We start from the raw sequence: 115,343 nt of genomic DNA, 5'->3' as shown, positions 1-115,343 counted from the left end.
TATTATAATTCGGGAGAAACATTAGCTAGATTAAGTATGACGATATATTATCCAAGTTAATAAGTAACCTAAAAGATCGGCTTCCTTAATATAAAGGAAGCCAATTTTTTACTGGAAGAATGTTTAATCAATCATTTTTTTCGTGATGATCACTTGTATACGAAGAAATAGGACTACCTCATAGAAGTGCTGAATTTTTCTTAATTATCAATATTATGAGCGCGATTATATTACTTACATAAAAGATATTAGTGTCTCCCCTCTGCAGCTTCATAGCCCTTTACAAATAATAAAGTCATATAAGAAACGATAAATGAGAAAATGCAATACATGCCAATCCAAAAGAAAAAGGATGGGGGAAACAATGTAACTCCTATTATGAGAAAAATAGCAAACGTTACAATTGGCATCACGTAATATGTTTTTGTTCTACGTGTTCCAATTACTGAAACAATGAAAATAAGTAATGGCCAAATAAATAAGACGAACACCAATTCATTCATGGTCATGTCCCCTTTTTTGAAGAAGTAATCTGTTTCTCGTAAACGTTTTGAGAATATTGTTCTTCTAATATAATTTCAACAAGGGGTTAAAAATCCCTTTGTAAAATCAGTATATTGCAACAATTTACAAAGAGAAACCGTAAGTAAAGAAAATCTTACTTACGGTTATAATGAATGTTACAATACAAATAATCCTAAAAAATGGAATGAAAGGAGGGCTTATGTTTAAGAAAATAGATTTTTATGGTGTGATGACTTATTTAATTGTATCTATTATTTCAAGTCGATTCATTGAAAGTGATTGGATAGCGGTTATGATTGCTGTAGTTGGATTCATTTTTGCTTTATTATATCGCCGGGGAGAATGGAAAACATATGGCCGAAAAAAGAAGCTGATTTTAAGTGTTGAGTACGTTGTTTTAATGAGTACCCTCCCATTCATCTTAATGGAAGGCGGTAAACAAATGAACACGATGCAGATTCTCCAAGGGTGGTTATCTTTTGCTAAGTTACTATATTTAATTGCTATTTTAATCATAGTGGGCATAATTGTCACAAAAGTAAATGGAAAATTATTAGTAGATAATGAATTTAAAACATAAAAAGTGCTACCTCGTTAAGAGATAGCACTTTTTATTATTTTACAACATGAGTTTTATGCATCTTTTTAATCAATCGAATTTGCCCACGATGGCTGATTTCGTCTTCAAAGACATGGAACCATTTAAAGTAGTTATTTGCAGGTTTGTCATGCCAAAACGGTGTCGTCTTATAGAGCCACTCATCCGGAAGGGATTGGAACGTTGCTATCGTTTTAGCACGAACCTCTTGCAAAGTATTTATATAGTATTCTATTGGGTGATTTTTAATGTTTTGGCGTCCAAGGTCGCCCAATTCAACTCCTGGCAACCAACGTTCTAATTCCTCGTCTGTCGGCTCGCGGTCTTCAAAGGTATGAATTTGATAATAAAACTCAACTGCAGCCATATGATACAAAAGCATACCAACAGAGTTTGCCGTATCATCGTACAAATAATCGAGTTCTTCAATTGTTAAATCTTGTACATCTTGCATTGTTGTGTAACGAGCATAATTCATCATAGAAACAAGTTTTGAAAACTCTGTGTTTAATCCATCGATCTTATCAATTACGAAATTCAATCAAAATTCCTCCTAGTAAATGACATCTTTATAGAAAGATTTCTCTATGTAGGCAGGAATTCCTGTTAGAATAATAAGAAAAAAACGCCCCTATGATAAATGAAAGAATCATTACATAGAGGAGAGTTTCTTATTAGCCTATAACAATAAGGTCTCTATTCGCCTTTGTAATTACTTCATGTCCATCTTTTGTAATGACAATATCATCTTCAATTCTACAGCCACCCCAGCTAGGGATATAAATACCTGGTTCAACAGTCACAACCATTCCTTCCTGTAAAGTTGATTTACTTTCTTTTGATAATCGAAGTGGTTCATGAAGTTCTAATCCAACGCCATGGCCAGTAGAATGACCAAAGTATTCACCGTAACCGTGATCTGTAATGTAATTTCTTGTTACATCATCAATTGTTTTTGCTGATTCGCCAGGCCGGATTGCTTCGGTTCCTCGTTTTAATGCTTCTAATACAATACCATATATCTTTTCAAATTCTTTGGAGTAACTTCCAATCGCGATAGTACGTGTTAAATCAGAGCAATACCCATTGTAAAGTGCACCAAAATCTAATGTAACCATATCTCCGTTTTCAATCATCTTATTTGTGGCAACGCCGTGAGGAAGAGAAGAACGGACTCCAGAAGCTACGATAATGTTAAATGATGAGGAAGAAGCCCCTTGTTTTCGCATAAAAAACTCTAATTCATCTCGGACATCAAATTCAGATACACCGGGTTTTAGAAATCCTGTTATATGTTGAAATGCTTCATCAGCGATACGTGCTGCAATTTTGATTGTTTCGATTTCAGATTCTTCCTTAATGGCACGGATTGTTTCTACTAGTTCACTTACTTGTACAAGTTCGATGTTTGTATATTTTTTTAACGAACTATACTGCTGTAAGGTCATATTATTTTCTTCAATTCCTAGTCTTTGGATGTTTAATCTAGTTATATGATTTGCGATCTCTTGTTCCATGTTTCCTTTATGCATAATGATTTCAGATTCTTGTACCTGTGTCTTTGCTTGATCGACATAGCGGAAATCTGTAATGAATACAGCTTCAGTTGCAGATAGTAATACGGTACCAGCGCTACCTGTAAATCCAGTTGCATACTGGCGATTTTCCTTTTTCGTAATGAGTAATCCATCTATTCCATATCGATCTAGCTGTTCTTGTATTTTCTTTATTCTTGAAGTCATTTTGATTCCTCCCTTTCACTTCCTTATATAAAGCAATAATTGTGCCAATGTAATTTTCTTTGTATAAGAAATAATTACTACATAAAGTGTCTAAAAGTTTAGGAATATAACTCTTGTTTGTGTCTATATTTTTTTACACGAAACATATAAAGTGTCAATTTTTTTTATCATTATATATTGGTTTGATAGAGGGGGATAAGGGGGGAACGTCTTTGTGAAAGACAGGAAATATAATTTTATAAGAAAAAACGCAATGATCACCCATATTCATTGCGTTTTTGTTTCCTATAATCTTAGGCCTTTAATTTCATCACGGTATCAGCATCAGGTGTTACATACAATGTTTGTTGATTATCATATGTAACAAATCCTAGTTTGGCACCGCTTGGTTTTTTAACATGGCGAATTTTTGTGAAATCTACAGGAACAGAACTAGAATCTTTTGCTTTACTGTAATAAGCAGCAAGTTTGGCAGCTTCTAGCAAAGTTTCCTCGGTCGGTTCTAATGAACGAATGACAACGTGAGAACCAGGAATATCTTTTGTATGTAACCAAATTTCATCACGGCGTGCAAACTTCGTTGTTAAATAGTCATTTTGCTTGTTATTTTTACCGACAAAAATTTCTGTTCCATCGCTAGCGATATATTTATCTAATATTGGTTTTGTCGGTTTTTTCTTTGCGTTTTTTAATTTGCGGTTACGCATGTAGCCTTCTTCAGCTAATTCTTCGCGGATTTCTTCAATATCTTTTGAAGAAGCAGCTTCCATTTGTTGAAGTAAGCTATCAAAGTAAAGGATTTCTTCATTCGTTTTTTCGATTTGTTCTTCTACAATTGCAACAGAATTTTTCGCTTTTTGATACTTTTGGAAATAACGTTGTGCATTTTCGGATGGTGTTTTTAATGGATCTAACGTGATTTTTACTGTTCCACCATTCTCGTCGTAGTAGTTAACGGCTTCAATTTCTTTATCTCCTTTTTTTAATGCATACATGTTAGCAGTAAGAAGCTCACCGAATAATTGATATTTATCTGCTTTTCCCGCGTCTTGTAATGTTTTCTTTAATTTAACTAATTTCTTTTCATTCTTTGTTTTTTCATTGTACATAAATCGTTCTAAATCATGTGCTTGTTGTTTTACACGGTCGCGTTCTGCTTTTCCAAAGAAGAATCGATCTAATAATTCACTTACAGATAAGAATTTTTTAGCGTCACCTTTTAAATGTGTGAGCGGGAATAGATAAAAGAACTCTTTTCCATTTGCCGTTATCATTGTTGGCTCATATTGGTGTGCTTGCAGCGGTTTTTGTAATGTGAAAAATGCTTCTGATAATGCGTTTTCATTTATCATACCGGCTTTTCTTACAACTTCTTTTGCGAATAGTGGCGAAATCCCCATAAAGGTTCCGACGAGTTGTTTATCCATATTTCCAGCCAAAAAGTCTAGTGGTCTAATAAATTCATCTTGTGTTTCAATCTGCAATGGATTGATTTTATGCTGCGCTGGTGGTGCAACATATTCTGCGCCAGCATATACAGTACGATGCCTATTTACTGCTAAAGAAACGTGCTTTAAGCTATCTAAAATGATATTCGTTTTTGCGTCCACTAAAATAATATTACTGTGACGACCCATTATTTCAATCACTAATGTTTTTAACGATTCGTCACCAATTTCGTTACGGCTTCGAACGGTAATTTGAATGATTCGTTCTAAATCGACTTGTTCAATTTTCTCAATAAATCCACCTTCTAAATGTTTGCGAAGAAGCATACAAAACATTGGTGGTAATGCAGGTGAATCATAACCTTGACTTGTAAGATGCATACGTGTGTATGTAGGGTGTGCGGAAAGAAGCAGTTTTTGATTTTTTCCGTTCGCTCGAATATGTAACAAAATCTCATATTTTGAGGGCTGATATATTTTTGAAATTCTTCCTGTTTGAAGAGAATTAGCAATTTCATGTGTAATCGCTCTTGTAAATAATCCATCGAATGCCATTATGAACACTCCTTTCTAACTAAATGTTAATTATAGCATTTTTTTGGACGGGGCTGAATAAGCTTTCATTAGAGCATGTCTGCAATCAGGAGGTCGATAGCGAGATGAATTGGTATGAAATGCGTGCGCATGAAGTGGAAGAACGAACGAATACAAATGTGAAGGTAGGGCTGTCAGAGCAAGAAGCGGAAGGACGCTTAAAGAAACTAGGTCCAAATGAATTGCAAGAAGCAAAGCGGCCTTCTGCACTCGTTGTATTTTTATCACAATTTAAAGATTTTATGGTGCTTGTTTTATTTGGTGCAACAATTATTTCAGCGTTTTTAGGAGAGTATATTGATGCAATTGCGATTGTGGCAATTGTGATTATTAATGGGATCCTTGGTTTTTTTCAGGAACGAAAAGCAGAAAAATCACTCGAAGCTTTAAAGGAACTAGCCGCCCCACAAGTAACAGTTTTACGAAATGGAAAATGGATAAAGGCGCCATCAAAAGCTCTTGTTCTTGGTGATGTCATTAAATTTTCTAGCGGGGATCGTATTGGAGCAGACATTCGTCTTATTGAAGCATCTAGTTTATATATTGAAGAATCAGCTTTAACAGGTGAATCTGTACCTGTTCAAAAGAAGGTAGAAGCATTACAAGGTGAAAATGTTGCGATTGGTGATCAAAGAAATATGGCTTTTATGGGGACGATGATAACGAGAGGATCAGGAATAGGCGTAGTAGTAGGGACAGGGATGAATACTGCAATGGGACAGATTGCAAATATGTTACAAAATGCAGAGCAAATGGAAACACCGCTGCAAAGAAGGTTAGAACAACTTGGAAAGATTCTAATCGTTGTTGCCCTTATCTTAACGACGCTTGTTGTATTAGCTGGAGTGTATCAAGGAAATGAAGTGTACCATATGTTCTTGGCGGGTGTGTCACTTGCTGTTGCGGCAATTCCAGAAGGATTACCAGCAATTGTTACGGTCGCATTGTCACTCGGTGTACAGCGTATGATTAAAAAGAGAGCGATTGTTCGAAAATTACCAGCGGTAGAAACTTTAGGATGTGCTTCTGTTATTTGTTCGGACAAAACAGGAACGATGACACAAAATAAAATGATGGTAACACATATGTGGTCAGGTGGCGAAACATGGTATGTAACAGGGCAAGGCTATGAACCTACTGGATCGTTTATGAAAGATGAGCAGAAGATTAATCCAACATCGACAAGGTCGTTATATCAATTATTAACATTCGGGTGTCTATGTAATAACGCGAGTATTGTAAAAAAGAAAAAAACGTATGTTTTAGATGGAGATCCGACAGAAGGAGCACTCGTTGCAGCAGCGATGAAAGCGGGAGTATCACGTGAAGCTTTAAAAGAGAAATTTGAAATTATTCATGAGTTCCCATTTGATTCCACACGTAAAATGATGAGTGTGATTGTCCGCGATCGTGATGGTAAAAAATTTGTAGTCACAAAAGGAGCACCGGATGTTCTTTTACAAATGAGTCAAACCATTTTGTGGGGAAATAAACAGCAACCTTTAAGTGAATTGTATCGTAAAGAAGTACAGGCGGCTATTCATAGTCTTGGAAGTCAAGCGCTTAGAACAATTGCAGTGGCTTTTAAGCCGTTAAAAGTTACGGATTCAATTGAACATGAAAGAGAAGTAGAAAAAGACTTTATGCTTGTCGGGATACAAGGAATGATAGACCCACCAAGACCAGAAGTAAAACAGGCTGTAAAAGAGTGTAAAGAGGCTGGTATTAAAACGGTAATGATTACAGGTGATCATAAAGTAACAGCGATGGCAATTGCGGAGCAGTTAGGGATTTTACCGCCGAACGGTCGTGTTATAGAAGGAGTAGAATTAGCAAATATGTCTGTAGATGAACTAGAGAATATTGTGGAAGATACTTATGTATTTGCGCGTGTATCACCGGAACATAAGTTGAAAATTGTCAAAGCTCTTCAAAATAAAGATCATATTGTTGCAATGACAGGTGATGGAGTAAATGATGCTCCAGCAATAAAAACAGCTGATATTGGGATAGCGATGGGGATTACAGGAACGGATGTAGCAAAAGAAGCGTCTTCTCTTGTATTGTTAGATGATAACTTTGCCACGATTAAATCGGCAATTAAAGAGGGAAGAAATATATATGAAAATATTCGAAAATTCATTCGTTATTTATTGGCATCAAATGTTGGAGAAATTTTGGTTATGTTATTTGCGATGATGCTCGCACTGCCACTTCCGATGGTTCCAATTCAAATTTTATGGGTCAATTTAGTAACAGATGGTTTACCTGCAATGGCATTAGGGTTAGATAAAGCTGAGGGAGATGTAATGCGAAGAAATCCACGTCATCCGAAAGAAGGGGTTTTTGCGAGAGGATTGGCTTGGAAAATTGTGAGCCGTGGCTTTTTAATTGGTATTGTAACCTTGCTCGCATTTATTATTGCGTTTAATCAACATCCAAATGAATTGAAATATGCACAAACAGTAGCTTTTGCTACATTAGTTTTAGCGCAGCTTATTCATGTATTTGATTGCCGAAGTGAACATTCTATATTCCATCGTAATCCTTTTGGAAACGTGTATTTGGTTGGAGCAGTTATTATCTCGGTGTTATTAATGCTTGTGGTTATTTATTATCCACCATTGCAACCGATTTTTAGTACGATGCCAGTTCAAGCGAGAGATTGGTTATTAATTGTTGGTCTATCGTCTATTCCAACATTTTTATTAGTGGGCTCTTTATTGACAGGGAAAAAGGAGAAGAAGAAGCGTGTGTTGTATAAGAAAGGGCTAAACTTGAAATAGTCAATGATATGAAAATGTGATATAATTTACGAAAGGTAGTAGAGTTGCATCTCTATTACCTTTTTCATTGAGTTATTTCATGGCGTGGATGTGATAAAAATGATTTCTAGTATGACAGGTTTTGGAAGGTCGAAGGTAGAAAACGAAACTTTTCAAATTACAGTAGAAATGAAGTCAGTGAATCATCGGTTTTTAGAGATGAACATTCGACTTCCGAAACAAATGATGGTTTTTGAGGACAAAATTCGTAAGTTAATTGCAGAACAAGTTCGCCGCGGACGTATTGAAGTGTCTGTTAGCATTACGGGTGAAGGGCTTGTGGAAAGAAAGCTGAGTGTGAATTGGCCACTTCTTGAGCAGTACAAATCCATTATGGAAGACGTGAAAACAAAATTTCAATTACAAGATTCCATTACGCTTCAACAACTCATGGAGATGCCAGAAGTAACGGCAATTGAGGAAATGGAAAATGAAAATGAACAATTTGAACAAAGTTTATATGAAGCTGTTCGCCAAGCTGCTAGTATGTTAAAAACAATGAGAGATGGCGAAGGAGAACGCTTACATAAAGATATAGTATATCGTCTACAAGAGATTCATAATTGTGTAAATGCGATTATTCCGCACGCACCGATTGTGATTCGAAAATATCGTGAGCGATTAGAAAATCGCTTAAAGGAATTACATAATCAGGATTTAGATGAACAACGACTGCTGACAGAAGTAGCGATGTTTGCAGAGCGGTGTGATATTCATGAAGAATTAGTTCGTTTGCAAAGTCACTTGGATCAATTTCAAGAAGCGCTTGAGATTGCAGAGCCTGTTGGAAGAAAAATGGACTTTATCGTACAGGAGATGCATCGTGAAATTAATACAATTGGTTCTAAGGCAAACGACTTAACAATTTCAAAATATGTTGTAGAAATGAAAAATAATCTTGAAAAAATTCGTGAACAGGTACAAAATATTGAGTAGCTGTCAAAAAATATATAAAGTTATACGTGGTGGGGAAATCGGATAGACTTACTAGGAGGCGCAAACTATGGCCATGCGGTTTTTAAATATTGGATATGGAAATATCGTATCTGCTCATCGAATTATTGCAATTGTAAGTCCGGAGTCAGCTCCTATTAAACGAACAGTGCAGGAAGCGCGTGAACATAACGTGTTATTAGATGCTACGTATGGGAGAAAAACAAGGGCGGTTATTGTTATGGATGATGGACATATTGTATTAAGTCCAATTCAACCAGAGACGATTGCACATCGTTTAAATAATAAAGAAGATTTAAGTGAGGAAGGGTAGGTTTTACATATTTATGAGAAGTAGAAGAGGGTTGCTCATCGTTCTTTCAGGACCTTCTGGCGTTGGGAAAGGGACAGTTCGAAAAGAATTGTTCAGCCATGAAGATACAAAATTCCAATACTCTATTTCAGTAACGACACGTAAGCCACGTGAAGGTGAAGTAGATGGTGTGGATTATTTCTTTAAAGAGAGAGAAGAGTTTGAAGAAATGATTCGTAACGAAAAGCTACTTGAGTGGGCAGAGTTCGTTGGGAATTACTATGGAACACCAATCGATTATGTTGAAAAGACATTGCAAGAAGGAAAAGATGTGTTCTTAGAAATTGAAGTACAAGGAGCAATTCAAGTAAAGAAAGCTTTCCCTGAAGGTGTATTTATTTTCTTAGCTCCTCCAAGCTTATCAGAGCTTAAGAATCGCATCGTGGGTCGTGGTACAGAGACTGAGGATGTTATTGAAAATCGTTTAACTGTAGCAAAAGAAGAAATCGAGATGATGGACGCTTATGACTATGTAGTAGAAAATGATAAAGTAGAACTTGCTTGTGATCGCATTAAAGCTATTGTGGTTGGTGAACATTGCCGCCGAGAAAGAGTAGCGAAATATTATAAAGAAATGACGGAGGGTATATAATATGTTAAATCCATCAATTGATTCATTACTAAAAAAAATCGACTCTAAATATACATTAGTAACGGTAGCTGCAAAACGCGCTCGTGAAATGCAAATAGCTAACAACTGTGCAATTGAAAAACCTGTTTCTCATAAATGTGTAGGAAAAGCGTTGGAAGAAATCGATGCAGAAGCATTAAATTATGTACCAAGCGAAGAGAAAGTATCTGATTAAGGCATTCTCTTCGACAAATGAAAACATAGAATTTATACTTTTCTATGTAACGGTAACAACCTATTTACAAGTAGGTTGTTATTTTTTTACGATAGAGCTAAAAAGACATAGTTTTTTGTTTAATGAAATACTGGCACTGACGAACTGGAATGAATACATTCCAGCAGAATAAGTTTGAAAAAGAAAGAGGACGAGTCATATGCTAAAAGAGAAAAAGATACTTCTATGTGTGACAGGGGGCATCGCTGTTTTTAAGGCAGCTGCGTTAACGAGTAAATTAACACAAGCAGGGGCACTTGTAAAAGTAATGATGAGTGAATCGGCGATGAAATTTGTTACACCTCTTACATTTCAAGCGCTTTCTCGCCATGATGTATATACGGATACATTTGATGAAAAAGATTCAGCAGTTATCGCTCATATTGATTTAGCAGATTGGGCAGACATTGTGCTTGTTGCTCCAGCAACAGCAAATTGTATCGGAAAACTAGCAAATGGTATTGCTGATGATATGATTACAACAACATTGTTAGCTACTACAGCTCCAGTCTGGATTGCACCTGCTATGAATGTGCATATGTATGAAAATAAAATTGTTCAAAAGAATATGATGACGTTAAAAGCATTGGGATATACATTTATTGAGCCTGGAGAAGGTTTTTTAGCATGCGGGTATGTTGCGAAAGGTCGATTAGAGGAACCGGAAACAATTATTAATCGGTTACAAGAAGCTTTTTCAGAACATAAACCATTAAAAGGAAAGAAAATTTTAGTAACTGCTGGTCCAACTCGTGAGAAGATTGATCCAGTACGTTTTATGACGAATTTTTCTTCAGGGAAAATGGGGTATGCGCTAGCGGAAGTTGCTGCTCACTTAGGAGCGGATGTAATACTTGTTTCAGGTCCAACTGCAATCACACCACCTGTAAATGTAACAACTGTGCAAGTAGAATCTGCACAAGATATGTTAGAAGCTGTCATGCAACATTATGGATCTATGGATGTCGTTATTAAAACAGCAGCAGTAGCAGATTATCGCCCAAAATTTGTGCATGATCAGAAGATGAAAAAGAAAAGTGGCGATGCAGTTATTGAGTTAGAAAGAACAATTGATATTTTGAAAACTCTCGGGGAGAAAAAGGAGCATCAACTTCTTATCGGTTTTGCTGCTGAAACGACAAATATAGAAGAATATGCAACGAAAAAGTTACGTGAAAAAAATGCGAATATGATTGTAGCAAATGATGTGAAAGCGCAAGGCGCAGGATTTGGTACGGATACGAATATTGTAACAATGTATAGAAAAGATGGAGAAATTATTCGATTGCCTCTTTTAACAAAGAAAGAAGTTGCACATGAAATTTTAATGCAAATTGAAGCGATGTTAGAAGAGGATCGTGTATGAAATTTGCAAGTGTAATTGTTGATGTACCGGCACGGCAAACAGATCGCCCGTTTGATTATATAATCCCTAAGAAATGGGAAGATATTGTACAAACAGGTATGCGTGTAGTCGTTCCGTTTGGTCCAAGGAAATTACAAGGTTTTATTATTGAAATAAAAGATTCAGTTGATGTGGAAAGTAAGAAGTTAAAAGCGTTGTATGAAATACTAGATGTTACCCCAGTTTTAAATGAAGAGTTATTAAAAATTGGATTTTGGCTAACAGATGAAACGCTATGTTATATGATTTCAGCTTTTCAAGTTATGCTTCCAACTGCAATAAAAGCAACTTATAAAAAGCGACTACAGCTCCATAAACCAGAAGAAGTAGCGCCGGAAATTTGTAATTTATTTCAAGGGAAAGAAGCGATAGATTGGGAAGAAGTTGCCGCGCACCCACATATGTATCGCACAGTTCAAAAAGAGATAGTAAATGGAACGATTGAAGTCATCTATAAAGTAAAGGATAAAGTGCAAAAGAAGAAACAAAGAGTGGTTCAACCAGAATTGCCACAGGAACAATTAGAGGCAGCTGCATTTGAGCTGAAAAGTAAAAAGCAACAGGATGTACTTTATTATTTTGTAGAAAATTATCACAGTGTGTCATTAAAAACATTAACGGAAGAGCTGCAAATAACAGATGCACCTGTGAAGTCGCTTGTAAAAAAAGGATTGCTTTTAGAAAAGTATGTTGAAGTATACCGTAACCCATATGACGACGAAGCTTTTGAACAGACAAAGCCATTTCCGCTCACAGATGAACAAAACCAAGTGATTACGCCTATTTTGTCATCTATTGAGGATGGAACATATAATCCGTTTTTACTATATGGTGTTACAGGAAGCGGTAAAACAGAAGTGTATTTGCAATCCATTGCTGCGGTATTAAAAAAAGGTAAGGAAGCCATTGTACTCGTTCCTGAAATTGCATTAACACCACAAATGGTGGATCGTTTTAAAGGACGATTTGGCTCGCAAGTTGCAGTTCTTCATAGTGCTCTTTCTGTTGGGGAAAAATATGATGAATGGCGAAAAATTTTAAGAAAAGAAGTAAAGGTTGTTGTTGGAGCACGCTCTGCTATTTTTGCTCCATTTGAAAACTTAGGAATTATTATTATTGATGAAGAACATGAATCAAGTTATAAACAAGAAGATAATCCGAGATATCATGCTAGGGATGTTGCGATTTGGCGAGGACAATATCATAATTGTCCAATTGTGCTCGGCAGTGCAACACCGACACTGGAATCGTTTGCTAGAGCGAAAAAAGGTGTTTATGAGCTACTAACTATGCAAAAGCGTATGAATGAACAGGCGTTGCCAACAGTAGAAATTGTTGACATGCGTGAGGAACTGCGTGATGGAAATCGATCGATGTTTTCCAAGTTACTTTATGAGAAGATAGCGGACCGGTTAGAAAAGAAAGAACAAATGGTTCTTTTTTTAAATCGAAGAGGCCATTCAACGTTTGTCATGTGTCGTGATTGTGGTTATGTCGTGCAATGTCCACACTGTGATATATCACTCACCTATCATAAAATGAATCATCGTTTAAAATGTCACTATTGTAGTTATGAGGAAAGTATGCCAACTGCTTGTCCTGCTTGTAACAGTTCGTATATTCGTTTCTTTGGGACAGGAACACAAAAGGTAGAAGAAGAAATTACAAAGCTATTTCCAGAGGCAAGGGTTATTCGTATGGATGTTGATACAACGAGTCGCAAAGGAATGCATGAAAAGTTATTAAAAGCCTTTGGTGAAGAGAAAGCTGATATCTTACTTGGAACACAGATGATAGCTAAAGGGCTTGATTTTCCAATGGTTACGCTTGTTGGTGTTTTAACAGCTGATACGATGCTGCATTTACCGGATTTTCGTGCAAGCGAGAAGACGTATCAGTTATTGACACAGGTGAGTGGACGTGCAGGTCGACATGAATTACCAGGAGAAGTAGTGATTCAAACATATACGCCAGAACATTATAGCGTAGAACTGGCAAAGAATCAGCAGTACGATGTATTTTTTGAACAAGAAATGCAAATGAGAAAAATGAGGCAATACCCGCCGTATTACTATGTCGCACTTGTAACCGTTTCACATCCAGAGTTATTAAAAGCAGTTCAAGTAACGGAAAAAATTGTCGGTTATTTACGAACGCATTGCTCACAGCAAACAATGGTGTTAGGACCGGTTGCTTCAGCAATTCCAAGGATAAAAGATAGATATCGATACCAATGCATGATAAAATACAAGCGGGAACCAAACTTAAAGTACGTGCTTAAAATGGTAAATGAACATTATCAGGCAGAAATGCAAAAAGATTTGCAGATCTCAATCGACTTTAATCCAACAATGTTAATGTAGCGGAGGAAAATATGGCAGTTTTAGAAATTGTAAAGCACCCAGATGAAGTGTTAGAAACCCCATGTGAACGGGTAATCAACTTTGATAAAAAGTTAGTGAATTTGTTAAAAGATATGCACGAAACAATGTTAGTTGCAGATGGAGTCGGTTTAGCAGCGCCGCAAGTCGGTGTAAGTTTGCAAGTGGCAGTTGTTGATATTGGTGATGACACTGGAAAAATCGAACTGATTAATCCAGTTATTTTAGAAAAACGTGGTGAACAAGTAGGTCCCGAAGGCTGCTTAAGCTTTCCGGGACTTTATGGTGAAGTGGAGCGTGCAGAGTATATTAAAGTACGTGCGCAAAATCGTCGTGGTAAAATCTTTTTGTTAGAAGCAAATGATTTTTTAGCACGCGCAATCCAACATGAAATCGATCATTTACACGGTGTGTTGTTTACATCAAAAGTGACGAGATATTACGAGGAAAATGAATTAGAAGAGATGTAAAAGGAGCGGTTTTTGAATGATAAAAGTAGTATTCATGGGAACACCGGACTTTTCTGTACCGGTGCTTCGTCGTCTTATTGAAGATGGATATGATGTGATTGGTGTTGTAACGCAGCCAGATCGTCCAGTAGGCAGAAAAAAAGTTATGACACCAACACCTGTTAAGGTGGAAGCGGAAAAACATGGTATCCCAGTATTACAACCGTTAAAAATTCGTGAAAAAGACGAATATGAAAAAGTATTGGCATTAGAGCCCGATTTAATTGTAACAGCTGCGTTTGGACAAATTGTGCCAAATGAAATTTTAGAAGCACCGAAGTACGGATGTATTAATGTCCATGCTTCATTACTGCCAGAGCTTCGCGGTGGTGCACCAATCCATTATTCCATCATGCAAGGAAAAGAAAAAACAGGTATTACAATTATGTATATGGTGGAAAAATTAGATGCTGGTGATATTTTAACGCAAGTAGAAGTGGAAATTGAAGAGCGTGAAACAACTGGTTCATTATTTGATAAATTGAGTGAGGCTGGAGCGCATTTATTATCAAAAACAGTTCCACTTTTAATACAAGGGAAATTAGAACCAATTAAACAAAATGAGGATCAAGTAACATTTGCTTACAATATTAAACGTGAACAAGAAAAGATTGATTGGACGAAAACAGGAGAGGAAGTATATAACCATATTCGTGGTTTAAATCCGTGGCCAGTTGCTTATACGACTTTAGCAGGACAAGTTGTAAAAGTATGGTGGGGCGAAAAAGTTCCTGTAACTATGCAGGCTGAAGCGGGTTCTATTGTAGCGATTGAAGAAGATGGTTTCGTTGTGGCAACAGGGAATGAAACGGGTGTTAAAATTACTGAACTGCAGCCATCTGGTAAAAAACGTATGAGCTGTTCACAATTTTTACGTGGAACAAAACCTGAAATTGGGACGAAGTTAGGAGAAGACGCATGAGAGAGAATGTTCGTGAGTTAGCTCTTGATGGTTTAATGCAAGTTGAAAAAAGTGGTGCTTATAGTAACTTACTTTTAAATAACTTGATTGAGAAGAGTCAAATTGATAGAAAAGATGTTGGTTTATTAACAGAAATCGTTTATGGAACGATTCAACGTCGTGATACGCTTGATTATTATTTACAACCATTTTTAAGAAAAAAGGTAGAGGCATGGGTAAAAGTTTTACTACGTCTGTCCCTATATCAAATGGTATATTTAGATCGTGTTCCAGAAAGAGCGGTAATTCATGAAGCGGTTGAAATTGCAAAACGCCGTGGTCATAAAGGGATTGCAGGAATGGTAAATGGAGTACTGCGCTCAATTCAACGTGAAGGTGTGCCGTCTTTAGAAGAAATACAAAATCCGATATCGCGACTTGCTGTTGCAACGAGTCATCCAGAATGGCTTGTAAAAGAGTGGACTGCAGCATATGATTTAGAAACAGCGGAAAAAATGTGTGAAATGAACTTGATTCCACCTGTTTCAGCAGCGCGTGTAAACGTCGATAAGGGAACAGTAGAAGAAGCGATTAGCTTATTAGAAGATGAAGGCGTAGAGGCAAAACGTGGTGATTTATCCGAAGATGCTATTCAACTTGAAAAAGGAAATGTAGCGCATACAGAAGCATTTCAAAAAGGTTTCCTCTCTATTCAAGATGAAAGCTCAATGCTTGTTGCACGTGCTCTAGAACCAGAAGAAGGAGATATGGTTCTAGATAGCTGCGCAGCACCTGGTGGGAAAACAACACATATTGCAGAACGCTTAAAGGGAACTGGACAGGTGATGTCGCTTGATTTACATCCGCATAAAGTTCGTTTAATTCAGCAACAAGCGAAGCGCCTTGATTTAGAAAATGTTGAAACAAAGGCACTTGATGCCAGAAAAGTTCAAGAGCATTTTGCAAGCGAAAGCTTTGATAAAATATTAGTGGATGCACCGTGTTCTGGGTTTGGTGTAATTAGACGTAAACCTGATATTAAATTAGGGAAAGAGAAAGGCGATAGTGAAAGACTGTCGACAATTCAGCTATCGATACTAGAAAAGGTAGCTCCTCTGTTAAAAGCAGGTGGTCGCCTTGTTTATAGTACGTGCACAATTGAAAAAATAGAAAATGAGCAAGTGATAGAGCGATTTTTACAAGAGCATCCTGAATTTACATGGGATACTACTATGAAAGAACGCATGCCAGAAAAATTACGTCCCTATATAAATGAGGGACAAGTACAAATTTTACCGCATTATTTTGCAACAGATGGCTTTTATATTGCTTGTTTAAGAAAGAAGGTGTAGCATCATGGAAACGACTGTAAAAAAACAAAAGAAAAATTTAGAAACAAAAAAACCATCTATTTACTCTTTACAACTTCATGAAATGCAAGATTGGTTAAAGGAAAAAGGTGAACCGAAATTCCGTGCAGGTCAAATTTTTGATTGGTTATATAAAAAACGTGTAAAAAATTATGAGGATATGACAAACCTTTCCAAAGGATTGCGTGATAAATTGTCGAATTCCTTTGATATTACTACTTTAAATACGCTAGTAAAACAAACATCTTCTGATGGAACCATTAAATTTTTATTCCAATTATATGATGGGTATTCTATTGAGACAGTATTAATGCGACATGAATATGGAAATTCCATTTGTGTAACAACGCAAGTTGGATGTCGTATTGGCTGTACATTTTGTGCATCTACACTAGGTGGTTTAAAACGAAATCTAGAGGCTGGGGAAATTGTAGCACAAGTAGTTGAGGTTCAACGTGCGCTTGATGAGACAGAAGAACGCGTGAGCTCTCTTGTTGTAATGGGTATCGGAGAACCGTTTGATAATTACGATAATTTAATGGCGTTCCTACGCATTGTAAATCATGAAAAAGGAATCCACATTGGTGCGCGTCATATGACGGTTTCAACAAGTGGAATTATCCCGAAAATTTATAAGTTCGCTGAAGAAGATATGCAAATTAACTTTGCGATTTCATTGCATGCTCCAAATACAGAATTACGTTCAAAATTAATGCCAATTAACCGTGCATATAAGCTGCCAGATTTAATGGAAGCTATTAAATACTATGTAAATAGAACGGGGCGTCGTATTACATTTGAATATGGTTTATTTGGAGGAGAAAATGACCAAGTTGAGCACGCTGAAGAACTTGCTCAATTGTTAAAAGGTGTAAAGTGTCATGTGAACTTAATTCCGGTAAACTACGTACCAGAGCGCGATTATGTAAGAACGCCACGTGAGCAAATTTTCTTATTTGAAAAAACGCTAAAAGACCGTGGAGTGAATGTAACGATTCGCCGTGAACAAGGTCATGATATTGATGCTGCCTGCGGTCAGTTGCGTGCAAAGGAGCGCAAAGAAGAGACGAGGTGACAAGATGAAAGCCGTGTTTCTATCGGATAAAGGTAAAGTTCGTCAACATAATGAAGATAGTGCAGGAGTTTTTCATAATTTAGATGGAGATATTTTAGCTGTAGTAGCTGATGGAATGGGAGGTCATCGAGCTGGCGATGTTGCTAGCTCGATGGCCATTCAATTATTCCATGATTATTGGAAGCAAACGTATAGTATGGATACACCAAAAAAAGCGGAAGAATGGTTACATATAAACGTTGAAATGATTAACGAGAGGGTATACGAATACTCGAAGCAACATGTAGAGTGCAATGGTATGGGAACCACTGTTATTGTTGCAATTTGTACGGCAGGGTTTGTAACAATTGGACATATAGGAGATAGTCGTTGTTACATGTTATCAGATGGTGAGATTTCACTTATAACTGAGGATCATTCACTTGTAAATGAACTTGTCAGGTATGGTGAAATTTCAAAAGAAGATGCAGAGTATCATCCAAAAAAGAACGTGCTTTTACGAGCGCTTGGAACAGAAGAAAAAGTTGGATTAGATGTTAAAACATTAGTGTTAGAAGAAAATGATCAATTGCTTCTTTGCTCTGACGGATTATCAAATAAAGTTGCTATGGATGATATGCGAAAAATTTTGCTATTAAACGAACAGCTCGAGACAAAGGGAGAACGTCTTATTCAACTTGCGAATGATCGTGGTGGAGAAGATAATATTACTCTTGTCATTGTTGATTATGTGGATTCGGCAAACGAAAGTAGGTGAATAACAACGTGATGATTGGAAAACGCCTAAACGACCGTTATAAGCTGCTAAAAATGATTGGTGGCGGTGGAATGGCCAATGTATATTTAGCTCATGATGATATACTAGGCCGGGATGTAGCGGTAAAAATACTACGACTCGATTATGCGAATAATGATGAGTTTATTAAACGTTTTCATCGAGAAGCGCAATCTGTTACAACGTTGTCGCATCCAAATATTGTGAATATGTATGATGTTGGGGAAGAAGATGGAATTTATTATCTTGTTATGGAATATGTACCTGGACAAACATTAAAGCAATACATAAATCAGCGTGGGATGTTACCTATAGGGGAAGCCCTTGATATTATGGAGCAGCTAACATCTGCAATGGCACACGCTCATCATTTTGAAATTGTCCATCGAGATATAAAACCACATAACATCTTAATTCGGAATGATGGAATTGTGAAAGTGACCGATTTTGGTATTGCGACAGCTACAAGTGCAACGACGATAACGCATACGAACTCTGTACTCGGTTCTGTTCATTATTTGTCGCCAGAACAAGCGCGCGGAGGCATAGCAAATAAACAATCGGATATTTACTCACTTGGGATTGTTATGTTTGAATTGTTAACAGGTCGTCAACCTTTCTCAGGGGAATCGGCAGTTGCGGTAGCTTTAAAACATTTACAAAATGAGACGCCGTCTCCAAAGCGATGGAATCCGGATATTCCACAAAGTGTAGAAAATATTATTTTAAAAGCAACCGCAAAAGATCCATTTCATCGCTATCAGTCTGCTAATGCGATGAAAAGAGACATTGAAACAGCTTTATATCCAGAACGGATTAATGAGCAACCATTCTATATACCTGAAGATATGGAAGCGACGAAAGCAATTCCAATTATTCAACAAGAACAATTATTTGAAAATGTAAGTGATGAAACAATTGTATTGAATGGAAGTAAGGTAGACGAACAGATAAAAAATGAAGAAGTGAAACCAAACGAGAAAAAAAAGCGAAGTAACAAATTGTTGAAAATTTTAATTACAACATTTTTACTTTTAGCAATCGGTATAACGTTAGCCCTTACTGTGATTCCAGGGTTCTTTATACCGAAAGAAGTGAAAATTCCAGATGTGTCTAGTATGAAATATGAAGCAGCTGTGAATGCACTTGTTGAGAAAGGTTTTGAGGTTGCTGAGCCTAACATTGTTTATACAGATAAAGTAGAAGCAGGAAAGGTGATTAAAACAAATCCAGCAGCGGGAAGAGTTGTAAAGGAAAATACAAAAATCACTATTTATCAATCTGGCGGAAAACAAAAGAATAAGATGAGTAATTTAATTGGGCAAGATTTTGAAACCTTGAAAAAAGAATTAGAAGGGAAGTATAAAATTATTGTCCCATACTATATTGAAAGTGAAAAACCAAAAGGTGAAGTTGTTGAGCAAATTCCAACGGCAGATCAAATGGTTGTTGAAGCTGAGCAAGATGTAAAAGTGTGGATAAGTAAAGGTCCGTACCAAATTCGACCTGTTGATTTTTCTGGATGGACTGAAAATAGCGTGAATAGCTATTTAAGTGAAAAGAAACTGGTTCCAGATGTGAAAAGAGAATATTCAGATACAGTTGATAAAGGACTGGTAATTTCACAATCACCAAAACCAGGAATACCGCTAAAAGAAGGGGATAAAGTAACGATTACTGTCTCTGATGGTCCGAAACCAAAAGTAACGAAAACAGTAAAAGTGGATAACATCCCGATTCCTTACGAGTCTCCTGTAGTAGGTGAGAAAAAACCGCAAACAATTGAGATATATAAAGAAGATATGCAGCAGAAAATGGATAAACCGATTGAAACACGGACGATAACAGAGTCAACTACTATTTCTTTAGCATTTGTTATCCAAGAAGGAACAAAAGGTCATTATAAAATTGTTCGAGATGGAACGACAATTATTGATAAAGATGTCCCATATCCAGCTGAGTAAAGGTGTGTCTCCATATTATGGATTCCACCTTCTTTGTATGGAAAGTGGAATTTGTTGTTCTTGCCTGTTATGCTGTTAACGTAGCGGATGGGAAAAATGGCGAAAATTTACGTTTTGAAATAGAAGAACGGCCATAAAAGTGAAGTGAAAATAAAGGGGAATCTGAACTGGTAGTTAGTTTTATCCCAGTACTCGCTGGCAGTACCTCGTCTCAAAGCATGTAAAAGTCTGTTTGATGAAGGGCTGATAAAAATTTTACTTTATATAGAATAAAGGAGAATTATATGGCAGAAGGAAAAATTGTAAAAGCTTTGAGTGGCTTTTATTATGTGCAGCATGAAGATGGCATTACACAATGTCGCGGTCGTGGTGTGTTCAGAAAAAATAAAATTACACCGCTTGTAGGAGATCAAGTAGTTTTTCAAGCGGATAATCCGAATGAAGGCTATGTTTTAGAGGTTTTTGAGCGGAAGAATGAACTTGTTAGACCGCCAATTGCTAATGTAGATCAAGCAATCCTTGTTTTTTCAGCGGTTGAACCAGATTTTAATCCGGGGTTATTAGATCGATTTCTCGTATTAATTGAACATCATAACATTAAACCGATTATTTGTATTAGCAAAATGGATTTAGTAGATGAAAAAATGCGAGAAACTGTTGAATCTTATGCGAATGATTATCGTGAAATGGGATATGATGTGTTGTTTACTTCTATAAATACATCGGAAAGTATTGATATTCTCAAACCATTTTTAGAAGGTTGTGTCTCAGTTGTTGCAGGACAGTCTGGTGTGGGTAAATCTTCCATGTTAAATGTATTACGCCCAGATTTAGCGTTAAAAACGAATGATATTTCCTCTCATTTAGGACGTGGAAAGCACACGACAAGACATGTGGAATTAATTGCAGTAGGAAGCGGTCTTGTTGCAGATACACCTGGTTTTAGCTCTCTTGATTTTATTGACATAGAAGTAGAAGATCTTACGCATTGTTTTCCAGAGTTGAAAGAAGAAAGCCAATACTGTAAGTTTAGAGGGTGTACACATCTTTCAGAGCCGAAATGTGCGGTAAAAGCTGCAGTTGAAGAAGGAAAGATTACGCAATATCGTTATGAACATTACAAACAATTTGTAGAAGAAATTAGAGAGAGAAAGCCGAGGTATTAATTATGATTAAAATTGCACCATCGATTTTATCAGCAGATTTTTCCAAACTAGGGGAAGAAATTAAAGATATAGAAAAGGGCGGAGCGGATTATATCCATGTTGATGTAATGGACGGCCATTTTGTTCCAAACATTACAATTGGTCCATTAATTGTAGAAGCGATTCGTCCAATTACATCTTTACCATTAGATGTACATTTAATGATTGAAAATCCGGATAACTATATTCCTACTTTTGCAAAAGCTGGAGCGGATATTATTACTGTTCATGTAGAGGCTTGCCCACATTTACATCGTACAATTCAATTAATTAAATCGCATGGTATTAAAGCTGGGGTTGTATTAAATCCTCACACACCAGTTTCAATGATTGAACACGTATTAGAAGATGTTGATATGGTATTACTTATGACAGTAAATCCAGGGTTTGGTGGACAGAAGTTTATTCATTCTGTATTACCGAAAATTAAACAAGTTGCAGAGATGGTCAAAGAGCGTAATTTACAAGTAGAAATCGAAGTTGATGGTGGTGTAAACACTGAGACTGCAAGACTTTGTGTGGAAGCAGGAGCAAATGTTCTTGTAGCAGGATCGGCAGTTTACAATCAAAAAGACCGCGGTGAAGCAATTCGAATAATTCGTGGATAAGGAATAGATGTAAGAAAACTTTCATGACCTGTTAGAACGGGATAATGTGAAAAAAGGTAATCTACCGAATGGCAGATTGCCTTTTTCTATAGAAGGGAAGGGAAAGAAAAGATGATTATTCATATTTTAGCTGGAGGACCTAAGGAGTATTGTGCCGATTTCTCTCTTTATGAAAACGAGGAAGTAGTATGGGCTGCGGTTGATCGTGGTGTATATTATTTGTTGCAAAGAGGAATCGCACCTACTGTTGCATTTGGTGACTATGACTCGGTTACAGGTGAAGAATTAGCGTGGATGCAAAAACAGACAGATGAGTTACATATTGTTCCGCGGGAAAAAGATCAAACGGATTTAGAAATTGCAATTCATTGGGCATTGGAGCAAAAGCCGAAATTGATTCGTATTTTTGGTGCTACAGGTGGAAGGCTTGACCATGGATTAGCGAATATTCAAATGCTTTTAAAAGGATTGGAAGCGCATACTGAAATGTATATCGTTGACAATAAAAATGAAATCTCTGTAAAAAAAGTAGGTACATATACAATTGAAGAAAATGAACAATTTCCATACGTATCCTTTGTACCTGTTACGGAAATTGTAAATGGTATTACACTTCGCGGTTTTAAATATCCTCTCACTGATAAAACGATAGAATGGGGATCGACGCTTTGTATTAGTAATGAACTCATTGTGGAAAAAGGTACTTTTTCATTTACTTCTGGCATATTAATGGTGATAAGAAGCACTGATTAAAGAAACACTTTTGCTGCTTGCATCATATAGTAAACAAGTGGAGTAATGGGGGTTAGGAGGGAAACCATGAGATTTTATACAATTAAGTTACCTAAATTTCTTGGTGGAATTGTTCGCGCGGTGTTAAATACCTTTAAAAAGGACTAAAAAAGCACCATTAATGGTGCTTTTTTCATGAGGATAATAAAAAAAGAGCCTATCGGCTCTTTTTTTTATTATTAAACACGTTCGATTTTGCCAGATTTTAATGCTCTAGCAGAAACGTAAACACGTTGAACTTTACCGTCGATGCGTACGCGAACTTTTTGAAGGTTAGCGCCCCATTTACGTTTTGTAGCGTTCATTGCGTGAGAACGAGAGTTACCAGAACGAGCTTTTCTTCCAGTAATAGCACAAACACGAGCCATCTATATTTCCCTCCCTTAACTACCTTACCATACGTAATTTTTTCAATGTTAGTCTTTTATGCGATGCTAAAAACACTACTATAATTTAACACAACTAAAAAGAGAATGCAACAGTGTATAAAAAAGAAATCAAGAAAAATTACTTGACACCAAATGTTAATAAAGAAAAGTAAAAATCAAGAAAAATTACTTGACATATTATAGTAGTACATGTTGTATAATAACAATGGACTATTTTGCTCGTCATAAATATGAGAGCGAAAAGAAAGAACGATGGAATTTTCTTTAAAAAGATTATATGATAGTAATTAAAGTAGTCTAGCTCACTTTCACCATTAATGAAGGGGGAAACGAGATGTCAATTGAAATTAAAACGAAGTACGGTCAAATTGATATTAGTACAGATGTAATTGCAACAATTGCTGGAGGTGCCGCGGTAGATTGCTACGGTATCGTTGGTATGGCTTCAAAGAATCAATTAAAAGATGGATTAACAGACATTTTACGAAAAGAAAACTTCACTAGAGGCGTTATTGTTCGTAAAGACGAAGATGAAGTACATATTGATATGTATATTATTGTGAGCTATGGTACAAAAATTTCAGAGGTAGCACATAACGTCCAAACGAAAGTGAAATATACATTAGATCAAACGGTAGGACTAGCAGTAGATTCTGTAAACATCTACGTACAAGGAGTTAAAGTAATAAACTTGTAATGTGCATTAAGGAGGAAAATCTGTGTCAATTCAAAAAATTGATGGAAAACGTTTATCACAAATGATTATTCAAGGAGCGAATAATTTAACGAACAATGTTCAGCTTGTTGATGCATTGAACGTTTTCCCAGTTCCAGATGGCGATACCGGTACAAATATGAATTTATCAATGACTTCAGGCGCACGTGAAGTAAAATCAAACCCTTCGCAGCATGCTGGTAAAGTCGGTGTAAGCTTAGCAAAGGGATTATTGATGGGCGCGCGCGGTAACTCAGGAGTTATTTTATCTCAATTATTCCGAGGTTTCTCTAAGTCTATTGAGCTAAAAGAAGAGTTAACAACAGTTGATTTTGCAGCAGCTTTAGAAGCTGGTGTAGAAACAGCGTATAAAGCGGTTATGAAACCGATTGAAGGAACGATTTTAACAGTTGCAAGAGAAACGGCTAAATATGCAGTCACAGTTGCGAAAAAACAACGCGACTTTGTTTTGTTTATGGAAGACGTTGTAAAAGAAGCGAATGCATCGTTAAATCGTACGCCAGATTTATTACCTGTATTAAAACAAGTTGGCGTTGTAGATAGCGGTGGTAAAGGTCTTGTTGTTGTATACGAAGGCTTTTTAGCTGACTTAAAAGGAGAGACAATCTCTTCAGATGAAATTGCGCAACCATCTATGAATGAAATGGTACGTGCAGAACATCACCGTAGTGTACAAAGCCAATTGAGTACAGAAGATATTAAATACGGATATTGTACGGAGTTTATGGTGAAATTAGAGCCTGAAAAAGTAAAGGAACATAATTTCTCTGAACAAAAATTCCGTGAAGATATTAGTGTATATGGAGATTCACTACTTGTTGTATCGGACGATGAAATTGTAAAAGTTCATATTCATGCAGAACATCCTGGGGATGCAATGAACTACGGTCAACGTTACGGTAGTTTGATTAAAATTAAAGTAGAAAATATGCGTGAACAGCATACTGCTCTATTAGATGGACCAACACCAATGCATGAAGAAGTGAAAGAACAGAAAGAAAAACAGCCGTATGGTATCGTAACTGTAGCGATGGGATCCGGTATTAAAAACTTATTTGAGAGCATTGGTGCAACTGAGGTTATCGAAGGTGGTCAAACGATGAATCCAAGTACGGAGGACATCGTGAAAGCAATTGAAGACGCAAATGCTGAAAAAATCATTATTTTACCGAATAACGGGAATATTGTGATGGCAGCAGAACAAGCTGCTTCTGTTGTTGATCAAGAAGTTATTGTTATTCGCTCAAAGACTGTTCCTCAAGGAATGGCTGCGATGTTGGCATTTAACCCAGCTGGAACATTAGAAGAAAATGAAGAGAACATGAAAGAAGCGCTAACGCATGTGAAAACAGGTCAAATTACGTATGCAGTTCGTGATACGGAAATTGATGGTGTAGAGATTCAAAAAAATGATTTCATGTGTATTGCAGATGGGAAAATCGTATCTACAAATGCTAAAAAGGTAGATGCAGGGAAGCAGCTGCTAGAAAGCATGATTGATGAAGATTCTGAGATCGTAACAATTTTGCAAGGTGAAGATGCAACAGATGAAGAGGTTGCAGAATTAGTTGCGTTTGTAGAAGAGAAGTTTGAAGAGGCAGAGGTAGAGGTACACCAAGGAAATCAACCTGTATATTCTTTCATTTTCTCTGTAGAATAAGATAAATTCCTTTTGATAATAAGGGGAAAATTGTTTATTTGCTAATGAGCAAGAATGAATGACGTAAATTGTCTGCAGTTCTTATTCAAAAGGCTAGTATATGGATGAGAAAAGGGCCTTACTGCTATAGTGAGGCTCTTTTCTTTCATATATCTTTTTTCGAATTATATATGATAAAAAATTCACATAGTTTGCTTGTTTAAATAAGTAGACATTTATATAAATACAAATTGAAAAATAGATAGAAAACCTTTTTTTAGACGGTAGAGATGGTCCGATCATGGATAGAGGTGGTTGCCTATTTTAACCCCATGTCATGTGAAAGCAGAGTGAATGTCTCCTTTTGTTTTTGTAGCTGCGACGTATATGTTAGAAAATCAAAATCGTTTTATATAGGTGATCATGTATAAGGCTAGTGTCCTTTAGAATGCCTATGATAGAATAGAAAAGGCAGAAGTGGGCGATTACAAGCTAGGACGACATTAGATGTATGAGTTATATGGAATTGTATATCTATCTAAATTGGTATGTAGAATATACTTGAATAAAACTAAGAAAAATGATGTGACGGAGCGTGAAAATCTTGAATGAAGTTGTGCAAATTCCTATTACGGATGTAAAGGGAATCGGGGAAGAGACATCTGAATTATTACATGAGATGGGAATTTATACAGTTTCCCACTTATTAGAGCATTTTCCGTACCGTTATGAAGACTACGCGATGAAAGATCTGGCAGAAGTGAAGCATGAAGAGCGTGTAACAGTGGAAGGGAAGGTACATAGTGCTCCTTTATTACAATACTATGGAAAGAAAAAATCACGTCTTACTGTTCGTGTGCTTGTTGGACGCTATTTAATTACAGCTGTATGTTTTAATAGACCGTACTATAAGCAAAAATTGAAGCTTGATGAAACGGTGACGATTACTGGGAAATGGGATCAGCATCGTCAGACGATTTCTGTTTCTGAGCTTCACTTTGGTCCAGTTGTACGTCAGCAAGAAGTAGAACCTGTGTATTCCGTCAAAGGAAAATTAACAGTAAAGCAAATGCGCCGTTTTATTGCACAAGCTATAAAAGAATATGGTAACTCTATAGTTGAAGTGTTACCAGATGGTTTATTAAGCCGTTATAAGTTGCTACCTCGATATGAAGCACTTCGGGCATTGCATTTTCCAGTTGGACAAGAAGATTTAAAGCAAGCGCGTCGACGATTTGTATATGAAGAATTTTTCTTATTCCAGCTCAAAATGCAAACTCTTCGTAAGATAGAAAGAGAAAATTCAAAAGGGACAAAAAAAGATATTTCTATGAAAGAATTAGAAGAGTTCACTGACGCGCTTCCATTCCCGCTCACTGGTGCGCAGCGCCGCGTTGTTTCTGAGGTTATGAAAGATATGCAGTCTCCTTATCGGATGAATCGGTTATTACAAGGAGATGTTGGATCGGGAAAAACGGTCGTAGCTGCGATTGCTCTTTATGCAGCAAAACTTGCCTATTATCAGGGAGCGTTAATGGTTCCTACTGAAATATTGGCAGAACAACACTATCAGTCACTAGCAGAGATATTTTCTCATTTTAATATGAACGTAGAATTATTAACAAGCTCGGTTAAAGGAGCACGTCGTCGTGAAATTTTAGCAAAACTTGAACAGGGCGAGATAGATGTTCTTGTTGGGACGCATGCTTTAATTCAGGATGAGGTCATTTTTCATAGACTTGGACTTGTTATCACTGATGAACAACATCGCTTTGGTGTAGCGCAGCGCCGCGTTTTGCGAGAGAAAGGTGAGAGCCCAGATGTGTTGTTTATGACAGCAACACCTATTCCTCGTACATTGGCAATTACAGCCTTTGGAGAGATGGATGTTTCTATTATTGATGAAATGCCAGCTGGACGTAAAGTGATTGAAACGTATTGGGCAAAACATGACATGTTAGAACGAGTTCTTGGCTTTGTGGAGAAGGAAGTGAAGAAGGGGAGACAAGCTTATGTAATTTGTCCACTTATTGAAGAATCTGAAAAGCTTGATGTGCAGAATGCAATTGATTTACATAGCATGCTAATGCATCATTATCAAGGGAAATTTCAAGTAGGATTAATGCACGGACGCTTATCTTCTCAAGAAAAAGAAGAGGTGATGGAGCAATTTAGTGAAAATACAGTGCAAATTCTTGTTTCAACAACTGTAGTTGAGGTTGGTGTTAACGTGCCGAATGCAACAGTTATGGTAATTTATGATGCGGAACGTTTTGGTTTATCGCAATTGCATCAGCTTCGAGGTCGTGTTGGGCGTGGGAGTGAGCAATCTTACTGTTTGTTAATTGCGGATCCGAAATCGGAAACTGGGAAAGAGCGTATGCGCATTATGACGGAAACAAATGATGGATTTGTATTATCGGAAAAAGATTTAGAGTTACGTGGTCCTGGGGATTTCTTTGGAAGTAAGCAAAGTGGTCTACCAGAGTTTAAGGTAGCTGATATGGTACATGATTATCGAGCATTGGAAACGGCGAGACAAGATGCATCCATACTGGTTGATTCAGAAGCATTTTGGCATAATGAACAGTATGCGCCGCTGCGTGTATATCTTGAAGGAACAGGTGTGTTTCAAGGGGAAAAGCTCGATTGAAAGTGAAATGTGCAAATTTTTTTGTTGCATTCTACTTTTAATGATTATATACTACTGTTAGTACCTAGTCATAAAAATGGATGGTGCGGTATGAAAAAAAGAAGAAGTAAGAAAGAAAGACAAGCATTATTACAACAAACAATAGAAACAAATCCTTTCATCACGGATGAAGAATTAGCAGAGCAATTTCAAGTAAGTATACAAACGGTTCGTCTTGATCGAATGGAATTATCTATTCCAGAGCTAAGAGAGCGAATTAAATATGTAGCAACACGGCAACATGAAGAAGATGTGAAATCTTTACCGTTAGAAGAAGTGGTAGGGGAAATAATTGATATAGAATTAGATAGACATGCAATTTCTATCTTTGAAGTAAAGATGGAGCATGTATTTAAAAGAAATCAAATTGCACGTGGGCATCATTTGTTTGCTCAAGCAAACTCACTAGCTGTTGCAGTTATTGATGAAGAACTAGCTTTAACTGCAAAGTCTACCATTCGATACATTCGTCCTGTAAAATTAGGAGAACGCGTTGTTGCAAAAGCACGCGTTGAGGATGTGGAGAATGATAAAGGACGGACGGTTGTCAAAGTGCGTAGCTTTGTTGGAGAAGAACTTGTTATTACAGGCACTTTTGAAATGTATCGATCTAGTAACTATAGTGAGGAAGGTAACAATTTATGAAAATCGTAATAGATGCAATGGGTGGCGATCACGCTCCAAAAGCAGTTGTATTAGGAGCAATGAAAGCTATTAAGGAATATTCAGATTTACATATAACATTAGTAGGAAAAGAAGAGGGAATTCGTCAATATTTAACAAATGAAGAACGTATTACAATCCTTCATACAGACGAAATGATTGAAGCAACAGACGAGCCGGTAAGAGCTGTTCGCCGTAAAAAGCAAGCTTCAATGGTGCTCGCAGCACAGCAAGTAAAAGATGGTATAGCAGATGCTTGTATATCAGCGGGTAGTACAGGAGCTTTGATGGCGGCTGGATTATTTGTTGTAGGTCGAATGGAAGGGATTGAACGACCAGCTTTATCCCCTACAATGCCAACTGTGGATGGCGAAGGTTTTGTGATGCTAGATGTTGGAGCAAATGTTGATGCAAAACCGATCCATTTATATCAATACGCGGTTATGGGGTCTGTTTACGCTGAGAAGGTAAGAGGGATTCAAAATCCACGCGTCGGACTTTTAAATGTTGGTACGGAAGATGGGAAAGGAAATGATCTTTCAAAACAAGTATTTTCCATGCTAAAAGATGCACCAATTAATTTTGTAGGAAACGTTGAATCAAGGGATTTATTACAAGGTGTAGCCGATGTAGTTGTATGTGATGGTTTTACTGGTAATGTTGCATTAAAATCATTAGAAGGAACTGCACTTGCATTATTTTCTATGTTAAAAGAACAATTAATGAGTTCGTTCACAAGTAAATTAGCGGCAGCGGTATTAAAACCGAAGCTGATGGTATTAAAAGATAAAATGGATTATTCGGAGTATGGCGGAGCGGCTTTATTTGGATTAAAAGCGCCTGTCATTAAGGCTCATGGATCTTCTAATGATCAATCGATTTTTAGTGCGATTCGTCAAACGAGAGAAATGGTAGCGAAAGAAGTAATTCCTACAATTTCAAGTGTAATAGAGAAAGAGCCGCTTCAATAAGAGGAGGATTTGAAATGGGAAAACTGGCATTTCTTTTTCCGGGCCAAGGTTCACAGGCAGTTGGAATGGGACAGCAATTAGCAGGGAATAATAAAGAGGTTGCAAGAATATTTCAAAAAGCAGATGAAGTTTTACAAGAGTCTCTTTCATCGTTGATTTTTGAAGGACCTCAGGAAAAGTTAACATTAACGACAAATGCGCAGCCAGCACTATTGACGACAAGTATTGCAATCTTAACAGCTTTGAAACAATATGATATTACACCCGATTATGTTGCAGGACATAGTTTAGGTGAGTATAGCGCACTTGTGGCAGCGGGAGCATTAACATTTGAAGATGCTGTTTACGCTGTGAGAAAACGTGGCGAATATATGGAAGAAGCTGTGCCGAGTGGAGAAGGTGCAATGGCTGCTATTTTAGGAGCAGACCCAGATGTTCTGAAACAAGTTACAGAAGAAGTGACGAGTGAAGGTCATGCTGTGCAAATTGCTAATATGAATAGCACGAAGCAAATTGTTATTTCTGGAACGAAACGAGGAGTAGAACTCGCTTCTCAAAAAGTGAAGGAAAATGGTGCGAAACGAGCAATCCCACTTCGTGTGAGTGGTCCATTCCACTCTTCATTAATGAAGCCGGCAGCTGAGAAGTTTCAAAGTGTTCTAAACGAAATTACAATTCAAGATGCGAACATTCCAGTTGTTGCGAACGTTACGGCAAATTGCGTAAGTCGTAGTGAAGATATTCAAGAAAAGCTAATTGAACAGCTCTATTCACCTGTGTTATGGTACCCATCTATTGAACAAATGGTAGAACAAGGGGTAGATACATTTATTGAAATCGGTCCTGGGAAAGTTCTTGCTGGTCTTATGAAATCAATTGCTCCATCTGCGAAGGTATATGCGATATATGATGAAGAGACATTGAAAGATACCATTTCAAGTTTGAGAGGAGAAAGCGGATGTTAAAAGGGAAAGTAGCGTTAGTAACAGGTGCATCACGCGGGATTGGCCGTGCAATTGCAATTGATTTAGCAAAGCAAGGAGCATCGGTTGTAGTAAACTATGCTGGTAATGAGCAGAAAGCAAACGAAGTAGTTGATGAAATAAAAAAACTTGGTTCAGAAGCAATCGCAGTAAGAGCGGATGTTGCTAATGCTGAAGAAGTTACAAGCCTGGTAAAGCAAACTGTAGATACATTTGGACAAGTTGATATTCTTGTGAATAATGCCGGAGTAACAAGAGACAATTTATTAATGCGTATGAAAGAAGAAGAATGGGATACAGTTATTGATACAAACTTAAAAGGTGTATTCTTATGTACAAAAGCAGTATCTCGTTATATGATGCGTCAGCGTCATGGTCGCATTATCAATATCGCTTCTGTTGTCGGTGTTACAGGAAATCCTGGTCAAGCGAATTACGTTGCAGCAAAAGCGGGAGTAATTGGATTGACTAAGACTTCTGCGAAAGAATTAGCTAGTCGCAATATAACAGTTAATGCAATTGCTCCAGGGTTTATCGCTACTGATATGACAGATATATTAGGCGAAAACGTAAAAGAGGAAATGCTAAAATTAATACCTGCTGCTAAGTTTGGAGAAGCGCAAGATATTGCGAATGCTGTTACATTTTTTGCTGCTGATCACAGCAAATATATTACAGGACAAACACTACATGTTGATGGCGGTATGGTAATGTAATAAAAGAAAAGATTTCACCTAGTTTTTTTGTGAAATATTTAATATAATATTTGAGGGGAGGTGAATGAATTATGGCAGATGTTTTAGAGCGTGTAACGAAAATCATCGTGGATCGTTTAGGAGTAGAAGAAACAGAAGTAGTACCAGCTGCAAGCTTTAAAGAAGATTTAGGTGCAGACTCCCTAGATGTAGTTGAACTTGTAATGCAATTAGAAGATGAGTTTGAAATGGAAATTTCTGATGAAGATGCAGAGAAAATTGCTACTGTTGGCGATGCTGTGACTTACATAGAGAGTCATCTATAATGTTTGAGCGAAGTCCCGTTTTATAGCGGGGCTTTCTCGGCTTATATCTGGAGGGACCTATGCCGTACCGAAAATATAGAGAAAAGAAATATGAAACAAAATATCGTGAAGCTTTTAAAACGTTCCAACAAAAAATAGGTATTACGTTTACAGACGAAAAATTATTGATTCAAGCATTTACGCATTCATCGTATGTGAATGAGCATCGAAAAAAGCCACATGAAGACAATGAACGTCTTGAATTTCTCGGAGATGCTGTATTAGAACTAACTGTATCACAGTATTTGTTTCAAAAATATCCGACAATGAGCGAAGGAGAATTAACAAAGTTGCGTGCAGCTGTTGTGTGTGAACCATCTCTTGTCCGTTTTGCGAATGAAATGTCATTTGGTAATCTCGTTCTATTAGGAAAAGGTGAAGAAATGACAGGCGGACGTGAACGACCAGCTTTATTAGCGGATGTCTTTGAAGCGTTTATTGGTGCCCTTTACCTTGATCAAGGATTGGATACAGTTTGGGAATTCTTAAAAGAAATTGTATATCCGAAAATTAATGAAGGTGCTTTTTCTCATGTGATGGATTATAAGAGTCAATTACAAGAATTAATTCAACGTGATGGTAGCGGTAATATTGAGTACCAAATTTTGCAAGAAAAAGGACCTGCTCACAATCGAGAATTTGTGTCACGTGTGACATTAAATGGCGTAGCTCTTGGTCTTGGTAGCGGCAAGTCGAAAAAAGAAGCAGAACAACAAGCTGCTGCAGAGGCGTTGAAAACGTTAAAAGAACAATCATAAGGAATCCCCCTTTAAATGAGGGGGATTCCTTGTGCATAGAATAAAACTTTATTTTTATTTCGATATAAAAAATAAATATGAATCCGTACAGTAGCTTGGTTTTACAGACATAAACCATGGAAACGGAGAATAGGGGGAAGGCCTTTCGTGTTTTTAAAGAGATTAGAAATAGTAGGATTTAAATCCTTTGCGGAGCGTGTATCTGTTGATTTCGTCCCAGGTGTAACCTCTGTAGTTGGTCCCAATGGAAGCGGAAAGAGTAATATTACAGATGCAATTCGCTGGGTGCTTGGTGAACAATCTGCAAAATCATTACGCGGTGCAAAAATGGAGGATATTATTTTTGCGGGAAGCGATACACGAAAAGCAGTTAATGTTGCAGAGGTAACATTAACATTAAATAATGAAGATCAGCGTTTACCAATTGAGTATAATGAGGTGAGTGTTACACGTCGTGTTACTCGCTCGGGAGATAGTGATTTTTTTATTAACAAGCAATCTTGTCGACTAAAAGATATTGTTGATTTATTTATGGATTCTGGTATGGGACGAGAAGCTTTCTCGATTATTAGCCAAGGGAAAGTAGAAGAAATTTTGAGCAGTAAATCTGAAGAACGTCGTGGTGTGTTTGAAGAAGCGGCAGGCGTATTAAAATATAAGCTTCGTAAAAAGAAAGCTGAAGGGAAATTAGGAGAAACACAAGAAAATTTAAATCGTGTGCAAGATATTATTCACGAATTAAGTAGTCAAGTAGAACCGCTTGAACGACAAGCTTCTATTGCGAAAGATTATCTTGAGAAAAAAGAAGAATTAGAAAAAGTTGAAGCCGCTCTTATTGTATATGAGATTGAAGAATTACATGAAAAATGGGAAGCGCTTAGAAAGCAGTTTGGACATAATAAAGATGAAGAAGTAAAAATGTCAACGCATTTACAAAAAAGTGAAACAGAGCTCGAGGAATTGCGCGGACAATTGCAAGCGATTGATGAATCTGTAGATTCCTTGCAAGAAGTTCTCCTTCTTTCTAGTAAAGAGTTAGAAAAATTAGAAGGTCAGCGTGAATTATTAAAGGAACGAAAGCAAAATGCAACAACGCATTGCGCGCAGCTTGAGCAGTTAATTATTGAGTTGACAGAGAAAGCTAAGATTTACGATGGAGAAATAGAAACAAGTACAGAAGAACTTATGAAATTTGCGAATCAGGTAAAAGAGTTAGAACAGAAGCTACATGAAAATGAGAAACTTCTTTCTACATATGCGGAAGACCTGGAAGAGCAAATTGAACATTTAAAAGGTGATTATATTGAATTGTTAAATCAACAAGCAAGTAACCGTAATGAACTATCTATGCTTGAGGAACAATTCAAACAACAAAATTCTAAAAATCAACGCCTTGATGAAGAAAATGAAAAGTATGTACAAATGCGCCTGCAAATTACAGCTAAAAAGGCAAAACTTGTAGAGGGTTATGAACAAGTAAAAGAGAAAGTTACAAGTGTTATTACAAATATACAAAAAACAGAATCGGCACTTGGAAAATGTAAGGCGCAATATAGTGAAAATGAAACAAAATTGTATCAAGCATATCAATTTGTTCAACAAGCTCGTTCTCGAAAAGAAATGCTAGAAGAGATGCAAGAAGATTACTCTGGATTCTATCAGGGAGTGCGTGAAGTATTAAAAGCTCGTGAAAACAAGCTTCAAGGTATTGAAGGTGCGGTAGCTGAACTACTTACGGTACCGAAAGAATATGAAGTTGCTATGGAGATTGCACTGGGCGCAGCGATGCAACACGTTGTTGTTCAAACGGAAGAGCATGCCCGCAAGGCAATTGCCTTTTTGAAGCAAAATCGCCATGGGCGTGCAACGTTTTTACCGCAGGCAGTTGTTAAAGGAAGATCGTTATCAATTGAACAACTACGCATGGTAAAGCAACATCAAGCGTTTGTAGGTGTGGCAGCGGAACTCGTGCATTACGATAATAGATATGAAAACATAATTTCAAATTTATTAGGAACAGTCATTGTTGCTAAAGATTTAAGAGGTGCGAATGAACTAGCAAAGCAATTGCAATATCGTTACCGTATTGTAACGGTTGAAGGTGATGTTGTGAATCCAGGCGGTTCTATGACTGGTGGAGCTGTGAAGCAAGCTAAATCATCCTTATTAGGACGCCAGCGAGAATTAGAAGAGTGGAGCAAGAAACTTGCTGAAATGGAAGAAAAAACTTCTAAGTTAGAAAACTTCGTTAAAGCGTTAAAACAAGAAATTCAAGAAAAAGAAGTTAAGATAAAAGAATTACGTCACGATGCGGAACAAGAGCGTGTCGTTGAACAAAAATTAAAAGAAGAAATTAATCAACTAGAGCTAGAAGAGCATCGCATTAATGACCGTTTATCCATCTATGATTTAGAAATAGAAGGATTTTTACAAGATCAAGTGAAAATGCAAGGGCGAAAACAAGAGTTGGATGGAATTTTAGCAGAGCTTCAAAAAGATATCACAGAGCTTGATGAAAGAATTATTGCTTTAACCAAGCAAAAAAGTGAGCAGCATTCTTCAAGAGAAAAAGTTCAGACAGAGATGACGGAGCTAAAAGTACAAGCGGCAGAACAGCAGCAACGTTTGTCTAATCAAAAGGAGAAAGTAGCTCGTTTAACGAAAGAACAAGAAGAAACAGAGCGAACATTGGTAAAAACAAAAGAAGATTTAGCGTTCTTAAAGCAAGAAATGACATCCAATTCAAGCGGTGAAGAGCAAATTACGAATATGATTGAAAAGAAAGCACACGATCGAAATCAAACATCGGAATTAATTAGTTCTCGTCGTGAGCAACGTCTGACTCTTCAAGAACGGGTAGAACATATAGAGCGTGAAGTAAAAGAGACGAAAGGACGACATAAATATGTTCTTGAGGTCTTAAAAGATCAAGAAGTGAAAATCAATCGTCTCGATGTTGAATTAGAAAATAGATTGCAACATTTACGCGAAACGTATACGATTTCATTTGAAGCAGCAAAACTGAAATATACAATGACGATGCCTGCTGAGGATGCGCGTAAAAAGGTGAAATTAATTAAAGTATCTATTGAGGAACTCGGAACCGTAAACTTAGGGGCGATTGAGGAGTACGAACGTGTAGCGGAACGACATGAGTTCTTGTTAGAACAGCGAGACGATTTAGAGGAAGCAAAAGCGACATTGCACCAAGTTATTATGGAAATGGATGAGGAAATGAAAAAACGTTTCTCTACTACATTCCAAGCAATTCGTATGGAGTTTCAATCCGTTTTCTGTGAGTTGTTCGGCGGGGGAAGAGCAGACTTAGTGATGACAAATCCGGAAGATTTATTAAATACGGGCATTGATATTGTTGCGCAGCCACCAGGTAAGAAACTACAAAATCTAGGTTTGCTTTCAGGTGGAGAACGTGCTTTAACCGCAATTGCACTGCTATTTGGTATTTTAAAAGTGCGACCTGTTCCGTTCTGTGTACTAGATGAGGTTGAAGCGGCGCTTGATGAAGCAAATGTAGGTCGTTTTGCGCAGTATTTGAAAAAGTTTAGTGATGAAACGCAGTTTATTGTTATTACACATCGAAAAGGTACGATGGAAGAATCGGATGTACTGTACGGGGTGACAATGCAAGAATCAGGTGTTTCTAAGCTTGTTTCCGTTCGTTTAGGTGACGGGGAAGAAGAACTTGTTACAAGTGAATAGGAAGGATGAGAAGAATGAGTTTCTTTAAAAAATTAAAAGAAAAGATTTCAAAGCAAACAGATACTGTAACTGAAAAATTTAAGCAAGGATTAGAAAAAACAAGAAATTCATTTGCGGATAAAGTAAATGATCTAGTATATCGTTATCGTAAAGTTGATGAGGATTTCTTTGAAGAATTAGAAGAGATTTTAATTGGTGCAGATGTTGGTATTACAACTGTAATGGAGCTTATCGATCAGCTGAAGGAAGAAGTACAACGTCGTAATATTCAAGATCCAAAAGAAGTACAAGCTGTTATTTCTGAAAAATTAGTAGGGATTTACAAAGGTGATAAGGACTTCAGTAATGAACTGAATATGCAACAAGATCAATTAACGGTTATTTTATTTGTTGGTGTTAATGGTGTTGGGAAAACGACAACAATTGGTAAAATGGCTCATAAGTTTAAATCAGAAGGCAAGTCTGTCCTATTAGCAGCAGGAGATACGTTCCGTGCAGGAGCGATTGAACAGCTAGAAGTATGGGGAGAGCGTGTTGGTGTGGAAGTAATTAAACAAGGATCTGGTTCTGATCCAGCAGCTGTTATGTATGATGCAGTTCAAGCTGCAAAAGCGCGTAAAGCAGATGTCTTGCTATGTGATACAGCAGGACGCCTGCAAAATAAAGTGAACTTAATGAAAGAGTTAGAAAAAGTAAAACGTGTCATTGAGCGTGAAATTCCAGGTGCTCCTCATGAAGTGTTGCTTGTCATTGATGCAACGACTGGACAAAATGGTTTAAGTCAAGCAAAAACATTCCGTGAAGCAACAAATGTTACAGGTATTGTTTTAACAAAATTAGACGGAACGGCTAAAGGTGGTATTGTATTAGCAATTCGTAATGAGATGGACGTACCAGTGAAATTTGTTGGGCTTGGAGAACAAATGGACGACTTACAACAATTTGATCCAGAACAATATGTGTATGGTTTATTTGCAAATTTAGTAGAAAAAGAAGAAATATAAAGTGGAAGAAGCGGTGTTATCGCTTCTTTTTTATAAAAAATATAGGATGTTAAGAAAAAAACTTGACACTCTTTTAGACTCCATGTAAACTAATCCATGTAAAGGGAAATCACTTAACAAAGGATGATCCAACATGCTCGAAAAAACAACGAGAATGAATTATTTGTTTGATTTTTACCAATCGTTGTTAACGCAAAAACAAAGAAGTTATATGTCGCTTTATTATTTAGATGATTTATCTCTTGGTGAAATTGCGGAAGAATTTGATGTGAGTCGCCAAGCAGTGTATGATAACATTAAACGGACTGAAGCGATGCTTGAAGAATATGAAGAAAAATTAGTATTACTTCAAAAGTTTCAAGAGCGAAAGCGACTTGTTGCAAAGCTAAAACAGCTAATCGGCGAAGAAGAGCATGTGAATGAAGAAATGAAACAAGTTGTTGAAGCTATCGAAAAATTAGATTAGGAGGGCGGCAATATGGCATTTGAGGGATTAGCCGACCGACTTCAACAGACGATGCAAAAAATCCGCGGCAAAGGAAAAGTTTCCGAAGCCGATGTAAAAGAAATGATGAGAGAAGTTCGTCTAGCTCTTTTAGAAGCGGATGTTAACTTTAAAGTAGTAAAAGATTTTGTAAAGCGTGTGTCTGAGCGTGCTGTCGGACAAGATGTGATGAAGAGTTTGACACCTGGACAACAAGTAATTAAAGTTGTACAGGAAGAACTGACAGAACTTATGGGTGGAGAGCAAAGTAAAATTGCTGTCGCTAATAAGCCTCCAACTGTTATTATGATGGTTGGACTTCAAGGAGCAGGTAAAACAACAACGACAGGTAAACTTGCGAATTTGCTTCGTAAAAAGCATAATCGTAAACCAATGCTTGTTGCAGCTGATATTTACCGTCCAGCAGCGATTAAACAGCTTGAAACACTAGGAAAGCAATTGGATATGCCTGTATTCTCATTAGGAGATCAAGTAAGTCCTGTTGAAATTGCAAAACAAGCGATTGCAAAAGCAAAAGAAGATCATCATGATTATGTTTTAATCGATACAGCAGGTCGTCTGCATATTGATGAAGAACTAATGGATGAATTAGCGAAAGTAAAAGAAGTTGCTAAGCCGGATGAAATTTTCCTGGTTGTCGATGCGATGACAGGACAAGATGCGGTCAATGTTGCACAAAGCTTCCATGAACAGTTAGGTTTAACAGGTGTTGTATTAACAAAATTAGATGGTGATACGCGCGGTGGTGCAGCATTATCTATTAAAGCAGTAACAAACACACCAATTAAATTTGCTGGTATGGGCGAAAAGTTAGATGCACTTGAAGCATTCCATCCTGAACGTATGGCATCTCGTATTTTAGGGATGGGTGACGTTCTAACATTAATTGAAAAGGCGCAAGCCACAGTTGATGAAGAAAAAGCAAAAGAACTTGAGCAAAAAATGCGTACGCTTTCGTTTACACTTGATGATTTCCTTGAGCAACTTGGACAAGTGCGTCAACTTGGACCGCTTGATGAATTGCTAGGGATGCTTCCAGGTGCAAATAAAATCAAAGGGCTGAAAAATGCACAAGTTGATGAAAAGCAAATTGGGCATATTGAAGCTATTATCCGTTCTATGACAAAAGTAGAACGCGAACAACCGGAAATAATCAATGCTAGTCGTAAAAAACGCATTGCCAAAGGTAGCGGTACAACCGTACAAGAAATCAATCGTCTATTGAAACAGTTTGAAGATATGAAAAAAATGATGAAGACGATGACAGGCATGCAAAAAGGTAAGAAAAAAGGACTAGGTGGATTGAAGTTTCCATTTATGTAAGGAAAAAAAGATGGCTCTGTTAAGAAAAAATACTTTACAAAGCAATAGTCTTTTTGCTAATATAATTATCTGTGTGAAATAAATTCGGAGGTGCTTTATAAATGGCAGTTAAAATTCGTTTAAAACGTATGGGAGCTAAAAAGACTCCTTTCTATCGTGTAGTTGTTGCAGATTCTCGTTCTCCTCGTGACGGACGTTTCATCGAGGAAATCGGTACTTACAATCCAGTTGCTCAACCAGCTGAAGTGAAAATCAACGAAGAAGCAGCATTAAAATGGTTAGGAAACGGTGCGAAACCATCTGATACAGTTCGTAATCTTTTCTCTAGCCAAGGCATTATGGAGAAATTCCACTTATCTAAACAAGGTAAGTAATTGAGGTAATGGCTATGAAAGGGTTAATCGTAACGATCGTCAAGCCTCTTGTAGATCATCCTGAAGATGTAAAGGTTACACAGGAACTTTGCAACGGAGAGATAAAATATCGATTAACCGTACATCCTGAGGATGTTGGAAAAGTCATTGGAAAGCAAGGGCGAGTTGCGAAAGCAATTCGAATGCTCTTGTATTCAGTGGGACATCATAATCATGAAAAAGTTACACTGGAAATTCAATAAATATGAAAAGGGCGAGGATCTATTCCTCTCCCTTTTTTAACATTTTAAGAGAAGTTGCATGTTCTACATATGGAATGGAGATGCTTAAATTATATAGAAAACAGGGGTGACATGCTGTTTATGACAAAATGGTTTAACGTAGGAAAAATTGTAAATACTCATGGTGTTAGAGGAGAAATTCGTGTCATTTCTCGTACTGATTTTCCAGAAGAACGATATCAGGTAGGAAATACACTATACATATGGAGCGATAAAGGAGCGGAACCGCTTCCGGTAAAAATCACTTCTCATCGTCAACATAAAACATTTGATTTATTGACATTTGAAGGATATAACAACGTGGATGAAGTAGAGAAATTTAAAGGGTCTCTATTAAAAGTACCAGAAGATCAATTAGGTGAACTTGCTGAAGGTGAGTATTATTACCATGAAATTATTGGTTGTAAAGTTGTAACAGAGGATGGAGAGGCGTTAGGGACGATAAAAGAAATTCTATCTCCTGGTGCAAATGATGTATGGGTAATTAAACGTCCAAAAGGACAAGATCTTTTAATTCCATATATTGATGATGTTGTACTGCAAGTTAACATCGAAAATAAACTAGTAACCATTCATGTGATGGAAGGATTGCTATAATGAAAATTGATATTTTAACATTATTTCCAGATATGTTCACTGGTGTATTTGGATCTTCAATTTTAAAAAAAGCGCAAGAAAAAGAAGCAGTTAAGCTGAGGGTTGTAAATTTCCGTGACTATACAACAAGTAAGCATAACAGTGTGGATGATTATCCGTACGGCGGAGGTGCAGGTATGGTTTTAACTCCGCAACCCATTTTTGATGCTGTAGAAGAATTAACGAAAGAAACAGAATGTAAACCAAGAGTTGTATTAATGTGCCCGCAAGGAGAACGATTTACCCAGAAAAAGGCAGAAGAGCTTGCTGGGGAAGAACATGTTATTTTTGTGTGTGGTCATTATGAAGGATATGATGAACGGATTCGCGAACATCTTGTAACAGATGAGATTTCTATTGGTGATTATGTGTTAACGGGTGGAGAATTAGCATCTATGGTTATTACGGATAGTGTTGTGCGTCTTTTGCCAGGAGTGCTTGGAAATCAAAACTCACAAGTGGAAGATTCTTTTAGTACGGGCTTATTGGAACATCCACATTATACACGTCCAGGCGATTTTCGTGGTATGAAGGTACCGGATGTACTCATGTCAGGAAATCATAAGAATATTGAAGAATGGCGTCATAAGGAATCATTGCGCCGCACATATACGCGTAGACCGGATTTACTTGAAGAACGTGAGTTGTCAAAGCAAGAAGAAAAATGGCTTGAGCAGATTAAAGAAGAACAATAACAACTGCATATATTTTCTATTGCAACAGGCCTAGCAATGTGCTATTATAACATTTGTGCTACTGAAAGCAGTAGCCGTATTAACGATGTTCCGCTGTAATTTATTAATGACTTTATAAGAGCATCTGTTTAAAGGAGAGAATTGAATATGCAACAATTAATCGCAGAAATTACAAAAGGCCAATTAAAAACTGACCTACCTTCATTCCGTCCTGGTGACACTTTACGTGTACACGTAAAAGTAGTTGAGGGTACTCGTGAGAGAATTCAGCTTTTTGAAGGTGTTGTAATTAAACGTCGTGGTGGCGGAATTAGTGAAACGTTCACAGTTCGTAAGATTTCTTACGGTGTAGGTGTTGAACGTACATTCCCAATTCACACACCAAGAATCGCGAAAATCGAAGTACTTCGCCGTGGTAAAGTACGTCGTGCTAAGTTATACTACTTACGTAACCTTCGCGGTAAAGCAGCACGTATTAAAGAAATTCGATAAGACATGTATGGGAGCTTGTAAATGCACAAGCTCCCTTTTTCCAATCTATATGAAATTTTGATATAATACGGACAGCTTACAAAATTGTGGAGGGGAAATGCATGAAGAAAGAGAAGAGTTCCCTTTGGGAATGGATAAAAGCAATTTTGATTGCTGTTGTGTTGGCTGGTGTCATTAGGCAGTTTTTCTTTGCGCCAATTCTTGTAGATGGCGTATCAATGTCACCGACGCTACATGACCGTGATCGAATGATTGTTAATAAAATCGGCTATCACATTGGAGAACCGAAGCATTTTGATATCATTGTATTCCGAGCGACAGAGGAAAAAGATTATATTAAACGTGTTATCGGCTTACCAGGCGATGAGATTGAGTATCGTAATGATAAACTCTATATTAACGGAAAACCTTATGAGGAACCGTATTTAGACAAGCAGAAAAAACAACTTACTGATGGACCACTTACATATGATTTCAAACTTGAAGAAATCACAGGTAAAAAAACAGTTCCAAAAGGTCAATTATTTGTACTAGGTGACAATCGTCGTTTTAGTAAAGATAGTCGTACCATTGGAACGATTTCGATGGACCAAGTAATTGGGAAAGCGAATACGTTATATTGGCCATTAAAAGATGCACGTATTGTGAAATAAATGAGAAAAAGAAGGTGGCAACATGGCAATCCAATGGTTTCCAGGGCATATGGCAAAAGCGAGGCGCCAAGTAACAGAGAAGTTAAAGTTAATCGATGTTGTAATTGAACTTGTAGATGCTCGTTTACCTTTATCTTCCCGAAATCCGATGATTGATGAAATTATTACACATAAACCAAGATTGGTTGTTTTAAATAAAGCTGATATGGCAGATGATCGTTTAACTAAGCAATGGATTGTTTACTTTGAAGAGAGAGGTCATAAAGCAATTTCAATTAATGCACAAGCTGGACAAGGTATGAAAGAAATTACGGCAGCATGTAAAGTACTTGTAAAAGAAAAGTTTGATAAAATGATTGCGAAAGGGATTAAACCAAGAGCAATTCGCGCATTAATCGTTGGGATTCCGAACGTTGGAAAATCTACGTTAATTAATAAATTAGCCAAGAAAAACATCGCGAAAACAGGCGATCGCCCAGGTGTTACAACAGCTCAGCAATGGATTAAAGTGGGTAAAGAGATGGAACTGTTAGACACGCCAGGTATTTTATGGCCAAAATTTGAAGATGAGTTAGTAGGACTTCGCCTTGCAACGACTGGTGCAATTAAAGACTCTATTTTAAACTTGCAGGATGTAGCGGTTTATGCACTTCGCTTTATGGAAAAATATTACCCAGAACGTTTGCAAGAGCGTTATAAATTAAATGTAATTCCAGAAGATATTGTAGAATTATTTGATGCAATCGGAAAGAACAGAGGCTGTTTAATGGGCGGTGGCCTTGTTGATTATGATAAAACATCAGAACTTGTTCTGCGAGAACTTCGGGGTGGTAAACTCGGAAAAATGACATTTGAAACACCAGATGAATTTGTAGAAGAGGTATAAGACGTGCGTTTGTGCGTCTTTTCTTTTTGGTTATGTTTAAAAGGAGTGTACACTAATGCAAAAAATTACGATACAAGAAGTGGAAAGTATACTACAAGAGATTACGAATGAAGAAGATGAACGTTTTCAAATGTTGACGCAAGATGAACGAAAAGGTGTTCAAAAATTAATTGTGAAATGGCATAAACAAAAAGAACTGGTACAAAAAGAAAGAGAACAATTTTTAGAGATGTCTAAATATGAACAAGCATTGCGTGAACGGGGGCTCTCCTATATTGCGGGGATTGATGAAGTAGGGAGGGGACCACTAGCTGGGCCTGTTGTTACGGCTGCTGTCGTTCTTCCGGAGGATTTCTATGTGCCAGGGTTAAATGACTCTAAAAAGCTAAGTGAAGCGAAACGTGAGCGTTTCTATAATGAAATTAGAGAAAAGGCAATAGCGATTGGTGTTGGAATTGTATCACCTCAGGTTATTGATGAGATAAATATTTATCAAGCAACAAAACGAGCAATGTTAGATGCGATTGCGAATTTATCATGTACACCAGATCATTTATTAATTGATGCAATGAAACTTCCTACTCAAATTCCACAAACGTCTATTATTAAAGGAGATGCCAAAAGTATTTCTATCTCGGCTGCTTCCATAATTGCGAAAGTCACACGTGATCGTATGATGAAGGAGCTAGGTAAGGAACATCCTGAATATGGTTTTGAACAGCATATGGGGTATGGAACGAAACAACACTTACAAGCGATTGAAACATATGGTGTATTAGAAGAACACCGAAAAACATTTGCCCCGATTAAAGATATGATTGAAAAATAAACTGTGAATTCACAGTTTATTTTTTTATTTTCGCATATTAACATTACTATTTTCAAAAAAGAATAAAGCGATTTCAGTTTTCTGACACTTTATTGTAGACAGCGTGGCAATCATTTTATACAATGGCAATGTAGTGTTTTTTAAACATTAAAAAACTTTTTGAGTAAAACAGGAAAACAGGGGAGGATGGGACCATGAATATCCATGAGTACCAAGGTAAGGCAGTCCTTAGAAGCTATGGGGTTAGCGTTCCGAACGGAAAAGTTGCCTTTACAGTAGAAGAAGCTGTAGAAGCAGCGAAAGAATTGGGAACAGATGTATGTGTAGTGAAAGCACAAATTCACGCTGGTGGACGCGGCAAAGCTGGCGGTGTAAAAGTTGCGAAAAATTTAGATGAAGTTCGTACATATGCGGAAAGTATTTTAGGTACTACGCTTGTTACACATCAAACAGGTCCTGAAGGTAAGGAAGTAAAACGCTTACTTATCGAAGAAGGTTGCGATATTAAAAAAGAATATTATGTTGGTCTAGTTTTAGACCGTGCGACTTCTCAAGTTGTTCTAATGGCTTCTGAAGAAGGCGGCACAGAAATTGAAGAAGTAGCAGAGAAAACACCAGAAAAAATCTTTAAAGAGTATATCGATCCAGCAGTAGGTCTGCAAGGCTTCCAAGCACGCCGCATTGCATTTAACATCAATATTCCAAATGAGCTTGTAGGACAAGCTGTGAAGTTTATGATGGGCTTATATCGTGCTTATATCGAAAAAGATTGTTCTATTGCAGAAATCAATCCACTTGTTACAACAGGTGACGGGAAAGTAATGGCATTAGATGCAAAATTAAACTTTGATTCTAATGCATTATATCGTCATAAAGATATTTTAGAACTTCGTGATCTTGAAGAAGAAGATCCAAAAGAAATCGAAGCTTCTAAATATGACTTAAACTATATTCCTTTAGATGGAAATATTGGTTGTATGGTAAATGGTGCAGGGTTAGCAATGGCAACAATGGATATCATTAAACATTATCATGGTGATCCAGCTAACTTCTTAGATGTTGGTGGCGGTGCTACAGCTGAAAAAGTAACAGAAGCTTTCAAAATTATTCTTTCTGACAAAAATGTAAAAGGTATTTTCGTTAACATTTTTGGTGGCATTATGAAATGTGACGTAATCGCAGAAGGTGTTATTGAAGCAACGAAACAAGTAGGTCTTGAATTACCACTTGTTGTTCGTCTTGAAGGTACAAATGTTGAATTAGGGAAGAAGATTTTAAATGAATCTGGTTTAAATATTGTTGCAGCAGAATCTATGGCAGACGGTGCACAAAAAATTGTTTCACTAGTGGGCTAATAGAAAGCGGGGGAGAAAAATGAGCGTATTAGTTAATAAAGATACAAAAGTTATTGTACAAGGTATTACGGGTTCACAAGGTTTATTCCATACAAAGCAAATGATTGAATACGGTACGAAAATTGTCGGTGGTGTAACACCTGGTAAGGGTGGCACTGCAATTGAAGGCGTACCTGTCTTTAATACAGTAGAAGATGCTGTAAAAGCAACGGGAGCAAACGCTTCAGTTGTATACGTTCCACCCGCTTTTGCGGCTGATGCAATTATGGAAGCTGTTGATGCAGAGATTGATTTAGTAGTATGTATTACAGAAGGAATCCCTGTATTAGATATGGTAAAAGTAAAAAAATATATGGTAGGTAAACAGACACGTTTACTTGGACCGAACTGTCCGGGTGTAATTACACCTGATGAATGTAAGATTGGGATTATGCCAGGATATATTCATAAAAAAGGTCATGTAGGTATTGTATCTCGATCTGGTACATTGACATATGAAGCTGTACATCAATTAACACAAGAGGGCATTGGTCAATCAACTGCTGTAGGTATCGGTGGTGACCCTGTTAATGGTACAGACTTTATCGATGCGTTAAAAGCGTTTAATGAAGATGAGGAAACACATGCTGTTATTATGATTGGTGAAATCGGTGGAACAGCAGAAGAAGAAGCTGCTGAGTGGGTAAAAGCAAATATGACAAAACCTGTTGTTGGATTTATCGGTGGTCAAACAGCGCCTGCAGGGAAACGTATGGGCCATGCTGGTGCCATTATTTCTGGTGGAAAAGGTACAGCTGCTGAAAAAATTAAAACAATGGAAGCTTGTGGTATCAAAGTTGCTGAAACACCAGCTGTTATGGGTGAAACTTTAATCTCTGTTTTAAAAGAAAAGGGATTATTTGAAACTTGTAAAAACTATTAATCTTTTTGAAAGACACCTTCGTGCTAGAGGGTGTCTTTTTACATTTTTTACAGTTAACATAATAAAAATTATGGGTGAGGAGAATAGTTATGAAAAAGGAACGATTGCTCCATCTTCATTATGTGTTAGCAGATCATTGGAAAGCATTAACTCGCTTATTATATATTGATCCAGAGGTAAAAAAACTGTATAGTTTTAGTGCGATGGAATTGGAAAAATATACTGGGTTAACTTCGAAAAAATCTTCAGAATTAGTTAGCTTCTTACAAACAACTACCCCTTCGCAATGTATACGCCATTTAGAAAAAAATCATATTTTTTATATTACAATATGGGATGAGGATTACCCGAAGTTGTTGCGTGAAATACCGAATCCTCCCTTTGTTTTATACGGAAAAGGGCAAAGGAAGTTTCTTAATAAAGCAAACAAAATAGCTGTAGTGGGAACAAGAAAACCGTCTTTATATGGAAAAGATAGCATACAATCTATTTTACAACCGCTGATATACAAAGACTGGTTAATTGTGAGCGGCTTTGCAAGTGGAATTGATACAATCGCCCACGAAATTACAGTGCATCAACAAAGTTCAACTATTGCTGTATTAGGACATGGGTTACAGTATATGTATCCAAAAGAAAGTAATTATTTTTATAATATGTGGAAAAAACATATGTTGCTATTAACCGAATATCCACCTCATTACCCTCCACGAAAATGGTATTTCCCAAAAAGAAATCGAATTATAAGTGGACTTTGTAAAGGTGTTTTAGTTGTAGAGGCAAAATCAAGAAGTGGATCACTTATTACTGCAGATTTCGCTTTAGAGCAAAATAGAGAAGTATTTGCGCTTCCTGGCCCCATATTTAAGGAAAGTTCAGCAGGGACAAATCAGCTTATTCAGCAAGGCGCGAAACTTGTGCAGAAAGCGGAGGATATTCTCGAGGAATTTTTAATTTAACCTTATATTTTTATGTTTTTATTAAACAATTATTGACAAATGGTAGACTATCACTGTATGGTATACTCATTCTTGATTGACAAAAACAAGAGAAATCAATAAGATTAATGAAGACTTGAATCCACCTCTTAAGGAGGCACTAGCATGTCAGATTACCTCGTAATCGTGGAGTCGCCTTCTAAGGCGAAAACCATTGAGAAATATTTAGGAAAAAAATACAAAGTCGTCGCGTCTATGGGACATGTTCGCGATTTACCAAAAAGTCAGATGGGGATAGAAGTCAAAAATAACTTCAATCCGAAATACATTACCATTCGTGGTAAAGGTCCTGTTTTAAAAGATTTAAAATCAGCAGCAAAAAAAGTGAAAAAAGTCTATCTCGCAGCCGATCCAGACCGCGAGGGAGAAGCAATCGCTTGGCATTTAGCGAATACGTTGAATGTAGATGTTGAATCAGATTGTCGGGTTGTATTTAATGAAATTACAAAAGATGCAATTAAAGAGTCATTTAAACATCCTCGTGCAATCAATATGGATTTAGTAGATGCGCAACAAGCAAGGCGGATACTTGATCGACTTGTTGGTTATAATATTAGTCCTTTATTATGGAAGAAAGTCAAAAAGGGATTAAGCGCAGGACGCGTACAATCTGTAGCAGTTCGCTTAATAATTGAGCGTGAAAAGGAGATTCAAAGTTTTATTCCTGAAGAATTCTGGACAATTAAAACAGAATTTGTAAAAGGAAAAGAAACATTTGAAGCGTCATTTTACGGTGTGAACGGTGAAAAAGTTCAGCTAACAAATGAGACGCAAGTAAAAGAAATAATTGAAAAAATGAAGGACAATGCGTTCTCAGTTGAAGATGTAACGAAAAAAGAGCGAAAACGGAATCCTGCATTACCATTTACAACGTCTTCCTTGCAGCAAGAGGCGGCGCGCAAATTAAATATGCGGGCGAAGAAGACAATGATGCTTGCACAACAGCTTTATGAAGGGATAGATATTGGTAAGCAAGGAACTATGGGTCTTATTACGTATATGAGAACAGATTCAACACGCATTTCAGAAACAGCTCAAGAAGAAGCACGTTCTTACATTACTGAAGCGTTTGGTTCGGAATACATAGGAACAGAGAAGAAGAAAGAAACGAAAAAAGCAAATGCACAAGATGCGCATGAAGCAATTCGTCCAACTTCTGTGATGAGAAAGCCAGAGGAACTGAAAAGTTTCTTAAGTCGTGATCAACATCGTTTGTATAAATTGATTTGGGAACGATTTGTTGCAAGTCAAATGGCATTTGCTATAATGGATACCGTTACAGCTAAACTCATTAACAATGATGTTCAGTTCCGTGCAAGTGGATCAGTAGTTAAATTCCCAGGATTTATGAAAGTATATGTAGAGTCAAAAGATGATGGTGCAGAAGAAAAAGATAAAATGTTGCCTCCATTAGAAATAGGAGAAACGGTATTTTCAAAAGATGTGGAACCAAAGCAGCATTTTACGCAGCCACCGCCACGTTATACGGAGGCTCGCTTAGTTCGGACACTTGAAGAACTTGGAATTGGGAGACCGTCTACTTATGTACCGACACTCGAGACGATTCAAAAACGAGGATACGTTGCATTAGATAATAAACGATTTGTTCCTACTGAACTTGGAGAAATTGTAATTGAACTCATTTTAGAGTTTTTCCCGGAAATTATTAATATCGAGTTTACTGCCAACATGGAGCAAAGCCTTGATGAGGTAGAAGAGGGGAAAGCAAATTGGGTAAAAATTGTTAATGATTTCTACGTAGGTTTTGAACCCCGTTTAGAAAAAGCGGAAAAGGAAATGCGTGAAGTTGAAATTAAAGATGAACCCGCTGGGGAAGACTGTGAGTTGTGTGGTCACCCGATGGTCTTTAAAATGGGTAAATATGGGAAGTTTATGGCTTGCTCAAATTTCCCTGATTGTCGAAATACAAAACCGATTGTGAAAGAAATCGGTGTAACTTGTCCGAAATGTGATAAAGGACAAATTATTGAACGTCGAAGTAATAAAAAGAAGCGTCTTTTCTATGGGTGCGGCACATATCCAGAATGTGACTTTGTATCTTGGGATAAACCGATTGGCCGGAAATGTCCAAAATGTGAAGGTATGCTTGTAGAGAAGAAATTGAAAAAAGGCGTTCAGGTACAATGTATTTCTTGTGATTATGAAGAGGAACAACAAATGTGAGCGTAACTGCTCACATTTTTTTCGGAATAGAAAAGGAAAGGTGAAAAATATATGACAACACAAGTAGTAAACGTCATTGGTGCAGGTCTTGCAGGGAGTGAAGCAGCTTATCAAATTGCAAAACGTGGTGTCCAAGTGAACTTATATGAAATGAGGCCTGTAAGACAAACACCGGCTCATCATACAGATAAATTTGCTGAGTTAGTATGTAGTAACTCACTTCGTGCAAATACATTAACGAACGCTGTTGGTGTTATTAAAGAAGAAATGCGCCAAATGGATTCTGTTATTATTCGTGCGGCAGACGAATGCTCTGTGCCAGCAGGAGGAGCGTTAGCTGTAGATCGTCATGAGTTCGCAGCAAAAGTAACAGAGTATGTGAAAAATCATCCAAACGTAACTGTGATGAACGAGGAAATTACAGAAATTCCAGAAGGACCAACTGTTATTGCAACGGGCCCGCTTACATCTCCAGGTCTTTCTGCACAGCTGAAAGAACTAACTGGTGAAGATTATTTTTATTTTTATGATGCTGCTGCACCGATTGTCGAGAAAGATAGCATTGATATGAACAAAGTATATTTAAAATCTCGTTATGATAAGGGAGAAGCAGCATATTTGAACTGCCCGATGACAGAGGAAGAGTTCGATCGTTTTTATGATGCTTTAATTGCTGCGGAGACAGTGCCATTAAAAGAGTTTGAGAAAGAAGTATTCTTTGAAGGGTGTATGCCTGTAGAAGTAATGGCTGGCCGTGGCAGACAAACATTGGTATTTGGTCCGATGAAACCAGTCGGGTTAGAAGATCCAAAAACAGGAAAAACACCGTATGCTGTTGTTCAATTACGTCAAGATGATGCAGCAGGAACGTTATACAATATTGTTGGGTTCCAAACACATTTAAAATGGGGACCTCAAAAGGAAATATTGCAGTTGATTCCAGGATTAGAAAATGCCGAAATTGTACGCTATGGCGTAATGCATCGTAACACATTTATTAATTCGCCTAAGTTACTTCGTCCAACGTATCAATACAAACATCGTGATGATCTATTCTTTGCAGGTCAAATGACAGGTGTGGAAGGATATGTAGAATCAGCTGCTTCAGGTCTGTTAGCAGGCATTAATGCAGCTCGTCTTGTAAAGGGAGAGGAGCCTGTTGTATTACCTTCTGTAACTGCAATGGGAAGTATGGCGAATTATATCACTGCAACAAATGCGAAAAATTTCCAACCGATGAATGCGAACTTTGGTTTATTTGCACCGTTAGAAAAGAAAATTAAAAAGAAACAAGAGCGAAATGAAGCGTATGCAACACGCGCTTTAGAAACAATTCAAAATTTTGTAAATATTTAGTTAAATTTCTTGCAAAGGCTACTGAGTTGTGATACGATTTAGTAGCCTTTATTGAGGTGAGTTATATGAATGTGAAGAAATTGTTACAATTATTCGTTGGATATTTACAAATTGAAAGAAATTATTCAAAATATACAATTGCAAGTTATCAAAATGATTTAGAACATTTTGTGCAATTTATGGAGCGAGAAGGTATATCCTCTTTTTTAGATGTTACATACGTAGATGTTCGTTTGTACTTAACAATGTTACACGATGAAAAGTTAGCCCGTAAATCTGTCGCAAGAAAAGTATCAAGTTTACGAAGTTTATATCGTTTTCTGATGCGTGAAGGATATCGAGAAGATAATCCGTTTGCACTTGCGTCACTCCCCAAAAAAGAATGGTCAATCCCAAAGTTTTTGTACGTCGAAGAATTAGAGAATTTGTTTGAAGCTTCTGACATGGAAACACCGCTAGGTCAAAGAAATCAAGCTTTATTAGAGGTAATGTATGCAACAGGGATCCGTGTGAGTGAATGTGTAAGTTTACAACTTACTGATATTGATTTTTCGGTAGGTACAATTCTAGTGATGGGGAAAGGCAAAAAACAAAGGTACGTTCCGTTTGGGAGCTATGCACAAGATGCTTTAACTACTTATATAGAAAACGGGAGAAAACAGTTAGCTAAAAAAACAGAGGAACACTCTCAAATGGTGTTTTTAAATGCAAAGGGTACGCCGTTAACAGATCGAGGTGTGCGTTATATTTTAAATGAGCTCATTAAGAAAACTTCCCTTACAATGCGAATAAGTCCACATATGTTAAGGCATACATTTGCCACACATATGTTAGATGAAGGCGCAGATTTACGAACTGTGCAGGAGTTATTGGGGCATGAAAATTTATCAGCGACACAAATTTATACGCATGTTTCAAAAGAAAGATTGCGTTCTGTTTACATGAAGCATCACCCGCGGGCATAAATTGCTTTTAAAGCTATAAAAACATATAAAGGAGTTTTTTCTATGGGAAATTTCCACGCTACAACGATATTTGCCATTCACCATAATGGAGAGTGTGCTATGGCTGGCGACGGACAAGTGACATTTGGTAATGCTGTTGTAATGAAGCATACAGCACGTAAAGTTCGCAAACTCTTTCAAGGAAAGGTGTTAGCTGGATTTGCAGGCTCTGTTGCAGATGCATTTACTCTATTTGAAATGTTTGAGGGAAAATTAGAAGAGTATAATGGGAATCTACAACGTGCCGCAGTCGAAATGGCGAAACAATGGCGTGGTGATAAAATGCTACGTCAATTGGAAGCAATGCTAATCGTTATGGATCAAACGACGTTACTTCTTGTTTCGGGAACAGGAGAAGTAATAGAGCCAGATGACGGTATTTTAGCAATCGGTTCAGGTGGGCATTATGCACTTGCTGCTGGCCGCGCTTTAAAGCAACATGCGAGTGAACATTTAACAGCAAAAGCAATTGCGAAAGCAAGTTTAGAAATTGCTGGTGACATTTGTGTGTATACAAATCACAATATTATTGTGGAAGAATTGTAGAATCGTAAGGGAGGCATTTTATATGCATTTACATTTTACTCCGCGTCAAATTGTAGAAAAATTGGATCAATATATTATTGGTCAAAAAGATGCAAAAAAAGCGGTTGCAGTAGCGCTTAGAAATCGATATCGCCGCAGTAAACTAGCAGAAGATTTACGCGATGAAATTGCTCCGAAGAACATTTTAATGATCGGACCGACAGGAGTCGGAAAGACAGAGGTAGCGCGACGAATGGCTAAGCTCGTTGGAGCACCTTTTATTAAGGTTGAAGCGACGAAGTTCACAGAAGTTGGATATGTCGGCCGAGATGTAGAATCGATGGTGCGTGACCTTGTGGAAACATCAGTTCGCATTGTGAAAGAAGAAATGGTCGTAAAGGTTAAAGATAAGGCTGAGGAGCAAGCGAATCAGCGACTTGTTGAAATTTTGGTACCAAGTCCGCAAAAACAATCCGGATTCAAAAATCCGTTAGAAATGTTGTTTGGGGGAAATCAAAACACAAATCAGACAGCTGAAACACACGATAATATAGAAATTGAAAAGAAGCGCCAAGAAGTTGAAAAGAAACTTGCAGCTGGCTTACTTGAAGATGAAATTGTATCGATTGAAGTGACGGAACAACAATCTTCGATGTTTGATATGTTGCAAGGGACTGGCATGGAACAAATGGGGATGAATTTCCAAGATGCATTAGGGAGTTTTATGCCGAAAAAAACGAAAAAACGAAAACTTTCTGTAAAAGAAGCAAGAAAAGTCTTGACAAATGAGGAAGCACAGCGCTTAATTGATATGGATGAAGTTACACAAGAGGCTGTTTATCGTGCTGAACAGCTCGGGATTATTTTTATTGATGAAATTGACAAAATTGCTGGTAAGCAGTCGAATAGCGTGGATGTATCGCGTGAAGGTGTACAGCGTGATATCTTGCCAATTGTCGAAGGATCGAATGTTGCAACGAAATATGGATCGGTGAAAACAGATTATATTTTATTTATTGCGGCTGGTGCTTTCCATATGTCTAAACCGTCTGATTTGATTCCAGAACTGCAAGGAAGATTCCCGATCCGAGTGGAATTAACAAAATTATCGGTAGATGATTTTGTTAAAATTCTTGTAGAACCTGATAATGCTTTAGTGAAACAATATATAGCATTATTAGCAACTGAAGGTATAGAAATTGAATTTTCTGACGATGCTATTCGTAAGATTGCTGAGATTGCTTATCAAGTTAATCAAGATACGGATAATATTGGAGCGAGAAGACTTCATACTATTATGGAGAAACTTCTTGAAGATTTATCGTTTGAAGCATCTGAAATTACGTTAGAAAAAATAACGATAACACCTCAATATGTAGAGGAGAAATTAGCAACAATTGCTAAAAATAAAGATGTGAGCCAGTTTATTTTGTAATAGTGTCATCAGGTGACTCGCCCTAGTTTCCAAGTGATGAAAAAATATGAGAGTAACATGTAGGAGGAACTTTTGAAATGGAATTATTAGCAAAAACGAGAAAATTAAATGCGTTATTACAGAGCGCTGCAGGAAAACCTGTAAACTTTAGAGAAATGTCAGACACAATGTGTGAAGTAATTGAAGCGAACGTATTCGTTGTAAGTCGCCGTGGTAAATTATTAGGATATGCAATTCACCAACAAATCGAGAACGAACGTATGAAACAAATGCTTGCAGAGCGTCAATTCCCAGAAGAGTATACACAAAGCCTATTTAACATTACGGAAACATCTTCAAACTTAGATGTAGATAGCGCGTATACAGCATTCCCTGTAGAAAACAAAGAATTATTTGGTCAAGGTTTAACTACAATCGTGCCAATCGTTGGTGGCGGTGAGCGTTTAGGTACACTAGTGTTAGCTCGTCTTGGTCAAGAATTCTTAGATGATGATTTAATCCTTGCTGAATACAGCTCTACTGTAGTAGGTATGGAAATCTTACGTGAAAAAGCAGAAGAAATCGAAGAAGAAGCTCGTAGTAAAGCAGTTGTTCAAATGGCGATTAGCTCTTTATCTTACAGTGAGTTAGAAGCTATTGAGCACATCTTTGAAGAATTAAACGGAACAGAAGGTTTACTTGTTGCAAGTAAAATTGCTGATCGCGTAGGGATTACACGTTCTGTAATCGTAAACGCACTTCGTAAATTAGAAAGTGCAGGCGTTATTGAATCACGTTCTTTAGGTATGAAAGGAACATACATTAAAGTATTAAATGACAAGTTTTTACATGAACTTGCTAAATTAAAAACAAACTAATTTGCAAAAAAATCTCTCCTTCTATGAGGAGAGATTTTTTATTTTCCGAGAGATTTATTATGAATTTGTGCGAAGTATATATTTATCTTCTCTTGTGGGTAAGGATTTTTTAAGTGAAACTATATAAAGCCACTGTAATGTAAAACAAAAGGTAACCAGTACTTGTTCTTTGTTTGTGTTAAATTCTGGTGAGGCAGGAAGATGGTCTAATCGGTTCAATGCATAGAAGGATGGTCTCTATTACTTAAACAGAAAGGATTTTGGAGGCTTTTCAATTTGCATGTATATAGCATTGAATAAGAGGAAAAAGACGAATAGAATCATAATCAAAAAGAAAGTTTCACATTGTTCGTATTTTCGACTTGATTGTACAATTTCATTATGATATAGTAAGCAGTGGTGTCAGTACAAAGTACACACGTTTACTGATTTAAGTGTTGGTGCTACGCTTGTAGTTTCGCTTAAAGATGAAGTAAACGGAGGATATCAAAAACCATTTAGGAGGAACTAAACTATGTCAGTAATTTCTATGAAGCAATTGCTTGAAGCTGGTGTTCATTTCGGACATCAAACTCGTCGTTGGAACCCAAAAATGAAACGTTACATTTTCACAGAGCGTAACGGTATCTATATCATCGACTTACAAAAAACTGTGAAAAAAGTTGAGGAAGCTTTCAACGTAATGCGTAACATCGCTGCTGAAGGTGGAGACATCTTATTCGTAGGTACAAAAAAACAAGCACAAGAAGCTATTAAAGAAGAAGCAACTCGTGCTGGTATGTACTTCGTTAACCAACGTTGGTTAGGTGGAACGTTAACAAACTTCCAAACAATCCAAAAGCGTATCAAGCGTCTTAAAGACATCGAAAGAATGCAAGAAGATGGTACTTTCGAAGTACTTCCTAAGAAAGAAGTTGTTCAACTTAAGAAAGAGTTAGAGCGTCTTGAGAAATTCTTAGGCGGCATTAAAGATATGAAAGGTCTTCCAAGTGCATTATTCGTTGTAGACCCTCGTAAAGAGCGTATCGCAGTTGCTGAAGCACGCAAATTACACATTCCAATCATCGGTATCGTTGATACAAACTGTGATCCAGACGAAATCGATCACGTAATTCCAGCAAACGATGATGCAATTCGTGCTGTAAAACTTCTTACATCTAAAATGGCAGACGCGATCCTTGAAGCAAAACAAGGTGAAGAGACTGTTACTGCGTAACAAATTTGGAAAGGTGATAAGGGGTTCGGCCTTTTATCACCTTTTTTAAGGTATAAATACATATTTTAGGAGGATGAAAAGTATGGCAATCACTGCACAAATGGTAAAAGAACTTCGCGAAAAAACTGGCGCAGGTATGATGGACTGCAAAAAAGCTTTAACAGAAATGAATGGCGACATGGAGAAGGCAATTGACTTCTTACGTGAGAAAGGTATTGCGAAAGCTGCGAAAAAAGCAGACCGCATTGCTGCTGAAGGTTTAACTTACATCGAAACAAACGGTAACGATGCTTTAATCTTAGAATTAAACTCTGAAACTGACTTTGTTGCGAAAAACGAAGGTTTCCAAGCTTTAACAAAAGAATTAGCTGCTCACTTATTAGCTAACAAACCTGCATCTGTTGAGGAAGCTATGACTCAAACAATTGCAAACGGTAAATCAGTAGAAGAGCACATCAATGAAGCAATTGCTAAAATTGGTGAAAAACTTACACTTCGTCGTTTCGAAATCGTAACAAAAACTGATGCGGATGCATTCGGTGCTTACTTACACATGGGTGGACGTATTGGTGTAGTAACAGTTCTTGAAGGTTCTACTGATGAAGCAGCTGCTAAAGACGTAGCAATGCATGTTGCAGCAGTTAACCCTAAATACATCGACCGCGATGCTGTAACAGCTGAAGAAGTTGAGCATGAGCGTCAAGTATTAACGCAACAAGCTTTAAACGAAGGCAAGCCTGAAAAAATCGTTGCTAAGATGGTTGAAGGTCGCCTAGGTAAATTCTTCGAAGAGATTTGCTTACTTGACCAAGCATTCGTTAAAAACCCTGATATGAAAGTTCGTCAGTTCGTTGAGTCTAAAGGCGGAACAGTTAAAGGATTCGTTCGCTACGCTGTTGGTGAAGGTATCGAGAAGCGTGAAGACAACTTTGCTGAAGAAGTAATGAACCAAGTAAAAGGTAACAACTAATACAGTTTAGGGAACACATTGTGTTCCCTTTTTTAAAATAAAGATGTAAGCCATTGGAGGTTCATTATGAGTAAACCGAAATATAATCGTGTCGTTTTAAAGTTAAGCGGTGAAGCTTTAGCTGGTGAAAAAGGATTTGGAATTAACCCAGCTGTTATTAAATCAGTTGCAGAACAAGTGAAAGAAATTGCAGAACTTGATGTAGAGGTTGCTGTTGTTGTAGGTGGCGGAAACATTTGGCGTGGAAAAATCGGAAGCGAAATGGGCATGGATCGTGCAGGAGCGGATTACATGGGCATGTTAGCGACAGTTATGAACTCATTAGCTCTTCAAGATAGCTTGGAGAACATTGGGATTCAAACACGTGTTCAAACTTCTATTGAAATGCGTCAAGTGGCAGAACCTTATATTCGCCGTAAAGCGATTCGTCACTTAGAGAAGAAACGTGTTGTGATTTTCGCAGCAGGTACAGGTAACCCATATTTCTCTACAGATACAACTGCAGCTTTACGTGCGGCGGAAATCGAAGCTGATGTTATTTTAATGGCGAAAAATAATGTAGACGGTGTTTACAGTGCAGATCCTTCTGTTGATGAAACCGCTACGAAATATGAATCACTGACATACTTAGATGTATTAAAAGAAGGTTTAGGTGTAATGGATTCTACTGCTTCTTCATTATGTATGGATAATGATATTCCACTAATTGTATTCTCAGTTATGGAAAAAGGAAATATTAAACGTGCCGTTTTAGGCGAAAATATTGGAACAATTGTAAGGGGGAAATAAATATGGGACAACAAGTATTAAAAACTGCAAATGAAAAAATGGAAAAAGCAGTTGGTGCTTACTCTCGCGAGTTAGCTTCAGTTCGTGCTGGCCGTGCAAGCGCGTCTGCTTTAGATAAGGTACAAGTTGATTACTATGGTGCACCAACACCTGTTGTGCAATTAGCGAACATTACAGTTCCTGAAGCACGTTTACTTGTCATTCAACCTTATGATAAAACATCTATCGGTGATATTGAAAAGGCAATCTTAAAAGCTGATTTAGGTTTAAACCCTTCTAATGACGGATCAGTAATTCGTATCGCATTCCCTGCATTAACGGAAGAACGTCGTAAAGACTTAGTAAAAACTGTTAAGAAATATGCTGAAGAAGCAAAAGTAGCAGTTCGTAACGTACGTCGTGATGCGAACGATGATCTTAAAAAGCTTGAAAAAGCTGGCGATATTACAGAAGACGATTTACGAGGATATGCTGAAGATATCCAAAAAGAAACAGATAAATATATTGCAAAAGTTGACGAAATCGCAAAAAACAAAGAAAAAGAAATCATGGAAGTGTAATAGCGATACCTTCGCAAATATGACCCTCTTCTTAAGGGGGTCTTTTTACACTTTTAGGCATACGTCTGCTTGTTGGAGGGTATGAATGATGTTTAAAAAGTTTCCTTTTTTTAAAGGTAAAAAGGTCGCATCGTTTGATCATCTCGTTGAAAAAGTGAAAAAGGGATATATCCCAGAGCACATTGCGATCATTATGGATGGTAATGGAAGATGGGCAAAGAGAAGAGCAATGCCCCGCATTGCCGGACATCATGAAGGAATGCAAGTAGTAAAAAAAATTACGAAATTTGCTAGTAAACTTGATGTAAAAGTGCTGACTCTTTATGCTTTTTCTACTGAGAACTGGAAAAGACCGAAAAAGGAAGTCGAATATTTAATGAAACTTCCAGAAGAATTTTTAGGTACATTTTTACCAGAGTTGATTGAAGAAAATGTACAAGTTCGAGTAATTGGACAAAAAGATCGTCTTCCTACGCATACGCGCAGAGCGATGGAAAAAGCCATGGAAGATACAAAAGAGAACACGGGATTAATTCTCAATTTTGCGTTAAACTATGGAAGTCGCGATGAAATCGTTTCTGCTGTGCAACATATGATGAAAGATAACGAAGAAGGGAAAGTTCGTTCAGAAGATATAAATGAAGAAATGATTTCTTCATACTTAATGACAAGTTCTTTACCTGACCCAGACTTGCTTATTCGTACAAGTGGGGAATTGCGTATTAGTAATTTCATGCTATGGCAAATTGCGTATTCGGAGCTTTGGTTTACAGATGTGTATTGGCCAGATTTTACCGAGGAACATTTGCTACATGCAATTACAGACTTTCAACATAGAGGGCGCAGATTCGGAGGCGTGTAGAAAGAGAGGGTTTGGTAGTGAAACAGAGAATTATTACTGGAGTGATTGCTGCCGCGCTATTCATTCCCATCGTATTTTATGGTGGCGTGCCTTTTACAGTTTTAGTGTATGCACTTGCTTCTATTGGATTATATGAATTAGTTCGTATGAACAAGCTTACATTTATTTCGGTGCCAACGTTTTTAGCTGCATTATTATTATGGATTATTTTAGTTCCAAGTAATGCACGAGGAGTTTTTGATTGGATTGGATTAGATAAATTAGAAATCACATTTTTGATTGTGTTATTACTTTTATCATATACAGTCCTTTCGAAGAATACATTTACTTTTGACAATGCTTCATTTTTACTGATGGCAACGACGTATGTTGCAATGGGATTCTTGTATTTAAATGAAACGAGAATAGCCGGGATTGAATATGTGTTTTATGCATTGTTTGTTATTTGGGCAACTGATTCAGGCGCATATTTCATAGGAAAAGCAGTTGGAAAAAGAAAATTATGGCCAGAGATTAGTCCGAATAAAACGATAGAAGGCTCATTAGGCGGTATTCTGTGTGGTATTGTTGTTGCTTTTGTGTACAATATGTTTTTCCAAGTGCATGAGAATATTGGAATGGTAATTATTGTTACAGTTGCAATATCTATTTTTGGACAAATTGGTGATTTGGTGCAATCCGCATTTAAACGCCATTACGGTGTGAAAGATTCAGGTACAATTTTACCTGGGCATGGTGGAATATTAGATCGAACAGATAGCTGGTTGTTCGTATTACCGATTTTACACTTCTTACATTTCATTTCATAATAAAACGAGGGGTTGGAATCATGAAAAACATTAGTTTATTAGGGGCAAGTGGATCGATTGGAACACAAACTTTAGACGTATTACGCTTGCACCCAGACCAATTCCGTCTCGTTGCTTTTTCTGTAGGGAAAAATATTGACTACGCAGTAAAAGTTATTCAGGAATTTTCTCCTCAGCTTGTCTCCGTACAAAGAGAGGAGGATGTTGTCAGGTTACAATCCGTTTCTGGAAATACAAAAGTAGTATGTGGTGACGAAGGACTATTAGAGGTAGCTCTTCATCCGAGTGCAGAAGTTGTTATAAATGCTGTTGTAGGTAGCGTAGGATTGTTACCAACACTTCGTGCAATTGAGGCAAAAAAAACAATTGGAATTGCGAATAAAGAAACATTAGTAACTGCAGGACACATTGTAATGGAAGCTGCACGCAAACATAATGTGTCATTACTTCCAGTAGATAGTGAGCATTCAGCTATTTTTCAATGCTTGAATGGAGAAAATGAAAAACGAATCTCGCGCTTAGTTATCACTGCTTCAGGCGGGAGTTTCCGTGATAAAACGAGAGATGAATTGCATCATGTAACAGTAGAGGATGCGCTTCGTCATCCAAACTGGTCAATGGGTTCGAAAATTACAATTGATTCTGCTACAATGATGAATAAGGGGCTGGAAGTAATCGAAGCGCATTGGCTTTTTGGCATACCTTATGAGCAAATCGATGTTGTTTTACATAAAGAAAGCATTATTCATTCTATGGTTGAATTTGAGGACCGTAGTGTAATGGCACAGCTCGGCTCACCAGATATGCGCGTACCAATTCAATATGCACTTACATATCCTGATCGATTACCACTTTCAGATACAAAACAGTTAAATTTATGGGAAATTGGAACACTGCATTTTGAACAAATGAACCAAGAGCGTTTCCGTTGCCTACGCTTTGCGTATGAAGCTGGAAAAACGGGCGGAAGCATGCCAGCTGTAATGAATGCAGCGAATGAAGTTGCTGTGGCAGCCTTTTTACAAAAGAAAATTGGTTTCTTAACAGTAGAAGATCTCATTGAAAAAGCAATGCACCATCACAATGTCATTGCGCGTCCGAGCTTAGAGGAAATTCAGGAAATTGATGCAGCCACAAGACGGTTTGTGATGGAACAAATTTAGCAAAGGTGGTTATGGAATTGAATACAGCGATTGCCTTTATATTAATTTTTGGTGCACTCGTATTTTTCCATGAGCTAGGGCATCTATATTTCGCCAAAAGAGCGGGTATTTTATGCCGCGAGTTTGCGATTGGTTTTGGACCAAAAATATTTTCATTTGAAAAGAATGAAACGGTATATACAGTTCGGCTGCTGCCACTTGGAGGCTATGTTAGAATGGCTGGCGAGGATGCAGAAACGGTTGAATTAAAACCAGGAAAAAAAGTTGGACTTGTGCTAAATGAAAACGAAGAGGTTATGAAATTAGTTCTAGACGGGCGCGAAAAGTATCCGAATGTTCGCGTGATTGAAGTAGAACAAGCGGATTTAGAACATAATCTCACAATATCTGGTTACGAAGAATACGAGGAGGAATTGCAAACTTTCCGTGTGAATGAAAAAGCTCGTATTGTTTCAGCTGGAGAAGAAATCCAAATCGCTCCGTTTAACAGGCAATTTGGTTCTAAAACGTTAGGGCAGCGAGCGTTAACAATCTTTGCAGGTCCTGCTATGAACTTCATTCTTGCGTTTGTTATTTTTGTTATCATTGGATTGGTACAAGGTATTCCTGTTGATAAGCCAATGATTGGCAAAATAATGAAGGATAGTGTTGCAGAACAAGCAGGATTGAAACAACATGATACGATTCAAGCAATTGATGGGAAAGACACGAATACGTGGAAAGATGTTGTTTCGATTGTACGTGAGCACCCAAATAAAGAAATTACCCTTCAGGTAAAACGTGATAGCGAACAATTTAATGTAAAAGTAACGCCAACAGCTGATAAAGAAGGTAAGGAAGAGGTTGGTAGAATTGGTGTATACTCTCCTGTAGAGAAATCTATTGTTGGTTCTATTCAATCAGGTTTTGAGCAGACGTATACATGGACAAAATTAATTTTTGATTCCCTGATGAAATTAGTAACGGGGCAGTTTTCTATTAATGATTTATCAGGTCCGGTAGGGATTTATAATTTAACAGACCAAGTAGTAGATTATGGTTTCACTCGTGTTCTGAGCTTGGCGGCTGTTTTAAGTATAAACCTTGGTTTATTCAACTTATTACCTGTTCCTGCTCTTGATGGAGGACGCTTGTTCTTCTTCTTAATCGAAGCGTTGCGAGGGAAACCAATTGATCGTCAAAAAGAAGGAATGGTTCACTTTATTGGTTTTGCGTTATTGATGCTACTTATGTTAGTTGTAACGTGGAATGACATTCGGAAGTTTTTCTTGTAAAATAAAGTGGAATAAAATTCACGATATTTTTTGTGAATAATGAATGAAATGAATAGAACTCTTAAAGTAGCAATCCCTCACCTAATTTGAGGTGGGGGGTTTTACTGCGTATTAGAGTAAATTAAAGAGGTGCGAATAGATGAAACAAAGTACGGTATTTAGTCCTACATTACGTGAAGTACCAGCTGATGCTGAGATTAAAAGTCATCAATTGCTACTTCGTGCAGGGTTTATGCGTCAAAACGCTTCTGGTATTTACAGTTTTTTACCACTTGGGTTAAAAGTATTGCACAAAGTGGAACGTATTGTTCGAGAAGAGATGGAACGAGCAGGGGCTGTAGAATTATTAATGCCAGCAATGCAAGCGGCTGAATTATGGCAAGAATCAGGTCGCTGGTATTCTTACGGTTCTGAGTTAATGCGTATGAAAGATCGTAATGATCGTGAGTTTGCATTAGGAGCAACGCACGAGGAAGTTATTACAGATCTTGTACGTGATGAGATTAAATCTTATAAAAAATTACCGTTAACACTATATCAAATCCAAACAAAATTCCGTGATGAGCAAAGACCTCGTTTTGGTTTATTACGCGGAAGAGAATTTTTAATGAAAGATGCTTACTCTTTCCATGCGACACAAGAAAGTTTAGATGAAGTTTATAATCGCATATATCAAGCATATTCTAATATTTTTTCTCGCTGTGGCTTGAATTTCCGTGCTGTTATTGCTGATTCTGGAGCAATGGGTGGTAAAGATACACATGAATTTATGGTATTATCGGATGTAGGAGAAGACACAATTGCGTATTCTGATACATCTGATTATGCAGCAAATATTGAAATGGCTCCAGTTGTTGCTTCGTATACAAAGAGCGATGAAGCCGAAAAAGCACTTGAAAAAGTAGCAACACCAGATCAAAAAGCAATTGAAGAAGTTTCTGCATTTTTAAATATCGAAGCATCAAATTGCATCAAATCTATGGTCTTTAAGGTCGATGAAAAGTTTGTTGTTGTACTTGTTCGCGGGGATCATGAAGTAAATGATGTAAAAGTGAAGAACGTATACGGCGCTTCAGTTGTTGAACTTGCTTCATATGACGAAGTAAGAGAACTGTTAAATTGTGAAGTGGGCTCTCTAGGCCCAATTGACGTAGCAGATGATGTTGAAGTCATTGCTGACCATGCAGTAGCAGCAATTGTAAATGGTTGCTGTGGAGCAAATGAAGAGGGATTCCATTATGTAAATGTAAATCCAGAGCGTGACTTTAAGGTGAGTCAATATACAGATTTACGTTTCATTCAAGAAGGAGATCAATCTCCAGATGGACAAGGGACAATCCGTTTTGCCCGTGGTATCGAAGTTGGACATGTATTTAAATTAGGTACACGTTATAGCGAAGCAATGAATGCAACGTTCTTAGATGAGAATGGAAAAACGAAGCCACTTATTATGGGATGCTATGGTATTGGGGTGTCTCGTACAGTTGCGGCAATTGCCGAACAGTTTAATGATGAGAATGGTCTGGTTTGGCCAAAAGCTGTTGCACCATTCCATGTACATGTGATTCCAGTAAATATGAAGTCTGACGCACAACGCGAAGTAGGCGAAACAATCTACAATTCATTACAAGAACAAGGCTATGAAGTATTGTTAGATGATCGTGCGGAGCGTGCAGGTGTTAAATTTGCTGATGCGGACTTATTCGGTCTTCCAGTTCGAGTAACAGTTGGTAAAAAAGCTGATGAAGGCATCGTTGAAGTAAAAGTACGTGCTACAAATGAATCTGCAGAAGTGAAGGTAGAAGAACTTCATGCATACATTACTAATATTGTAAAATAAGAAGAGGTACCTCCAGGTGAGGTACCTTCTATTTCTATGTAAAGTAAAAGGTAATGAGTTAAAGGGAAGAAATCTTTCTTTGCCGAAAGTTTCGATTTATAATAGCAGATGGAAGGAGGATGTTTATGTCGTTAACAAATGAACAACAAGAGCGATTTCAAATTTTGCTCCAGCAGCTGCAGATGCCTGAAGACCTTGTAAATCAATATTTACAAGGTGGTGGTATACAAAGGTTAGTTGTCGATAAAGCGAATAAAAGCTGGCATTTTGATTTGCAAGTGCCACGTATTTTACCAACGGAATTATATGAATTGCTTGAAACGCAGCTTAAGCAGTCATTTTCACATATTGCAAACACGTCATTTGCACTAATGACGGAGAATAAACAATATACGGAAGAAGAGGTCAAAGCATATTGGCCGCTCTGTACAGATCGAATTACTTTTTCACCTATGTTTGCATATTTAAAGAAGCAACTTCCATATGTGAATGGGGTAAAGTTGTTACTTGATGTAAATAACGAGTTAGAATCTACGACTTTAAAGAAAAATCTAGCGAAGCCAGTAGGGGATCAATATGAAGTGTTTGGGTTTCCACGTTTTCAGCTGGAAACGAATATAAAGCAAAACGAAGAGGAAGTTCAAAAGTTTCGTGAGCAAACACAGCAAGAGGATCGCCAGCGTGTTATACAAGCTATGGAAGAGATGGCTAAGAAGCAAGCTGAAGAAAGCGATGTTGTACATGAAGGACCAGTTGTGCTTGGGTATCTTATTAAGCCGGATGAAGAAATCACACCGATGCGCGAAATTCAAGATGAAGAAAGAAGAAAAACCGTTCAAGGCTATGTCTTCCATGTGGAAACGAAAGAACTTCGCAGTGGACGTACGTTATTAACTTTAAAAATGACGGATTATACGGATTCCATTATGATTAAGATGTTTTCGCGTGATAAAGAGGATCTTCCGCTTCTGCAATCTTTGAAAAAAGGAATGTGGGTAAAAGCTCGAGGCTCGGTCCAAAACGATACATTCGTTCGTGACTTAGTAATGATTGCGAACGATATTAACGAAATAACAGGGCCTTCTCGTAAGGATAAAGCACCGGAAGGAGAAAAACGAGTAGAGCTACATTTGCATACACCAATGAGTCAAATGGATGCTGTTACCGGAGTATCTAAGCTCGTCGCGCAAGCTGGAAAATGGGGACATGAAGCGATTGCGGTTACAGACCATGCAGTTGCACAGTCTTTCCCGGAAGCATACTCTGCTGGTAAAAAAGCAGGTATCAAAGTTATTTATGGTGTGGAAGCAAACTTAGTAAACGATGGTGTTCCAATTGCGTATAATGAAGAACACAGGTTGCTTGCAGATGAAACATATGTTGTCTTTGATGTCGAAACAACAGGGTTATCTGCAGTATATGATACGGTTATTGAATTAGCGGCAGTAAAAGTGAAAGGCGGCGAAATTATTGATCGCTTTGAATCTTTTGCAAATCCGCATCAACCGCTATCAGCTACAATCATGGAGTTAACTGGTATTACAGATGATATGTTGACTGATGCACCAGAAGTAGGAGAAGTATTTAAAAAGTTTGAAGAGTGGATGGGTGATCATACACTTGTTGCACATAATGCAAGTTTTGATATGGGATTCATAAATGTAGGATTTAAGAAATGTGGCTTAGACAAGCCCCAAAACCCAGTTATTGATACATTAGAACTAGCTAGATTCTTATTCCCAGAGATGAAGAACCACCGCTTAAATACAATGTGTAAAAAGCTTGATATCGAATTAACACAACATCACCGTGCGATTTATGATACAGAAGCAACAGGATATTTGTTAGTAAAAATGTTAAAAGATGTGATTGAAAAAGGTTATGAGTATCACGATCAATTAAATGACAGTATGGGACAAGGCGATTCGTATAAGCGTGGAAGACCGAGTCATGTCACCTTGCTTGCAACATCTGATGAAGGTTTAAAAAACTTATACAAACTTGTTTCATATTCACATATTAATTATTTCTACCGAGTACCACGAGTGCCACGATCATTATTGAAAAAATATCGAGAAGGTATATTAGTCGGAACAGCTTGTGATAAAGGTGAAGTATTTGAGGCGATGATGCAAAAGGCACCAGAAGAAGTAGAAGAAATTGCCCAGTTTTATGATTACATTGAAGTGATGCCTCCAGAGGTGTTACGTCATTTAGTAGAACTTGAGTTAGTTCGAGATGAAGGACAATTAAAAACGATTATTTCCAACTTAGTAAAATTAGGTGAAACATTAGATAAACCGGTTGTTGCGACAGGAAATGTACATTATCTAGATCCAGAAGATGCAATGTATCGGAAAATTTTAGTAAGCTCACAAGGTGGAGCCAATCCTTTAAATCGTCATTCATTACCACCTGTATATTTCCGCACAACAGATGAAATGTTAGATTGCTTCTCGTTCCTTGGAGAAGAAAAAGCAAAGGAAATTGTTGTGACAAATACACAAAAAATCGCATCATTGATTGGCGACGTTCATCCAGTAAAAGATGACTTATACACACCGAAAATTGAAGGTGCAGATGATGAAACACGTGATATGAGTTACAAAATGGCGCGGAGTATCTATGGTGAAGAACTACCAGAAATTGTAGAAGCCCGTCTAGAAAAAGAATTAAAAAGTATTATTGGACATGGATTTGCCGTAATTTATTTAATTTCACATAAGCTTGTGAAAAAATCATTAGTTGATGGTTATCTTGTAGGTTCACGTGGATCGGTAGGATCATCATTTGTTGCGACAATGATGGAGATTACTGAAGTAAACCCATTACCACCACACTATGTATGTCCAAAATGTAAGCAATCAGAGTTCTTTAACGATGGTTCTGTAGGTTCTGGTTTTGACTTACCTGATAAAGATTGTCCAACATGTAATATTCCTTATGTAAAAGATGGACACGATATTCCTTTCGAAACATTCCTTGGTTTTAAAGGGGATAAGGTTCCCGATATTGATTTGAATTTCTCCGGAGAATACCAACCACGAGCACATAACTATACGAAAGTACTGTTCGGTGAAGACTATGTATATCGTGCGGGAACGATCGGTACGGTTGCAGAGAAAACAGCTTATGGTTATGTAAAAGGTTATGCATCTGATCATAACTTAACGATTCGAAATGCTGAAGTTGATCGCCTTGTTGCAGGGTGTACTGGCGTAAAGCGTACAACGGGGCAGCATCCAGGTGGTATTATTGTTGTGCCAGATTACATGGATATTTTTGATTTTTCACCAATTCAATTCCCGGCTGATTCAGTAGGGGCGGAGTGGAGAACGACACACTTTGATTTCCACTCTATTCATGATAATTTATTAAAACTTGATATACTAGGGCACGATGATCCGACCGTTATTCGTATGTTACAAGATTTAAGTGGAATTGATCCGAAAACAATACCAACTGACGATCCAGAAGTAATGAAAATCTTCTCAGGCCCAGAGTCATTAGGTGTCACAGAAGAACAAATTAATTGTAAGACCGGAACACTTGGTATACCGGAGTTTGGTACGAAATTCGTAAGACAGATGTTAGAAGAAACAAAGCCAACGACATTCTCAGAGCTTGTCCAAATTTCTGGCCTATCCCATGGTACAGATGTATGGCTTGGTAATGCGAATGAACTAATTTATAACGGTACATGTACACTGAGTGAAGTTATTGGTTGTCGTGATGATATTATGGTGTATTTAATTTATCAAGGGTTAGATCCATCTTTAGCGTTTAAAATTATGGAGTCGGTGCGTAAAGGTAAAGGTGTACCAGAAGAATGGGAAGAGGAGATGCGTAATAACAATGTACCAGGTTGGTATATTGATTCTTGTAAAAAGATTAAATATATGTTCCCTAAAGCCCATGCAGCTGCGTATGTGCTAATGGCTGTACGTATAGCTTACTTCAAAGTTCACTTTGCACTTCTGTTTTATGCTGCATACTTTACAGTACGTGCAGATGACTTTGATGTAGAGGCAATGGTAAAAGGATCAGCATCAATCCGTGTGAGAATTGATGAAATTGCACAGAAAGGATTAGATGCTTCTCCTAAAGAGAAGAGTTTATTAACGGTTTTAGAAATGACACTTGAAATGTGCGAACGTGGATATTCATTCCAAAAGGTTGATTTATATCGTTCCCATGCAACAGACTTTATTATTGATGGAGATACGTTAATCCCGCCATTTAATGCAATACCTGGTCTTGGTACAAATGCTGCTATAAGTATTGTAGAAGCACGTGAAAATGGTGAGTTTTTATCAAAAGAGGACTTGCAGCAGCGAAGTAAGGTTTCTAAAACAATTATTGAGTATTTAGATAGTCAAGGTTGTTTAGGCGATTTGCCAGATCAAAACCAATTATCACTGTTCTAATAGGTAGGAAAATTCTTTGCAAATCGCTATTTGCTATGTTATACTATTAACCGAGATAACCATGTCATGTATATTGTGCAAAAAAAAGAGTGGGGAAACCCACTCTTTCGTGTTACTATCTATGTTTTATCTACGTATGTAGGTAGAATGTTTCTGTCGTATATACATATTTTGTTACAAGTTTTACTTCTTAAATTTGGTAATACTAAGACAGATATTCCCTGCTAAGTGGCAGGGGCTTTTGTTAGCTAACGAGAAAGAATAAGATAGACCGCAATAAAACAGAGCGGAGCTTTTCTTTCAAATGGTACATGGCGGCAGAAAGGAGGCTGTTTATGGATAAGAAAGTCACAGAAGTTGTTGAAGCACTCGCGCAGCCGATTGTTGAAGAGTTAAATCTTGAACTGGTAGATGTAGAATATGTGAAAGAAGGAAAAGACTGGTTTTTACGCGTATTCATCGATTCTGAAACAGGAGTAGACATTGAGGAATGCGGTGCGGTAAGTGAACGTTTAAGCGAAGCTTTAGATAAAGAGGATCCAATTCCTCATCTTTACTTTTTGGATGTATCATCTCCTGGAGCGGAACGCCCATTAAAGAAAGAAAAAGACTTCCAGCAAGCGGTAGGAAGACAGGTGGCAATTAAAACATATGAGCCGATTGATGGCGAAAAGATGTTTGAAGGAAAGCTACTGTCCTATGATGGTACAACAATTACACTATTATTAACAATTAAAACACGTAAAAAAGAAATCCAAATTCCAATGGATAAAGTTGCCAATGCGCGACTTGCTGTTACGTTTTAGTAAGAAGGGGGATCTTCATGAGCACTGAGTTGTTAGATGCTTTGCTCGTATTAGAATCAGAAAAAGGTATTAGCAAAGATATTATTATTGATGCAATTGAAGCAGCTTTAATCTCTGCTTATAAACGCAATTTTAACCAAGCACAAAATGTACGTGTTAGTTTTAATCCTGAAGTGGGAACAATTCAAGTTTTAGCACGTAAAGACGTTGTAAGTAATGTGTTTGACCCACGTCTTGAAATTTCTGTAGAAGAAGCAAGGCAAATTAACCCGAACTATCAAGATGGCGACGTATTAGAAATTGAAGTAACGCCAAAAGATTTCGGGCGTATTGCAGCACAGACTGCAAAACAAGTTGTGACACAACGTGTACGCGAAGCGGAACGCGGTGTTATTTATTCAGAATTTAGTGATCGTGAAGAAGATATCATGGTTGGTATTGTACAACGCCAAGATGCTCGCTTTATTTATGTAAGCTTAGGAAAAGTCGAGGCATTATTACCAGTAAGTGAGCAAATGCCGAACGAACAATATAAACCACACGATCGTATTCGTGTCTTTATTACAAAAGTAGAAAAAACGACAAAAGGACCACAAATTTACGTATCACGTACACATCCAGGTCTTTTAAAACGTTTATTTGAAATTGAGGTACCAGAAATTTATGATGGAACTGTAGAAATTCGTTCTGTAGCACGTGAAGCAGGCGATCGTTCTAAAATTTCTGTATATGCAGAGAATATCGATGTTGATCCAGTAGGTTCTTGCGTAGGTCCAAAAGGACAACGTGTACAACGCATTGTAGATGAACTAAAAGGTGAAAAGATTGATATTGTTCGCTGGTCAAACGATCCAGTTGAATATGTGGCAAATGCTTTAAGTCCATCACAAGTTGTAAAAGTACTTGTAAATGAAGAAGAAAAAGCAACGACTGTAGTAGTCCCGGATCACCAGCTTTCATTAGCGATTGGTAAACGTGGACAAAATGCGCGTCTTGCAGCAAAATTAACAGGTTGGAAAATTGACATTAAGAGCGAGTCTGATGCGAAGCAACTTGGCATTGTAACAGAAGAAGACAGCATGATCGCATTCGATTCAGTTGAAGACGAAATCGAATAGAGGTGATGATGGTGAGCAATCGGAAAGTTCCGTTAAGAAAATGTGTTGCAACGCAAGAAATGAAATCAAAACGCGAGCTCGTTCGCATTGTTCGTTCCAAAGAGGGCGAAGTGTCCATTGATTTAACTGGAAAGAAATCAGGACGCGGTGCATATTTGTCAAAGGACAAGGAATGTATTATTCAAGCACAAAAGAAAAATATTTTGGAACATCATCTAAAAGCGAAGATCGACAGTTCTCTTTACGAAGAGCTTCTTGAGCTCGTTGAGAAGGAGTCGAAATAGGTGTCCGATTGGAAAGCGTTTTTAGGACTAGCAAACCGTGCTCGAAAAATAATTTCGGGTGAAGAACTCGTTTTAAAAGAGGTACGAAGTGGCAAAGCAAAGCTTGTGTTGCTTTCTGAAGATGCGTCAGTGAACACTACAAAGCGCATCACTGATAAAACCACGTACTACAACATACCAATGAGAAAAGTCGAAAATCGACAACAATTAGGGCATGCGATTGGGAGAGACGAGCGAGTCGTTGTAGCTGTGTTAGATGAAGGCTTTGCGAAAAAGCTGCGTAGCATGCTCGATACAACTTACCGGGGGTGAAGGTATGAGTAAGATTCGAGTGTATGAATATGCAAAGAAACACAATATCTCAAGTAAAGATATTATTACAAAACTAAAAGAAATGAATATCGAGGTTTCGAATCATATGACAATGTTAGACGATGAAGTAGTAAACAAATTAGATAATCAATATAATACTGGAGCAGAAAAACCTTCTGTTGCAGATGAGTTTGAAGTAGAAGAAAAAGTTGTTCGCAGCAAAAAGAACAGTAATAAGAAGAAGAAAAAAGGCAAAGGAAATGAAGACAAACGTCAAGAAAACTTTGCTGGAAGACAACAAACGCAAGTTGTAGAAACACCAGACAAAATCACTTTCTCTGGTACGCTTACAGTAGGCGATCTTGCAAAAAAACTAGGAAAAGAGCCATCTGAACTTATTAAAAAGCTCTTTATGCTAGGTATTATGGCAACAATTAACCAAGATTTAGATAAAGATACAATTGAGTTACTTGCTGCTGATTACGGAATCGAAGTAGAAGAAGAAGTAATCGTAAGTGAAACAGAGTTTGAAACATTTATCGACGAGCAAGACGATGAAGAAAACTTAAAAGAGCGTCCAGCTGTTGTTACAATTATGGGACACGTTGACCATGGTAAAACAACATTGCTTGATTCTATCCGTAATTCAAAAGTAACTGCTGGCGAAGCTGGTGGAATTACACAGCACATTGGTGCATACCAAGTTGAAGTAAATGACAAGAAAATTACGTTCTTAGATACACCAGGTCACGCAGCGTTTACAACAATGCGCGCACGTGGTGCACAAGTTACAGATATTACAATCCTTGTTGTTGCAGCAGATGATGGTGTTATGCCACAAACAGTTGAAGCAATTAACCATGCTAAAGCAGCAGGAGTACCAATTATTGTTGCTGTGAATAAAATGGATAAACCATCGGCAAATCCGGATCGTGTAATGCAAGAATTAACAGAATATGAATTAGTTCCAGAAGCTTGGGGCGGAGATACAATTTTTGTACCAATTTCTGCAATTCAAGGTGAAGGAATTGACAACTTGCTAGAAATGATTCTACTTGTAAGTGAAGTAGAAGAATATAAAGCAAACCCAAATCGTTATGCAACTGGTACTGTAATTGAAGCACAGCTTGATAAAGGTAAAGGAACAATCGCAACATTACTTGTACAAAATGGTACACTTCGAGTAGGAGATCCAATTGTTGTTGGAACATCATTCGGACGTGTTCGTGCGATGGTAAGTGACATCGGGCGTCGTGTAAAAGTTGCTGGTCCATCTACTCCTGTTGAAATTACAGGTTTAAATGAAGTACCACAAGCGGGCGATCGTTTCATGGCATTTGCTGATGAGAAGAAAGCGCGTCAAATTGGTGAATCACGTGCACAACAAGCATTGCTTGCACAGCGTGGTGAAAAATCTAAATTAAGCCTAGAAGATTTATTCCAACAAATCCAAGAAGGCGATGTAAAAGAAATTAACCTAATTGTGAAAGCGGACGTACAAGGTTCTGTAGAAGCAATGGCAGCATCACTTCGTAAAATTGATGTTGAAGGCGTAAAAGTGAAAATTATCCATACAGGCGTAGGTGCGATTACAGAGTCTGATATTATTTTAGCTTCTGCATCTAATGCAATTGTAATTGGATTTAACGTACGTCCTGACGTAAACGCGAAACGTACAGCTGAGTTAGAAAATGTTGATATTCGTTTACACCGTATTATTTATAAAGTAATCGAAGAGATCGAGGCGGCAATGCAAGGTATGCTTGATCCTGAATTCGAAGAGAAAGTAATTGGTCAAGCGGAAGTTCGTCAAACATTTAAAGTAACAAAAGTTGGAACAATCGCAGGTTGTTACGTAACAGACGGTAAAATTACGCGTGATAGCGGTGTTCGTATTATCCGTGATGGTGTAGTAATTTACGAAGGTCAACTTGATACGTTAAAACGTTTCAAAGACGATGTGAAAGAAGTTGCACAAAACTACGAGTGTGGTATTACAATTGAGAAATACAACGATCTTAAAGAAGGAGACATCATTGAAGCATACATTATGGAAGAAGTGAAGCGATGATTATCGCTTCACTCTCATTCGAGTGTATGATCTATGATGTGCATTCTTTAAAAGAGAAACGTGCAATTTTACAGCGTGTGCTAACCCGTGTGAAACAGCGTTACAATGTGGCTATTTCGGAAGTAGGACATCAAGATGTATGGCAACGTACAGAAATTGCAATTGTTTCCGTATCCTCAAATCGTGTTGTCTGTGAAAAAGAAATAAATCGTGTACTTGCGTACATTGATTCATTTCCTGAGATTGAACGTACGATAACACAATTGGAATGGTATTGAATGAGGTGAATAGTTATGAAACTACGTGCAAACCGTGTTGGCGAGCAAATGAAAAAAGAATTAGGTGACATTATTAGTCGCAAAATTAAAGACCCACGTGTTGGATTTGTTACAGTAACAGATGTACAAGTGAGTGGAGATCTACAAATTGCTAAAGTGTATATTTCTGTTTTAGGAGATGAAGAGCAGAAAGAAAATACATTAAAGGGTTTAGCGAAAGCGAAAGGCTTTATTCGTTCAGAAATTGGCCAACGTATTCGTCTTCGTAAAACGCCGGAGATTTCCTTTGAATTTGATGAGTCTATCGGATATGGTCATCGAATTGATACACTTTTACATGAAATTAATAAAGACGGTAAACGTGAAGAATAATGGATAGACATTTGTCTATCCATTTTTTCAATGGAAAGTAAGTTTTGCGTATAGATGAGTGTTCTAAAATGAGGCTAAAGAGAGCTGAGTAGTTCGAGGTGCGGAAGTCAGGAGGATACGGTATATAGACCTTATCTATTACGAGAACCAAACTGAAGACACAGGCGAAGAAATGCGTTAATATTTTCTACAAAAGTATTATGATGAGGTGAACATATGGAAGGTGTAGTACTATTACATAAACCAAAAGGAATGACATCACACGATTGTGTATTTAAATTAAGAAAGATATTGCGCGAAAAGAGAATTGGTCATACAGGAACATTAGACCCAGATGTAACAGGAGTATTACCAATTTGTGTAGGGCGTGCCACAAAGATTGCGCAATTTTTAACAAGTGAAACAAAAACATATGAAGGTGAAGTTACAATAGGGTTTTCAACAACAACAGAAGATGCTTCTGGTGAAGTGGTGGAAAAACAAGATGTAAATCGCGTAATTACACGTAACGAAGTGGAAACCGTATTAGCAGAATTAACGGGTACACTTGAGCAAGTACCTCCCATGTATTCAGCTGTAAAAGTAAACGGAAAGAAACTATATGAATACGCAAGAGCAGGGCAAGAAGTTGAACGACCGGTTCGTACAATAACAATCCACGAATTTGTATTACTTGATGATCGTGAAGTATTTGAAGGGAAGAATCTTTCATTCCGCTTCCGTGTTACATGTAGCAAAGGAACGTATGTGAGAACATTAGCGGTTATGATTGGTGAAAAACTAGGGTTCCCAGCACATATGTCACATCTTGTGAGAACAGCTTCAGGAGAATTTTTGCTAGAAGATTGCATATCATTTGAAGAAATTGAAGAAAACATGCAAAATGGAACAGTAGAGTCTATTTTTATCTCAATTGATGAAGCGTTAAGTAAATTTCCAAAAATGGTTGTAGATGAAAAACAAGCAGAAAAGATAAAAAATGGTATGTTTTTAAAGAATGAATTGCAAGTTACAGCGCCGTTAATTACAATATTTGATAAAAATGAACGTTGTTTAGCGATTTATGAACATCATCCAAAACACCCTGGCATGTTAAAGCCAATGAAAGTGCTTGTTAACAATCAAGAACTAAAGCTATAATAAATTATTGGAAGGATTATTACAGAAAAAGGTGAATTCAAGCGTGAAACTCATTCATTTAACTCATCCACACGAACAAAATAAAATAGAATTACCACCTACTGTAATGGCATTAGGATTTTTTGATGGCATTCATTTAGGGCATCAACGTGTGATTCGAACAGCAAAAAAAATAGCGGATGAAAGAGGATATAAAAGTGCTGTCATAACCTTTCATCCACACCCATCTGTTGTTTTAGGAAAAAAAGAAGCGCATGTGGAGTATATTACACCGTTATCTATTAAAGAAAAAGTAATTGCAGATTTAGGAATTGATATGTTATATGTGGTGAAATTCGATGAATCATTTGCTGGATTACAGCCACAACAGTTTGTAGATGAATATATTATTGGGCTAAATGTAAAACATGTAGTAGCAGGTTTTGACTATTCATATGGCCGTTTAGGAAAAGGGACGATGGAGACTTTACCATTTCATGCAAGAGGGGAGTTTACACAGACCGTGATTGAAAGAGTTGAGTTTCAAGAAGAGAAAGTAAGTTCCACAGCATTACGAAAACTGATTCGAAATGGAGAAATGGAACAAATCCCATCTATTTTAGGTAGGGCTTATACAGTAGAGGGAACGGTTGTGCACGGAGATAAACGTGGACGTCAAATTGGCTTTCCAACAGCTAATGTAGCTTTGAGCGATGAATACCTTCTGCCACCTGTTGGTGTATATGCGGTAAGATTAAAAGTTCATGATGAGTGGCATGATGGCGTATGTAACATTGGCTATAAACCAACATTTAAAGAAGATGAACGTAAATTGTCTATTGAAGTGCATCTATTCCATTTCAATGAGGATATATATAATCAGGTTGTTACTGTTGAGTGGCATATGCGTATTCGAGAAGAGAAAAAATTTAATGGTATTGATGAATTAGTTACCCAAATTGCAAAAGATAAAAAAACAGCACAAGAATATTTTAGTACTGGAAAGAATATACTTGCTTTTTCGAATGAAAAGTAGTATTCTATGTTATGTACTTTATGACAACCATTGCTTGGCATTGCGACTCACCGACGCTTGCTCGGTAATTGGGGGTTTAATTAACAGGAGGTGAAATAGGATGGCTTTAACACAAGAGCGTAAAAATGAAATCATTGCACAATTTAGAACTCATGAGACTGATACTGGTTCTCCAGAGGTTCAAATTGCTGTCCTAACAGAGCAAATTAATACTCTAAACGAGCACTTACGTACTCACAAGAAAGATCATCATTCACGTCGTGGTCTATTAAAGATGGTTGGTAAACGTCGTAACTTACTTACTTACCTTCGTAATAGCGATATCACACGTTACCGTGAATTAATCACAAAGCTTGGCTTACGTCGATAGTCAAAGAAGCGGGAATATTCCCGCTTTTTTGTTAGGTAAAAATATATCTTCTACTCTTAATAGCTTACTTAAATTTCGGTAATACTAGAGGAAGAATATTGTGATATATTAGCCATTTACATAGAAGAATTGAATATTTTAAACTGAGAGGGGTACTTAAATGAGTCAAGAAAAGCAAGTCTTCTCGATAGATTTAGCTGGTCGTCAGCTAACAATTGAAACAGGCCAGCTTGCAAAACAAGCAAACGGGGCAGTATTAGTAAGATATGGCGACACAGCAGTTCTATCTACAGCAACTGCATCAAAAGAGCCAAAAAATGTAGATTTCTTCCCGCTTACAGTAAACTATGAAGAGCGTTTATATGCAGTTGGAAAAATCCCAGGTGGTTTTATTAAACGTGAAGGTCGTCCAAGTGAAAAAGCAATTTTAGCAAGTCGTTTAATTGACCGACCAATTCGCCCACTTTTCGCAGATGGCTTCCGTAATGAAGTACAAGTTGTCAGCATCGTTATGAGTGTTGACCAAGATTGTTCTTCTGAGATGGCAGCTATGTTAGGTTCTTCATTAGCGTTATCGATTTCAGATATTCCATTTGAAGGTCCGATTGCTGGTGCAACAGTTGGTCGTATCGATGGCGAATTCATTATTAACCCAACAGTTGAACAGCAAGAGAAAAGTGATATTCATCTTGTTGTAGCGGGTACAAAAGACGCGATTAACATGGTAGAAGCAGGTGCAGATCAGGTACCTGAAGAAACAATGTTAGAAGCAATTATGTTCGGTCATGACGAAATTAAACGTTTAATTGCTTTCCAAGAAGAGATTGTACAAGCTATTGGTAAAGAAAAAGCAGAAGTAGTGCTTTATGAAGTTAATGCCGATCTTGATACAGTTATTCGTGAAATGGCAGAGAAAGATATGCATGCTGCAATTCAAGTGCATGAAAAACACGCGCGTGAAGATGCGATTAGCGAAGTGAAAAAACGTGTAATTGAGCATTATGAAGCACAAGAAGTTGATGCAGAAATATTAGGACAAGTAAATGAGATTTTATATAAAATTGTAAAAGAAGAAGTACGTCGTCTTATTACAGTTGAAAAAATCCGCCCAGATGGACGTAAGAGTGACGAAATCCGCCCGTTAGCATCAGAGGTAGGTATTTTATCTCGTACGCACGGTTCTGGACTATTTACACGTGGACAAACACAAGCACTAAGTATTTGTACATTAGGCGCATTAGGCGATGTGCAAATTTTAGATGGTCTTGGTGTAGAAGAATCGAAACGCTTTATGCATCATTATAATTTCCCATCCTTTAGTGTTGGTGAAACAAGACCGATGCGTGGACCAGGTCGTCGTGAAATTGGTCACGGTGCATTAGGTGAACGTGCTCTTGAACCTGTAATTCCATCTGAAAAGGACTTCCCGTATACAGTTCGTCTTGTATCAGAAGTATTAGAATCTAATGGATCTACTTCACAAGCAAGTATTTGTGGAAGTACGTTAGCGATGATGGATGCGGGTGTGCCATTAAAAGCACCAGTTGCTGGTATTGCAATGGGTCTAGTGAAATCTGGTGAGCACTACACAATTTTAACGGATATTCAAGGCATGGAAGATCATCTAGGTGATATGGACTTTAAAGTGGCAGGTACAGCAAAAGGTGTAACTGCATTACAGATGGACATTAAAATTGAAGGTTTATCTCGCGAAATTTTAGAAGAAGCATTACAACAAGCTAAAATCGGACGTATGCATATTCTAGATCATATGTTGTCTGTGATTGCTGAACCGCGTAAAGAGCTATCTGCATATGCTCCAAAAATTATTACAATGACAATTAATCCAGATAAAATTCGCGATGTTATTGGACCAAGCGGTAAACAAATTAATAAGATTATTGAAGAAACAGGCGTGAAAATTGATATCGAACAAGACGGTACAGTATTTATTTCATCAATTGATCAAGAAATGAATGAAAAAGCGAAGAAAATTATCGAAGATATCGTTCGCGAAGTACAAGTGGGCGAAATCTACTTAGGAAAAGTAAAACGTATCGAGAAATTCGGAGCTTTCGTTGAATTATTTAGTGGTAAAGATGGACTTGTTCATATTTCTGAACTTGCACTTGAGCGTGTAGGTAAAGTAGAAGACGTTGTGAAAATCGGTGATGAGATTTCAGTAAAAGTTATCGAAATTGATAAACAAGGTCGTGTGAACTTATCTAGAAAAGTATTGTTAAAAGAAGAGCAAGAAAAAGAAGCAGCAAAAGAAGAAGCTTCACAAGAAGAAAATATACAAGAACAGAAGTAAGTAAAAAAAGCCAGGATTCCTGGCTTTTTTTGTTAAATAAAAATACATTTGATGCATAGATTTTTATTAGTGAAAGGTATAGTTTTCATGATAACGCTTAAATTAACAAAGATAAGAAGAGAATGGACTTTTCTTATTTGTATAGTTAATGGGAGGGTTTAGATGAGAACTCGTATCTTTGTATTCATAGCTATATTCTTATTTTGTATAGGCCTATGCTCGTATTCAGTGTTGGCAAATGACGATTTATATGAAAAAATTCAGAAACAAGCGAAACAGTATTCAATTGCACCACAAAATGCGATAATTGATAAGATTTGGAAGGCGACACCAGGGTATAATGGTAAAGAGGTTGATATTGAAGCATCATATAATTACATGAAGAATATAGGGAATTTTGATGAGAAGCACCTTGTATATCGGGAAGTTTCACCAAGCATACACTTAGAAGATTTATCGCCTTCTCCTATTTATCGTGGAAACCCAAATAAAAAAATGGTAGGATTAACCATAAATGTGGCGTGGGGAAATGAATATCTTCCGCGTATATTAGAAACATTGAAAAAGCACAATGTAAAGGCAACGTTTTTTCTAGAAGGACGCTGGGTAAAAGAAAATTTACGATTTGCAAAAATGATCGTAGATGCAGGGCAAGAAGTAGGAAATCATTCGTATACACACCCAGATATGAAAACGCTATCTAGAACTCAGATACAAGAACAATTACAAAAGACAAATCAAATTATTGAGGCAGCTACAAATCAAAAAGTACGATGGTTTGCACCACCGAGTGGAAGTTTTCGTGATGAAGTTGTAGAAGTAGCGGCCGGGTTAAAGATGGGGACTATTATGTGGACAGTTGATACAATTGATTGGAAACGCCCTGAGCCTGAAGTACTTCTTCAGCGTGTGATGAGGAAAGTGCACCCAGGTGCAATTGTACTGATGCACCCGACATCCCCAACAGCGGAAGCGCTTAATACAATGATTTTACAGTTGAAAAAACAAGGATATAAAGTAGGTAATATTACGGAATTATTAGATGAAAAACGCATTGATTAAATACATTTACATGACATTCATGTTCAAACTTGTTATCATTAAATAATAGCAATTATTTAGAGAAACTGGCATTAGGAGGAAAGTTTTTGATTAAAAAATATACTTGTAAAAATGGTGTAAGGATCGTTATGGAGAACATACCAACTGTACGTTCAGTTGCGATTGGTATATGGATTCATGCTGGTTCTAGAAATGAAAATGAGAAAAATAATGGGGTTTCGCACTTTTTAGAGCACATGTTTTTTAAAGGAACAGAGACGCGTAGTGCAAGAGAAATTGCAGAATCATTTGATAGCATTGGTGGGCAAGTAAATGCGTTTACTTCAAAAGAATACACGTGCTATTATGCGAAAGTGCTAGATGAACATGCTAAGTATGCGTTAGATGTTTTAGCGGATATGTTCTTTAATTCAACATTTGATGAAGAGGAATTGAAGAAAGAGAAGAATGTTGTATTTGAAGAAATTAAAATGTATGAAGATACACCAGATGATATCGTACATGACATGTTAACGAAAGCAACATATGAAACGCATCCGCTTGGATACCCAATTCTAGGTACAGAAGAAACGCTTGAAACATTTACAGGGGATACACTGCGTCAATATATAAAAGATCATTATACACCTGAAAATGTTGTAGTTTCGATTGCTGGAAATATTGATGAAACATTTGTTCAAACGGTGGAACAATATTTCGGTAACTATGAGGGAACAACAAATCGTGAACAAGTACATAGCCCAATTTTTCATTTTAATAAAGTTGCTCGCAAGAAGGAAACAGAGCAAGCTCATTTATGTTTAGGATTCCAAGGATTGCAAATGGGACATGAAGATATTTATAACTTAATTGTATTAAATAATATATTAGGTGGAAGTATGAGTAGCCGCTTATTCCAAGAAGTGCGTGAACAACGAGGATTAGCATACTCAGTGTTCTCGTATCATTCTTCTTATGAAGATACAGGGATGTTAACACTTTATGGTGGTACAGGAAGCCAACAATTAAATACTTTATATGATACAATGCAAGAAACTTTAGAGACGTTGAAAAATACCGGTATTACAGAGAAAGAACTTGTGAACAGTAAAGAACAGCTTAAAGGAAATTTAATGTTGAGTTTAGAGAGTACGAATAGTCGTATGAGTCGTAATGGTAAAAATGAATTACTTCTTAGAAAACACCGTTCTCTTGATGAAATTATTGAGAGTGTAAACAAAGTGACGAAAAAAGATGTAGATACATTGGTTCGCACTATGTTTACCAATGAATTTTCTGCAGCACTAATTAGTCCAAATGGAGAGCTTCCAAAAGGAATGAAATAAGGCGAAATAACCGTATCTCTTACGAGGAGATGCGGTTATTTTTATGTAATAAGCTTTTTAACGTTATAAGAGATTTTGAATGTTAGGAAGAGGATTTCATTTTCTTGGTATTTTTTAGAGATATGTAGAATACGTACTTATTACAGGATGAGATTTGAGAATATTGTATGAAAGATTTTGGGTAAAGGAGAGAGTGACATGCGTTTAAGTGAATTAAGTGGAAAAGAAATTGTGGATTTGGAACGTGCGGAAAGAATGGGGGTTTTAGGTCATGCTGATTTAGAAATAAACGAGAAGGATGGGAAAATTCAAGCTCTTATTATACCAGTGGGAAAATGGGGTGGTTTCAAAAGAGAACAGCAAGAAGTAAGGGTAGAATGGAGCCGGATTAAAAAGGTCGGTCATGATATGATTATTTTTGATCTTGCAAACCGTCCAGGCTCACAGTAAAAGATAACCATTTCGGTTGTCTTTTTTTTCTATTTCTAGGTAGTAATACACTACTTTCAGGCTTAGTAAAAAGCGGGAGATAAAATGCTCCCCTATAGAAGTTCAATTGGTGAAGGCTAATAATTCATGTTAATAAAAGAACACCTAATGAATATAGCTTTATTTTATAGAATTTCACATGTTTAGAAATAGTGGATGCCTTTGTTTTTCAATCACCTCTAACTCGTACGGTACATATGATGTGGAGGAAAAAGAAAAAGTAGGCGCTTTTCTTATAAATGATAGAAAAAGAAGGTGAAGTAGGGAATGTTGACTGAGATGCACATCGCTGTCATAGGAGGAGACGCAAGACAGCTAGAAGTGATTCGTAAGTTAGTTGAACTTGATGCAAAACTTTCATTAGTAGGGTTCGATCAACTGGATCATGGTTTTACAGGGGCAGCAAAAGAGAGTATGCAAGATCTAGATTTCACTTCTTTAGATGCAATTATTTTGCCGGTAGCAGGAACAAATGCAAAAGGGGAAGTAGATACAATTTTTTCAAATGAAAAAATTGTGATTACGAAGGAACAAATTGAAAAAACACCAGCAAGCTTTACTATATATTCAGGAATTGGTACACCGTATTTGGAGAATATTGTAACTACTACAAATCGAAAACTTGTGAAATTATTCGATCGTGATGATGTAGCGATCTACAATTCTATTCCAACGGTAGAAGGAACATTAATGATGGTTATTCAAAATACAGATTATACGATTCACGGTTCGAATGTAATGGTTTTAGGATTTGGTAGAACTGGAATGAGTGTAGCTAGGGCTTTTCAATCACTAGGAGCGCATGTCAAAGTAGGAGCAAGGCGCTCGGAACATATCGCTCGTATTTCAGAAATGATGTTTTCTCCTTTTTATATGCATAACATTGAGGAGGAAGTAAGTGATATTGATATTGTTATTAACACAATTCCACACCTTGTTGTAACAGCAAGTGTCATTTCACGGATGCCGGCGCACACTTTAATTATTGACCTAGCCTCTAGACCAGGTGGCACGGACTTTCGCTATGCAGAGAAACGAGGAGTTAAAGCATTGCTAGCGCCAGGTCTTCCCGGAATTGTTGCACCGAAAACAGCGGGGCAAATTTTGGCGAATGTTCTTTCTCAGCTATTAACAGCAGAGATGGTTGCAAGAGAGGAGAATGGGAAATGAGTTTGAAAGGGAAGCGGATTGGCTTTGGATTTACAGGTTCGCATTGTACGTATGCAGAAGTTATGCCACATGTAGAAAAGCTGATTGCAGAGGGGGTGGAAGTACTGCCAGTTGTTTCATACACTGTACAAACAACAAATACTAGATTTGGTGAAGGGGCAGAGTGGATTGAAAGAATTGAGGAGATAACAGGAAATAAGGTTATTAATTCTATCGTAGGGGCAGAACCACTTGGTCCCAAAATACCATTAGATTGTATGGTGATTGCTCCACTAACAGGAAATTCAATGAGTAAATTTGCTAATGCGATGACAGATTCTCCGGTATTAATGGCAGCAAAGGCAACGCTTCGGAATGGGAAACCCGTTGTATTAGCTGTTTCGACAAATGATGCTCTTGGTCTAAATGGTGTAAACCTAATTACACCAAGAGGATGACGACAAAAAGCAAACGCTTATTTGTCGCCATCTTTAGGGAGCTTAGGGTAGAGCACAAGCTTGAAATCATCGAGCCTTTGCCATTTTTCTTTCGTGTAAATAGCTTTTTTCAGAACAGACTTTAACAGGCTATTCTTTTTCATTGGATCATCTGTTTTGAAATACAGATCTAATACATGCTCTACTTGAGGAATCGTATCTTTTTTTACGCGTTCCTTTGTTATTTCAGTATTAATTTCTTTTTGGAGGTTCTCCATCATGTCAGTAATTTCATTCATACGATCTGATACAACATTAGAACGTTCTAAAAACATATCAACCGTATAAACGCCTCGTTCTAATAAATCGTGTAAATTATTTTTTTGCTTTTGAACATCTAATAATTCTTTTTCAAGCTTGCGTAATGTAGCTTGATTTATTTTTATTACTTGCTTTTCTTTAGAAAGACTGTCTTGAATATTTTTAGCAAAATCAGCTTTGTAATTGATATACCATTCCTTTAAAGCCTCGAGTAAACGTCTTTCGATTAATTCTGTATAGCTTGATTTGTTTTCACAACCACGGTGTTTACAATCCATTGTCTTTTTTCGATTCTTTGGATACCTTTGCACCATGCTGTATCCGCATTTCCCACATCTGATAATCCCGGCTAGGGGATTCTTTAATCCATTCGTATTATAAGGAACGTGATATCTCGTATTTAATTTCTCCTGTGCTTTTTCAAATAAACTTTCTGAGATAATCGAATCATGTTTTCCATCTGCAATAATCCATTCTGATTTATCTTGTCTAGCGCAACTACGTTTCGTTGCATCCGGACGTTTCACTTCTTTTCTTTTTTGCCACGTTACTTTTCCGATGTAAATATTATTTTTTAACATATCTAACACGCTGTATGGATTCCAGTCGTTCCCTAATTTACTTTTATAGCCAAGCTGATTTAATTTGTTCGTAATCATGGAGGCTCCCATATCCTCATTTGCATACCATTCAAATATCATTCTGACAACAGAGGCTTCTTCTAGATTAATCGTTAACGTACGCTCACGCTTATTTAAGCGATGGATATCGTATCCGTATGGTGCGTGCGTACCAAGGTAATTGCCAGCCTCTACACTTGCAATACGACCACGTTGCATACGGCGGGTAATAATCTTTAACTCTTTACGCGCCATAAACGCCTCAAATTCACTGTATTCTTCGTCCCACTCATCGTTAAGGTCATAAGTCTTCCTAGGTGTCATAATCTTCGTATTGGAGCGTTTAAATGTCTCTAAAATGATTCCTTGTTCTTTCATGCCACCACGACCTAAACGGTCCATATCCATGCAAAGAACAACGTCATATTTGTTATCCTCAATTTCTTCGAGTAGTGCTAACATCTCAGGACGTTTCACTAAGCTCTCACCAGAAACGATTTCCTCACGAACAGCTAAAACATTTAAACTTTTCTCTTTAGCGATTTTCAGCAGGGTAGTGCGGTGTTTTGCTAAAGTTTCGCCTTCACCACGTGCTTCGGCTTCTAGATCAGCGCGTGATTTACGTAAGTAGATCGCGGTTTTCATAGCAGTACCTCCTGTATTCAGTATTAATTATACGAAGAGTACATGACATAAATTATAAAAATTCAATGTTTAAGTAGAAGTTATAGTTTTTATTATGTAATTAGACATGTTTGTGAAAAAATATTTTCCAAATGACAAGCTAGCAGCTGATTTTCATAATGCAACAAGTGTTGCTTCTCAGGATGAATGAAACATTGAAAGTTTTTGCAATGAGATATATCGATTCTTTTCTTGTTTCGGGGAGGTTTAATGTCCTTGACATAAAAGTAAGAATACAAAAATGTAGTTTGAAATTGTTTGCTTTTGCTTTTTTGTAGCCTTAAAAATCGCAGAAGCATTAGAAAGTACTGTAGAAAAAATTTTAAAATATAACGTGCGAAAAGCGCACTTATAAACTAGTTAGAAAGAAAGGGGGAAAATATCAGCACTTCCAATGGCAGTACCAATTGATCTAAAGCATAAATATATAAAAAGCACTTCAAGAGGTGACATCATGAGCCAACAAGAGGAATATGCAGCGACTTATGAATTTGGAAAAACGAAAGTTTATGTTGTGGCTCCTGAACCTAAAACACAAAAGGAAATTGAAAACATCCTTCGAGCATATTACGAGGCTGGTTGGGCCATCATCAAAGAAATGCAAGCAAAAGAAAGTATCGAGGATTAATTCCTCTTTTTTTCATAAAAAATAGACAAGTTATGTATTCTATAAATTTTATTGTAATTCTTTGAAAACTGAATACGGAGGTGAACAAATATGGGAACAAGTATATATTGCAATTCATCGATAGGTGGATTGCTACGTAATGCTAGAGAATGTTGTGAAAGATGGAAAAATTCATTCAATAGAGCCACCAACAAGTGGTCATGGGGAACAGTCCTTTGTATATAAAAGTGGAAAAGTAACTCGTATGGATGAGCGAAAAACACAGTTACTTTAATCAAATTTGAATTTTGTTCGGGATGAAAATTTAGTGAAACAAAAAGTAATGAATACAAGGAAAAATCCCTGGGGGACAGGGATTCGATAAGGGAGATATTGTTGTCGTGCAATGTCGAAATTTGGCGTATTCAACAAATTAATATTATCACGAATTTTCAGTGGATTGTGATAGTGGATGTGTCAAAAATGTGTACAGATTTCATATAAAAGCGCTATTTGTTAAGAAATGAGGAGGTGTAATAGTGAATAATTGGATGGTGATATGAAAAAAGAATCCTTTATATAAAGGATTCTTCTGGTGATGAATTTTAACCTTCATAGTCACATTCATTACAAGAATTATCTTTTTCATTACAGCAAATACAGAATGTTTTTTGGATAAATATATTCCCGACACTAGGACTGTTAGTGGTATTTGAGAAAGTAAGGCTTTCGAAATCTTCCACTTGAAATATCCGTGGTGAATCCTCTTCACTTAATCTAGCGGTAATTGGTATGCGAGATCCTCTTGTTCGAATAGTTACCTCAAAAGGGGCACTATTACCAGCAGCAGAAATCTGAATTAATGTTTTATTGTGATTTTTGGTAAAGTCTTCAAAAATAGTTCTTGAAGTGTTAGGGCGTAAGAAAAAATCTAGGGGGATATTTCCAGTTAAATTTACTCCCGAACCGGAAATTGTATGAGTCTCAACGAAACATTTATGTTCTTTTTGACTAGAATACGAGTGATATTGGTTTTTATAACACTTCTTACCATTTTCATAAAAATAATCCGCCATACGTATGTCACTCTCCTTGTTAGTTGTCCATATATATTATTTGTGAAATAGAAATGGTGCTTGGACGAAATTTAAAAAATTTAAGGGATTTATTATGTACCGAAAAGTCAGTAAAAGGGTGGGGGAAAATCAGTTGGATAAAATGGAAGAAAGCGTTATTTGAATAGAAAGAGGTTAGAGAATGATAAGGTAAAAAGTTTCACAAATTATCAACTTTAAATCAATGTTCATAGTATGAAAGGTGACGGGTGAGAATATTTACGAGGGTGGGGTGAATAAAAATGTTTCCCAGTTATTTTTACAATGAAATGCGAAAGCGTCCTTTAGGTGGGCATGGTCCTGCGCAAAGTACAATTCAAGCTGTTCACCAGGCTATACAAGCACAGCAACAAGCGATACAAGCACAACAACAAGCACAACAAATGCAACAAAGTATACAACCTTACTATCATTCATTGCAATATTATTATCCAATGTACATTATGCAGTATAGGATACCTTTTTCAACGGTTCCGTATGAAACTGCATATTATTTGTAGCAAATAGTCACAGAAGACATAACTGTTCGATGGACACTTATTCATAAATAGTTTAACAAAAACGTTATTTGATAAAAAAGAGCACATGTGTGAATGTGCTCTTAGAAAGATAGCAATCTATGAGAGAGGGTCTTCATACAATAAAGTATGCTTGTCTCATTAAGGCGTGTCAAAAATAAACAAAAGCGCCACTTTGAAGCAGAATGTGAATGTTGATTCAGGAAAAGGAAAAATAAAAATAGATATTGAAAGCCAGATGAAGACCCTAATATCTTTTGAAAAACTTTTGTAGTCAGATTTTCCTTCTGAAGTGAATTTTTTATATTGTATGTTGTTTTTTGATAGCTGAGTATGTCCGTAAAAGAATAAAAACGCTAAATTTAATGAATATTTTATTTTAAAAAAACATCACAATAAAAAGAGCACCTTCGAACAGTGCTCTTTAAAGGAAAAGAATCTTTGGAATCAATTGAAAAGTTGTAAAAGGATACCGTTCAGTTTATAGCTTAGATATTATTTTTTGATTCAAAATAGCATATGAGTATTGAGGGAGAAGTGTGAAAAAACAAAAGAGCAGCTAGCAAAAGCTAACTGTTTGGTTCATGGGTAATAGAGAAAGTAACTTAATGGGTTATCTATTATATTGACGGAAGATTTATTAAATAATCATAGTGGTAATTTATTATTTATTTTAACTTAAGGCTGGTTCCAAAAAAGTGACATACCAACAAAATATAGAACTATTAAAAGGAAAATTGCTATGAAAATAACTGAAAAAATCTTTTTCATTAGTAGACCTCCTTTATGAAGAATATTAACATTTATCCAGAATTTGAACAAAATAGTTATTTAAATAAAAGAAACCCCGTTTATCTACGGGGCTCCTAAGGGTAATCGTCAAGTAATGACGTACTCGACTAATTAACCGTAACATGAACTTTTTGGAAATAATACTGGTAAATGTGTCCAAATGAATCAGGACCGTCATTTTGAATAAAATCGTTATTTCATAATAAATAATCTAAGAGCACACATATAAGCGTGCTCTTAGATTAGAAAGGTAGATTTCTATGAGTAGAGAATCTCCATACAATAACATATGCTTGTCCAGTATAAATGTGAAAAGTTTTTAATAAAAACGTTATTTTAATTGCAAATAAAAAGAGCACATTCATGTATGCGCTCTTGGATAACGGTTGTTATATTTTATTTTAGTGCTTATCTTTCATCGGATGTATCAAATTTATCAATCAATTTAAAGATAATTTCCAGAAGAACTGTAAATAAAATGGCAAAAATCAACACGGCATGAGGGGATAATTTCACCGTTGTAAAATTAAGATTTGCTAACCCAAAATATCCGACATACATCGTAAGAAATGTACTAACAATTGAAATTGTGAATCCTAAGAAACCTAATTCTATTAGTTTTTCCTCAGATAGTTTGAATACTCGTAATATGAAAGAGAAGATTATTCCAAATATGAAAAAGCCAATAGATAACGTCAATAGTGACATTATACTTGTATATTCAATGTCATTAGGCATCCATTGTTTCATTCCTACAATTATAACTGTAGGGAGAACAATAGGTAGTACCAGTGGTAACACTATTTGAAGAACTGCAAATAGTCCATTGATGTTATTTGTTTCATTGTTATTTTGATTATTCATAAAGCCTCCAAAAAATAATATAAAGATTAATATCCTAGAGGATTTTAACAAAAAAAGTATTAGTAAAGATACATTCAAAAATAAAGATGGATTTAAACAAAAATTTTATATTGTAATAATATACAGAGTTTATTGGGGATGGTTCTATAAATAAAAACTCTACTCTCAACGACGAGAGCAGAGTTCATGGATGCAGTTGCTGAGTTCGTGGGATGGTGAACGCCAGCAATTGAATAATATCATGATTATTCAGAAAAAACACCGAGTAAATATTTCTAACTTTTCTAATAATAGTAAATTGATGTGAAATGAATAAAATCGTTATTTACATTGTATATGTAAAAAGAGCATCTGATATAGGTGCTCCTAGAAAGAAGATTCCAATGCCTTTAAGTCTCCTTGTTTATATTGATTATTTATATGCTAGTTTCATTGTAAATGTGAAAGTCGAAATAACTGAAGTGAAATATGTATACAAAAAAGAGCACTATATAAAAGTGCTCTTTCAAGAACTTGTATTGTTATTTATTTAATACTAATAATTACTAACAAAAAGAAATTGAAGTTTGCTTACTGCTATATAAGATACAGAAAATTTACTATTGTAGGGATTGCCATGAATGTGCTTATTGAAATTGTTGTTGACCGCCCATTTGCTGTCCTTGTTGGTTACCCATTTGCATATCTTGTTGACCGCCCATTTGCTGCCCTTGTTGGTTACCCATTTGCATACCTTGTTGACCGCCCATTTGTTGCCCTTGTTGGTTACCCATTTGCATACCTTGTTGACCGCCCATTTGTTGCCCTTGTTGTCCACCCGTTTGACCAACTTGTGATTGAGCCTGAGAAATAGCTTGATTTACTTGGCTTAATGTCTGATTAGCTTGTAGATACTGTAAACCTTGATTTAATGTTTGAATAGCTTGTTGGATAGTTTGTTGTAATTGTTGATCAGCTTGTTGCATTTGTTGTTGAGACTGTTGGCTAAATTGTTGAAGCTGTTGCATCAGTTGGTTAGCTTGTTGCAATCCTTGTTGCGGCTGTTGTTGTTGACCTTGAGATGCTTGAGATAAAGACTGTTGTAACTGCTGAATTTGATTTTTAAGACTAGTTAATTCTTGTGAAACTTCTAAATCAGCAGCTTTTCGTGCCACAGCTTCAACTTTTTTCTCTGTTCGTTTGTCCATTTTATAATCCTCCTTTTGTACCCACATAGTAGTGAGCAACATCTTTTATAATGTACAAATTTTTGGGTTAAATACTAAATAAAAAAATAAATTTAAAATACAGAGAATTAGGAAAGGGGCATAAAGATAAAGTTTTAATTACAAATAGGACAAGCGAAATCGCTTGTCCCATGAGGAGTAAATTAACTTAGGTAGATTTTAAAAGTAACAAAATGACTCGTATTGGTAAATTGACTCATGAATAGTATGTGTGAATGGGAAAGGATTATACAAAAAAATAACAGACAACTGAAAAAGTTGTCTGTTATTAAAGCCCTTGGATAACGGTGGGGAGTCCGTCAGAGAAATTGTGGAAATGTCAATAGCTTTTTAAAGAGTCTGTACAAAATCAGCATTGATTATACAAAATTTGTTGATGATTTGGCAGACAACATTTTTAGTTGCCTGCCTGTGGGTCTCATGAGTTTGTGAGATTAACTAATGGCATACTCATTGAAAGAGGGAGTGAACCGCTAGTTCGAATGGCTTATGGATAGTGTGTGCAGCCTTTTTGAAAATATGTAAAAAGGATATGTCTATTTAAAAAATCAAATATAGCACAAATATAGCGTGTTCATAGGAAGATGGGTTTTTATGAGTGAGGTTCTCTATACAATAACATATGCTTGTTTCGTTTAAATGTGTCAAAAATCAACAAAAACGCCATTTGATACTGAAATTATCCACTATAAAAAGAGCACTATATACGTGCTCTTATCAGGGCCTCAGAGAGTGGAATGTGGCACACATGATAATATATGCAAGTTACTCATCAAGGTGTAAATATCTAACAAAAATTTCATTTTATAAAAAACATCACAATAAAAAGAGTACCTTCGAACAGTGCTCTTTAAGGGGAAATAAGCCTTGGAATCAATTGAAAAGTTGTAAAAGGATACCTTTCATTTTAATGCTTAGATATTATTTTTGATTCAAAATAGTATATGAGTATTGAGGAAGAAGTGTGAAAAAAACAAAAAAGCAGCTAGCAAAGGCTAACTACTCGGCTCCAATGGGGGAATGGAGAAAGATTATATCTACAGTATTTACGGAATATTGAGTTTTATTCGGGGAGGAAGAGAGAAAGTTATGTTACATATTTGATGAAGAATTCTTTTATTAATAGTAACGTTCCCAAAAGAAACAAGACTTCAATCGTGAACCAGAACATACTTTTTTGTGGATTTTTAAATTCCATCATTACGGAGAAAAATAAATAACTTGCAATGAGCATGACAATAAAGAGACGGATTATATCAGACATTTATAGCACTCCTTACAATTAACTACTTGTTACGTCTGCTCATTACTATTTTTACAGCAAAATAGAAAACAATTAGGGCCACTGCAGCAATAGCAAAATACTTAACATAGGGGCCAGCTACTTCGTTTATATTCTCCCACTTTTCTCCAAGTTTCCAACCTAGATATACAAATAAGGCCGACCAAGGAATAATTGCAAGCGTAGTAAGCGTAATAAATCTAAAAACACAATAACAGGGAATGTGAACAAGCATATATTCATACAATTGTATGGATAGTTCGTTTCCAATATGTTACCCCATAATTTTTCAAGAGAAAGCACTTAATTTTTGGGAGTGCTCTCTTTCACATTTTAAGAAGGACGAGCATATATTGGAGTATGGGACAAGATCTCCAAGGTCCTATTCAATACTCATTGAAAACTCCTACACATTGGGGCATCTACTGACGTGGATGCTCTTTTTATTGAACAAAATGGGCGCATACTTTATCGTAAATTCTTGTGGATGTTAGGGCACGGCGGTGATAAAAACGGTCTAATGTCTGTTATTATCCACTTTTTAATCAGTGAATTGCATGGTATTCCAGAATATAATACTTCTGTTGTTGCAAACAGTGAAGAGCAAGCAGAAACAAGCTCTGATGAAGTAAAGAAAACTGTTCGCAGACATGAAATTTTGAAAAAAGCTTTTAAAGCAACTGAAACACAAACGACTTCGAAGGCTACTGGAAGTATAGTGAAGTTTAGAACATCAAACGGAGATACGAAAGATAGTCTTCGTGATGGTGAGGTTCTGATGTGCGCTTACGTGAATTTTCTACAACGAACTCAAAAGTAGTAGGTGTACTAGAACAAAAAGATTACGAGATTGATGGTCGTGAAGGTGATTGGGTTCATGTAAAAGATCGCGGATGGATTTATTTTGGTGAGTATATTCGTTGGGTTAGATGATACAAGATCTATCCTTAATTTAGGGTGTTTTTTAGATACTACTAACAATGGTACATTATATCAACCTCACATGTATAGGTTATACAAGTTATGAGTTGTTATTAAGAATCACTTTTTTGTTCTAAACATATAGTTTATAGAAGTAATCTTCATGTACAAGGGGTGGGTAGATTGGATAGAAAAGTAAGAAAAAATGATTTTGTTTCCGGATTTGTACCACATCATAACCATGGATCTGTTGATTATACATCCGTGGCAGATGGTCATGTACATCAATGCTTGGATGTAACATCTCCACCAATTCTGACACAAGAGGGGGGACATATTCACTATACAGAAGGATATGTTCTATTTGAGGATGGGCACACCCATTATTATAAGGCATACTCAGGACCAGCCATTCCTGTTGGAAATGGAATGCATGTTCATTATTATGATTTTTACACGACTGAAGATGATGGGCATAAACACCATGTTAAAGGAGTGGATCAACCTGCTCCAGGGAATAAATAAAAATTATAGTACAGCAATTACTATCCAAAAAGGGGATTAGAGATGTCCTTTACTTAAAAATCATAAAGATAAATAAAACACAGGGAGGATTAAAATCTCCCCTGTTGTAAAATCAGACTATCCTCTTAATACTCTAAATGCTTCTCTTATTTTTCTAGCAAATTCTAATGGTGGTTCAATAGATTCAAAGTGCATATACATTGCCCGTGGTTCGTCAAATAACCAGTGATTATGAATCGCTGTAACTATAATATCTCTTTTTCTAAGTTCAGTTAATAACGGGTTAATTTCTTCTTGTAAAAGCACAGTTTCTCCTAAATTTAACGCATTACCTCTACTATCCAGATCTTCAAACGAAAAAAATTGAGGGTTTACAAGTGGAGACCTTGTTCTACGTCCAAGAATCGTAAATCTAATATTACGAAACTTTTGTACCAAACATACTCCCTCCGGAGTGACTGATCCCTCTCCACCTAAGATTCTCGCAAATTCATTACATAATTGACTGCTAGATGAACATCTAGATTCGCATGAATGATAATCATCTGAATACATAAAATCCCTTCTTTCCATATATACGTAGTGTTAGGGACAAGCAATTCCCTATGATAAAATATTCATACTATACGGAAAAGGTTTGGACTATTTATTTACTACTAATGAGATTAAATATTATAATCTTACATAATTATTTATTAATCATTACATTTTGATGTTTGAACTAAAGAAAATCCTTGTTTTTTGCCCTTTTTTTTAGTTCTGTCCTTCGCTTTTTATTTGAATATATCTAATTGTTTTATTTATATTTAAATAGAACACTAAATAAGAACTGTCTGTGCTAATTGTTCCATACGTTGCAATAGGATCATAACTCATGAAAAGACCTCCTTGAAATAACACCTAAATCATACCAATCTCATGCAACAACTGTAAATATTACATTCCCATAAATCCGTGATTAAGGAGTTGCAGAAACTTATTTTTAAAACTCCAATCAAGTTGAACTCTTTGTTGTTAGACAAAAATAAAAATCACCTCATTTGAAGTGATTTTTATTATGATAACACTCTACTCTGACAGGTTTTGTTACTAAATTTATCTCCCAACCTTTTCGATCGTTACATCCATTTTACATTCCTCTGATTCCTTTAATGCATTTTTTAGTAAATCTAAAAAAGAAGTTCCTTGAATAGTATGATAGTTTGCTAAGTTAGTTATTTTAGCAGGAATTTTATCTCCATAAGGTGGTTTTTTTGTTATATCTTCAAAATCCCATATTACCTCTGATGGAGGGAGTTTGCTCAATTTTTCTCTAATTTCTTCCACGTTTTTTAATGCCGCAGACACATCCTGCCATTTTAATCTTTCAAAATATAAATCCTGCATTAATAAAGGGTATTTAGTTCCCCAACCATCAGGCTCACAGTGGTATGACACTGTTGAGAAAAAACTGTGTAGAAAGTCAGGGTGTCCTGCTTCATAAAAAAACATATCTACAGAAAATCCTACTGCCATTTTTATCAGTCCTCTTTTATAATTTTTATTTCAGGTAATGCATTAGCTTTTTTACTTATTTCTGTTCTAATTTCTTTCAAAATTTCATTAGAAACAGTTTGTCCTCTTATTGTGGAGGTAATTTTTCGTAAAAAAAGACGCAATCAAAAGAGAACGCCTCGGATGGGTAACAATGAACGCATTTTTACTATACCACAAGATATTACCTTTAAATTCCAATTTTCATATTCTTAACATTGCTTTGTTAGAATCTTACATGTAATAACAAAATAGTTAATAGGAGATGTAATCGATGGAAATGCAAATTTTCGATGTTAACGAATCTGTTTCATGTATCATCAAAGTACCAGCAGAATCAAAAGAATACACATTTTTATTCCGCAAGGATTCAACTTTTATGGGGTCGGTATTTTTATTAGAAGATGAGAGACAGTATAGTTTGATGAATGAAGAGATAGTTACTAAAACAGGCGCAATTACATCGGAGCAACTCAAGAGGGACTTTTTTGGAGATTTAAAAGGTTGGGTATGGATTACGGTTGATGACGTGGGTTTATATAGAAGAAAGCGACAGATCAAGAGGTAGCTATGTATTGTTATGTAAAAGAAAATTTAGCTGATAAAGTGAAAGTCCCTCTCGAGTGAGAGGGACTTTTGTTTTTAGATTATGATTAGTTGTTAATCGAATATAATTCAATTTAAGTTAATACGACAAGTATTAACTAAATTTTTTTGATTGTTTTAATTCTATTTTTATTTATAACTTCTATCTACAGCTTTCATCAGTTCCCAATCATTTCTTAATTCTTTTTTCTTTGTGTGTATTTCATTAATACCGTGGTTCAATTCTTTACGTAAGGTCCCTAAATCTTCCGTCGCTTTTTTTCCCGCACCATTTTGTGACCAACCAGCTTGTACGAGGTTATAAATGTCGTTGATACGCTCTTGATTTTCATTTATATATGTGATTAATTTGTTTAAGCTTTCAAAAGCGTCTTCTATATGTTCTTCGTTAAAGTACATTTGTCTCATTTTTTTATCCACCCAAATCCTTGGAAATTTTCGTCCGCATTTTTATATTCGTCCGCCTTTTTCTTAATAAACTCTGCAACTTCTTGAGACTTTAAAGCATATACTCGGTTAGTCTGATCTAAAAGGTGATAAAGTTCATTTATTCTATTTTCCATACGCTGACTCTTTGTTGATTTTAGAGACTGTTTTACTTCGTCAATTACCCGTGGGATATGGTTTCGGAAGGCTTCTGCGCTCTGTTTCATTTCGTTTGCTGACTTCTCTAGATATTCCATGATAACTTTTACCTCCCCGACACCATTAATAGAATATCTCGGAGATTGATAAATTTCTTTTCCTGTACTAGCATCTATCAATTTATTATCTATATTTCCGAATTTGTCATAATGATAATTGCCTAATCCATGAAAATCTTTATCTTTTGAGACAGAGTCGCTGAATCTATCAATCATATGAAAACCATAGTCATCTGTAGCTGTTTTAAAATCCGAATCAATCATATATGTATCGCCAATATGATTTTTATCTTCCCATAGAAAACCACCAGAAATAGAATCCTTAGGGTTAATGTAATTCGTTATTTTTCCTTTGTATTCTCCTGAGTCCACCTTTTCTTGAATTTCTTTTGGTAACATATCATAAACACCAGGAGCAGAATAAGTTATTGCAGGCACATCGCACATCGCTGCAGCATATTGAGCATTTGCACCACCTAACGAATGACCTGTGACTGTTATCGTAGCTTCACCGCCATATTCCTTTTTTACTATTTCTAAGAGAGACGTTGCTTGCGTAAATTGATTTGGTGCTACTACTTGAGTTTTATCAGATGGATTTATTTTCTCCCCATCTTGTAAAGGTTTGTCACCTTTGAATATATACTTAAAATCTGTCCAATAATCTGGTCCTGCTCTGTCTATTGATTTACCACCCTCTGTACCTCTATAGGACACAACAACTTCTTTAGTTTGCTTATTGTAAAAAACTGTTGCATCAAACCCAGTTACAGGGTCATGTAATGTTGCGCCTTCGGGATGGATTGGTATCCACTTTTCATCTCCTCTCCCATCGTTAGTAACTATCACTCTCTCTTTTTGATATGCTGCGTCAGACAAACTATTATAGGTTTTATCTGAGATCCTATTCCTCATAATATTCCCCCTTTTCTAAATATTACTATTATAATTATAATAGTAATGGAGGTGATAATAAATGAAAAAAATCTTATTAATTACATTTTTGTTAATTTTAGGGATTAGCTCATGCGCCGTCTATAAATTTTATAAAGTGACACATCCCTATAGTGAGCAAGAAGAAAACGAGATTAAAGAAAAAGCATCGAAAGCAACTGTCGAGTATTTTAAAACAAAGAAAAATTGGGATATTACCGTGACAAAAGTAGAATTTTCAGCGGATATTACTAGTAGCTCGATTACTGTTGATGGCTATGTGACTGACGACAAAAAGAAAGAAGTATATGCAAGTGTAGACTATAGAAATGATTATGAAGTTAAATACGCGAGTGATTAATTACTCTAAATGAAAATTATTTTTACTACATAATACTTAATTATAATTAAAAAACAATCTATTTATTAATATAAAAATATCGAAATTCAGATGAAGATAAACTATGTTTTTTTATCATCACCTGAGTTGCATCACTTTACAATTGGAAGGCACATACAATTCCTTTATTCTAATTACTTTTATATTAATTAGGGTAGTATAGAGGAGATAATAAATGAAAAAAGTCCTATTCGTTATATTTTTGTTAATTTTAGGAATGGGATCGTGTACTGTTTATCAATTTTATACAGTAACACATCCCTATAGTGAGCAAGAAGAAAACGAGATGAAAGAAAAAGCATCAAAAGCGGCTATTGAATATTATAAAAAAGAGAGGAACTGGGATATCACGGTAACAAAAATGGAATTTTCAACGGATATAAATAGAAGTTGGATTTATGTTTATGGTTATGTATCTGGGGATAAAAAGAAAGAAGTGTTTGCTCGAGTAGAATATCGTAATGATTATGAAATAGATAGTACGAGTAATTAAACTTTCTAATCAAGAATTACTTTTTCTGTTTAATAATTAATATATTTCTATATGAGTGTACAATTAGTGACGCTCATATGAAAATAACAGTTTTTTTAGTTTCATGTTAGATGTCTATTATATTTATTTCTTAATTTAGTAATACTCAATTCTGCTACATCTCTCCGTAATTTTATAGATTTGGTAATATAAGTTATAATGAGAAACAGGGGGATTATAATTCGGAATTCGCTTAAAATTATAACAATTGTCGAAATTATTCTTATCAGTGTTGCAGCCTGTACTGTTATTAAATTAAGACCGATTATAAGCCCTATAACATCTATGTCCCCTGAAGAAAGGCAAAAAATAAAAGACAAAGCTGAACATGCTACTATTGATTATTTTAAAAAAGAAAAAAATGTTGATGTTATTGTTACAGACATGGAATTTTCAGGAGAGTTAGGTGGAGGTACAATTTTTGTTAATGGACATTATTCTAATGATGAAACCAAAACATTTGCTGTTACTGTTTACTGGAAAGATGATTATAGAGTCCAAGAATAGTAATGCAGAAAAAAAGAGACCTAGATTAAGGATGGCACTGGAAAAGTGATTGCTTTGAAAAAATAATGTGCATTTTCTCGATATGTTGAAAAAGAAAGGGGTTTGTCACCTGTATATAGAAGGTGATGGAGTCCTTTTTCAGGGACCTCAGATTAATAGGGCTCTTTTATATTTTTCTTCTTTATAATGGATTAAGGGTGATAAACGAATGAAAAAGGTAATAATCGTTATTGTTTTGGTAGTTTTTGGTATAGGAGCGTATCTTGCGGTTCAATATAACAAAGCGTTACATCCTTACACCGCACAGGAAGAAAAGGAAATGAAAGAAAAATCTTCACAAGCTGCTGTTGAATATTTTAAAAAAGAAAAAAATTGGGATATTAAAGTTACTAAAGTTGAATTTTCTGGATCTTTGGGAGGTGGTTCTATTTTTGTACATGGATATGTTAAGGGAAATCGAGAAAAGGTATCTGCAACAATAAAGTATAATAAAAATTACGAAGTATCTGGAGTAACTGTAAGTGAAAAACTACATAATATGGAAAGTTGAAAAGAGTGAAAATTTCATTAATTACATATAATTTGTGATTTTGGTAAATATCATCAAGCGAAAAAGTTAACTGAAATTAGTTAGCTTTTTTGCTTAGCTCTATATGTTGTGCTAGACAACTCTTTATAGGTTTTATCTGAGATTATATCCCCTATAACGTCCCTTTATTTCTGAATATTTAATATTATAATGGTAATGGGGGTAATAATAAATGAAGAAAATCCTATTAATTACATTTTTTTTGATTTTAGGAATGGGATCGTGCGCCGTCTATAAATTTTATAAAGTTACACATCCCTATAGTGAGCAAGAAGAAAGCGAGATTAAAGAAAAAGCTTCAAGAGCAGCTGTCGAACATTTTAAGAAAGAGAGAAATTTGAATATTACAGTGACGAAAGTAGAATTTTCAGCAGATATTTCTAGAGGCTGGATTGATGTTTATGGTTATGTAACTGAAGACAAGAAGAAAAAAGTATATGCAAATGTGGAATATAAAAATGATTATAAAGTTGAAGGTTCGGTTGATTAATTATTTTAAATAAATATTTTTTAATACATTATGTTTATTTAGAATTAACAGCACTGCTTTATTAAGATGAGAATATCGAAACTCAGATGAAGAAAAAATTTATTTGTTATCATCACTTTACAATTGGAAGGCACATACAATTCCTTTATTCTAATTACTTTTACGTTAATTAGGATAGTATAGAGGTGATAATAAATGAAAAAATACTATTAATTACGTTTTTGTTGATTTTAGGGATTGGGTCGTGTACTATTTATGAATTTTATAAAGCTACACACCCCTATAGTGAAAAAGAAGAGAAAGAGATAAAAGAAAAAGCATGGGAAGCAGCTATTGAATATTTTAAAACAAAGAAGAATTGGGATATTGTAGTTATAAAAGTGGAATTTTCTAACGATATCTCTGGAAGCTGGATTGATGTTGACGGTTATGTATCTGGAGATAAAAAGAAAGAAGTGTCTGCTAATGTAGAATATAAAAATGATTATAAAGTTACAAGTGTTAGTTATTAAACTTTGTAATCAAGAATTACTTTTTCTGTTTTCTATTTAATAATAAATATATTGCTATTAGCGCAGTTTTTATGAAAGTGCATGACAATGATGTTTTTCATGAGCTTTATTTTAGTTGTCTATTTTCTTTTTAATATGGCAATATTCAATTCTGCTACTTCTCTCCGTAATTTTATAGATTTGGTAATATAAGTTATAATGAGAAACAGGGGGATTATAATTCGGAATTCACTTAAAATTATAATAATTGTTGGAATTATTCTTATTGGTATTGCCTCTTGTACAGTCATAAAACTCATACATATAGTGAATCCTTTAATGTCAATATCGTCTCAAGAACAACAAGAAATTAAAGATAAAGCTAAAAAAGCTACAATTGAATATTTTAAGAAAGAAAAAAATGTGGATGTTACTATAACAGATGTAGAATTTTCAGGTGAAATGGGAGGCCTAAAGGTTTTTGTTGATGGATACATCTCTAATGATAAAAATAAGGGTTTTTCTGTTGTAGTATCTTCTCATAGAGATTATGAAGTAAGCGAACTCTTTGTAGAATAATAAAGAGGCCTAGATTAATAGGGCTCTTTTTTTACTTTCCTTCTTTATAATAGATTAGGGGGGATAAATAAATGAAAAAGGTAATTATTATAATTGTTTTGGTGTTTTTTGGTATGGGGGCGTATCTTGCGGTTCAATATAACAAAGCGATACATCCTTACACCGTACAGGAAGAAAAGGAAATGAAAGAAAAATCTTCACAAGCTGCTGTTGAATATTTTAAAAAAGAAAAAAATTGGGATATTAAAGTTACTAAAGTTGAGTTTTCTGGGTCTTTGGGAGGTAGTTCTATTTTTGTATATGGATATGTTAAGGAAAATAGAGAAGAGGTATCTGCAACAGTAGATTATAATTACGAGGTATCTGGAGTGACTATAAGCAAAAAACTACATGAGATAGAAAGTGGAAAAGAGTGAGGAATTTATAGATTACATATAATTTGTGATTTTGCTTAGCTCTATAGTTGCGCTAGACAACTCTTTATAGGTTGTATCTGAGATTTCATTCCCTATAACGCTCCTTTATTTCTGAATATTTAATATTATAATAGTAATGGGGTAATAATAAATGAAAAAATTCTATTAATTACATTTATATTAATTTTAGGTACTGGTTCGTGTGCTGTATATGAGTTTTATAAAGCTACTCATCCGTACACTAAAAAAGAAGAACAAGAGATGAAAGAAAAAGCGTCAAGAGTAGCAGCCGAGTATTTTGAAAAAGAAAAAAATTGGAATATTACAGTGAAAAATGTTGGATTTTCAACAGATATTTCTCGAAGTTCAATTAATGTTTATGGCTATGTTACTGACAACAAAAAGAAAGAAGTATATGCAAATATAAGATATAGAGATGATTATAAAATTGGAAACACGAGTGATTAATTATTCTAAATGAACAGTACTTTTACTACATATTGTTTAATTATAATTAAAAGCTCTGCTCTATTTATTAATATAAAAATGTCGAAACTCAGATGAGGATAAAATTTGTTTGTTATCATCAATTGAGTTTCATCACTTTACAATTGGCAGACGCATACAATCCCTTTATTCTAATTACTTTTACGTTAATTAGGATCGTATAGAGGAGATCATAAATGAAAAAAGTTCTATTCGTTATATTTTTGTTAATTTTAGGAATGGGTTCGTGCACTGTTTATGAATTGTATAAAGCTACTCATCCGTACACTGAAAAGGAAGAACAAGAGATAAAAGAAAAAGCATCGAAAGCAGCTATTGAATACTTTAAGGTAAAGGAGAATTTGGATATCGTAGTGACCAAAGTGGAATTTTCTAACGATATCTCTGGAAGCTGGATTAATGTTGACGGTTATGTATCTGGAGATAAAAAGAAAGAGGTGTCTGCAAACGTAGACTATAAAAATGATTATAATGTTACAAGTTATAATTATTAAACGTTGTAACGTTGTACATATATAATAGAAGTAAATAAAAAATATTTCTTTTTTTGTCGTCATTTTGTTGGTGTAAACCTTATGCGTTTAATGGCGACAAAACATATTTATTTTGTGCCATTTGGGCAAGATGCACCAGAGAAAAAACCAAACTCAATGGTAGCCCGTATGGAACTTCTTGAAGATACAATTGTAGAAGCGATAGAAGGGAAGCAAATACAACCTGTTGTTGTAGAAAAATTCAGATATATGAATTAAAAAACGAAAAAAAACGGACAATTTTTTATGAAACCATCATTCTTATCGCAGAATATGATAAAATTAACGTTATTAAGATTAGAAGGGGTATTTTATACTCCTTCTAATTCTAAGTATAGAAGGATTGGTATCTAGAAAGGGGCATAGTGATGGAAAAGCAAAAAACTTTTCATGTCGCTGTAGTTGGAGCAACCGGCGCAGTTGGTGAACAAATGTTAAATACTTTAGAGAAACGAGAATTTCCAATTGGGAAATTAACGTTACTTTCATCTAAACGTTCTGCAGGCAAGAAGCTTGTATTTAAAGGAGAAGAATTCATAGTACAAGAAGCAACTCCTGAAAGCTTTGAAGGAGTCGATATTGCACTCTTTAGTGCAGGCGGATCTGTATCGAAACAATTAGCACCAGAAGCAGCAAAACGTGGTGCGATTGTTGTTGACAATACAAGTGCATTCCGTATGACAGAAAATGTACCACTTGTTGTACCAGAAGTGAATGAAAATGACTTAAAAGAACATAGTGGTATCATTGCAAATCCAAACTGTTCTACAATTCAAATGGTAGTTGCTCTTGAACCAATTCGTCAACAGTTTGGTTTAAAACGAGTAATTGTTTCCACATATCAAGCTGTGTCTGGTGCTGGAGCTGCTGCAATTGAGGAGCTTCATGAACAATCACAAGCAATCTTAAATGGGGAAGAAGTAAAAGCAAGTGTTTTACCTGTATCAGGTGATAAAAAACATTACCAAATTGCTTTTAATGCTATTCCACAAATTGATAAGTTTCAAGATAATGGATTTACATTTGAAGAGATGAAAATGATTAATGAAACGAAAAAAATTATGCATATGCCTGAGTTAGAAGTAGCAGCAACATGTGTACGTTTACCTGTTGTATCAGGTCATTCTGAGTCTGTTTACATTGAAGTAGAAAAAGAAGGTGTAACAGTAGAAGATATGAAAAACCTACTTGCAAATGCAGAAGGAGTAGTACTGCAAGATAATCCAGCAGAACAGTTCTACCCAATGCCATCTACTGCAGTAGGTAAAAACGAAGTGTTCGTTGGGCGTATTCGTAAAGATTTAAATAATGAAAAAGGATTCCATCTTTGGGTCGTATCTGATAACTTATTAAAAGGTGCTGCATGGAACTCTGTTCAAATTGCAGAACGATTAGTAAAATTACAATTAGTGTAAACGGCTAAGAGAAGGTGCAAAGAAAATGAAAATTATTGTTCAAAAATTTGGTGGTACATCTGTACGTGACGAAAATGGACGTAAGCATGCACTTCACCATGTTAAAAAATCATTAGATGCTGGTTATAAAGTGGTTACGGTTGTATCAGCTATGGGACGTAAAGGTGAACCATATGCAACGGATACATTATTAAGTCTTGTAAATCAAAATGAATTTAGTATTTCAAAACGTGAGCAGGATTTATTACTATCATGCGGAGAATTAATTTCGGCAATCGTTTTCTCAAATATGTTAAATGAAAACGGAATAAAAGCAGCAGCACTGAATGGTGCACAAGCTGGTTTTGTGACAAATGATGATTTTACGAACGCAAAGATTGTTGAAATGAATTGTGATCGTATACATGAAGAGTTACAAAACGTAGATGTTATTGTTGTTACTGGATTTCAAGGCCAAACGAAAGATGGCGATATAACAACACTTGGACGCGGTGGTAGTGATACTTCAGCTTCGGCACTAGGTGTTGCGCTTCATGCTGAATATATCGATATTTTTACTGATGTAGAAGGTGTGATGACTGCTGATCCTCGTATAGTAAAGGACGCGCGTCATCTTCAAAACGTGACGTACAATGAAATTTGCAACATGGCTTATCAAGGTGCGAAGGTTGTTCATCCGCGTGCAGTTGAAATTGCAATGCATGCAAAGGTGCCACTTCGTGTACGCTCTACGTACTCTGATAGTGAAGGGACACTTATTGCTGCATATGCCGGTGCTACAAAAGGCCGTGATATAGAGGAACGTCCAGTTACAGGAATTGCCCATGTATCAAATGTGACGCAAATTAAAGTAGTTGCGAAAGACGGATCGTACGATTTGCAAAAGCATGTTTTTAAAGAAATGGCAAATGAAGGAATTAGTGTAGACTTAATTAACATTTCGCCTACAGGCGTGGCATACACAATAAGTGATAATGTATCTGGGCGTGCTGTTGAAGTTCTTCATAAGCTTGGATATGATCCAATCGTGACGGAGCACTGTGCAAAGGTATCTATTGTAGGAGCTGGAATGGCAGGTATTCCAGGGGTTACTGCTAAAATCGTTACAGCTTTAGCAGAAAAAGGTGTTCAAATTTTACAATCAGCTGATAGTCATACGACAATTTGGGTGCTTGTAAAAGAAGTAGATTTAGTGGAAGCTGTGAATGCATTGCATACTGCGTTTGAGCTTTCAAAAGAAAAGCAACTGGAACAGTAAGGAGTGAGACCATGATAGATTTTGGGACAATTGCAACAGCGATGGTAACACCGTTTGATAAAAATGGAAACGTCGATTTTGCGAAGACAACTAAATTGCTAAATTATTTAATTGATAACGGTACAACAGCAATTGTGGTAGGAGGAACGACTGGAGAGTCTCCTACATTGTCATCAGAAGAAAAAGTAGCGTTATATCGCCATGTCGTATCTGTTGTCGATAAAAGGGTGCCCGTAATCGCTGGAACAGGTAGCAATAATACGCATGCTTCTATCGAGTTAACGAAAAAAGCAACAGAAGTTGGTGTCGATGCAATTATGTTAGTGGCACCGTATTATAATAAGCCGAGTCAAGAAGGAATGTATCTGCATTTTAAAACAATTGCTGAAAGTACAGAACTTCCGGTTATGCTATATAATGTTCCAGGACGATCTATTGTACAAATCTCCGTTGATACAGTTGTTCGTTTATCAGAAATACCAAACATCGTTGCGATTAAAGATGCTGGTGGCGATGTGTTAACAATGACAGAAATTATTGAAAAAACAGCGGACGACTTTGCTGTATACAGCGGTGATGATGGTTTAACGTTACCAGCTATGGCGGTTGGGGCTAAAGGTATTGTTTCTGTTGCCTCTCATGTGATTGGAAATGAAATGCAAGAAATGATTGCGGCATTCCAAGTAGGAGATTTCAAAAAAGCACAGAAATTGCATCAATTGCTTGTTAAAGTAACGAATGCATTGTTTATGGCACCAAGCCCAACACCAGTAAAAACAGCGTTACAAATGGTTGGATTAGACGTAGGATCTGTGCGTTTACCACTTATTCCATTAACAGAAGAAGAACGACTAACATTACATGATGTAATGCAATCGATTCCTCGTTAATAAAAATGACCTAGTGTAAAAACTAGGTCATTTTTATTTTGAAAGAAATTTTTTACAGGTATTCTCCTTGAAATTTATATACTTCATCCTTCTTTCTCACGATTTAACTTGTGTTCTATTTCTTGTATCAGTTATAATATGGCTAAGTAGCTTAGTACGGGTATGCTTAGCAAAATTGGAAAAAATTATGGTTTAACGGAATTTTCATATCATATCGCATAAGATATTTGATTTATATAATGAAAGAGAGGTGAAACCTGGTTTAAAAAACGAACGAGAACATGATATCGCATAACGGTAAGGACATTCGTCTTGGACGGTGAATATATGGTGGTTGTAGAGTTTCCCTGGTGTCTCTACAATTTTAGTGAAATCAGTGTTTGTAAGATTTTTAAACCAGGCAACAACATGAAGAGAAAAGAGAATGATTCTGTAAAAGTATTTGCTCTCGGTGGAGTAGGTGAAATCGGGAAGAATATGTATTGTGTGGAAATTGATTCCGAGATTTTTATTGTAGACGCAGGATTGATGTTCCCGGGAGACGAGATGTTTGGAATTGATATTGTTATCCCTGACATTACATATTTAGTAGAAAATCAAGAACGAGTAAAAGGTTTATTTATTACACATGGTCATGAAGATCACATTGGTGGAATTGTTTATGTACTGCGTAAACTTTCAATCCCAGTATATGCAACTAAGTTAACGGTAGGTTTAATACAAGAAAAACTTGGTGAAGCAGGAATGCTTGGTCGTGTAGATTTAAAAACAATTGATTCTAATTCAGAAGTAGAATTCAATACGACAACGGTTTCATTCTTTGGTACAACACATAGTATTCCAGATTCCGTTGGTGTTTGTTTCCATACATCAAAAGGTGCGATCGTATATACAGGAGATTTTAAATTTGACCAAACACCAATTGGTAACAGTGGAGCAGACCTTGGAAAGATGGCTCAAATCGGAAATGAAGGTGTTCTTTGTCTGTTATCAGATAGTACAAATGCTGAGCGTCCTGGTTATACAGGTTCTGAAAAAGAAGTTGGAATAGAGATTTCAAAAGTATTTTATGGTGCAGAAGGCCGTATCATCGTTGCTTCTTTCGCCTCTAATGTACATCGTATTCAACAAGTATTTGATGCGGCTGCTGAAACAGGACGTAAAGTAGCTGTTGTAGGCCGTAGTATGGTGAAAGTGGTGGATATCGCAAGACGTCTTGGATATTTAGATGTTCCAGATGGCATGGTTATTTCACTGCAAGAAGTGGATAATTTCCCAGAGAAGAAGGTAGCAATTTTAACAACTGGTAGCCAAGGGGAACCAATGGCAGCTCTTTCAAGAATGGCAAAGCAAGCACATAAACAAATTTCAATTCGTAAAGGTGATACAGTTATCATTGCTGCTTCTCCGATTCCGGGAAATGAAATATCAGTATCTAAAATTATTGATTTACTATTTAGAGCTGGTGCAGAGGTTGTCTACTATGGAGAAAGAAAAGTTCACGTTTCCGGTCATGGTAGTCAAGAAGAATTGAAATTGATGCTAAATTTAATGAAACCGAAGTATTTTATACCCGTACATGGTGAATTTCGTATGCAAAAGGCACATGCGTATTTGGCGGAAGATGTTGGTGTCTTGAAAGAAAATATTTTCATCGTAGAAAAAGGCGATGTAATTGTTTTTGAAGGCGAAGAGGCAAAGCCAGCTGGTAAAGTACAAGCGGGTAATGTTCTTATTGATGGATTAGGTGTAGGTGATGTCGGAAATATTGTCTTGCGTGATCGTAAGATGTTATCACAAGACGGAATTTTAGTTGTTGTTGTAACACTTGGAAAAGATGAGAAGAAAATCATCTCTGGACCAGAAATTATTTCACGTGGTTTTGTGTATGTTCGTGAATCTGAAGCGTTAATTGAAAAATCTACAGATATTGTACGTACAATTGTTGAACAATCCATTAAAGAATATTCAATTGAATGGTCTATGTTAAAGCAAAATATTCGCGAATTATTAGGACAGTTCCTATACGAGGAAACGAAGAGAAAACCGATGATTTTACCAATTATCATGGAAGTGTAAGAAAACCACCTTTACCGGTGGTTTTTTCTTTTGATCCCTATCGCATGAAATTTACAACTTAAGAAATAATAGTGGTATAAGAGTGAAAGGGGATGCGATATGACAGAACGTGATGGTTTAACAAATGAGGAAAAAGAAGCAGAGCCGAAAGAGGCATCAGTAATAGAGAAAATCCAACAACTCGGTCAAACGAACGTTCCGCAAATGAATGAATCACGTATTCACTGCTTAACAATTGTTGGACAAGTAGAAGGCCATATGCAGCTTCCGCCACAAAATAAAACGACGAAATATGAACATGTGATTCCACAAATTGTGGCAATTGAGCAGAATCCGAAAATTGAGGGATTACTTTTATTGCTAAATACTGTGGGCGGGGATGTTGAGGCTGGATTGGCAATCTCAGAAATGGTAGCTTCATTATCGAAGCCAACTGTATCTTTGGTTTTAGGTGGAGGGCACTCGATAGGTGTGCCAATTGCAGTCTCAACAGATTATTCATTTATTGCTGAAACTGCAACGATGACAATTCACCCAGTTCGTCTGACTGGTCTTGTTATTGGTGTGCCGCAAACATTTGAGTACTTGGATAAAATGCAAGAACGTGTGGTAAGATTTGTAACAAAACACTCAAAAGTGACGGAAGATCGTTTTAAAGAGCTTATGTTTGCTAAGGGAAATTTAACGCGCGATATTGGAACAAATGTAATCGGAATAGATGCAGTGAAGTATGGTCTTATAGATGATGTTGGTGGTATTGGAGATGCAATTCGAAAGTTGAATGAATTAATAGATATGCAAACAGGTGGAAATCAAGATGGGAAGTTGCTACAATGATTTTATATACAATTATGCCCGAGCAACTTATTTATGAGGCGGACTATTCGCAGTACGAACGACAAAAAATAGTGAATGTAAATGGAGTAGAGATGGTTGTATCGGAAGAGAATAATCAATATTATTCCGTTGTTCGTGTGTTAAGTACAAATCCATTCCACTACTTACAGTATGAACCAGGCCAGAAAATAACCTTTTAGCAAAAAGCAGGATTTTGTTAAGAAGCTATGGTATAATATAAAAAACAAGACGGTTGAGCAGCCATGATTAGGCTGCTTTCTTCTGTTTACGCGGCATTTTACACATCTTGTAAAATGCGGCGTAAATAGATTTAAAAAATGTGATGAATGACATGAAAAATACTTTCAATGAATGAAAGTTTCACTTAATTTTTGGACTTGGGGTGAAGAAATGGTAAAACAAAAGCAAAGAGGGACGAAATCAAAAGCAAGACGTACGATAAAGCCAACTTTGTATTACGAAATCGTCGGGTTGACTCTTTTTGCGCTTTCGATCATTACAATCTTACAGCTAGGCATTGTAGGGAAATCATTTGTGTTATTTTTTCGCTTTTTCTTTGGCGAATGGTACATAATTGGTGTATTAGGTGTAATAGCTTTATCTATTGCGTTTGTTATAAGACGCGGTTGGCCAAACCTTTTAAATAAACGGTTAATCGGTGTCTATTTAATTGTGTTAGCGATATTGATGTTTAGTCATATTACATTATTTAACCTTCTTACAAAAGACGGAGCGGTAGAAAATACTTCTGTAATTGTGAGCACAAAAGATATGTTCTTTCATGAGATGAAGAAAGGCACAGAGACAGTTCATTTAGGTGGAGGTATGTTTGGGGCGCTTATGTTTGCAACGTTTTACTTTTTGTTTGATGAAGTAGGTGCTTACATTATTGGGATTATTCTAGTTATTCTTGGTATACTTTGCATTACAAATAAACATATTGGGGAAGTACTAGCTCCAGTTGGACGAATACTTAGAAGTCAATTTCAAGTGATGCAGGGAGATTATAAGGACTGGAGAGCGAAACGCACTGCTGAACAAACAGAAAAGAAAAAAGCGACAAGGCGCACACGTAGTGAAAGGCATGATATACAAGAAGAGATTGTCGAACCGGTAGAAGAAATAGAAATTGGTCCACCAATTATTTCGAACTTTACAGAGAATTATCCAGTAAGTGAAGAAAAGGATAAAAATCGTGAAGATGAAGTTGCTGATGAGCTGATTGCCCCCCCTGTTATGGAAGAGGAGCTTCCATCGGCATTAAAAGAGCGGTCGCAAAAGAAACGAGGAGAAAAGATAGTTGAATCTCTAGAAGGGGAAATGAAAACTCCCCCAATGCAATTTTCAAATGTGGAAAACAAAGATTACAAGCTTCCTTCTATCGATATATTGAAGTTTCCCAAAAACAAGCAGGTTACAAATGAAAATGAAAAAATTTATGAAAATGCTCGTAAGCTTGAGCGTACGTTCCAAAGTTTTGGTGTGAAAGCAAAAGTGACGAAAGTACATAAAGGGCCTGCGGTTACGAAATATGAAGTGTATCCTGATATGGGAGTGAAAGTAAGTAAAATTGTGAGTTTGAGTGATGATTTAGCACTCGCATTAGCTGCGAAAGATATTCGTATTGAAGCTCCTATTCCTGGGAAATCCGCAGTAGGGATTGAAGTTCCAAATTCAGAGGTTTCCATGGTAACACTTAGAGAAGTACTTGATTCGAAAGCGAACAATCATCCGGAAGAAAAATTATTAATTGGCCTTGGGCGTGATATTACTGGTGACGCAGTGTTAGCGCGGTTAAATAAGATGCCTCATCTATTAGTAGCTGGAGCGACTGGTAGCGGCAAGAGTGTATGTATTAATGGTATTATTGTTAGTATTTTAATGCGTGCTAAACCACATGAAGTAAAGTTAATGATGATTGATCCAAAGATGGTAGAGTTGAATGTATACAATGGTGTTCCGCACTTATTAACACCTGTTGTGACGGATCCTAAAAAAGCATCACAAGCTTTGAAAAAAGTTGTGAGTGAGATGGAGCGACGTTATGAACTATTTGCTCATAGTGGAACACGTAACATTGAAGGGTATAATGAATACATTAGAAACCATAATGATCAATCAGAAGCAAAACAACCTGAGCTTCCATACATTGTTGTAATTGTGGACGAGTTGGCAGATTTAATGATGGTCGCTTCTTCGGATGTAGAGGATGCAATTATGCGTTTAGCACAGATGGCACGTGCTGCTGGGATTCACTTAATTATCGCAACGCAGCGTCCATCTGTTGATGTTATTACTGGTGTTATTAAAGCGAATATTCCGTCACGTATTGCGTTCGCGGTTTCCTCGCAAACGGACTCTCGGACAATTCTTGATAGCGGAGGCGCTGAAAAATTATTAGGACGAGGGGATATGTTATTCATACCAATTGGTGCGTCTAAGCCAGTTCGTGTACAAGGGGCGTTTCTATCAGACGATGAAGTGGAACGAGTTGTAGAATACGTTATTGGTCAACAAAAAGCACAATATCAAGAAGATATGATACCGCAAGATGTCCCGGAAACAAAGCAAGAAGTAGAAGATGAATTATATGATGAAGCGGTTCAGCTTGTTGTAGAAATGCAAACAGCTTCTGTTTCGATGCTACAACGTAGATTTCGAGTAGGATATACACGTGCAGCGCGTCTTATTGATGCGATGGAAATGAATGGTGTGGTTGGACCTTATGAAGGTAGTAAACCGAGAGAAGTTTTGATTAAAGATATACAAGAAAAAAGTTCTTAATAAAAAAGTCTAATTGTTTACAATTAGGCTTTTTTATATGGTGTTTTTGTTATATACTATAGTCACCGGTAAAGAAAGGGCTTTCATTTTTAGATGTTCTTTAGAATACGAATGCTTTCAATGTTATTTTTGAAAAATGTTCGATATTACTTGTGGGAAAATGTTGAATTGTGTTGACACATATGGGAGCAAGTGTTACGATTACTTCGAAAAGAATCACTGCCTCATATAATCTTGGAGATAAGGTCCATAAGTTTCTACCTGGCAACCATGAATTGCTAGACTATGAGGGGAAAAGTGTGTAACAAAGGATGTAAGGGATCTTTGTGCCGAACTTTTTCTCTGTATGAGGAATGTTTGTGGTACAAAGTTTTTTTTATGAAATAAAGATAGAAAATTTCGTTTTGAAAAATTATTAACATTTATTCGACAAATATCGTTTTGTGGTAGCATTGCTATACTATGTTGTTAGTTGAAAAAAGAGAACGGAAGTCTTACATCAGAGGTCGAATAATTGGAATGCGGGGGAGTCTTATGTCAGTTAAATCCGATAGTCGACACTTATATTTACGGGTGATCGATCATATTAAAGAAAAAATCAAAAGCGGGGCATATAAAGAAAAACAAAAATTGCCTTCAGAGTTTGATTTAGCAAAAGAACTTGGCGTAAGTAGAGCGACTTTACGAGAAGCGTTGCGTATTTTAGAGGAGGAAAATGTTGTCATTCGTAGACATGGCGTTGGTACTTTTGTGAATGCCAAACCACTGTTTTCTTCTGGAATTGAACAGCTTTCTAGTATTACAGATATGATTTCTAGTGTTGGGAAAACGCCGGGAACCATCTTTTTATCATCATCTACTACGAGTCTAACAGAAGAGGAAAAAGAAAAGTTTAATAGTGATGAAGGCTTTGAGGCTGTAATGATTGAGCGTGTTCGTACAGCAGATGGGGAACCTGTTGTGTACTGTGTTGACAAGTTGGCGAAAGAGGTATTACCGGACTTATCCGATTATAATGAGGAATCATTGCTTACTGTAATTCATAATAACACGCATAAACGTATTACATATGCAGTTGCTCACATTGAACCAATTGGTTATCATCCGAAAATATCACCAATTTTACAATGCGAACCAGAAACAGCGCTGCTGATTCTAAAACAAATGCACTATGATCAAAATGATGAACCAATTTTATATTCTATTAATTATTTTAGAGCAGATAAATTTAGCTTCCACGTATTAAGAAAACGCATGTAATTCGTTCCCTTTTTAGGGAGGTGACAGCAAGAAGAAGGGGACACTAGCATATTAATAGATACATATATCATTTAGGAGGGGTTTCTAGTATGAAGAAAAAAACAGGTATTTTATTATCATTAACGTTGGCAGCGAGTGCAGTGTTAGGGGCATGTGGTAACTCGGATAAGGCAAGTGGGGACAAAAAAGATGAAAAGAGCATTAAAGTAGGTCTGGTTACAGATGTTGGGGGCGTTGATGATAAATCATTTAACCAATCCTCTTGGGAAGGTTTAAAAAAATTCGGTAAAGATAACGGGCTGAAAGAGAAAACAAACTATCGTTACCTTCAGTCTGAAAAAGAAGCCGACTATATTCCGAACTTAAAGAAATTTGCAAAAGATAAATATGATTTATCTTTTGGTATTGGATATAAATTAGAAAAAGCAATTGGAGAGGTTGCAAAAGAATTTCCAAAACAACAGTTTGCGATTGTAGATACTGTCGTAAAAGAACCAAACGTTACAAGCATTACATTTAAGGATCATGAAGGGTCGTTTCTTGTGGGTGCAGTAGCAGCGATGTCAACAAAAACGAATAAAGTAGGTTTTGTTGGCGGAATGAAGAGTGATTTAATTAGTAAGTTTGAGAACGGATTTAAAGCTGGCGCTAAAGCTGTTAATCCAAACATCGAGATTGTATCTGAATATGCAGAAGCATTTGATAAACCTGAAAAAGGTACAGTTCTTGCATCAGCGATGTATGGACAGGGAGTAGATGTGATTTATCACGCTGCGGGCGGTACTGGTAACGGTGTATTTACTGAAGCGAAAAACCGTAAGAAAAAAGGTGAAAATGTTTGGGTAATCGGTGTTGACCGTGACCAACATCAAGAAGGTATGCCTGAAAATGTAACGTTAACTTCTATGGTAAAACGTGTTGACATTGCGGTTCAAAAAGTAGCAGAAGAAGCAAAAGACGGTAAACTAAAAGGTGGAAAAGTAGAAGAGTTCGGTTTAAAAGATGACGGTGTCGGTATTGCGAAAACAACTGATAATGTGAAAAAAGTAAACCCAGAAATTTTAACAAAAATAGAAGAGTTTGAAAAGAAAATTACTGCTGGTGAAATTAAAGTACCTGCGACTGATGATGAGTACAAGCAATACGAGGCTTCTCTTAAGAAATAATGATAGAGAAATAGCAAAGGTTAGTTCTTAGAACTAACCTTTGTATATATGAAATTGCTGTTAATAGAGTGTAATAGGGGACTGTTCCCTGCTAAAAGGAGGCACAATATGGAATACGTAATTGAGATGAATAATATTACAAAAGTATTCCCAGGCATTGTAGCGAATGATGATATTACGTTACAAGTAAAACAGGGAGAGATACATGCTTTACTTGGAGAAAATGGTGCAGGGAAATCAACGCTCATGAATGTATTATTTGGTTTGTATCAACCAGAGCAAGGGGAAATTAAAATTAAAGGTAACCCTGTAAAAATTACCAATCCTAACATTGCAAATGACCTTGGTATCGGGATGGTTCATCAACATTTTATGCTCGTTCATAATTTTACAGTTACAGAGAATATTATTCTTGGAAATGAACCGAAGAAAAAAGGGAAGATTGCTATTGAAGATGCTGCAAAAGAAATTAAGCAGTTATCTGAACAGTACGGTTTAGCTGTGGATCCGTATGCAAAGATAGAAGATATTTCTGTAGGTATGCAGCAACGTGTTGAGATTTTAAAAACGCTCTATCGAGGAGCAGAAATTTTAATATTCGATGAACCGACGGCAGTGTTAACTCCTCAAGAGATTCATGAGCTTATTCAAATTATGAAAAAGCTTGTACAAGAAGGAAAATCTATTATTCTTATTACACATAAGTTAAAAGAAATTATGGAAGTTTGTGACCGCTGTACGATTATTCGAAAAGGAAAAGGAATTGGAACTGTTGATGTTGCAAATACAAATGAACATAAACTTGCGGAATTAATGGTCGGACGTCAAGTGAATTTTAAAACAGAAAAAATAGACGCTAGACCTGAGGGAGATGTACTTTCCATTACAAACCTTGTGGTTCATGATGCACGTCAATTACCTGCTGTAAAAGGCCTTGACTTAACTGTTCGTGCAGGAGAAATTGTCGGTATTGCAGGAATTGATGGAAATGGACAAAGCGAACTTATAGAAGCGATTACTGGTTTACGAAAAGTTGAGTCAGGTTCTATTGCAATTAAAGGGAAAGAAATAACAAATTGGCCAGTTAGACGTATTACAGAAGAAGGAATTGGTCATATTCCAGAAGATCGTCATAAACATGGTCTCGTTCTTGATTTTTCAGTAAGAGATAACATGGTTTTACAAACGTATTATAAAAATCAATTTTCAAAAAAAGGAATTTTAAACTTCGCTAAAATTACAGAGAAAGCAAAAGCTCTAATTGAACAGTTTGATGTGCGTACACCGAGTGAACAAACATTAGCTCGTGCCCTATCTGGTGGAAACCAACAAAAGGCAATTATTGCACGTGAAGTAGATCGTGATCCAGAATTATTAATTGCAGCGCAGCCAACACGTGGTTTAGATGTTGGGGCAATTGAATTTATCCATAAAAAATTAATTGAGCAGAGAGATAAAGGAAAAGCGGTGCTTCTGTTATCTTTAGAACTTGATGAAATTCTAAATGTGAGTGACCGTGTCGCGGTTATTTATGAAGGGAAAATCGTAGCGATAGTTGATGCGAAAGAAACAAATGAACAACAGCTTGGTCTTTTAATGGCTGGGGGAACAGAGAAAGAGCAGGTGGGTACAAATGGCTAAAAAAATATTAACCGAACGAACGATTAATATTTTAGTTCCTGTATTATCAGTTATCTTTGGATTACTTGTAGGCGCTATTGTAATGTTAGTAAGTGGTTATGATCCAATTGTTGGATACGGTGCACTTTGGACTGGTATGTTTGGTAGTCCAAGTGCAATCGGAGAAACATTACGTACAATGATTCCACTTGTTCTTGCTGGGTTGTCAGTCGCGTTTGCGTTTCGTACAGGATTATTTAATATTGGTGTAGAAGGCCAGTTACTGGTTGGTTGGCTTGCGGCAGTTTGGTTTGGTTATGCCGTATCACTTCCTGCATTTCTTCATATTCCGTTATCTATTTTAGTAGCTGCGATTGTAGGTGGATTATGGGGATTTATTCCGGGGTATTTAAAAGGGAAATTTAAAGTTAACGAAGTTATTGTCACAATTATGATGAACTATATTGCGTTATATGTTACATATGACATCATTAAACGTTTTTTACATGAAGGAAACGATAAAACATATGATG

Annotated in this window: 116 protein-coding genes, 5 pseudogenes and 1 riboswitch (2 of these 122 cut by a window edge); of the genes and pseudogenes, 105 read left to right on the top strand and 16 right to left on the bottom strand. The window is 36.5% G+C overall.

From position 1 onward, the window contains the following. Positions 1-60 carry the end of a helix-turn-helix domain-containing protein gene (locus tag BLV40_RS01465; RefSeq protein ID WP_090687138.1) on the top strand. It extends 495 nt beyond the left edge of the window, so 60 of the gene's 555 nt are visible here — the last part of the coding sequence; its start codon lies beyond the left edge, outside the window; it ends in the stop codon at positions 58-60. 188 nt (positions 61-248) lie between these two features. On the opposite strand, the gene BLV40_RS01460 is transcribed toward BLV40_RS01465, so the two are convergent. Next, on the bottom strand, positions 249-503 hold the full coding sequence (locus BLV40_RS01460; protein ID WP_026590275.1) for a YbeF family protein: 255 nt from the start codon (positions 501-503) through the stop codon (positions 249-251). A 221-nt stretch (positions 504-724) separates the two neighbouring features. On the opposite strand from BLV40_RS01460, the gene BLV40_RS01455 reads away from it, so the two are divergent. Then, on the top strand, positions 725-1,105 hold the full coding sequence (locus tag BLV40_RS01455) for a YoqO family protein (RefSeq protein ID WP_090687136.1): 381 nt from the start codon (positions 725-727) through the stop codon (positions 1,103-1,105). Between the two features lie 34 nt (positions 1,106-1,139). Here the strand turns inward: BLV40_RS01455 and BLV40_RS01450 are convergent, their stop codons facing one another. The 3 genes from BLV40_RS01450 to BLV40_RS01440 form a co-directional block, all read right to left on the bottom strand. After that, positions 1,140-1,664, bottom strand: coding sequence for a DinB family protein (locus tag BLV40_RS01450; RefSeq protein ID WP_026590277.1), 525 nt, complete (start codon positions 1,662-1,664; stop codon positions 1,140-1,142). Between the two features lie 133 nt (positions 1,665-1,797). After that, positions 1,798-2,865 (bottom strand): M24 family metallopeptidase, encoded by a 1,068-nt coding sequence (locus BLV40_RS01445; protein WP_090687135.1) that lies wholly within the window; start codon positions 2,863-2,865, stop codon positions 1,798-1,800. Between the two features lie 293 nt (positions 2,866-3,158). After that, positions 3,159-4,868, bottom strand: coding sequence for an Rqc2 family fibronectin-binding protein (locus BLV40_RS01440; protein WP_090687133.1), 1,710 nt, complete (start codon positions 4,866-4,868; stop codon positions 3,159-3,161). A 104-nt stretch (positions 4,869-4,972) separates the two neighbouring features. On the opposite strand from BLV40_RS01440, the gene BLV40_RS01435 reads away from it, so the two are divergent. The 17 genes from BLV40_RS01435 to spoVM all read left to right on the top strand — a co-directional run bounded on the left by BLV40_RS01435 (position 4,973) and on the right by spoVM (position 22,976). Next, positions 4,973-7,693, top strand: a complete 2,721-nt coding sequence (locus BLV40_RS01435; protein ID WP_026590280.1) for a calcium-translocating P-type ATPase, SERCA-type — start codon at positions 4,973-4,975, stop codon at positions 7,691-7,693. 99 nt (positions 7,694-7,792) lie between these two features. Further along, positions 7,793-8,668 (top strand): YicC/YloC family endoribonuclease, encoded by an 876-nt coding sequence (locus BLV40_RS01430; RefSeq protein ID WP_090687131.1) that lies wholly within the window; start codon positions 7,793-7,795, stop codon positions 8,666-8,668. A 67-nt stretch (positions 8,669-8,735) separates the two neighbouring features. Continuing rightward, a complete protein-coding gene (locus BLV40_RS01425) occupies positions 8,736-8,999 on the top strand; it encodes an extracellular matrix/biofilm regulator RemA (RefSeq protein WP_001251459.1) in 264 nt (87 codons plus the stop codon). Positions 9,000-9,012: 13 nt separating this feature from the next. After that, positions 9,013-9,630 carry a guanylate kinase gene (gmk, locus tag BLV40_RS01420; protein WP_026590282.1) on the top strand — a complete coding sequence of 206 codons (618 nt, stop codon included), beginning with the start codon at positions 9,013-9,015 and terminating at the stop codon, positions 9,628-9,630. Between the two features lies 1 nt (position 9,631). Further along, complete coding sequence (gene rpoZ, locus BLV40_RS01415) at positions 9,632-9,844, top strand: DNA-directed RNA polymerase subunit omega (protein WP_026590283.1); 213 nt, start codon at positions 9,632-9,634, stop codon at positions 9,842-9,844. Between the two features lie 199 nt (positions 9,845-10,043). Then, on the top strand, positions 10,044-11,249 hold the full coding sequence (coaBC, locus tag BLV40_RS01410) for a bifunctional phosphopantothenoylcysteine decarboxylase/phosphopantothenate--cysteine ligase CoaBC (RefSeq protein ID WP_090687129.1): 1,206 nt from the start codon (positions 10,044-10,046) through the stop codon (positions 11,247-11,249). Then, positions 11,246-13,651: a primosomal protein N' gene (gene priA, locus BLV40_RS01405; RefSeq protein WP_090687127.1), complete on the top strand. Its 2,406-nt coding sequence runs from the start codon at positions 11,246-11,248 to the stop codon at positions 13,649-13,651. The genes coaBC and priA overlap by 4 nt, the downstream gene beginning before the upstream one ends. An 11-nt stretch (positions 13,652-13,662) precedes the next feature. Next, on the top strand, positions 13,663-14,139 hold the full coding sequence (gene def / locus BLV40_RS01400; protein WP_026590286.1) for a peptide deformylase: 477 nt from the start codon (positions 13,663-13,665) through the stop codon (positions 14,137-14,139). 16 nt (positions 14,140-14,155) lie between these two features. Further along, positions 14,156-15,100, top strand: a complete 945-nt coding sequence (gene fmt / locus BLV40_RS01395) for a methionyl-tRNA formyltransferase (protein WP_026590287.1) — start codon at positions 14,156-14,158, stop codon at positions 15,098-15,100. Further along, positions 15,097-16,431, top strand: a complete 1,335-nt coding sequence (gene rsmB / locus BLV40_RS01390; RefSeq protein WP_090687125.1) for a 16S rRNA (cytosine(967)-C(5))-methyltransferase RsmB — start codon at positions 15,097-15,099, stop codon at positions 16,429-16,431. Before fmt ends, rsmB begins: the two co-directional genes overlap by 4 nt. Before the next feature lie 4 nt (positions 16,432-16,435). Then, entirely contained in the window at positions 16,436-17,524 is a 1,089-nt protein-coding gene (rlmN, locus tag BLV40_RS01385) for a dual-specificity RNA methyltransferase RlmN (protein ID WP_026590289.1), read from the top strand. 4 nt (positions 17,525-17,528) lie between these two features. Continuing rightward, positions 17,529-18,281, top strand: coding sequence for a Stp1/IreP family PP2C-type Ser/Thr phosphatase (locus BLV40_RS01380; protein ID WP_026590290.1), 753 nt, complete (start codon positions 17,529-17,531; stop codon positions 18,279-18,281). Positions 18,282-18,289: 8 nt separating this feature from the next. Continuing rightward, positions 18,290-20,263: a Stk1 family PASTA domain-containing Ser/Thr kinase gene (gene pknB / locus BLV40_RS01375; protein ID WP_090687124.1), complete on the top strand. Its 1,974-nt coding sequence runs from the start codon at positions 18,290-18,292 to the stop codon at positions 20,261-20,263. Between the two features lie 284 nt (positions 20,264-20,547). Next, on the top strand, positions 20,548-21,429 hold the full coding sequence (gene rsgA / locus BLV40_RS01370) for a ribosome small subunit-dependent GTPase A (RefSeq protein WP_026590292.1): 882 nt from the start codon (positions 20,548-20,550) through the stop codon (positions 21,427-21,429). A 2-nt stretch (positions 21,430-21,431) separates the two neighbouring features. After that, positions 21,432-22,076, top strand: coding sequence for a ribulose-phosphate 3-epimerase (gene rpe, locus BLV40_RS01365; RefSeq protein ID WP_090687122.1), 645 nt, complete (start codon positions 21,432-21,434; stop codon positions 22,074-22,076). A gap of 111 nt (positions 22,077-22,187) precedes the next feature. Continuing rightward, positions 22,188-22,829: a thiamine diphosphokinase gene (locus BLV40_RS01360; protein ID WP_090687121.1), complete on the top strand. Its 642-nt coding sequence runs from the start codon at positions 22,188-22,190 to the stop codon at positions 22,827-22,829. A gap of 66 nt (positions 22,830-22,895) precedes the next feature. Further along, positions 22,896-22,976, top strand: coding sequence for a stage V sporulation protein SpoVM (spoVM, locus tag BLV40_RS01355; RefSeq protein ID WP_001213600.1), 81 nt, complete (start codon positions 22,896-22,898; stop codon positions 22,974-22,976). Between the two features lie 71 nt (positions 22,977-23,047). Here spoVM and rpmB read toward each other — a convergent pair whose 3' ends face one another. Continuing rightward, positions 23,048-23,236 (bottom strand): 50S ribosomal protein L28, encoded by a 189-nt coding sequence (rpmB, locus tag BLV40_RS01350; protein WP_000124776.1) that lies wholly within the window; start codon positions 23,234-23,236, stop codon positions 23,048-23,050. A gap of 355 nt (positions 23,237-23,591) precedes the next feature. Here rpmB and BLV40_RS01345 point away from each other — a divergent pair, with 355 nt between their 5' ends. The 56 genes and pseudogenes from BLV40_RS01345 to dpaB form a co-directional block, all read left to right on the top strand. Continuing rightward, complete coding sequence (locus BLV40_RS01345) at positions 23,592-23,954, top strand: Asp23/Gls24 family envelope stress response protein (RefSeq protein WP_000021109.1); 363 nt, start codon at positions 23,592-23,594, stop codon at positions 23,952-23,954. A gap of 22 nt (positions 23,955-23,976) precedes the next feature. Continuing rightward, positions 23,977-25,653 (top strand): DAK2 domain-containing protein, encoded by a 1,677-nt coding sequence (locus BLV40_RS01340; protein ID WP_090687119.1) that lies wholly within the window; start codon positions 23,977-23,979, stop codon positions 25,651-25,653. 583 nt (positions 25,654-26,236) lie between these two features. Next, positions 26,237-28,285: an ATP-dependent DNA helicase RecG gene (recG, locus tag BLV40_RS01335; RefSeq protein WP_090687118.1), complete on the top strand. Its 2,049-nt coding sequence runs from the start codon at positions 26,237-26,239 to the stop codon at positions 28,283-28,285. A 90-nt stretch (positions 28,286-28,375) separates the two neighbouring features. Continuing rightward, positions 28,376-28,969 (top strand): transcription factor FapR, encoded by a 594-nt coding sequence (fapR, locus tag BLV40_RS01330; RefSeq protein WP_026590297.1) that lies wholly within the window; start codon positions 28,376-28,378, stop codon positions 28,967-28,969. Continuing rightward, positions 28,966-29,958 carry a phosphate acyltransferase PlsX gene (plsX, locus tag BLV40_RS01325; RefSeq protein WP_090687116.1) on the top strand — a complete coding sequence of 331 codons (993 nt, stop codon included), beginning with the start codon at positions 28,966-28,968 and terminating at the stop codon, positions 29,956-29,958. Before fapR ends, plsX begins: the two co-directional genes overlap by 4 nt. A gap of 14 nt (positions 29,959-29,972) precedes the next feature. Then, positions 29,973-30,923: an ACP S-malonyltransferase gene (fabD, locus tag BLV40_RS01320; RefSeq protein ID WP_026590299.1), complete on the top strand. Its 951-nt coding sequence runs from the start codon at positions 29,973-29,975 to the stop codon at positions 30,921-30,923. Further along, positions 30,917-31,657 (top strand): 3-oxoacyl-[acyl-carrier-protein] reductase, encoded by a 741-nt coding sequence (fabG, locus tag BLV40_RS01315; RefSeq protein ID WP_090687115.1) that lies wholly within the window; start codon positions 30,917-30,919, stop codon positions 31,655-31,657. The genes fabD and fabG overlap by 7 nt, the downstream gene beginning before the upstream one ends. A gap of 71 nt (positions 31,658-31,728) precedes the next feature. Beyond that, positions 31,729-31,962, top strand: coding sequence for an acyl carrier protein (gene acpP / locus BLV40_RS01310; protein ID WP_000786062.1), 234 nt, complete (start codon positions 31,729-31,731; stop codon positions 31,960-31,962). A gap of 59 nt (positions 31,963-32,021) precedes the next feature. Then, positions 32,022-32,759, top strand: a complete 738-nt coding sequence (gene rncS, locus BLV40_RS01305) for a ribonuclease III (RefSeq protein WP_026590301.1) — start codon at positions 32,022-32,024, stop codon at positions 32,757-32,759. A 147-nt stretch (positions 32,760-32,906) separates the two neighbouring features. Continuing rightward, positions 32,907-36,479 (top strand): chromosome segregation protein SMC, encoded by a 3,573-nt coding sequence (gene smc / locus BLV40_RS01300; RefSeq protein WP_090687113.1) that lies wholly within the window; start codon positions 32,907-32,909, stop codon positions 36,477-36,479. A 14-nt stretch (positions 36,480-36,493) separates the two neighbouring features. After that, positions 36,494-37,483, top strand: a complete 990-nt coding sequence (ftsY, locus tag BLV40_RS01295; protein WP_090687111.1) for a signal recognition particle-docking protein FtsY — start codon at positions 36,494-36,496, stop codon at positions 37,481-37,483. Between the two features lie 133 nt (positions 37,484-37,616). Continuing rightward, entirely contained in the window at positions 37,617-37,949 is a 333-nt protein-coding gene (locus BLV40_RS01290) for a putative DNA-binding protein (protein WP_026590304.1), read from the top strand. 12 nt (positions 37,950-37,961) lie between these two features. After that, complete coding sequence (gene ffh, locus BLV40_RS01285) at positions 37,962-39,311, top strand: signal recognition particle protein (RefSeq protein ID WP_026590305.1); 1,350 nt, start codon at positions 37,962-37,964, stop codon at positions 39,309-39,311. Between the two features lie 101 nt (positions 39,312-39,412). Continuing rightward, a complete protein-coding gene (gene rpsP / locus BLV40_RS01280) occupies positions 39,413-39,685 on the top strand; it encodes a 30S ribosomal protein S16 (protein WP_026590306.1) in 273 nt (90 codons plus the stop codon). 14 nt (positions 39,686-39,699) lie between these two features. Next, entirely contained in the window at positions 39,700-39,927 is a 228-nt protein-coding gene (locus BLV40_RS01275; protein ID WP_090687110.1) for a KH domain-containing protein, read from the top strand. A gap of 120 nt (positions 39,928-40,047) precedes the next feature. Then, positions 40,048-40,563, top strand: coding sequence for a ribosome maturation factor RimM (rimM, locus tag BLV40_RS01270; RefSeq protein ID WP_026590308.1), 516 nt, complete (start codon positions 40,048-40,050; stop codon positions 40,561-40,563). Next, entirely contained in the window at positions 40,563-41,297 is a 735-nt protein-coding gene (gene trmD / locus BLV40_RS01265) for a tRNA (guanosine(37)-N1)-methyltransferase TrmD (protein WP_026590309.1), read from the top strand. The genes rimM and trmD overlap by 1 nt, the downstream gene beginning before the upstream one ends. Before the next feature lie 147 nt (positions 41,298-41,444). After that, entirely contained in the window at positions 41,445-41,789 is a 345-nt protein-coding gene (gene rplS, locus BLV40_RS01260; RefSeq protein WP_017151244.1) for a 50S ribosomal protein L19, read from the top strand. Positions 41,790-41,890: 101 nt separating this feature from the next. Next, positions 41,891-42,442, top strand: a complete 552-nt coding sequence (gene lepB / locus BLV40_RS01255) for a signal peptidase I (protein ID WP_026590310.1) — start codon at positions 41,891-41,893, stop codon at positions 42,440-42,442. Between the two features lie 22 nt (positions 42,443-42,464). Then, a complete protein-coding gene (gene ylqF / locus BLV40_RS01250) occupies positions 42,465-43,328 on the top strand; it encodes a ribosome biogenesis GTPase YlqF (protein WP_026590311.1) in 864 nt (287 codons plus the stop codon). A 55-nt stretch (positions 43,329-43,383) separates the two neighbouring features. After that, positions 43,384-44,157, top strand: coding sequence for a ribonuclease HII (locus BLV40_RS01245; protein ID WP_026590312.1), 774 nt, complete (start codon positions 43,384-43,386; stop codon positions 44,155-44,157). Between the two features lie 194 nt (positions 44,158-44,351). Beyond that, positions 44,352-45,512, top strand: a complete 1,161-nt coding sequence (sucC, locus tag BLV40_RS01240; RefSeq protein ID WP_026590313.1) for an ADP-forming succinate--CoA ligase subunit beta — start codon at positions 44,352-44,354, stop codon at positions 45,510-45,512. A gap of 19 nt (positions 45,513-45,531) precedes the next feature. Further along, positions 45,532-46,434 carry a succinate--CoA ligase subunit alpha gene (gene sucD / locus BLV40_RS01235; protein WP_026590314.1) on the top strand — a complete coding sequence of 301 codons (903 nt, stop codon included), beginning with the start codon at positions 45,532-45,534 and terminating at the stop codon, positions 46,432-46,434. Between the two features lie 89 nt (positions 46,435-46,523). Continuing rightward, entirely contained in the window at positions 46,524-47,393 is an 870-nt protein-coding gene (gene dprA / locus BLV40_RS01230; protein WP_026590315.1) for a DNA-processing protein DprA, read from the top strand. Positions 47,394-47,537: 144 nt separating this feature from the next. Then, positions 47,538-49,616: a type I DNA topoisomerase gene (topA, locus tag BLV40_RS01225; RefSeq protein WP_090687108.1), complete on the top strand. Its 2,079-nt coding sequence runs from the start codon at positions 47,538-47,540 to the stop codon at positions 49,614-49,616. Positions 49,617-49,667: 51 nt separating this feature from the next. Next, complete coding sequence (gene trmFO, locus BLV40_RS01220) at positions 49,668-50,972, top strand: FADH(2)-oxidizing methylenetetrahydrofolate--tRNA-(uracil(54)-C(5))-methyltransferase TrmFO (protein WP_026590317.1); 1,305 nt, start codon at positions 49,668-49,670, stop codon at positions 50,970-50,972. Between the two features lie 65 nt (positions 50,973-51,037). Further along, on the top strand, positions 51,038-51,937 hold the full coding sequence (gene xerC / locus BLV40_RS01215; RefSeq protein WP_090687107.1) for a tyrosine recombinase XerC: 900 nt from the start codon (positions 51,038-51,040) through the stop codon (positions 51,935-51,937). Positions 51,938-51,979: 42 nt separating this feature from the next. Continuing rightward, on the top strand, positions 51,980-52,522 hold the full coding sequence (gene hslV, locus BLV40_RS01210; protein ID WP_003199482.1) for an ATP-dependent protease proteolytic subunit HslV: 543 nt from the start codon (positions 51,980-51,982) through the stop codon (positions 52,520-52,522). Positions 52,523-52,544: 22 nt separating this feature from the next. Beyond that, the gene (gene hslU, locus BLV40_RS01205; protein ID WP_026590319.1) at positions 52,545-53,936 is read left to right on the top strand and encodes an ATP-dependent protease ATPase subunit HslU; all 1,392 of its coding nucleotides are present in this window, start codon (positions 52,545-52,547) and stop codon (positions 53,934-53,936) included. Positions 53,937-54,013: 77 nt separating this feature from the next. Continuing rightward, complete coding sequence (gene codY / locus BLV40_RS01200; protein WP_026590320.1) at positions 54,014-54,793, top strand: GTP-sensing pleiotropic transcriptional regulator CodY; 780 nt, start codon at positions 54,014-54,016, stop codon at positions 54,791-54,793. Between the two features lie 514 nt (positions 54,794-55,307). Next, complete coding sequence (gene rpsB / locus BLV40_RS01195; protein WP_026590321.1) at positions 55,308-56,009, top strand: 30S ribosomal protein S2; 702 nt, start codon at positions 55,308-55,310, stop codon at positions 56,007-56,009. 82 nt (positions 56,010-56,091) lie between these two features. Continuing rightward, positions 56,092-56,979 carry a translation elongation factor Ts gene (gene tsf, locus BLV40_RS01190; RefSeq protein WP_090687105.1) on the top strand — a complete coding sequence of 296 codons (888 nt, stop codon included), beginning with the start codon at positions 56,092-56,094 and terminating at the stop codon, positions 56,977-56,979. A gap of 66 nt (positions 56,980-57,045) precedes the next feature. Continuing rightward, the gene (gene pyrH, locus BLV40_RS01185) at positions 57,046-57,768 is read left to right on the top strand and encodes a UMP kinase (protein WP_026590323.1); all 723 of its coding nucleotides are present in this window, start codon (positions 57,046-57,048) and stop codon (positions 57,766-57,768) included. Between the two features lie 2 nt (positions 57,769-57,770). Further along, entirely contained in the window at positions 57,771-58,328 is a 558-nt protein-coding gene (gene frr, locus BLV40_RS01180) for a ribosome recycling factor (protein ID WP_026590324.1), read from the top strand. Between the two features lie 85 nt (positions 58,329-58,413). Beyond that, the gene (locus tag BLV40_RS01175) at positions 58,414-59,190 is read left to right on the top strand and encodes an isoprenyl transferase (protein WP_026590325.1); all 777 of its coding nucleotides are present in this window, start codon (positions 58,414-58,416) and stop codon (positions 59,188-59,190) included. A gap of 17 nt (positions 59,191-59,207) precedes the next feature. Beyond that, positions 59,208-59,999, top strand: a complete 792-nt coding sequence (locus tag BLV40_RS01170) for a phosphatidate cytidylyltransferase (RefSeq protein ID WP_026590326.1) — start codon at positions 59,208-59,210, stop codon at positions 59,997-59,999. 20 nt (positions 60,000-60,019) lie between these two features. Continuing rightward, positions 60,020-61,162 (top strand): 1-deoxy-D-xylulose-5-phosphate reductoisomerase, encoded by a 1,143-nt coding sequence (gene dxr / locus BLV40_RS01165; protein ID WP_090687103.1) that lies wholly within the window; start codon positions 60,020-60,022, stop codon positions 61,160-61,162. Between the two features lie 17 nt (positions 61,163-61,179). Next, entirely contained in the window at positions 61,180-62,436 is a 1,257-nt protein-coding gene (rseP, locus tag BLV40_RS01160; RefSeq protein WP_139265437.1) for an RIP metalloprotease RseP, read from the top strand. A 139-nt stretch (positions 62,437-62,575) separates the two neighbouring features. Then, a complete protein-coding gene (locus BLV40_RS01155) occupies positions 62,576-64,276 on the top strand; it encodes a proline--tRNA ligase (protein WP_026590329.1) in 1,701 nt (566 codons plus the stop codon). Between the two features lie 125 nt (positions 64,277-64,401). Next, entirely contained in the window at positions 64,402-68,703 is a 4,302-nt protein-coding gene (locus tag BLV40_RS01150; RefSeq protein WP_026590330.1) for a PolC-type DNA polymerase III, read from the top strand. Between the two features lie 335 nt (positions 68,704-69,038). Beyond that, complete coding sequence (rimP, locus tag BLV40_RS01145) at positions 69,039-69,509, top strand: ribosome maturation factor RimP (RefSeq protein ID WP_026590331.1); 471 nt, start codon at positions 69,039-69,041, stop codon at positions 69,507-69,509. Positions 69,510-69,526: 17 nt separating this feature from the next. Then, positions 69,527-70,627: a transcription termination factor NusA gene (gene nusA, locus BLV40_RS01140; RefSeq protein ID WP_026590332.1), complete on the top strand. Its 1,101-nt coding sequence runs from the start codon at positions 69,527-69,529 to the stop codon at positions 70,625-70,627. 11 nt (positions 70,628-70,638) lie between these two features. Then, on the top strand, positions 70,639-70,911 hold the full coding sequence (locus BLV40_RS01135) for an RNase P modulator RnpM (RefSeq protein WP_026590333.1): 273 nt from the start codon (positions 70,639-70,641) through the stop codon (positions 70,909-70,911). Then, positions 70,912-71,223 carry a YlxQ family RNA-binding protein gene (locus BLV40_RS01130; RefSeq protein WP_026590334.1) on the top strand — a complete coding sequence of 104 codons (312 nt, stop codon included), beginning with the start codon at positions 70,912-70,914 and terminating at the stop codon, positions 71,221-71,223. Between the two features lie 4 nt (positions 71,224-71,227). Further along, positions 71,228-73,294 carry a translation initiation factor IF-2 gene (gene infB, locus BLV40_RS01125; RefSeq protein WP_026590335.1) on the top strand — a complete coding sequence of 689 codons (2,067 nt, stop codon included), beginning with the start codon at positions 71,228-71,230 and terminating at the stop codon, positions 73,292-73,294. After that, complete coding sequence (locus BLV40_RS01120) at positions 73,291-73,572, top strand: DUF503 domain-containing protein (protein ID WP_026590336.1); 282 nt, start codon at positions 73,291-73,293, stop codon at positions 73,570-73,572. The genes infB and BLV40_RS01120 overlap by 4 nt, the downstream gene beginning before the upstream one ends. Positions 73,573-73,587: 15 nt before the next feature. Continuing rightward, the gene (gene rbfA, locus BLV40_RS01115) at positions 73,588-73,944 is read left to right on the top strand and encodes a 30S ribosome-binding factor RbfA (RefSeq protein ID WP_017151269.1); all 357 of its coding nucleotides are present in this window, start codon (positions 73,588-73,590) and stop codon (positions 73,942-73,944) included. A 216-nt stretch (positions 73,945-74,160) separates the two neighbouring features. Continuing rightward, on the top strand, positions 74,161-75,084 hold the full coding sequence (gene truB, locus BLV40_RS01110) for a tRNA pseudouridine(55) synthase TruB (RefSeq protein WP_090687097.1): 924 nt from the start codon (positions 74,161-74,163) through the stop codon (positions 75,082-75,084). A 43-nt stretch (positions 75,085-75,127) separates the two neighbouring features. Beyond that, positions 75,128-76,099, top strand: a complete 972-nt coding sequence (ribF, locus tag BLV40_RS01105) for a bifunctional riboflavin kinase/FAD synthetase (RefSeq protein ID WP_026590338.1) — start codon at positions 75,128-75,130, stop codon at positions 76,097-76,099. A gap of 100 nt (positions 76,100-76,199) precedes the next feature. Then, positions 76,200-76,469: a 30S ribosomal protein S15 gene (gene rpsO, locus BLV40_RS01100; RefSeq protein WP_001229392.1), complete on the top strand. Its 270-nt coding sequence runs from the start codon at positions 76,200-76,202 to the stop codon at positions 76,467-76,469. Between the two features lie 160 nt (positions 76,470-76,629). Beyond that, positions 76,630-78,783, top strand: a complete 2,154-nt coding sequence (gene pnp / locus BLV40_RS01095; RefSeq protein WP_026590339.1) for a polyribonucleotide nucleotidyltransferase — start codon at positions 76,630-76,632, stop codon at positions 78,781-78,783. Between the two features lie 162 nt (positions 78,784-78,945). After that, positions 78,946-79,845: a polysaccharide deacetylase family protein gene (locus tag BLV40_RS01090; RefSeq protein WP_026590340.1), complete on the top strand. Its 900-nt coding sequence runs from the start codon at positions 78,946-78,948 to the stop codon at positions 79,843-79,845. Positions 79,846-79,931: 86 nt separating this feature from the next. Next, positions 79,932-81,170 carry a M16 family metallopeptidase gene (locus BLV40_RS01085; RefSeq protein WP_026590341.1) on the top strand — a complete coding sequence of 413 codons (1,239 nt, stop codon included), beginning with the start codon at positions 79,932-79,934 and terminating at the stop codon, positions 81,168-81,170. A gap of 198 nt (positions 81,171-81,368) precedes the next feature. Continuing rightward, the gene (locus tag BLV40_RS01080; protein WP_090687095.1) at positions 81,369-81,620 is read left to right on the top strand and encodes a YlmC/YmxH family sporulation protein; all 252 of its coding nucleotides are present in this window, start codon (positions 81,369-81,371) and stop codon (positions 81,618-81,620) included. Positions 81,621-81,926: 306 nt separating this feature from the next. After that, positions 81,927-82,829: a dipicolinic acid synthetase subunit A gene (gene dpaA / locus BLV40_RS01075; RefSeq protein ID WP_090687094.1), complete on the top strand. Its 903-nt coding sequence runs from the start codon at positions 81,927-81,929 to the stop codon at positions 82,827-82,829. Further along, positions 82,826-83,251, top strand: a pseudogene (gene dpaB / locus BLV40_RS01070) (dipicolinate synthase subunit B); the annotation flags it as partial. The gene dpaA and the pseudogene dpaB, both read left to right, overlap by 4 nt. A gap of 32 nt (positions 83,252-83,283) precedes the next feature. On the opposite strand, the gene BLV40_RS01065 reads toward dpaB, so the two are convergent. Then, positions 83,284-84,831, bottom strand: a complete 1,548-nt coding sequence (locus tag BLV40_RS01065; RefSeq protein ID WP_090687092.1) for a recombinase family protein — start codon at positions 84,829-84,831, stop codon at positions 83,284-83,286. A gap of 418 nt (positions 84,832-85,249) precedes the next feature. Between BLV40_RS01065 and BLV40_RS01055 the strand changes: the two genes are divergently transcribed. After that, positions 85,250-85,498: a hypothetical protein gene (locus tag BLV40_RS01055; protein WP_026590345.1), complete on the top strand. Its 249-nt coding sequence runs from the start codon at positions 85,250-85,252 to the stop codon at positions 85,496-85,498. 151 nt (positions 85,499-85,649) lie between these two features. Next, positions 85,650-85,772: pseudogene (locus tag BLV40_RS01050) on the top strand (DUF3954 domain-containing protein); the annotation flags it as partial. Between the two features lie 310 nt (positions 85,773-86,082). On the opposite strand, the gene BLV40_RS01045 reads toward BLV40_RS01050, so the two are convergent. After that, positions 86,083-86,553 (bottom strand): hypothetical protein, encoded by a 471-nt coding sequence (locus tag BLV40_RS01045; RefSeq protein WP_026590346.1) that lies wholly within the window; start codon positions 86,551-86,553, stop codon positions 86,083-86,085. A 281-nt stretch (positions 86,554-86,834) separates the two neighbouring features. On the opposite strand from BLV40_RS01045, the gene BLV40_RS01040 reads away from it, so the two are divergent. Further along, complete coding sequence (locus BLV40_RS01040) at positions 86,835-87,092, top strand: DUF3947 family protein (RefSeq protein WP_026590347.1); 258 nt, start codon at positions 86,835-86,837, stop codon at positions 87,090-87,092. A gap of 1,218 nt (positions 87,093-88,310) precedes the next feature. Here the strand turns inward: BLV40_RS01040 and BLV40_RS01035 are convergent. After that, positions 88,311-88,766 carry a hypothetical protein gene (locus BLV40_RS01035; protein ID WP_026590348.1) on the bottom strand — a complete coding sequence of 152 codons (456 nt, stop codon included), beginning with the start codon at positions 88,764-88,766 and terminating at the stop codon, positions 88,311-88,313. A 308-nt stretch (positions 88,767-89,074) separates the two neighbouring features. On the opposite strand from BLV40_RS01035, the gene BLV40_RS01030 reads away from it, so the two are divergent. Further along, on the top strand, positions 89,075-89,299 hold the full coding sequence (locus tag BLV40_RS01030; RefSeq protein WP_090687090.1) for a hypothetical protein: 225 nt from the start codon (positions 89,075-89,077) through the stop codon (positions 89,297-89,299). A gap of 93 nt (positions 89,300-89,392) precedes the next feature. On the opposite strand, the gene BLV40_RS01025 is transcribed toward BLV40_RS01030, so the two are convergent. From BLV40_RS01025 to BLV40_RS29020, 3 genes and pseudogenes are all read right to left on the bottom strand, one after another. After that, the gene (locus BLV40_RS01025; RefSeq protein ID WP_090687088.1) at positions 89,393-89,953 is read right to left on the bottom strand and encodes a hypothetical protein; all 561 of its coding nucleotides are present in this window, start codon (positions 89,951-89,953) and stop codon (positions 89,393-89,395) included. 1,126 nt (positions 89,954-91,079) lie between these two features. Continuing rightward, positions 91,080-91,256, bottom strand: coding sequence for a hypothetical protein (locus BLV40_RS28330; protein WP_170833594.1), 177 nt, complete (start codon positions 91,254-91,256; stop codon positions 91,080-91,082). 22 nt (positions 91,257-91,278) lie between these two features. Further along, positions 91,279-91,476 (bottom strand): annotated as a pseudogene (locus tag BLV40_RS29020) (DedA family protein); the annotation flags it as partial. A 237-nt stretch (positions 91,477-91,713) separates the two neighbouring features. Here BLV40_RS29020 and BLV40_RS01015 point away from each other — a divergent pair. The 3 genes and pseudogenes from BLV40_RS01015 to BLV40_RS01010 form a co-directional block, all read left to right on the top strand. Beyond that, positions 91,714-92,052 (top strand): annotated as a pseudogene (locus BLV40_RS01015) (terminase large subunit); the annotation flags it as partial. 2 nt (positions 92,053-92,054) lie between these two features. Continuing rightward, on the top strand, positions 92,055-92,207 hold the full coding sequence (locus tag BLV40_RS28325) for an SH3 domain-containing protein (protein ID WP_170833593.1): 153 nt from the start codon (positions 92,055-92,057) through the stop codon (positions 92,205-92,207). Positions 92,208-92,378: 171 nt separating this feature from the next. Then, positions 92,379-92,720: a YmaF family protein gene (locus BLV40_RS01010; protein ID WP_090687086.1), complete on the top strand. Its 342-nt coding sequence runs from the start codon at positions 92,379-92,381 to the stop codon at positions 92,718-92,720. A 117-nt stretch (positions 92,721-92,837) separates the two neighbouring features. Here BLV40_RS01010 and BLV40_RS01005 read toward each other — a convergent pair whose 3' ends face one another. From BLV40_RS01005 to BLV40_RS01000, 3 genes are all read right to left on the bottom strand, one after another. Continuing rightward, positions 92,838-93,275, bottom strand: coding sequence for a DUF1259 domain-containing protein (locus tag BLV40_RS01005; protein WP_090687085.1), 438 nt, complete (start codon positions 93,273-93,275; stop codon positions 92,838-92,840). Between the two features lie 198 nt (positions 93,276-93,473). After that, positions 93,474-93,596 (bottom strand): hypothetical protein, encoded by a 123-nt coding sequence (locus BLV40_RS29570; RefSeq protein ID WP_280138860.1) that lies wholly within the window; start codon positions 93,594-93,596, stop codon positions 93,474-93,476. A 219-nt stretch (positions 93,597-93,815) separates the two neighbouring features. After that, positions 93,816-94,235, bottom strand: a complete 420-nt coding sequence (locus tag BLV40_RS01000; protein WP_090687082.1) for an Imm70 family immunity protein — start codon at positions 94,233-94,235, stop codon at positions 93,816-93,818. 292 nt (positions 94,236-94,527) lie between these two features. Between BLV40_RS01000 and BLV40_RS00995 the strand changes: the two genes are divergently transcribed. Next, entirely contained in the window at positions 94,528-94,821 is a 294-nt protein-coding gene (locus BLV40_RS00995) for a hypothetical protein (RefSeq protein ID WP_090687080.1), read from the top strand. A 167-nt stretch (positions 94,822-94,988) separates the two neighbouring features. Here BLV40_RS00995 and BLV40_RS00990 read toward each other — a convergent pair whose 3' ends face one another. Together BLV40_RS00990 and BLV40_RS00985 are read right to left on the bottom strand one after the other, a co-directional pair. Then, positions 94,989-95,267, bottom strand: a complete 279-nt coding sequence (locus BLV40_RS00990) for a hypothetical protein (RefSeq protein ID WP_026590357.1) — start codon at positions 95,265-95,267, stop codon at positions 94,989-94,991. Then, positions 95,264-96,418, bottom strand: coding sequence for a Tle-like phospholipase domain-containing protein (locus BLV40_RS00985; RefSeq protein ID WP_090687079.1), 1,155 nt, complete (start codon positions 96,416-96,418; stop codon positions 95,264-95,266). Before BLV40_RS00985 ends, BLV40_RS00990 begins: the two co-directional genes overlap by 4 nt. A 61-nt stretch (positions 96,419-96,479) precedes the next feature. Here BLV40_RS00985 and BLV40_RS00980 point away from each other — a divergent pair, with 61 nt between their 5' ends. From BLV40_RS00980 to BLV40_RS00875, 22 genes and pseudogenes are all read left to right on the top strand, one after another. Then, complete coding sequence (locus BLV40_RS00980; RefSeq protein WP_026590359.1) at positions 96,480-96,797, top strand: hypothetical protein; 318 nt, start codon at positions 96,480-96,482, stop codon at positions 96,795-96,797. 214 nt (positions 96,798-97,011) lie between these two features. Beyond that, positions 97,012-97,329, top strand: coding sequence for a hypothetical protein (locus tag BLV40_RS00975; RefSeq protein WP_026590360.1), 318 nt, complete (start codon positions 97,012-97,014; stop codon positions 97,327-97,329). Positions 97,330-97,527: 198 nt separating this feature from the next. Further along, complete coding sequence (locus BLV40_RS00970; protein ID WP_231503889.1) at positions 97,528-97,875, top strand: hypothetical protein; 348 nt, start codon at positions 97,528-97,530, stop codon at positions 97,873-97,875. 208 nt (positions 97,876-98,083) lie between these two features. Then, positions 98,084-98,425: a hypothetical protein gene (locus tag BLV40_RS00965; protein WP_244525327.1), complete on the top strand. Its 342-nt coding sequence runs from the start codon at positions 98,084-98,086 to the stop codon at positions 98,423-98,425. 211 nt (positions 98,426-98,636) lie between these two features. Then, positions 98,637-98,954 carry a hypothetical protein gene (locus tag BLV40_RS00960; RefSeq protein ID WP_026590362.1) on the top strand — a complete coding sequence of 106 codons (318 nt, stop codon included), beginning with the start codon at positions 98,637-98,639 and terminating at the stop codon, positions 98,952-98,954. A gap of 185 nt (positions 98,955-99,139) precedes the next feature. Then, entirely contained in the window at positions 99,140-99,466 is a 327-nt protein-coding gene (locus BLV40_RS00955; RefSeq protein WP_244525326.1) for a hypothetical protein, read from the top strand. Between the two features lie 306 nt (positions 99,467-99,772). Beyond that, a complete protein-coding gene (locus tag BLV40_RS00950) occupies positions 99,773-100,024 on the top strand; it encodes a hypothetical protein (RefSeq protein ID WP_244525325.1) in 252 nt (83 codons plus the stop codon). A gap of 71 nt (positions 100,025-100,095) precedes the next feature. Next, a complete protein-coding gene (locus BLV40_RS00945; protein ID WP_090687077.1) occupies positions 100,096-100,440 on the top strand; it encodes a hypothetical protein in 345 nt (114 codons plus the stop codon). Between the two features lie 261 nt (positions 100,441-100,701). Then, positions 100,702-100,908: a hypothetical protein gene (locus BLV40_RS00940; RefSeq protein WP_244525324.1), complete on the top strand. Its 207-nt coding sequence runs from the start codon at positions 100,702-100,704 to the stop codon at positions 100,906-100,908. A 215-nt stretch (positions 100,909-101,123) separates the two neighbouring features. Continuing rightward, positions 101,124-101,441, top strand: a complete 318-nt coding sequence (locus BLV40_RS00935) for a hypothetical protein (protein WP_090687074.1) — start codon at positions 101,124-101,126, stop codon at positions 101,439-101,441. Between the two features lie 69 nt (positions 101,442-101,510). Then, positions 101,511-101,699, top strand: a pseudogene (gene spoVFB / locus BLV40_RS00930) (dipicolinate synthase subunit B); the annotation flags it as partial. 149 nt (positions 101,700-101,848) lie between these two features. Next, positions 101,849-102,895 (top strand): aspartate-semialdehyde dehydrogenase, encoded by a 1,047-nt coding sequence (gene asd, locus BLV40_RS00925; RefSeq protein ID WP_090687070.1) that lies wholly within the window; start codon positions 101,849-101,851, stop codon positions 102,893-102,895. A 25-nt stretch (positions 102,896-102,920) separates the two neighbouring features. Then, positions 102,921-104,153, top strand: a complete 1,233-nt coding sequence (dapG, locus tag BLV40_RS00920) for an aspartate kinase (protein WP_026590368.1) — start codon at positions 102,921-102,923, stop codon at positions 104,151-104,153. Positions 104,154-104,164: 11 nt separating this feature from the next. Then, on the top strand, positions 104,165-105,043 hold the full coding sequence (gene dapA / locus BLV40_RS00915; RefSeq protein WP_090687068.1) for a 4-hydroxy-tetrahydrodipicolinate synthase: 879 nt from the start codon (positions 104,165-104,167) through the stop codon (positions 105,041-105,043). Positions 105,044-105,451: 408 nt separating this feature from the next. Then, positions 105,452-107,122: a ribonuclease J gene (locus tag BLV40_RS00910; protein ID WP_026590370.1), complete on the top strand. Its 1,671-nt coding sequence runs from the start codon at positions 105,452-105,454 to the stop codon at positions 107,120-107,122. 99 nt (positions 107,123-107,221) lie between these two features. Beyond that, positions 107,222-107,959, top strand: a complete 738-nt coding sequence (locus BLV40_RS00905) for a ClpP family protease (protein ID WP_026590371.1) — start codon at positions 107,222-107,224, stop codon at positions 107,957-107,959. Continuing rightward, entirely contained in the window at positions 107,956-108,159 is a 204-nt protein-coding gene (locus BLV40_RS00900) for a YlzJ-like family protein (protein WP_090687066.1), read from the top strand. The genes BLV40_RS00905 and BLV40_RS00900 overlap by 4 nt, the downstream gene beginning before the upstream one ends. Before the next feature lie 211 nt (positions 108,160-108,370). Then, the gene (locus BLV40_RS00895) at positions 108,371-110,764 is read left to right on the top strand and encodes a DNA translocase FtsK (protein ID WP_026590373.1); all 2,394 of its coding nucleotides are present in this window, start codon (positions 108,371-108,373) and stop codon (positions 110,762-110,764) included. A gap of 204 nt (positions 110,765-110,968) precedes the next feature. Further along, a riboswitch (purine riboswitch) is annotated at positions 110,969-111,070 on the top strand. A 228-nt stretch (positions 111,071-111,298) separates the two neighbouring features. Continuing rightward, positions 111,299-112,024: a GntR family transcriptional regulator gene (locus tag BLV40_RS00890; RefSeq protein ID WP_026590374.1), complete on the top strand. Its 726-nt coding sequence runs from the start codon at positions 111,299-111,301 to the stop codon at positions 112,022-112,024. An 89-nt stretch (positions 112,025-112,113) separates the two neighbouring features. After that, positions 112,114-113,190: a BMP family lipoprotein gene (locus BLV40_RS00885; protein WP_026590375.1), complete on the top strand. Its 1,077-nt coding sequence runs from the start codon at positions 112,114-112,116 to the stop codon at positions 113,188-113,190. Between the two features lie 108 nt (positions 113,191-113,298). Beyond that, positions 113,299-114,831, top strand: a complete 1,533-nt coding sequence (locus BLV40_RS00880) for an ABC transporter ATP-binding protein (RefSeq protein ID WP_090687065.1) — start codon at positions 113,299-113,301, stop codon at positions 114,829-114,831. Then, positions 114,824-115,343, top strand: the beginning of a protein-coding gene (locus BLV40_RS00875) for an ABC transporter permease (RefSeq protein WP_026590377.1). 539 nt of this gene lie beyond the right edge of the window; 520 of the gene's 1,059 nt are visible here — the first part of the coding sequence; the start codon lies at positions 114,824-114,826; its stop codon lies off the right edge, out of view. Before BLV40_RS00880 ends, BLV40_RS00875 begins: the two co-directional genes overlap by 8 nt.

This window comes from Bacillus sp. 166amftsu (genome assembly GCF_900107445.1).
Taxonomy (GTDB): Bacteria; Bacillota; Bacilli; order Bacillales; family Bacillaceae_G; genus Bacillus_A; species Bacillus_A arachidis.
Note: the sequence above shows the minus strand (reverse complement) of the source record. Positions and strands in the feature narration are given on the sequence as shown.

What these genes read in the sequence shown, in the direction of transcription:
- BLV40_RS01460 (WP_026590275.1), bottom strand. Translation starts at nt 503, where the DNA reads ATGAATGAATTGGTGTTCGTCTTATTTATTTGGCCATTACTTATTTTC.
- BLV40_RS01455 (WP_090687136.1), top strand. Translation starts at nt 725, where the DNA reads ATGTTTAAGAAAATAGATTTTTATGGTGTGATGACTTATTTAATTGTA.
- BLV40_RS01445 (WP_090687135.1), bottom strand. Translation starts at nt 2,865, where the DNA reads ATGACTTCAAGAATAAAGAAAATACAAGAACAGCTAGATCGATATGGA.
- BLV40_RS01440 (WP_090687133.1), bottom strand. Translation starts at nt 4,868, where the DNA reads ATGGCATTCGATGGATTATTTACAAGAGCGATTACACATGAAATTGCT.
- BLV40_RS01435 (WP_026590280.1), top strand. Translation starts at nt 4,973, where the DNA reads ATGAATTGGTATGAAATGCGTGCGCATGAAGTGGAAGAACGAACGAAT.
- BLV40_RS01430 (WP_090687131.1), top strand. Translation starts at nt 7,793, where the DNA reads ATGATTTCTAGTATGACAGGTTTTGGAAGGTCGAAGGTAGAAAACGAA.
- BLV40_RS01425 (WP_001251459.1), top strand. Translation starts at nt 8,736, where the DNA reads ATGGCCATGCGGTTTTTAAATATTGGATATGGAAATATCGTATCTGCT.
- gmk (WP_026590282.1), top strand. Translation starts at nt 9,013, where the DNA reads ATGAGAAGTAGAAGAGGGTTGCTCATCGTTCTTTCAGGACCTTCTGGC.
- rpoZ (WP_026590283.1), top strand. Translation starts at nt 9,632, where the DNA reads ATGTTAAATCCATCAATTGATTCATTACTAAAAAAAATCGACTCTAAA.
- coaBC (WP_090687129.1), top strand. Translation starts at nt 10,044, where the DNA reads ATGCTAAAAGAGAAAAAGATACTTCTATGTGTGACAGGGGGCATCGCT.
- priA (WP_090687127.1), top strand. Translation starts at nt 11,246, where the DNA reads ATGAAATTTGCAAGTGTAATTGTTGATGTACCGGCACGGCAAACAGAT.
- def (WP_026590286.1), top strand. Translation starts at nt 13,663, where the DNA reads ATGGCAGTTTTAGAAATTGTAAAGCACCCAGATGAAGTGTTAGAAACC.
- fmt (WP_026590287.1), top strand. Translation starts at nt 14,156, where the DNA reads ATGATAAAAGTAGTATTCATGGGAACACCGGACTTTTCTGTACCGGTG.
- rsmB (WP_090687125.1), top strand. Translation starts at nt 15,097, where the DNA reads ATGAGAGAGAATGTTCGTGAGTTAGCTCTTGATGGTTTAATGCAAGTT.
- rlmN (WP_026590289.1), top strand. Translation starts at nt 16,436, where the DNA reads ATGGAAACGACTGTAAAAAAACAAAAGAAAAATTTAGAAACAAAAAAA.
- BLV40_RS01380 (WP_026590290.1), top strand. Translation starts at nt 17,529, where the DNA reads ATGAAAGCCGTGTTTCTATCGGATAAAGGTAAAGTTCGTCAACATAAT.
- rsgA (WP_026590292.1), top strand. Translation starts at nt 20,548, where the DNA reads ATGGCAGAAGGAAAAATTGTAAAAGCTTTGAGTGGCTTTTATTATGTG.
- rpe (WP_090687122.1), top strand. Translation starts at nt 21,432, where the DNA reads ATGATTAAAATTGCACCATCGATTTTATCAGCAGATTTTTCCAAACTA.
- BLV40_RS01360 (WP_090687121.1), top strand. Translation starts at nt 22,188, where the DNA reads ATGATTATTCATATTTTAGCTGGAGGACCTAAGGAGTATTGTGCCGAT.
- spoVM (WP_001213600.1), top strand. Translation starts at nt 22,896, where the DNA reads ATGAGATTTTATACAATTAAGTTACCTAAATTTCTTGGTGGAATTGTT.
- rpmB (WP_000124776.1), bottom strand. Translation starts at nt 23,236, where the DNA reads ATGGCTCGTGTTTGTGCTATTACTGGAAGAAAAGCTCGTTCTGGTAAC.
- BLV40_RS01345 (WP_000021109.1), top strand. Translation starts at nt 23,592, where the DNA reads ATGTCAATTGAAATTAAAACGAAGTACGGTCAAATTGATATTAGTACA.
- fapR (WP_026590297.1), top strand. Translation starts at nt 28,376, where the DNA reads ATGAAAAAAAGAAGAAGTAAGAAAGAAAGACAAGCATTATTACAACAA.
- plsX (WP_090687116.1), top strand. Translation starts at nt 28,966, where the DNA reads ATGAAAATCGTAATAGATGCAATGGGTGGCGATCACGCTCCAAAAGCA.
- fabD (WP_026590299.1), top strand. Translation starts at nt 29,973, where the DNA reads ATGGGAAAACTGGCATTTCTTTTTCCGGGCCAAGGTTCACAGGCAGTT.
- fabG (WP_090687115.1), top strand. Translation starts at nt 30,917, where the DNA reads ATGTTAAAAGGGAAAGTAGCGTTAGTAACAGGTGCATCACGCGGGATT.
- acpP (WP_000786062.1), top strand. Translation starts at nt 31,729, where the DNA reads ATGGCAGATGTTTTAGAGCGTGTAACGAAAATCATCGTGGATCGTTTA.
- rncS (WP_026590301.1), top strand. Translation starts at nt 32,022, where the DNA reads ATGCCGTACCGAAAATATAGAGAAAAGAAATATGAAACAAAATATCGT.
- ftsY (WP_090687111.1), top strand. Translation starts at nt 36,494, where the DNA reads ATGAGTTTCTTTAAAAAATTAAAAGAAAAGATTTCAAAGCAAACAGAT.
- BLV40_RS01290 (WP_026590304.1), top strand. Translation starts at nt 37,617, where the DNA reads ATGCTCGAAAAAACAACGAGAATGAATTATTTGTTTGATTTTTACCAA.
- ffh (WP_026590305.1), top strand. Translation starts at nt 37,962, where the DNA reads ATGGCATTTGAGGGATTAGCCGACCGACTTCAACAGACGATGCAAAAA.
- rpsP (WP_026590306.1), top strand. Translation starts at nt 39,413, where the DNA reads ATGGCAGTTAAAATTCGTTTAAAACGTATGGGAGCTAAAAAGACTCCT.
- BLV40_RS01275 (WP_090687110.1), top strand. Translation starts at nt 39,700, where the DNA reads ATGAAAGGGTTAATCGTAACGATCGTCAAGCCTCTTGTAGATCATCCT.
- rimM (WP_026590308.1), top strand. Translation starts at nt 40,048, where the DNA reads ATGACAAAATGGTTTAACGTAGGAAAAATTGTAAATACTCATGGTGTT.
- trmD (WP_026590309.1), top strand. Translation starts at nt 40,563, where the DNA reads ATGAAAATTGATATTTTAACATTATTTCCAGATATGTTCACTGGTGTA.
- rplS (WP_017151244.1), top strand. Translation starts at nt 41,445, where the DNA reads ATGCAACAATTAATCGCAGAAATTACAAAAGGCCAATTAAAAACTGAC.
- lepB (WP_026590310.1), top strand. Translation starts at nt 41,891, where the DNA reads ATGAAGAAAGAGAAGAGTTCCCTTTGGGAATGGATAAAAGCAATTTTG.
- ylqF (WP_026590311.1), top strand. Translation starts at nt 42,465, where the DNA reads ATGGCAATCCAATGGTTTCCAGGGCATATGGCAAAAGCGAGGCGCCAA.
- BLV40_RS01245 (WP_026590312.1), top strand. Translation starts at nt 43,384, where the DNA reads ATGCAAAAAATTACGATACAAGAAGTGGAAAGTATACTACAAGAGATT.
- sucC (WP_026590313.1), top strand. Translation starts at nt 44,352, where the DNA reads ATGAATATCCATGAGTACCAAGGTAAGGCAGTCCTTAGAAGCTATGGG.
- sucD (WP_026590314.1), top strand. Translation starts at nt 45,532, where the DNA reads ATGAGCGTATTAGTTAATAAAGATACAAAAGTTATTGTACAAGGTATT.
- dprA (WP_026590315.1), top strand. Translation starts at nt 46,524, where the DNA reads ATGAAAAAGGAACGATTGCTCCATCTTCATTATGTGTTAGCAGATCAT.
- topA (WP_090687108.1), top strand. Translation starts at nt 47,538, where the DNA reads ATGTCAGATTACCTCGTAATCGTGGAGTCGCCTTCTAAGGCGAAAACC.
- trmFO (WP_026590317.1), top strand. Translation starts at nt 49,668, where the DNA reads ATGACAACACAAGTAGTAAACGTCATTGGTGCAGGTCTTGCAGGGAGT.
- xerC (WP_090687107.1), top strand. Translation starts at nt 51,038, where the DNA reads ATGAATGTGAAGAAATTGTTACAATTATTCGTTGGATATTTACAAATT.
- hslV (WP_003199482.1), top strand. Translation starts at nt 51,980, where the DNA reads ATGGGAAATTTCCACGCTACAACGATATTTGCCATTCACCATAATGGA.
- hslU (WP_026590319.1), top strand. Translation starts at nt 52,545, where the DNA reads ATGCATTTACATTTTACTCCGCGTCAAATTGTAGAAAAATTGGATCAA.
- codY (WP_026590320.1), top strand. Translation starts at nt 54,014, where the DNA reads ATGGAATTATTAGCAAAAACGAGAAAATTAAATGCGTTATTACAGAGC.
- rpsB (WP_026590321.1), top strand. Translation starts at nt 55,308, where the DNA reads ATGTCAGTAATTTCTATGAAGCAATTGCTTGAAGCTGGTGTTCATTTC.
- tsf (WP_090687105.1), top strand. Translation starts at nt 56,092, where the DNA reads ATGGCAATCACTGCACAAATGGTAAAAGAACTTCGCGAAAAAACTGGC.
- pyrH (WP_026590323.1), top strand. Translation starts at nt 57,046, where the DNA reads ATGAGTAAACCGAAATATAATCGTGTCGTTTTAAAGTTAAGCGGTGAA.
- frr (WP_026590324.1), top strand. Translation starts at nt 57,771, where the DNA reads ATGGGACAACAAGTATTAAAAACTGCAAATGAAAAAATGGAAAAAGCA.
- BLV40_RS01175 (WP_026590325.1), top strand. Translation starts at nt 58,414, where the DNA reads ATGATGTTTAAAAAGTTTCCTTTTTTTAAAGGTAAAAAGGTCGCATCG.
- dxr (WP_090687103.1), top strand. Translation starts at nt 60,020, where the DNA reads ATGAAAAACATTAGTTTATTAGGGGCAAGTGGATCGATTGGAACACAA.
- BLV40_RS01155 (WP_026590329.1), top strand. Translation starts at nt 62,576, where the DNA reads ATGAAACAAAGTACGGTATTTAGTCCTACATTACGTGAAGTACCAGCT.
- BLV40_RS01150 (WP_026590330.1), top strand. Translation starts at nt 64,402, where the DNA reads ATGTCGTTAACAAATGAACAACAAGAGCGATTTCAAATTTTGCTCCAG.
- rimP (WP_026590331.1), top strand. Translation starts at nt 69,039, where the DNA reads ATGGATAAGAAAGTCACAGAAGTTGTTGAAGCACTCGCGCAGCCGATT.
- nusA (WP_026590332.1), top strand. Translation starts at nt 69,527, where the DNA reads ATGAGCACTGAGTTGTTAGATGCTTTGCTCGTATTAGAATCAGAAAAA.
- infB (WP_026590335.1), top strand. Translation starts at nt 71,228, where the DNA reads ATGAGTAAGATTCGAGTGTATGAATATGCAAAGAAACACAATATCTCA.
- BLV40_RS01120 (WP_026590336.1), top strand. Translation starts at nt 73,291, where the DNA reads ATGATTATCGCTTCACTCTCATTCGAGTGTATGATCTATGATGTGCAT.
- rbfA (WP_017151269.1), top strand. Translation starts at nt 73,588, where the DNA reads ATGAAACTACGTGCAAACCGTGTTGGCGAGCAAATGAAAAAAGAATTA.
- truB (WP_090687097.1), top strand. Translation starts at nt 74,161, where the DNA reads ATGGAAGGTGTAGTACTATTACATAAACCAAAAGGAATGACATCACAC.
- rpsO (WP_001229392.1), top strand. Translation starts at nt 76,200, where the DNA reads ATGGCTTTAACACAAGAGCGTAAAAATGAAATCATTGCACAATTTAGA.
- pnp (WP_026590339.1), top strand. Translation starts at nt 76,630, where the DNA reads ATGAGTCAAGAAAAGCAAGTCTTCTCGATAGATTTAGCTGGTCGTCAG.
- BLV40_RS01090 (WP_026590340.1), top strand. Translation starts at nt 78,946, where the DNA reads ATGAGAACTCGTATCTTTGTATTCATAGCTATATTCTTATTTTGTATA.
- BLV40_RS01080 (WP_090687095.1), top strand. Translation starts at nt 81,369, where the DNA reads ATGCGTTTAAGTGAATTAAGTGGAAAAGAAATTGTGGATTTGGAACGT.
- dpaA (WP_090687094.1), top strand. Translation starts at nt 81,927, where the DNA reads ATGTTGACTGAGATGCACATCGCTGTCATAGGAGGAGACGCAAGACAG.
- BLV40_RS01065 (WP_090687092.1), bottom strand. Translation starts at nt 84,831, where the DNA reads ATGAAAACCGCGATCTACTTACGTAAATCACGCGCTGATCTAGAAGCC.
- BLV40_RS01045 (WP_026590346.1), bottom strand. Translation starts at nt 86,553, where the DNA reads ATGGCGGATTATTTTTATGAAAATGGTAAGAAGTGTTATAAAAACCAA.
- BLV40_RS01040 (WP_026590347.1), top strand. Translation starts at nt 86,835, where the DNA reads ATGTTTCCCAGTTATTTTTACAATGAAATGCGAAAGCGTCCTTTAGGT.
- BLV40_RS01035 (WP_026590348.1), bottom strand. Translation starts at nt 88,766, where the DNA reads ATGAATAATCAAAATAACAATGAAACAAATAACATCAATGGACTATTT.
- BLV40_RS01030 (WP_090687090.1), top strand. Translation starts at nt 89,075, where the DNA reads ATGAATAAAATCGTTATTTACATTGTATATGTAAAAAGAGCATCTGAT.
- BLV40_RS01025 (WP_090687088.1), bottom strand. Translation starts at nt 89,953, where the DNA reads ATGGACAAACGAACAGAGAAAAAAGTTGAAGCTGTGGCACGAAAAGCT.
- BLV40_RS28330 (WP_170833594.1), bottom strand. Translation starts at nt 91,256, where the DNA reads ATGTCTGATATAATCCGTCTCTTTATTGTCATGCTCATTGCAAGTTAT.
- BLV40_RS01005 (WP_090687085.1), bottom strand. Translation starts at nt 93,275, where the DNA reads ATGTATTCAGATGATTATCATTCATGCGAATCTAGATGTTCATCTAGC.
- BLV40_RS29570 (WP_280138860.1), bottom strand. Translation starts at nt 93,596, where the DNA reads ATGAGTTATGATCCTATTGCAACGTATGGAACAATTAGCACAGACAGT.
- BLV40_RS01000 (WP_090687082.1), bottom strand. Translation starts at nt 94,235, where the DNA reads ATGGCAGTAGGATTTTCTGTAGATATGTTTTTTTATGAAGCAGGACAC.
- BLV40_RS00995 (WP_090687080.1), top strand. Translation starts at nt 94,528, where the DNA reads ATGGAAATGCAAATTTTCGATGTTAACGAATCTGTTTCATGTATCATC.
- BLV40_RS00990 (WP_026590357.1), bottom strand. Translation starts at nt 95,267, where the DNA reads ATGAGACAAATGTACTTTAACGAAGAACATATAGAAGACGCTTTTGAA.
- BLV40_RS00985 (WP_090687079.1), bottom strand. Translation starts at nt 96,418, where the DNA reads ATGAGGAATAGGATCTCAGATAAAACCTATAATAGTTTGTCTGACGCA.
- BLV40_RS00980 (WP_026590359.1), top strand. Translation starts at nt 96,480, where the DNA reads ATGAAAAAAATCTTATTAATTACATTTTTGTTAATTTTAGGGATTAGC.
- BLV40_RS00975 (WP_026590360.1), top strand. Translation starts at nt 97,012, where the DNA reads ATGAAAAAAGTCCTATTCGTTATATTTTTGTTAATTTTAGGAATGGGA.
- BLV40_RS00970 (WP_231503889.1), top strand. Translation starts at nt 97,528, where the DNA reads ATGAGAAACAGGGGGATTATAATTCGGAATTCGCTTAAAATTATAACA.
- BLV40_RS00965 (WP_244525327.1), top strand. Translation starts at nt 98,084, where the DNA reads ATGAAAAAGGTAATAATCGTTATTGTTTTGGTAGTTTTTGGTATAGGA.
- BLV40_RS00960 (WP_026590362.1), top strand. Translation starts at nt 98,637, where the DNA reads ATGAAGAAAATCCTATTAATTACATTTTTTTTGATTTTAGGAATGGGA.
- BLV40_RS00945 (WP_090687077.1), top strand. Translation starts at nt 100,096, where the DNA reads ATGAAAAAGGTAATTATTATAATTGTTTTGGTGTTTTTTGGTATGGGG.
- BLV40_RS00940 (WP_244525324.1), top strand. Translation starts at nt 100,702, where the DNA reads ATGAAAGAAAAAGCGTCAAGAGTAGCAGCCGAGTATTTTGAAAAAGAA.
- BLV40_RS00935 (WP_090687074.1), top strand. Translation starts at nt 101,124, where the DNA reads ATGAAAAAAGTTCTATTCGTTATATTTTTGTTAATTTTAGGAATGGGT.
- asd (WP_090687070.1), top strand. Translation starts at nt 101,849, where the DNA reads ATGGAAAAGCAAAAAACTTTTCATGTCGCTGTAGTTGGAGCAACCGGC.
- dapG (WP_026590368.1), top strand. Translation starts at nt 102,921, where the DNA reads ATGAAAATTATTGTTCAAAAATTTGGTGGTACATCTGTACGTGACGAA.
- dapA (WP_090687068.1), top strand. Translation starts at nt 104,165, where the DNA reads ATGATAGATTTTGGGACAATTGCAACAGCGATGGTAACACCGTTTGAT.
- BLV40_RS00910 (WP_026590370.1), top strand. Translation starts at nt 105,452, where the DNA reads ATGAAGAGAAAAGAGAATGATTCTGTAAAAGTATTTGCTCTCGGTGGA.
- BLV40_RS00905 (WP_026590371.1), top strand. Translation starts at nt 107,222, where the DNA reads ATGACAGAACGTGATGGTTTAACAAATGAGGAAAAAGAAGCAGAGCCG.
- BLV40_RS00900 (WP_090687066.1), top strand. Translation starts at nt 107,956, where the DNA reads ATGATTTTATATACAATTATGCCCGAGCAACTTATTTATGAGGCGGAC.
- BLV40_RS00895 (WP_026590373.1), top strand. Translation starts at nt 108,371, where the DNA reads ATGGTAAAACAAAAGCAAAGAGGGACGAAATCAAAAGCAAGACGTACG.
- BLV40_RS00890 (WP_026590374.1), top strand. Translation starts at nt 111,299, where the DNA reads ATGTCAGTTAAATCCGATAGTCGACACTTATATTTACGGGTGATCGAT.
- BLV40_RS00885 (WP_026590375.1), top strand. Translation starts at nt 112,114, where the DNA reads ATGAAGAAAAAAACAGGTATTTTATTATCATTAACGTTGGCAGCGAGT.
- BLV40_RS00880 (WP_090687065.1), top strand. Translation starts at nt 113,299, where the DNA reads ATGGAATACGTAATTGAGATGAATAATATTACAAAAGTATTCCCAGGC.